At 67.6% G+C, this 89,418-nt stretch carries 86 protein-coding genes and 3 tRNA genes; 61 read left to right on the top strand and 28 right to left on the bottom strand.

Annotated features, from left to right (window positions below):
- Positions 1 to 149: 149 nt before the first annotated feature.
- The 3 genes from AC1RR5_RS16230 to AC1RR5_RS16220 all read right to left on the bottom strand — a co-directional run bounded on the left by AC1RR5_RS16230 (position 150) and on the right by AC1RR5_RS16220 (position 3,688).
- Positions 150 to 2,312 carry an amylo-alpha-1,6-glucosidase gene (locus AC1RR5_RS16230; protein ID WP_492922906.1) on the bottom strand — a complete coding sequence of 721 codons (2,163 nt, stop codon included), beginning with the start codon at positions 2,310 to 2,312 and terminating at the stop codon, positions 150 to 152.
- Between the two features lie 20 nt (positions 2,313 to 2,332).
- Positions 2,333 to 3,406, bottom strand: coding sequence for a glycosyltransferase family 4 protein (locus tag AC1RR5_RS16225; RefSeq protein WP_492922904.1), 1,074 nt, complete (start codon positions 3,404 to 3,406; stop codon positions 2,333 to 2,335).
- Between the two features lie 105 nt (positions 3,407 to 3,511).
- Entirely contained in the window at positions 3,512 to 3,688 is a 177-nt protein-coding gene (locus tag AC1RR5_RS16220; RefSeq protein ID WP_492922902.1) for a hypothetical protein, read from the bottom strand.
- A gap of 295 nt (positions 3,689 to 3,983) precedes the next feature.
- Here AC1RR5_RS16220 and AC1RR5_RS16215 point away from each other — a divergent pair, with 295 nt between their 5' ends.
- The 4 genes from AC1RR5_RS16215 to AC1RR5_RS16200 all read left to right on the top strand — a co-directional run bounded on the left by AC1RR5_RS16215 (position 3,984) and on the right by AC1RR5_RS16200 (position 9,782).
- Positions 3,984 to 4,556, top strand: a complete 573-nt coding sequence (locus tag AC1RR5_RS16215; RefSeq protein WP_492922900.1) for a protein-L-isoaspartate O-methyltransferase family protein — start codon at positions 3,984 to 3,986, stop codon at positions 4,554 to 4,556.
- A gap of 126 nt (positions 4,557 to 4,682) precedes the next feature.
- Complete coding sequence (locus AC1RR5_RS16210) at positions 4,683 to 6,170, top strand: TolC family outer membrane protein (protein WP_492923387.1); 1,488 nt, start codon at positions 4,683 to 4,685, stop codon at positions 6,168 to 6,170.
- A gap of 130 nt (positions 6,171 to 6,300) precedes the next feature.
- On the top strand, positions 6,301 to 6,828 hold the full coding sequence (gene popZ, locus AC1RR5_RS16205) for a pole-organizing protein PopZ (protein ID WP_492922898.1): 528 nt from the start codon (positions 6,301 to 6,303) through the stop codon (positions 6,826 to 6,828).
- A gap of 125 nt (positions 6,829 to 6,953) precedes the next feature.
- The gene (locus AC1RR5_RS16200; protein WP_492922896.1) at positions 6,954 to 9,782 is read left to right on the top strand and encodes a valine--tRNA ligase; all 2,829 of its coding nucleotides are present in this window, start codon (positions 6,954 to 6,956) and stop codon (positions 9,780 to 9,782) included.
- Here the strand turns inward: AC1RR5_RS16200 and AC1RR5_RS16195 are convergent.
- Positions 9,779 to 10,432 (bottom strand): HAD-IA family hydrolase, encoded by a 654-nt coding sequence (locus tag AC1RR5_RS16195; RefSeq protein WP_492922894.1) that lies wholly within the window; start codon positions 10,430 to 10,432, stop codon positions 9,779 to 9,781. The two genes, AC1RR5_RS16200 and AC1RR5_RS16195, sit on opposite strands and share 4 nt — an antisense overlap.
- Positions 10,433 to 10,521: 89 nt before the next feature.
- Between AC1RR5_RS16195 and AC1RR5_RS16190 the strand changes: the two genes are divergently transcribed.
- The 3 genes from AC1RR5_RS16190 to AC1RR5_RS16180 all read left to right on the top strand — a co-directional run bounded on the left by AC1RR5_RS16190 (position 10,522) and on the right by AC1RR5_RS16180 (position 14,163).
- Entirely contained in the window at positions 10,522 to 11,922 is a 1,401-nt protein-coding gene (locus tag AC1RR5_RS16190) for a serine hydrolase (protein ID WP_492922892.1), read from the top strand.
- A gap of 127 nt (positions 11,923 to 12,049) precedes the next feature.
- On the top strand, positions 12,050 to 13,801 hold the full coding sequence (locus tag AC1RR5_RS16185; RefSeq protein WP_492922890.1) for a class I adenylate-forming enzyme family protein: 1,752 nt from the start codon (positions 12,050 to 12,052) through the stop codon (positions 13,799 to 13,801).
- Positions 13,802 to 13,806: 5 nt separating this feature from the next.
- Positions 13,807 to 14,163, top strand: coding sequence for an iron chaperone (locus tag AC1RR5_RS16180; protein ID WP_492922888.1), 357 nt, complete (start codon positions 13,807 to 13,809; stop codon positions 14,161 to 14,163).
- On the opposite strand, the gene AC1RR5_RS16175 is transcribed toward AC1RR5_RS16180, so the two are convergent.
- On the bottom strand, positions 14,160 to 15,644 hold the full coding sequence (locus AC1RR5_RS16175) for an amidase (RefSeq protein ID WP_492922886.1): 1,485 nt from the start codon (positions 15,642 to 15,644) through the stop codon (positions 14,160 to 14,162). The genes AC1RR5_RS16180 and AC1RR5_RS16175 overlap by 4 nt on opposite strands.
- 119 nt (positions 15,645 to 15,763) lie before the next feature.
- On the opposite strand from AC1RR5_RS16175, the gene AC1RR5_RS16170 reads away from it, so the two are divergent.
- The gene (locus tag AC1RR5_RS16170; RefSeq protein ID WP_492922884.1) at positions 15,764 to 16,495 is read left to right on the top strand and encodes a TlyA family RNA methyltransferase; all 732 of its coding nucleotides are present in this window, start codon (positions 15,764 to 15,766) and stop codon (positions 16,493 to 16,495) included.
- 58 nt (positions 16,496 to 16,553) lie between these two features.
- On the opposite strand, the gene AC1RR5_RS16165 is transcribed toward AC1RR5_RS16170, so the two are convergent.
- Positions 16,554 to 17,198 (bottom strand): hypothetical protein, encoded by a 645-nt coding sequence (locus AC1RR5_RS16165; RefSeq protein WP_492922882.1) that lies wholly within the window; start codon positions 17,196 to 17,198, stop codon positions 16,554 to 16,556.
- A gap of 167 nt (positions 17,199 to 17,365) precedes the next feature.
- Here AC1RR5_RS16165 and AC1RR5_RS16160 point away from each other — a divergent pair, with 167 nt between their 5' ends.
- From AC1RR5_RS16160 to AC1RR5_RS16135, 6 genes are all read left to right on the top strand, one after another.
- On the top strand, positions 17,366 to 18,613 hold the full coding sequence (locus AC1RR5_RS16160) for a class I SAM-dependent RNA methyltransferase (protein ID WP_492922880.1): 1,248 nt from the start codon (positions 17,366 to 17,368) through the stop codon (positions 18,611 to 18,613).
- Between the two features lie 8 nt (positions 18,614 to 18,621).
- Positions 18,622 to 19,692, top strand: coding sequence for a class I SAM-dependent methyltransferase (locus AC1RR5_RS16155; RefSeq protein ID WP_492922878.1), 1,071 nt, complete (start codon positions 18,622 to 18,624; stop codon positions 19,690 to 19,692).
- A gap of 29 nt (positions 19,693 to 19,721) precedes the next feature.
- The gene (locus AC1RR5_RS16150) at positions 19,722 to 20,723 is read left to right on the top strand and encodes an acyltransferase family protein (protein ID WP_492922876.1); all 1,002 of its coding nucleotides are present in this window, start codon (positions 19,722 to 19,724) and stop codon (positions 20,721 to 20,723) included.
- A gap of 69 nt (positions 20,724 to 20,792) precedes the next feature.
- Positions 20,793 to 21,176 carry a YciI family protein gene (locus AC1RR5_RS16145; protein ID WP_492922874.1) on the top strand — a complete coding sequence of 128 codons (384 nt, stop codon included), beginning with the start codon at positions 20,793 to 20,795 and terminating at the stop codon, positions 21,174 to 21,176.
- Positions 21,173 to 22,432 (top strand): RNA polymerase sigma factor, encoded by a 1,260-nt coding sequence (locus AC1RR5_RS16140; RefSeq protein ID WP_492922872.1) that lies wholly within the window; start codon positions 21,173 to 21,175, stop codon positions 22,430 to 22,432. The genes AC1RR5_RS16145 and AC1RR5_RS16140 overlap by 4 nt, the downstream gene beginning before the upstream one ends.
- A gap of 98 nt (positions 22,433 to 22,530) precedes the next feature.
- Positions 22,531 to 23,070 (top strand): SRPBCC family protein, encoded by a 540-nt coding sequence (locus AC1RR5_RS16135; protein ID WP_492922870.1) that lies wholly within the window; start codon positions 22,531 to 22,533, stop codon positions 23,068 to 23,070.
- 7 nt (positions 23,071 to 23,077) lie between these two features.
- On the opposite strand, the gene AC1RR5_RS16130 is transcribed toward AC1RR5_RS16135, so the two are convergent.
- Both AC1RR5_RS16130 and AC1RR5_RS16125 read right to left on the bottom strand, forming a co-directional pair.
- Positions 23,078 to 23,494, bottom strand: a complete 417-nt coding sequence (locus AC1RR5_RS16130) for a response regulator transcription factor (RefSeq protein WP_492922868.1) — start codon at positions 23,492 to 23,494, stop codon at positions 23,078 to 23,080.
- Positions 23,494 to 26,685: a PAS domain S-box protein gene (locus AC1RR5_RS16125; RefSeq protein WP_492922866.1), complete on the bottom strand. Its 3,192-nt coding sequence runs from the start codon at positions 26,683 to 26,685 to the stop codon at positions 23,494 to 23,496. Before AC1RR5_RS16125 ends, AC1RR5_RS16130 begins: the two co-directional genes overlap by 1 nt.
- Before the next feature lie 173 nt (positions 26,686 to 26,858).
- Here AC1RR5_RS16125 and AC1RR5_RS16120 point away from each other — a divergent pair, with 173 nt between their 5' ends.
- Both AC1RR5_RS16120 and AC1RR5_RS16115 read left to right on the top strand, forming a co-directional pair.
- Positions 26,859 to 27,944, top strand: coding sequence for a PA0069 family radical SAM protein (locus AC1RR5_RS16120; protein WP_492922865.1), 1,086 nt, complete (start codon positions 26,859 to 26,861; stop codon positions 27,942 to 27,944).
- A gap of 572 nt (positions 27,945 to 28,516) precedes the next feature.
- Positions 28,517 to 28,972 (top strand): cell wall biosynthesis glycosyltransferase, encoded by a 456-nt coding sequence (locus AC1RR5_RS16115; RefSeq protein WP_492922863.1) that lies wholly within the window; start codon positions 28,517 to 28,519, stop codon positions 28,970 to 28,972.
- A 143-nt stretch (positions 28,973 to 29,115) separates the two neighbouring features.
- Here AC1RR5_RS16115 and AC1RR5_RS16110 read toward each other — a convergent pair whose 3' ends face one another.
- On the bottom strand, positions 29,116 to 30,780 hold the full coding sequence (locus AC1RR5_RS16110) for a lytic transglycosylase domain-containing protein (RefSeq protein WP_492923385.1): 1,665 nt from the start codon (positions 30,778 to 30,780) through the stop codon (positions 29,116 to 29,118).
- Between the two features lie 10 nt (positions 30,781 to 30,790).
- Positions 30,791 to 31,603 carry a uracil-DNA glycosylase gene (locus AC1RR5_RS16105; RefSeq protein ID WP_492922861.1) on the bottom strand — a complete coding sequence of 271 codons (813 nt, stop codon included), beginning with the start codon at positions 31,601 to 31,603 and terminating at the stop codon, positions 30,791 to 30,793.
- A 151-nt stretch (positions 31,604 to 31,754) separates the two neighbouring features.
- Between AC1RR5_RS16105 and AC1RR5_RS16100 the strand changes: the two genes are divergently transcribed.
- From AC1RR5_RS16100 to AC1RR5_RS16085, 4 genes are all read left to right on the top strand, one after another.
- On the top strand, positions 31,755 to 33,428 hold the full coding sequence (locus AC1RR5_RS16100; RefSeq protein WP_492922859.1) for an electron transfer flavoprotein-ubiquinone oxidoreductase: 1,674 nt from the start codon (positions 31,755 to 31,757) through the stop codon (positions 33,426 to 33,428).
- 72 nt (positions 33,429 to 33,500) lie between these two features.
- Positions 33,501 to 35,231 (top strand): tetratricopeptide repeat protein, encoded by a 1,731-nt coding sequence (locus tag AC1RR5_RS16095; protein WP_492922857.1) that lies wholly within the window; start codon positions 33,501 to 33,503, stop codon positions 35,229 to 35,231.
- Between the two features lie 41 nt (positions 35,232 to 35,272).
- Positions 35,273 to 36,160 carry a 4-(cytidine 5'-diphospho)-2-C-methyl-D-erythritol kinase gene (locus tag AC1RR5_RS16090; protein WP_492922855.1) on the top strand — a complete coding sequence of 296 codons (888 nt, stop codon included), beginning with the start codon at positions 35,273 to 35,275 and terminating at the stop codon, positions 36,158 to 36,160.
- A 10-nt stretch (positions 36,161 to 36,170) separates the two neighbouring features.
- A complete protein-coding gene (locus AC1RR5_RS16085) occupies positions 36,171 to 36,800 on the top strand; it encodes a peptidylprolyl isomerase (protein ID WP_492922853.1) in 630 nt (209 codons plus the stop codon).
- Here AC1RR5_RS16085 and AC1RR5_RS16080 read toward each other — a convergent pair.
- The 3 genes from AC1RR5_RS16080 to AC1RR5_RS16070 form a co-directional block, all read right to left on the bottom strand.
- Complete coding sequence (locus tag AC1RR5_RS16080) at positions 36,797 to 37,600, bottom strand: lipid II flippase Amj family protein (protein ID WP_492922851.1); 804 nt, start codon at positions 37,598 to 37,600, stop codon at positions 36,797 to 36,799. The two genes, AC1RR5_RS16085 and AC1RR5_RS16080, sit on opposite strands and share 4 nt — an antisense overlap.
- A gap of 104 nt (positions 37,601 to 37,704) precedes the next feature.
- A complete protein-coding gene (locus AC1RR5_RS16075) occupies positions 37,705 to 39,240 on the bottom strand; it encodes an ammonium transporter (RefSeq protein ID WP_492922849.1) in 1,536 nt (511 codons plus the stop codon).
- A gap of 26 nt (positions 39,241 to 39,266) precedes the next feature.
- Entirely contained in the window at positions 39,267 to 39,605 is a 339-nt protein-coding gene (locus tag AC1RR5_RS16070; RefSeq protein ID WP_291879143.1) for a P-II family nitrogen regulator, read from the bottom strand.
- Between the two features lie 325 nt (positions 39,606 to 39,930).
- On the opposite strand from AC1RR5_RS16070, the gene AC1RR5_RS16065 reads away from it, so the two are divergent.
- The 4 genes from AC1RR5_RS16065 (at position 39,931) to glyS (ending at position 44,357) form a co-directional block, all read left to right on the top strand.
- Positions 39,931 to 40,281 (top strand): DMT family protein, encoded by a 351-nt coding sequence (locus AC1RR5_RS16065; protein WP_492922847.1) that lies wholly within the window; start codon positions 39,931 to 39,933, stop codon positions 40,279 to 40,281.
- 85 nt (positions 40,282 to 40,366) lie between these two features.
- The gene (locus tag AC1RR5_RS16060; protein ID WP_492922845.1) at positions 40,367 to 41,308 is read left to right on the top strand and encodes a fasciclin domain-containing protein; all 942 of its coding nucleotides are present in this window, start codon (positions 40,367 to 40,369) and stop codon (positions 41,306 to 41,308) included.
- 85 nt (positions 41,309 to 41,393) lie between these two features.
- Positions 41,394 to 42,293, top strand: coding sequence for a glycine--tRNA ligase subunit alpha (locus tag AC1RR5_RS16055; protein ID WP_492922843.1), 900 nt, complete (start codon positions 41,394 to 41,396; stop codon positions 42,291 to 42,293).
- A gap of 6 nt (positions 42,294 to 42,299) precedes the next feature.
- Positions 42,300 to 44,357: a glycine--tRNA ligase subunit beta gene (gene glyS, locus AC1RR5_RS16050; protein WP_492922841.1), complete on the top strand. Its 2,058-nt coding sequence runs from the start codon at positions 42,300 to 42,302 to the stop codon at positions 44,355 to 44,357.
- A 54-nt stretch (positions 44,358 to 44,411) separates the two neighbouring features.
- Here the strand turns inward: glyS and AC1RR5_RS16045 are convergent, their stop codons facing one another.
- Positions 44,412 to 45,254, bottom strand: coding sequence for a metal-dependent hydrolase (locus tag AC1RR5_RS16045; protein WP_492922839.1), 843 nt, complete (start codon positions 45,252 to 45,254; stop codon positions 44,412 to 44,414).
- 73 nt (positions 45,255 to 45,327) lie between these two features.
- On the opposite strand from AC1RR5_RS16045, the gene AC1RR5_RS16040 reads away from it, so the two are divergent.
- Complete coding sequence (locus tag AC1RR5_RS16040) at positions 45,328 to 45,942, top strand: TetR/AcrR family transcriptional regulator (RefSeq protein ID WP_492922837.1); 615 nt, start codon at positions 45,328 to 45,330, stop codon at positions 45,940 to 45,942.
- Here the strand turns inward: AC1RR5_RS16040 and AC1RR5_RS16035 are convergent.
- From AC1RR5_RS16035 to AC1RR5_RS16015, 5 genes are all read right to left on the bottom strand, one after another.
- Positions 45,939 to 46,334 (bottom strand): NUDIX hydrolase, encoded by a 396-nt coding sequence (locus AC1RR5_RS16035; protein WP_492922835.1) that lies wholly within the window; start codon positions 46,332 to 46,334, stop codon positions 45,939 to 45,941. The two genes, AC1RR5_RS16040 and AC1RR5_RS16035, sit on opposite strands and share 4 nt — an antisense overlap.
- A 21-nt stretch (positions 46,335 to 46,355) precedes the next feature.
- Positions 46,356 to 47,429, bottom strand: coding sequence for a serine hydrolase domain-containing protein (locus tag AC1RR5_RS16030; protein ID WP_492922833.1), 1,074 nt, complete (start codon positions 47,427 to 47,429; stop codon positions 46,356 to 46,358).
- Positions 47,430 to 47,460: 31 nt separating this feature from the next.
- Positions 47,461 to 48,324 carry a helix-turn-helix transcriptional regulator gene (locus tag AC1RR5_RS16025; protein WP_492922831.1) on the bottom strand — a complete coding sequence of 288 codons (864 nt, stop codon included), beginning with the start codon at positions 48,322 to 48,324 and terminating at the stop codon, positions 47,461 to 47,463.
- Position 48,325: 1 nt separating this feature from the next.
- Entirely contained in the window at positions 48,326 to 49,327 is a 1,002-nt protein-coding gene (gene hemB / locus AC1RR5_RS16020) for a porphobilinogen synthase (RefSeq protein WP_492922829.1), read from the bottom strand.
- A 61-nt stretch (positions 49,328 to 49,388) separates the two neighbouring features.
- Positions 49,389 to 49,847 carry a DUF2147 domain-containing protein gene (locus AC1RR5_RS16015; RefSeq protein WP_492922827.1) on the bottom strand — a complete coding sequence of 153 codons (459 nt, stop codon included), beginning with the start codon at positions 49,845 to 49,847 and terminating at the stop codon, positions 49,389 to 49,391.
- Between the two features lie 229 nt (positions 49,848 to 50,076).
- Between AC1RR5_RS16015 and AC1RR5_RS16010 the strand changes: the two genes are divergently transcribed.
- The 6 genes from AC1RR5_RS16010 to hemA all read left to right on the top strand — a co-directional run bounded on the left by AC1RR5_RS16010 (position 50,077) and on the right by hemA (position 56,130).
- Entirely contained in the window at positions 50,077 to 51,222 is a 1,146-nt protein-coding gene (locus AC1RR5_RS16010; protein WP_492922825.1) for an isobutyryl-CoA dehydrogenase, read from the top strand.
- Between the two features lie 7 nt (positions 51,223 to 51,229).
- Complete coding sequence (locus AC1RR5_RS16005; RefSeq protein WP_492922823.1) at positions 51,230 to 51,829, top strand: histidine phosphatase family protein; 600 nt, start codon at positions 51,230 to 51,232, stop codon at positions 51,827 to 51,829.
- Between the two features lie 8 nt (positions 51,830 to 51,837).
- Positions 51,838 to 52,890 carry an enoyl-CoA hydratase/isomerase family protein gene (locus tag AC1RR5_RS16000; RefSeq protein ID WP_492922821.1) on the top strand — a complete coding sequence of 351 codons (1,053 nt, stop codon included), beginning with the start codon at positions 51,838 to 51,840 and terminating at the stop codon, positions 52,888 to 52,890.
- A gap of 58 nt (positions 52,891 to 52,948) precedes the next feature.
- The gene (locus AC1RR5_RS15995; RefSeq protein WP_492922819.1) at positions 52,949 to 53,752 is read left to right on the top strand and encodes a class I SAM-dependent methyltransferase; all 804 of its coding nucleotides are present in this window, start codon (positions 52,949 to 52,951) and stop codon (positions 53,750 to 53,752) included.
- 56 nt (positions 53,753 to 53,808) lie between these two features.
- Complete coding sequence (gene mmsB / locus AC1RR5_RS15990; RefSeq protein ID WP_492923383.1) at positions 53,809 to 54,723, top strand: 3-hydroxyisobutyrate dehydrogenase; 915 nt, start codon at positions 53,809 to 53,811, stop codon at positions 54,721 to 54,723.
- A gap of 180 nt (positions 54,724 to 54,903) precedes the next feature.
- Positions 54,904 to 56,130 carry a 5-aminolevulinate synthase gene (hemA, locus tag AC1RR5_RS15985; RefSeq protein ID WP_492922817.1) on the top strand — a complete coding sequence of 409 codons (1,227 nt, stop codon included), beginning with the start codon at positions 54,904 to 54,906 and terminating at the stop codon, positions 56,128 to 56,130.
- Positions 56,131 to 56,231: 101 nt separating this feature from the next.
- Here the strand turns inward: hemA and AC1RR5_RS15980 are convergent, their stop codons facing one another.
- A complete protein-coding gene (locus AC1RR5_RS15980; RefSeq protein ID WP_492922815.1) occupies positions 56,232 to 56,675 on the bottom strand; it encodes a Ros/MucR family transcriptional regulator in 444 nt (147 codons plus the stop codon).
- 164 nt (positions 56,676 to 56,839) lie between these two features.
- Here AC1RR5_RS15980 and glyA point away from each other — a divergent pair, with 164 nt between their 5' ends.
- From glyA to AC1RR5_RS15945, 7 genes are all read left to right on the top strand, one after another.
- The gene (gene glyA / locus AC1RR5_RS15975; RefSeq protein WP_492922813.1) at positions 56,840 to 58,126 is read left to right on the top strand and encodes a serine hydroxymethyltransferase; all 1,287 of its coding nucleotides are present in this window, start codon (positions 56,840 to 56,842) and stop codon (positions 58,124 to 58,126) included.
- 32 nt (positions 58,127 to 58,158) lie between these two features.
- A complete protein-coding gene (gene nrdR, locus AC1RR5_RS15970; RefSeq protein ID WP_223395103.1) occupies positions 58,159 to 58,632 on the top strand; it encodes a transcriptional regulator NrdR in 474 nt (157 codons plus the stop codon).
- Positions 58,633 to 58,696: 64 nt separating this feature from the next.
- On the top strand, positions 58,697 to 59,161 hold the full coding sequence (gene ribH, locus AC1RR5_RS15965) for a 6,7-dimethyl-8-ribityllumazine synthase (protein ID WP_492922810.1): 465 nt from the start codon (positions 58,697 to 58,699) through the stop codon (positions 59,159 to 59,161).
- Positions 59,158 to 59,607 carry a transcription antitermination factor NusB gene (gene nusB / locus AC1RR5_RS15960; RefSeq protein WP_492922808.1) on the top strand — a complete coding sequence of 150 codons (450 nt, stop codon included), beginning with the start codon at positions 59,158 to 59,160 and terminating at the stop codon, positions 59,605 to 59,607. Before ribH ends, nusB begins: the two co-directional genes overlap by 4 nt.
- Complete coding sequence (gene thiL / locus AC1RR5_RS15955) at positions 59,594 to 60,625, top strand: thiamine-phosphate kinase (RefSeq protein ID WP_492922806.1); 1,032 nt, start codon at positions 59,594 to 59,596, stop codon at positions 60,623 to 60,625. Before nusB ends, thiL begins: the two co-directional genes overlap by 14 nt.
- Positions 60,626 to 60,665: 40 nt before the next feature.
- Positions 60,666 to 61,163 carry a hypothetical protein gene (locus tag AC1RR5_RS15950; RefSeq protein WP_492922804.1) on the top strand — a complete coding sequence of 166 codons (498 nt, stop codon included), beginning with the start codon at positions 60,666 to 60,668 and terminating at the stop codon, positions 61,161 to 61,163.
- Positions 61,164 to 61,423: 260 nt separating this feature from the next.
- Complete coding sequence (locus tag AC1RR5_RS15945; protein WP_492922802.1) at positions 61,424 to 63,562, top strand: sodium-translocating pyrophosphatase; 2,139 nt, start codon at positions 61,424 to 61,426, stop codon at positions 63,560 to 63,562.
- A gap of 92 nt (positions 63,563 to 63,654) precedes the next feature.
- Here AC1RR5_RS15945 and AC1RR5_RS15940 read toward each other — a convergent pair whose 3' ends face one another.
- Together AC1RR5_RS15940 and AC1RR5_RS15935 are read right to left on the bottom strand one after the other, a co-directional pair.
- Positions 63,655 to 64,197, bottom strand: coding sequence for a response regulator (locus tag AC1RR5_RS15940; protein ID WP_492922800.1), 543 nt, complete (start codon positions 64,195 to 64,197; stop codon positions 63,655 to 63,657).
- A gap of 273 nt (positions 64,198 to 64,470) precedes the next feature.
- Positions 64,471 to 64,956: an outer membrane protein assembly factor BamE gene (locus AC1RR5_RS15935; protein WP_492922798.1), complete on the bottom strand. Its 486-nt coding sequence runs from the start codon at positions 64,954 to 64,956 to the stop codon at positions 64,471 to 64,473.
- 120 nt (positions 64,957 to 65,076) lie between these two features.
- On the opposite strand from AC1RR5_RS15935, the gene AC1RR5_RS15930 reads away from it, so the two are divergent.
- The 8 genes from AC1RR5_RS15930 (at position 65,077) to AC1RR5_RS15895 (ending at position 70,289) form a co-directional block, all read left to right on the top strand.
- On the top strand, positions 65,077 to 65,607 hold the full coding sequence (locus tag AC1RR5_RS15930; RefSeq protein ID WP_492922796.1) for a ubiquinol-cytochrome C chaperone family protein: 531 nt from the start codon (positions 65,077 to 65,079) through the stop codon (positions 65,605 to 65,607).
- On the top strand, positions 65,592 to 66,134 hold the full coding sequence (locus AC1RR5_RS15925; RefSeq protein WP_492922794.1) for a YceD family protein: 543 nt from the start codon (positions 65,592 to 65,594) through the stop codon (positions 66,132 to 66,134). Before AC1RR5_RS15930 ends, AC1RR5_RS15925 begins: the two co-directional genes overlap by 16 nt.
- Before the next feature lie 95 nt (positions 66,135 to 66,229).
- On the top strand, positions 66,230 to 67,294 hold the full coding sequence (gene plsX / locus AC1RR5_RS15920; RefSeq protein WP_492922792.1) for a phosphate acyltransferase PlsX: 1,065 nt from the start codon (positions 66,230 to 66,232) through the stop codon (positions 67,292 to 67,294).
- The gene (locus tag AC1RR5_RS15915) at positions 67,291 to 68,268 is read left to right on the top strand and encodes a beta-ketoacyl-ACP synthase III (protein ID WP_492922790.1); all 978 of its coding nucleotides are present in this window, start codon (positions 67,291 to 67,293) and stop codon (positions 68,266 to 68,268) included. The genes plsX and AC1RR5_RS15915 overlap by 4 nt, the downstream gene beginning before the upstream one ends.
- 200 nt (positions 68,269 to 68,468) lie before the next feature.
- Positions 68,469 to 68,771: an integration host factor subunit alpha gene (locus AC1RR5_RS15910; RefSeq protein ID WP_291879223.1), complete on the top strand. Its 303-nt coding sequence runs from the start codon at positions 68,469 to 68,471 to the stop codon at positions 68,769 to 68,771.
- A gap of 12 nt (positions 68,772 to 68,783) precedes the next feature.
- Positions 68,784 to 69,206 carry a MerR family transcriptional regulator gene (locus AC1RR5_RS15905; RefSeq protein WP_492922788.1) on the top strand — a complete coding sequence of 141 codons (423 nt, stop codon included), beginning with the start codon at positions 68,784 to 68,786 and terminating at the stop codon, positions 69,204 to 69,206.
- A 63-nt stretch (positions 69,207 to 69,269) separates the two neighbouring features.
- Positions 69,270 to 69,346: transfer RNA gene (locus AC1RR5_RS15900), tRNA-Pro, on the top strand.
- 166 nt (positions 69,347 to 69,512) lie between these two features.
- Entirely contained in the window at positions 69,513 to 70,289 is a 777-nt protein-coding gene (locus AC1RR5_RS15895; protein WP_492922786.1) for a hypothetical protein, read from the top strand.
- Positions 70,290 to 70,292: 3 nt separating this feature from the next.
- Here AC1RR5_RS15895 and AC1RR5_RS15890 read toward each other — a convergent pair whose 3' ends face one another.
- Both AC1RR5_RS15890 and AC1RR5_RS15885 read right to left on the bottom strand, forming a co-directional pair.
- The gene (locus tag AC1RR5_RS15890) at positions 70,293 to 70,508 is read right to left on the bottom strand and encodes a DUF2842 domain-containing protein (protein ID WP_492923381.1); all 216 of its coding nucleotides are present in this window, start codon (positions 70,506 to 70,508) and stop codon (positions 70,293 to 70,295) included.
- A gap of 8 nt (positions 70,509 to 70,516) precedes the next feature.
- Positions 70,517 to 70,768, bottom strand: a complete 252-nt coding sequence (locus tag AC1RR5_RS15885; protein WP_492922784.1) for a GlsB/YeaQ/YmgE family stress response membrane protein — start codon at positions 70,766 to 70,768, stop codon at positions 70,517 to 70,519.
- A 145-nt stretch (positions 70,769 to 70,913) separates the two neighbouring features.
- On the opposite strand from AC1RR5_RS15885, the gene AC1RR5_RS15880 reads away from it, so the two are divergent.
- Together AC1RR5_RS15880 and AC1RR5_RS15875 are read left to right on the top strand one after the other, a co-directional pair.
- The gene (locus AC1RR5_RS15880) at positions 70,914 to 71,945 is read left to right on the top strand and encodes a COX15/CtaA family protein (protein ID WP_492922782.1); all 1,032 of its coding nucleotides are present in this window, start codon (positions 70,914 to 70,916) and stop codon (positions 71,943 to 71,945) included.
- 85 nt (positions 71,946 to 72,030) lie between these two features.
- Entirely contained in the window at positions 72,031 to 73,569 is a 1,539-nt protein-coding gene (locus AC1RR5_RS15875) for an alkaline phosphatase (RefSeq protein WP_492922780.1), read from the top strand.
- An 884-nt stretch (positions 73,570 to 74,453) separates the two neighbouring features.
- Here AC1RR5_RS15875 and AC1RR5_RS15870 read toward each other — a convergent pair.
- Entirely contained in the window at positions 74,454 to 75,854 is a 1,401-nt protein-coding gene (locus AC1RR5_RS15870; RefSeq protein WP_492922778.1) for an alkaline phosphatase PhoX, read from the bottom strand.
- Between the two features lie 239 nt (positions 75,855 to 76,093).
- Here AC1RR5_RS15870 and rplM point away from each other — a divergent pair, with 239 nt between their 5' ends.
- From rplM to argC, 3 genes are all read left to right on the top strand, one after another.
- A complete protein-coding gene (gene rplM, locus AC1RR5_RS15865; protein WP_492922776.1) occupies positions 76,094 to 76,567 on the top strand; it encodes a 50S ribosomal protein L13 in 474 nt (157 codons plus the stop codon).
- A 3-nt stretch (positions 76,568 to 76,570) separates the two neighbouring features.
- Complete coding sequence (rpsI, locus tag AC1RR5_RS15860; protein ID WP_492922774.1) at positions 76,571 to 77,041, top strand: 30S ribosomal protein S9; 471 nt, start codon at positions 76,571 to 76,573, stop codon at positions 77,039 to 77,041.
- Positions 77,042 to 77,156: 115 nt separating this feature from the next.
- Positions 77,157 to 78,110: an N-acetyl-gamma-glutamyl-phosphate reductase gene (gene argC, locus AC1RR5_RS15855; protein WP_492922772.1), complete on the top strand. Its 954-nt coding sequence runs from the start codon at positions 77,157 to 77,159 to the stop codon at positions 78,108 to 78,110.
- Between the two features lie 6 nt (positions 78,111 to 78,116).
- Here argC and AC1RR5_RS15850 read toward each other — a convergent pair whose 3' ends face one another.
- Both AC1RR5_RS15850 and soxR read right to left on the bottom strand, forming a co-directional pair.
- Positions 78,117 to 78,752: a DUF1287 domain-containing protein gene (locus tag AC1RR5_RS15850; protein ID WP_492922770.1), complete on the bottom strand. Its 636-nt coding sequence runs from the start codon at positions 78,750 to 78,752 to the stop codon at positions 78,117 to 78,119.
- A 60-nt stretch (positions 78,753 to 78,812) separates the two neighbouring features.
- A complete protein-coding gene (soxR, locus tag AC1RR5_RS15845; protein WP_492922768.1) occupies positions 78,813 to 79,265 on the bottom strand; it encodes a redox-sensitive transcriptional activator SoxR in 453 nt (150 codons plus the stop codon).
- A 75-nt stretch (positions 79,266 to 79,340) separates the two neighbouring features.
- On the opposite strand from soxR, the gene AC1RR5_RS15840 reads away from it, so the two are divergent.
- Positions 79,341 to 79,646: a putative quinol monooxygenase gene (locus AC1RR5_RS15840; protein WP_492922766.1), complete on the top strand. Its 306-nt coding sequence runs from the start codon at positions 79,341 to 79,343 to the stop codon at positions 79,644 to 79,646.
- On the top strand, positions 79,646 to 79,993 hold the full coding sequence (locus tag AC1RR5_RS15835) for a hypothetical protein (RefSeq protein ID WP_492922764.1): 348 nt from the start codon (positions 79,646 to 79,648) through the stop codon (positions 79,991 to 79,993). Before AC1RR5_RS15840 ends, AC1RR5_RS15835 begins: the two co-directional genes overlap by 1 nt.
- Here AC1RR5_RS15835 and AC1RR5_RS15830 read toward each other — a convergent pair.
- Positions 79,990 to 81,984, bottom strand: coding sequence for a class I poly(R)-hydroxyalkanoic acid synthase (locus AC1RR5_RS15830; RefSeq protein WP_492922762.1), 1,995 nt, complete (start codon positions 81,982 to 81,984; stop codon positions 79,990 to 79,992). The genes AC1RR5_RS15835 and AC1RR5_RS15830 overlap by 4 nt on opposite strands.
- A gap of 82 nt (positions 81,985 to 82,066) precedes the next feature.
- On the opposite strand from AC1RR5_RS15830, the gene AC1RR5_RS15825 reads away from it, so the two are divergent.
- The 8 genes from AC1RR5_RS15825 to AC1RR5_RS15790 all read left to right on the top strand — a co-directional run bounded on the left by AC1RR5_RS15825 (position 82,067) and on the right by AC1RR5_RS15790 (position 89,418).
- Positions 82,067 to 82,507 carry a hypothetical protein gene (locus AC1RR5_RS15825; protein WP_492922760.1) on the top strand — a complete coding sequence of 147 codons (441 nt, stop codon included), beginning with the start codon at positions 82,067 to 82,069 and terminating at the stop codon, positions 82,505 to 82,507.
- A 112-nt stretch (positions 82,508 to 82,619) separates the two neighbouring features.
- A complete protein-coding gene (locus AC1RR5_RS15820) occupies positions 82,620 to 83,840 on the top strand; it encodes an LL-diaminopimelate aminotransferase (RefSeq protein WP_184720050.1) in 1,221 nt (406 codons plus the stop codon).
- Positions 83,841 to 83,868: 28 nt separating this feature from the next.
- Complete coding sequence (locus AC1RR5_RS15815; protein WP_492922758.1) at positions 83,869 to 85,158, top strand: homoserine dehydrogenase; 1,290 nt, start codon at positions 83,869 to 83,871, stop codon at positions 85,156 to 85,158.
- Positions 85,159 to 85,235: 77 nt separating this feature from the next.
- Positions 85,236 to 86,189 carry a class II fructose-bisphosphatase gene (gene glpX / locus AC1RR5_RS15810; RefSeq protein WP_492922756.1) on the top strand — a complete coding sequence of 318 codons (954 nt, stop codon included), beginning with the start codon at positions 85,236 to 85,238 and terminating at the stop codon, positions 86,187 to 86,189.
- 62 nt (positions 86,190 to 86,251) lie between these two features.
- On the top strand, positions 86,252 to 87,229 hold the full coding sequence (locus AC1RR5_RS15805) for a class 1 fructose-bisphosphatase (protein WP_492922754.1): 978 nt from the start codon (positions 86,252 to 86,254) through the stop codon (positions 87,227 to 87,229).
- Positions 87,230 to 87,301: 72 nt separating this feature from the next.
- Positions 87,302 to 89,122 carry a single-stranded-DNA-specific exonuclease RecJ gene (recJ, locus tag AC1RR5_RS15800; RefSeq protein WP_492922752.1) on the top strand — a complete coding sequence of 607 codons (1,821 nt, stop codon included), beginning with the start codon at positions 87,302 to 87,304 and terminating at the stop codon, positions 89,120 to 89,122.
- A gap of 101 nt (positions 89,123 to 89,223) precedes the next feature.
- A tRNA-Glu gene (locus tag AC1RR5_RS15795) sits at positions 89,224 to 89,298 on the top strand.
- 45 nt (positions 89,299 to 89,343) lie between these two features.
- A tRNA-Glu gene (locus AC1RR5_RS15790) sits at positions 89,344 to 89,418 on the top strand.

The raw sequence follows: 89,418 nt of genomic DNA, 5'->3' as shown, positions 1-89,418 counted from the left end.
CGCGGAGCCACTCTCTCATAAGACTTGCGACCAGCAATTTTGGTCACCACAAGTCTCTGAAGACTCCAGAACCTTTCCAAAGCTTCCGCAGATTTAGGCCCATGACGACGCGCGACCGCATTCGGCCGCGCGTGTCTTTGCTGGTCTTGTCAGTCCCAGGATGGCTTGGCGCGGATGATCAGCGGCACGTCGCCCTCGGAGCGCACGGAGACGCGGGCGCCCTGGCGCTCGAAGATCAGGTCCACGGACGCCGCGCCCACGCGCAGGCGCTCGATGCGCAGATGGTCGATGCCGATCGGCAGGCGCGGATCGACCAGGGAGATCTCCTCGCGATTGGCGTCGATCGTGATCCCCAAGCACGCCTGCAGCATCATGAACACCGAACCGGCCGCCCAGGCCTGCGGCAGGCAGGCGACCGGATAGGCCACCGGCGGTTCGCCGGGCGAGCGCGGGAAGCCGCAGAACAGCTCGGGCAGGCGCATGCCCATGCGGCTGGCGGTCTCGAACAGATCCGCCGTCAGGTCGACCACGCCGTCGCGCTCGCCGTATCGCGACAGACCCATCACGCACAGGGCGGTGTCGTGGGGCCACACCGAGCCATTGTGGTAGCTGATCGGGTTGAACCGCGCCTCGCCCGTGGCCAGGGTGCGTACGCCCCAGCCGGAGTTGAAGTTCGCCGACAGCAGCTGATCGGTGACCTTGCGGGCGCGTTCGGGCGAGGGCAGGCCACAGAACAACAGGTGCCCCGGATTGGACGCCAGCGTTCGGCACAGGTCGCCCTTGCCGTCCACCGCGATGCCGTAGAAGCCGCGATCCTCCATCCAGAACAGGTCTTCCACCTTCTGGCGAAGAGTCTCGGCCTTCTGCTGCCAGGTCGCGGCCAGCTCGGCCTCACCCCGGCGCTCGGCCAAGCGGGCCATGCCGCGATAGGCGGCGAAGGCGTAGCCCTGCACCTCGACCAGGGCGATCGGGCCGGAGGGGTAGCGGCCGTCAGTGTGGAAGACGCTGTCCTCGCTGTCCTTCCAGCCCTGGTTGGAGAGGCCGCTGTCCTGGCCACGGGCGTAGTCGATCAGGCCGTCGCCATCGCTGTCGCCGTCGTTCTCGATCCAGTGCATGGCCCGGATCAGGGCGGGCCATAGCTCGTCGATCAGCTTGTCGTCGCCGGTGCGCTGCTGGTAGGCGCCGGCCAGGGCTACGAACAGCGGCGTGGTGTCGACGCCGCCGTAGTAGCGGCCGAACGGCACCTCGCCCATGGCCGGCATCTCGCCCTTGCGGGTCTCGTGCATGATCTTGCCGGGGGCGCTGTCGCGGAAGGTCGAGCGCTCCTGGGCCTGGTGGGCGGCCAGGTAACGCAGCACGCCCTTGGCCAGCGACGGCTCGAACCACAGGATCTGCCAGGCGGTGATGATCGCGTCGCGCCCGAAGGCGGTCGAGAACCACGGGATGCCGGCATAGGGGTAGGGGCCGGTCTCCATCTTGGTGGTCAGCAGGGCCAGGTCCGAGCGCGACTTGCCCAGCCACTCGTTGAACAGGCGGCCGGAACTGCTCAGGCGCGCGCCATGCCGGCGGCGCGAGCGCATGTCCCAGCGGGCCCGGGCGGCGGCGTCACGGAATCGCTCGCGGCTGGGCGTGTGGCCGTCGACGATGCCGATCTCGATATAGAGCTCGGTCTCGCCCTCGGCATGCAGCGAGAACATGAACTCGGCCTTGTGCGCACTCAGGCGATAAGGCGCGTCCGAGAAGGTGATGAACGAGGCGCGCTCGACGCCGTCCAGGCCGAGATAGCTGTAGGCCACGCGGCGTCCGTCGACATGGGGCGGGCCCTTGACGCCGCGCTTGGCGCGATGGCTGCCGCGCACCTCGAACATGTCGCGGAAGTCGGCGTCGAATTCGATCGCCATCGGCAGCAGCACGGTGTCACGGCTGTAGTTGACGCAGCGGATGCGCTCGAACAGGCGCTCGCCCCACAGGAAGCGCTTGCGCTCGATGTGCAGGACGCCCGGCGGTCCCATCCGCTCGCCCGGATAGGGCAGGGCCTGGTTGGTGCTGTTGCAGGTGAAGAAGACATTGTCGTGCGCCACCGCCGCCGACAGCAGCGACGGTGAGCGCCCGCCCAGGGTCAGGCGATAGAACGACAGGATGCGGGTGTCGTTGTGGAAGAGACCGTCGCCCTGACCCGCGATGTCGCCGAACTCGTCGGCGACGATGAAGGTGTCCTTGTCCTTCAGGGCGAAGAGATTCTGCGGCGCGCGGACCTCCGCCGTCACGCCGTAGTCGACCGGTGCGTCCAACGCCGGTGCGAGATTCTCCAAAGGCCCCTCCTAGGTCGGCTTTACGCAGTGGCGGCCAAGTCGACGAGGGATGGATAGACGGCGGCGCCGCCGCACAGCTTTTCGTAAAGCGTGACGTAGCGCCGAGCCATCGCCTCGGACGAGAACCTTGTGTCGAAACGCCGACGTACGAGGTTCCGATCCAGGGTCGACGCACGAATGATCGCGTCGGCCGCCTGGTCGTCGTTGTCGACGATGAAGCCGGTCACGCCGTCGTCGATCACTTCCGGCACCGAGCCGCAGCGATAGGCGACGACGGGCGTGCCGCAGGCCATGGCCTCGATCATCACCAGGCCGAAGGGCTCGGGCCAGTCGATCGGGAACAGCAGGGCGTCCGCGCCGCCCAGGAAGGCCGACTTCTGGTGGTCGCCGATCTCGCCGATGAATTCGATCAGCGGATCGCCGTTGATCATCGGCTCGATCTTGTCCTCGAAATAGGCGCGGTCGGCGCTGTCGACCTTGGCGGCGATCTTCAGCTTCTTGCCCAGGCGCTTGGCCAGCATGATCGCGCGGTCGGGACGCTTCTCGGGCGATATGCGGCCCAGGAACGCCAGGTAGCCCTCGCTCTTTTCCGAGAACTTGTAGAGGTCGGCGTTCATGCCGTGGTGGACCGTGCCCGCCCAGTTGGCGAAGGGCAGGGGGCGGCGCTGGTCGTCGCTGATCGAGACCAGCGGGAACTGCGGGTAGCGCTTGTAGACGCCGGGCAGGTCCTTCAGGTCCAGGCGACCGTGCAGGGTGGTCAGGGTGCGCTCGGCCCGATCGGCGAAGAACGGGAACTGCACCATGTCGGTGTGGAAGTGGACGACGTCGAACTGGTCGGCCAGGGCGCGGACCTCGGCGATCTGAGCCAGGTGCGCGGCGAGGTCGGACTTGAGGGGCGCGGGGTCAAGCCGGATGGCCTGGTCGCGGACGGCGATGAGCTTGGCCTTGGTCTGGGCTTCGGCGCTGGCGAACAGCGTGACCTCATGGCCAAGGTCGACCAGAGCGTCCGTCAGGTGGGCGACGACGCGTTCTGTGCCGCCATACAGGCGCGGTGGGACGGCCTCGTAGAGAGGAGTGACCTGAGCGATCTTCATGGACGGACCTTGGGGACGGGAGGAACTGGAACGCGGCACTGGTCCGCTTCTGTTCAGTTCCGACGCCCCCGAATGGTTCCGTCTCTGGCCTTTATGCGGCCCCAATTATTGCTGGGTGCGGCGTTCCAGCTGTTCCTGGCGCTCGCGCTCCTGCCGCTCGTTGCGCTGGCGACGGCGGTAACGGCCATAGGCCTTACGGGCCACGCCATCGAGGCGGGGCAGGAAATAGATCAGCACTAAGGCGCAGATCGCGGCCGCGATCACGACTGGCGCACTCAACATGGCAATTCCCCATGAAGCCTACTGTTTCGGCTTCCTCCCCCACCGACGGACGCGCCGACGATAGCTGCTTATTTACCATAGACCGGCCGTGATCAATCGATGTTCTGTGACATCGACTGTCACTACTTCTAATGACCGTCATTTGATCTTTTCGAGCATGTCTCGGTAAGTCGATGACGCTTTTAAGGCCGTCACAGGGCGATGGACGGGCAAACGCGGCCTCCGATCGCATTGCGTTTCGGCCGGGCGCGGACCTATAAGCCTGCTCGAAAGTCCAAGTCCTTCGAGGGATTCCATGAGCACCGACTTCACCGCCGCGCGGCTGAACATGGTCGAGAGCCAAATTCGCACCGCCGACGTCACCGACCTGCCGCTGCAGGACGCGTTGCGCGTGGTGGCGCGCGAGTCGGTCGTGCCGGCTTCGAAGGCCTATCTGGCCTATGCCGACGCCGACATCGAATATGCGCCGGGCCGCTGGCTGCTGCGCCCGCGCGAAGTGGGCAAGCTGCTGCAGGTGCTCAAGCCCCGCGAAGGCGAGAAGGCCCTGGCCATCGCCGCGCCCTATGCGGCCGCCGTGCTGGAAAAGATGGGCCTGGCGGTCACCCGCCTGGAAGGCGACGACCTGAAGGCCGTTCCCGCCGGTTCCTATGACGTGATCATCTGCGAAGGCGCCGTCGCCGTTGCGCCCAAGGCCTGGCAGGACGCCCTGGCCGCCGGCGGTCGTCTGGGCGTGATCGAGCGCACCGGCCCGGTGGGCCGCGCGGCCATCTATCTGCGCGCCGAGGACGGCGTGGGTCATCGCCAGGCGTTCGACGCCTCGCCGCCGATCCTGGCGGGCTTCGAGGCCGAGGCCGGGTTCAGCTTCTAAAACGCCGACGGCTCATAGGCTTGCCGCAACGTCCGCGTGAAAAAAGCTTAACTGGCGGCGTCTGGCGGTCCGACTTACACGCGATCATATTGTGGCAGGCGCGAGCTTCGCGTGATTGGGGATAGAATCTTGATGTCGAACCGTCGACGGGCCGGATTGCTGGCCGCCGCTTGCAGCGCCGGCCTGGTGGCTGGGGCGTTTTCCGCGGCTCATGCCGAATCCCTGGCCGACGCCGCAGCCCTGGCCTATCAGACCAATCCGACCCTGCAGCAGCAGCGCGCCGTCCAGCGCGCCACCGACGAAGGCGTGGTCCGGGCCCGGACCGGCTTCCGCCCGACGGTGAACGCCACGGCCGGCCTGACCAACTCGCGCACCGACCTGGCGCATCCGGCCACCACGGTGGTCGGCGGCGTGCTGGTCACGGCCTCGGACGTCAACAAGGTCGGCACCAGCAACGCCCAGATCCAGCTGTCCCAGCCGCTCTATACGGGCGGCCAGGCCAGCGCCAACCTCTCGGCCGCCGAGGCCGACGTCATGGCCGGCCGCGAAGACCTGCGCCGCGTCGAGCAGAGCGTGCTGGCCAACGTCGTCACCGCCTATGTCGACGTGCGCCGTAACCAGGAAACCCTTCGGATCGCCAACGAGAACGTCGCGGTGCTGTCGCGCCAGCTCGACGAATCGAACGCCCGCTTCGAGGTCGGCGAGATCACCCGCACCGACGTCGCCCAATCCCAAGCGCGACTGGCCGCCGCCAAGGCCAGCCAGTCGTCGGCCCAGGGCAACCTGGCCATCGCCCGCGCCACCTACGCCCAGATCGTCGGCCAGAACCCGACCGACCTGTCGCCCGAGCCGTCGCTGGTCAGCGTGCTGCCGGCCTCGGTCGAGCAGGCTTTCGACGCCGCCGAGGGCAGCAACCCGGCCGTGCTGGCCGCGCGCTATGCCGAGCAGGCCGCGACGGCCCGCGTGGCCCTGGCCAAGTCCGCCTATCTGCCGACCGTCTCGGCCGGCGCCAGCCTGGGCTATGACGCCTCGGAAGTGAACGGCAACGGCAAGCAGTTCGGCGAGTACGACCGCGCCATCGCCGGTTCGGTGACCGCCCGCGTGCCGCTGTTCACCGGCGGCCTGAACGCCTCGAACGTCCGCGCCGCCCGTGAGCGCGAGAACGCCGCCCGGGTCGCCGTCGAAGGCGCCAAGCGCACCGTGATCCAGCAGGTTTCGGCCGCCTGGAGCACCTTGCTGGCCACGCGCGCCAACCTGGGCTCGAACGAAGAGCAGGTGCGGGCGAGCCGCATCGCCTTCGAAGGCGTGCGCCAGGAGCAGCAGGTCGGTCTGCGCACCACCCTGGACGTGCTGAACGCCCAGCTGGAACTGTCGAACGCCGAACTGGCCCTGGTGGCCGCCCGTCGCGACGAATATGTGGCCAGCGCCGTGCTGCTGCAGGCCATGGGCCAACTGGACGTGACCAAGCTGGCCGCCGGCTCCACCGTCTACGATCCCAAGGCTTCCTATGACCGCGTGACCCACAGCGCGGGCTGGGTGCCGTGGGAGCCGGTGGTCCAGGCGATCGATAAGGTCGGTGCGCCCTCGACCAAGTCGCAGGCTGCCTCTAAGTAGGTTTAGCGCCCGCGTCGATTCCGCCCAGGCGCGGACTTACGCTTGCTTAACACGCGTAAGTCTGCACCATCGCGGCGAAGCGCGTCCTAGAGCGCGCAAGGATTCGTACCTCTTTACGACGGCGTCGCACATGTCCGATCAGAGCTCTCAAGAACCGACGATGGAGGAGATCCTCGCCTCCATTCGACGCATCATCTCGGAGGATGACGCGCCGGCGGAGCCTGCGGCCGAGGCGGCCCCGCCTCCGCCGCCGGAACCCGAGCCCGAACCCGAGGACGATATCCTCGAGCTGACCGATCCCATCGCGCCGGAGCCTGAGCCCGAGCCGCTGGAGACCGTCGGCGACATCGACGTCTATTCGCCGGAACCCGAGCCGGAGCCGGTCTACACGCCGCCCCCGGCCCCGACGCCGGTCTTCGATCGCGACGAAGTGGCCGAGACCCTGGTCGGCGCCACCGCCTCGTCGGCCGCCGCCTCGGCGTTCGGCAGCCTGAGCTCGGCCCTGCTGATGCCCAAGGACGCCCGGACGCTGGAAGACGTCGTACGCGAGCTGCTGCGCCCGCTGCTCAAGGAGTGGCTGGACCAGAACCTGCCGCGCATCGTCGAGACCAAGGTCGAGGAAGAAGTGCAACGGATCGCCCGCGGTCGCGGCGTTTAAGCTCTTCCAGCACCTGGAAAATCGAGGCGGTCGCTGCGGCGGCCGCCTTTTTTCGTTTCCAACCGTCAGAAAACCCAGGGCCGCCGGTTTCCCGGCCGGGCCGCAGATGGCATATCCGCTCCGCCATGCTCGAAAAAACCTTCGATCCCAAATCCGTCGAACCCCGCCTGTACGCCGCCTGGGAGGCCTCCGGGGCCTTCAAGCCCAGCGAGGATCCGAACGCCGAGCCGTTCGTCATCGTGATCCCGCCGCCGAACGTCACGGGTTCGCTACATATCGGCCACGCGCTGAACAACACCCTGCAGGACGTGCTGACGCGCTTCCACCGCATGCGTGGCAAGGCCGCCCTGTGGCTGCCGGGCACCGACCACGCGGGCATCGCCACCCAGATGGTGGTCGAGCGCCAGCTGGCCGCCGCCGGCAATATCGGCCGTCGCGACATGGGCCGCGAAGCCTTCGTCGACAAGGTCTGGGAATGGAAGGCCGAGAGCGGCGGGACCATCACCAACCAGCTGCGCCGCCTGGGCGCGTCGTGCGACTGGTCGCGCGAGCGCTTCACCCTGGACGAAGGCCTGTCGGCTGCCGTCCGCAAGGTGTTCGTCCAGCTCTACAAGCAGAACCTGCTCTATCGCGACAAGCGCCTGGTCAACTGGGACCCGCAGTTCCAGACCGCCATCTCCGACCTCGAGGTTGAGCAGAAGGAAGTCGACGGCGCCTATTGGCACTTCGCCTATCCGCTGGCCGACGGCGTCACCTACCAGCACCCGATCGCCTTCGACGACGACGGCAAGGCTGTCGAGTTCGAGACCCGCGACTACATTGTTGTCGCGACGACGCGACCCGAGACCATGCTGGGCGACACCGGCGTCGCGGTTCACCCCGACGACGAACGCTACAAGGGCCTGGTCGGCAAGTTCGTGACCCTGCCGATCGTCGGCCGTCGCATCCCGATCGTCGCCGACGACTACGCCGACCCGACCAAGGGCTCGGGCGCGGTGAAGATCACGCCGGCGCACGACTTCAACGACTTCGGTGTCGGCAAGCGCGCCGGCCTGGAAGCGATCAACATCCTGACGCCGGAAGCCAAGCTGAACGACAGCGTGCCGGCCGAATATGTCGGCAAGGACCGCTTCGTCGCGCGCAAGGAGATTGTCGCCCGCGCCGAGGAGGAAGGCTGGCTGAAGGAGATCGAGAAGACCAAGCACATGGTCCCGCACGGCGACCGTTCGGGCGTGGTCATCGAGCCCTTCCTGACCGACCAGTGGTACGTCGACGCCAAGACCCTGGCCCAGCCGGCCCTGAAGGCCGTCGAGACCGGCGAGACGGTGTTCGAACCCAAGCACTGGGAAAAGACCTACTTCGAATGGCTGCGCAACATCGAGCCGTGGTGTGTCTCGCGCCAGCTCTGGTGGGGTCACCGCATCCCGGCGTGGTTCGGTCCGCAACATCCGTACGGTTCGCAGGACGACTCGACGATCCCACAAATCTTCGTCGCCGAAACTGAAGAGGAAGCGCTTGTCGAAGCACGTGCGCTATACGTTGGTATCGATGTTCGCGTCGCTCAGAGTGACGAGGACTATCGTGCTTGGAAGGCTTCGTATGTCTACGGATCTGACAAGCCGATCCTAATCAAGCGTGATGAAGACGTCCTGGACACCTGGTTCAGCTCGGCCCTGTGGCCGTTCTCGACGCTGGGCTGGCCCGAGAAGACACCAGACGTGGCGCGCTTCTACCCGACCAGCACCCTGGTCACCGGCTTCGACATCATCTTCTTCTGGGTCGCCCGGATGATGATGATGGGCATCCACTTCATGGGTGAGGCCCCGTTCAAGCAGGTGTTCATCAACGCCCTCGTCCGTGACGAGAAGGGCGCCAAGATGAGCAAGTCCAAGGGCAACGTGATGGATCCGCTGATCCTGATCGACGAGCTGGGCTGCGACGCGGTGCGCTTCACCATGACGGCGATGTCGGGCCAGGCGCGCGACATCAAGCTCAGCAAGCAGCGCATCGAGGGCTATCGCAACTTCGGCACCAAGCTGTGGAACGCCTCGCGCTTCGCCCAGATGAACGAGTGCGTCCGCGTCGAGGGCTTCGACCCCGCGACCGTGCAGCAGCCGATCAACAAGTGGATCCGCGGCGAGACGGTCAAGACCGTCGCCGAGGTCACCAAGGCCCTGGAAGGCCCGGCGTTCGACGAGGCCGCCGGCGCCCTGTACCGCTTCGTGTGGAACGTGTTCTGCGACTGGTACCTGGAGCTGGCCAAGCCGATCCTGAACGGCGATGACGCGGCGGCCAAGGCTGAGACCCGCGCCACCGCCGCCTGGGCGCTGGACGTGATCCTGAAGCTGCTGCACCCGGTGATGCCGTTCATCACCGAGGAGCTGTGGGAGAAGACCGCCGAGTTCGGCCCGGCCCGCGACAGCATGCTGATCTCGGCCCAGTGGCCCGATCTGCCGGAAAGCTGGATCGACGCCGAGGCCGAGGCCGAGATCGGCTGGCTGGTCGGCACGGTCGGCGAGATCCGCTCGATCCGCGCCGAGATGAACGTGCCGCCGTCGGCCAAGCCGGCGCTGACCGTCGTCGGCGCGGGCGCGGAGACCAAGGCTCGCCTGGCTCGCCACCGCGACCTGCTGCTGACCCTGGCTCGCCTGGACAGCGCGCGTGAAGCCGATGCGGCCCCGGCTGGTTCGGTTCCGATCGTGATGGGCGAAGCCACCGGCGCGCTCGGCATCGCCGACTTCATCGACCTGACCGCCGAGAAGGCCCGCCTGACCAAGGAAATCGCCGGCCACGTCGGCGAGATCGAAAAGGTCGGCAAGAAGCTCGGCAACCCGGACTTCCTGGCCCGCGCCAAGGAAGAGGTCATCGAGGAGAACCGCGAGCGCCTCGCCGACGCCGAAGCCGCCAAGGCCAAGCTCGAGGCGGCGCTGAGCCGGCTGGAGTCGGTGGGCTAGAAGCTCAACGCGCCTTCGGGCGTGATCCTGAGCGAACCATAGCTGGAGACGCCCGGATGCGGCGTCTCCAGCGGATGGCTGTGGGTGGCGGTGATCACCACCACCTTGGCGCCGGCGGCCTCGGCCGCCGCGATGCCCGCCGGGGCGTCCTCGAACACCAGGCAATCCTCGATCCTGTGGCCCAGGCGCTCCGCCGCCAGCAGGAAGCAGTCCGGCGCCGGCTTGCCGCGCTCGACGTCGTCGGCCGTGACCAGCACGGCGGGGATGGGCAGGCCGGCGGCCGCCAGCCGCACCTTGGCCAGTTCGCGCGGCGCCGAGGTGACGACGGCCCAGCGATCGGCGGGCAGGGCGGCCAGGAAGGCGGCGGCGCCTTCGATAGCGTCGATCCCGCCGGTGTCGGCGATCTCGCCCTCCATCAGCGCCAGGACCTCGGCGTCCTCGTCGACGTCGGGGATGTTGAAGCTGCGCACCGTCTCGATCGCCCGGCGACCATGGATGATCTTCAGCACCGCCTCGACGTCCAGCCTATGCCGCTGCGCCCAGGCGCCCCAGACCCGCTCGCTGGCGACGATCGAGGTCAGGACCGTGCCGTCCATGTCGAACAGGAAGGCGGCGAACTGACTATCGGGGAACAGCAGGGCTTCGGACAAGGCTACGCTCCGGTTCACATGACCAAGGATTAACTGGGCCGGGACAGGCCAGGCTGCTCTCTTGCCGCCCTCGACGAGGGAGTGCGGCAATGAGAACTCTAGGGCTGGGACTGCTTATACTGAGCTTGGCCGGAGCCGCCCAGGCCGCGCCGGATCCGGTCGAGCGCGCCGACACGATCGTTCGCCGCGCGATGGCCGAGCAGCACATCCCCGGCCTGCAGATCGCCGTCGTCAAGGACGGCAAGATCGTGATGTCCCGCGCCTATGGCGTCGCCGACCTGGCCAAGCAGACGCCGGTGACGCCAGGGACCGTCTTCCCGATCAACTCGATCACCAAGGCCTTCACCGGCGTGGCCGCCATGCGCGAGGTCGAGGTCGGGCGGCTGGACCTGACCAAGCCGATCGGGAGCTATGTCGCTGATCTGCCTGAGGCCTGGCGCGCTATCGAGGTTCGGCGACTGCTCAGCCACAATTCCGGCCTGCCGGACTTCAAGGACGAGGACGGCAACGGCAATATTGCCTGGTCGACCACGCTGGCCAAGCCGATCCGATTTCAGCCCGGGCAGCGCTTCGAGTACAACCAGACCAACTACGCCCTGGTTCAGATGGCGATCAACGGCCTGCGCGGGCGCCCGCGCGATACGACCCTGGCCGCCGAGCAGTTCACCCTGGCGGGCATGGCCCACAGCGGCTTTGGCGACACCCGCGACCAGGATCCCAATAAGGTGACCTCGTACGGCTATCGTCAGGGCACACCCGACCAGCCGACCGTGCGGACCGAGATCTTTTCACCGCTGCACCGCGCCGCGGCGGGCATGAACAGCACCGCCGGCGACATGGCCAAGTGGCTGATCGCCCTGCAGGACGGCAAGCTGCTCAAGCCCGCCACCCGCGCGGCCATGTGGACCCCGGTCGCCTTCAACGATGGCAAGAAGGGCCAGTGGGGCATGGGCTGGCTGGTGATGGACCGCCCGGACCGTCGAGTGGTCGGCATGACGGGCGGCAGTCGCTCGGCCATGTACCTCTACCCCGACGACAAGGTCGGCGTCGTCATTCTCACCAACCTGGCTAGTTCGACGCCGGAGGACCTGGTCGACGAGATCGCCCAGGGCTTCATCCCCGGCATGACCCTGACGGGCGTCGCCGCGTTGCGTGTGGCGCTGACCGGGCAGGAGAGGGCCGACCCGGCCGCCACGGTGGCGACCTTCCGCGCCGCCAACCCAGGCTTCGCCGCCGACGAGCACGAACTGAACGACTGGGGCTATCGCCTGATGGCCTTCGGCAAGCCGCGTTCGGCACTGGCGGTGCTGAAGCTGACGGCCGAGCTCTATCCGACTAGCGGCAACGCCTTCGACAGCCTGGGCGAGGCCCATGCCGCCAATGGCGACACGGCCGCGGCGATCACCGCCTATGAGCGATCGCTGGCCCTGGATCCGGCCAACAAGAACGCCATCCAGTGGCTGGAGCGGCTGAAAAAACAGCCCGGCTAGGGTTGTAACTTATCAATGTTCTCCTAGCGTCAAACGGGCGTTTGCATCCCGCTTCCGGCTGTGCTCTCTGGTCATCGAACGCGCTCGATCAAACAGGGCGCGACACCGATACCGAGGGAGTTTTCTTATGACCCAGGCCGCCTCCAAGCCCGCGCCGTGGCCCGCGATGTCCGTCCAGCAGGCCTATGCGCTGATCACCGCGCCCGGCACGCCCGGCGAGATGGAAGAGGTCGAGATCCGGGGCGTGAAGACTCGGACCTGGAAGAACGCTCCCCCCACCTTGCGCGACACCGTCGCCTTCGGCCGCTCGCACGGCGAAAAGATCTTCCTGGTGCACGAGGACGAGCGGGTCAGCTTCGAGGCCTTCTATCGCGCCGTGACCCACATGGCCGCCGAGCTGGAGGCCGCCGGCGTCCAGAAGGGCGACCGCGTCGCCATCGTCATGCGCAACCTGCCCGAATGGCCGGTGGCCTTCTATGGCGCGCTGTCGATCGGCGCGATCGTCACGCCGCTGAACGCCTGGTGGACCGGCGCGGAGCTGGAATACGGCCTGATCGATTCCGGGGCCAAGGTCGCCATCGTCGACGTCGAGCGCTTCGAGCGCCTGGCCGAGCACTTCGACCACTGTCCGGCGCTGGAACGCGTCTATGTCAGCCGCTCGAAGGAAGAGATCGCCCACCCGTATGTGCGGCGCCTGGAGAAGGCGATCGGCTGCCCCAACGACTGGGCCAAGCTGGACGAAAAGCCGCTGCCGACCGTGGCGCTCGGCCCGGACGACGACGCGACGATCTTCTACACGTCGGGCACCACGGGTAAGCCCAAGGGCGCCATCGGCACCCATCGCAACGTCAACAGCAACATCTTCGCCGCCGCCGCCGCCGGGGCCCGCAGCTTCCTGCGCCGCGGCGAGGCGCCGCCCGAGGCCGATCCCAACGGCCCCCAGCGCGGCTCGCTGATCTCGGTGCCGTTCTTCCACGCCACAGGCTGCTTCGCGGTGCTGAACCCCTCGCTGTTCGGCGGCGCCAAGATCGCCATGATCCGCAAGTGGGATCCGGACAAGGCGATGCAGCTGATCCAGGACGAGCGCCTGACCCAGATGGGCGGCGTGCCGACCATCGCCTGGCAGATCATCGAGCATCCCAACCGCGAGAAGTACGATCTCTCCTCGATCGAGGCCGTGGCCTATGGCGGCGCGCCGTCGGCGCCCGAGCTGGTGCGCAAGATCAAGGAAATCTGGCCCAAGGCCTCGCCCGGCAACGGCTGGGGCATGACCGAGACCTCGGCGACGGCGACCAGCAACTCGGCCGAGGACTATGAGAACCGTCCCGACAGCTGCGGCCCCGCCGTGCCGGTTACGGACCTGAAGATCATGACCGTTGAGGCTCCATACCGCGAACTGCCGATCGGCGACGTCGGCGAGCTGTGGTGCAAGGGTCCGCAGGTCGTGCGCGGCTATTGGAACAAGCCCGAGGCCTCGGCTGAGACCTTCGTCGACGGCTGGGTGCGCACGGGCGACTTGGCCCGCCTGGACGCCGAGGGCTTCTGTTTCATCATCGACCGCGCCAAGGACATGCTGATCCGCGGCGGCGAGAACATCTACTGCATCGAGGTCGAGAACTGCCTCTACGACCACCCGGCGGTGATGGACGCGGCCCTGGTCGGGATCCCGCACAAGACGCTGGGCGAAGAGCCGGCGGCCGTCGTCACCCTCAAGCCCGGCGCCGAAGCCACAGAGGCCGAACTGCGCGCCTTCGTCGCCGACCGCCTGGCCGCCTTCAAGGTGCCGGTGAAGGTGGTGTTCTGGCCCGAGACCTTGCCGCGCAACGCCAATGGCAAGATCATGAAGAACGAACTCAAGAAGGTGTTCGTCGAGGGGTAGGGGCTATGGTCCAGTCGAAGGCGGCGACGGTCGATGACTTCATGCAGGAGGTCGCGCCCGACCGCCGCCCTGCGCTGGACCAACTCCGAGAGCTTTGCCTTCAGTCCTTCGGACCAGAGAGCGAACTGATGGCCTTCGGCATGCCGGCCTACGGCCCGCCGAAGCTGCCGTGGATCGCCTTCAACAGCCAGAAGCAGCACATCGCCTTCTATGTCGGCCAGACGGCCATGGACGCCTTCGCCGAACGCCTGGCGGAGATCGACCATGGCAAGGGCTGCATCCGCTGGCGTAAACCCGAGAAGATAGACTTCGCGCTGATCGCGGACATGCTGGAGCATGTCCGCGTCAGGACGCAGGGCTAGGCGCTGACCGGCGGCTTGCGATGGGCCCAGGGCTGGGCTTCTTCCAGCTGATAGGCCAGGCCCAGCAGCGTCGCCTCGTCGCCAGCACGGCCGGCGATCTGGACGCCGACCGGCAGGCCGTCGGCGGTCCAGTGCAGCGGCACGCTCATGGCCGGCGCGCCGGCGACGTTCTGCACCGGGGTGTAGCCGACATAGGCCAGCAGGCGGCCCTGCAGCTCCTCGAACGGCACCCAGCCGGCGACATAGCCCAGCTCGACCGGCGGCTTGCCCAGCACCGGCGACAGGATGACGTCGTACTTGGAGAGCCAGGCGTCATAGGCCCCGATATTGCCGTTCAGGCGCTTCAGGGCGGCCTCCAGGGCGCCTGGCGGCAGCTTGCCGACCAGTTCGGCCATGCCCAGGCTGAAGGGCTCCAGCACGCTGGCGTCGGGCTTGCGGCCGATGGCCTTGCCGATGCCGGCGACCAACTCGGCCGCGCCGGTGGCCCACAGCACGGTGAAGTCCTGGCCGAACTGGCCGCCATCCATCGGCCAGTTGGTCGGCTCGACCTTGTGACCCAGGTCCTTCAGCAGCTTGGCGGCGTTGTTGACGGCGGTCTGGACCTCGGCGTCGGGCGCCAGGCCCGTGCCGGTGTTCATGATCAGGCCGACCTTCAGCTTGCGCTTCAGCGGGGTGGTGACCACGCCGACCGGCTTGAAGGCCGCGCCCGCGCCGGTCTGTTCCGTAGCGGCGAACAGGATGGCCGAGTCCCGGACGCTGTGGCTGACGCAGTGCGAGACCGACAGGTCGATGCCCCGGCTGCTGGGCCGGTTCTGGATCATCCGGCCGCGCGAGGGCTTGAGGCCAAACAGACCGCAATTGGCCGACGGGATGCGGATCGAGCCGCCGCCGTCGCTGGCGTGGGCGATGGCCACCATGCCCGAGGCCACGGCCGCCGCCGCCCCGCCGGACGAGCCGCCCGACGAGCGGTTGGTGTTCCAGGGATTGCGGGTGGGCAGGAAGCCCATCGGCTCGGTGGTCGGCAGGAACCCGTATTCCGGCGTCGCCGACTTGCCGATCGTCACGAAGCCGGCGGCGTCGAAGGCGTCGATATAGGCGGTCTGTTCCTTTTCCGGCCGGGCGCCGATGCTGGCGCGGGTGCCATAGCGCGTGCGCACGCCCTTGTAGGGGTCCAGGTCCTTGACCAGGAACGGCACGCCGGCGAACGGACCCGACAGTTGGCCGGCCTTGGCCCTGTCCAGCGCGCGCTCGAAGTCGGAATCGACGATCGCCTGGACCTTGGGCTGCAGCGTCTCGGCGCGCTGGATGGCGGCCTCGACAGCCTCGGCGGCGCTGATCTCCTTGCGGCGGATCTGGCCGGCGATCTCGGTGGCGTCGGGCGTCCAGGGCGCAGGGGCCGCCCCCTTGGGCTTGGCGAAGGCCGATGGCGCGGCCGCGATCGCGGCGGAGGCGGCCATCAGGCCACGGCGACTAAAACGCATGCATTCGCTCCCCATGGGACCAGCGTCTGACGCGCCGGTGATCACTGTTAAGTTGACCCTGAAGAGACCTGGGCCGCAAGCCCGTGCTACACGCGCGGTTCAAGTTTTAAGGAGACCGCGTGGCCCGCAAGCGTATCGATATGTTGCTCGTCGAGCGGGGCGTCGTCGACAGCCGCGCCAAGGCCCGTGCGGCCGTCGAGGCGGGGCTGGTCACCGTCAATGGCAAGGTCATCACCAAACCCGCCGATACGTTCGAGAACGATGTCGAGATCGTCGCCGAGCCCGCCCATCCCTGGGTCGGGCGCGGCGCGCTGAAGCTGGTCCACGCGCTGGACCAGTGGCCGGTCATGGTCGAGGGACGCGTGGCGCTCGACGTCGGGGCCTCCACGGGCGGCTTCACCGAGGTGCTGTTGTCGCGCGGCGCCGAGAAGGTCTTCGCGGTCGACGTCGGTCGGGACCAGCTGCATGCCACGCTGAAAGGCGATCCCCGCGTCGTGGATCTGTCGGGCGTCGACGCCCGGGCGCTGGACGCGGACGTGATCCCGGAGGCGCCGGCCCTGGTCGTCAGCGACGTCAGCTTCATCGCCATGACCAAGGCCCTGCCGATGGCGCTGGACCTGGCGGCGCGAGGCGCGGACCTGATCGCCCTGATCAAGCCCCAGTTCGAGGCCGGGCGCGACTTCGTCGGCAAGGGCGGCCTGGTGAAGGACCCCGAGATCATCGCCCGCGTCGAGCGTGAGGTGGTTGCGTTCCTGGAAAGCGCGGGCTGGTCGGTGAAGGGCCTGACCGAGAGCCCGATCACCGGTGGCGACGGCCAGGTCGAGCGCCTCGTCTGGGCCGTGAAGGCCTGAAACGAAATCGGCCGCCCCGAAGGGCGGCCGATCGTCTAACCACAAGGTGCTGTGAAACTTAGTCGACGACCTGGTACTTGCCGCTGGCGTCCGGGCAGACGCGCACGAAGCGCTTCTGGGTGCGGCCGTCGGGCAGATAGATCGGGCTCTCGGCCAGGGTGCAGCCGTTGACGTCGGCTTGGCCGGCGCGGTCGTTGACCTGGTAGCCCTCGCGGCGCTCGTACGAACGCTCGTAGTAGCTGTCGCGGCCGGCGTCGCGGCGGGCGTCGTCATACGAGCTGGAGCGGTAGCCGCGGTCGTAGTCATACGAGTCGTTATAGGCCGACGGCGGGGGAGGCGGCGGGGGCGGCGCGCGACCCGAGGTGCAGGCGGCCGAGTTCTTGCCGATGTTCGAACCGATCACGGCGCCCAGCAGGCCGCCGAGGACCGCGCCCTCGGTCTTGGCGCCGCGCGCGGCGACGCCGCCGCCGATGCCCGCGCCGATCGCGGCGCCGGCCAGGCCGCCGCCCGTGCCGCGCTGCGTCGTCGAGCGCTGGCAGGGGTCGTAGTAGCCTTGGTTGTACGCGCCGCCGCCGTAGGGCGTCGTGCCGTAGCTCTGGGCCGAGGCCAGGGTCGGCGTCAGCACGCCACAGACGAGGGCGGCGGTGACGCCCAGAACGGTCTTCATCTTGGAGGTCCTGCTCTTGGAGGCGGTCATGGTCATGAGAGAAGCTTGTCTTTTTAAGGGGCGGCCTTTTTGTGACCGCCACGCCCATCCGTTGATCTAGGTATGCCCCGGCCAAGATGAATGGTGGCTGACAGCTTTCTTCACGGAACAGAAAAACGTCCGAAGTCCGCGCTCAAGCCCCGGTTTTGGGGTATGGACGGCAGATGCAAGACCTTTTGATCAACGCCATCGGCGCCCAGGGTGACGGTCTCGCCCGCTTTGCCGACGGCAAGCCGGCCTTCGTGCCCCTGACCCTGCCGGGAGAAACGGTCCTGGCCCGCATGGAAGGCGCGCGCGGCGAGATCGCCGAGATCCTGACGGCCAGCGCCGAGCGCGTCGCCCCGCCGTGCAAGCATTTCGGCCATTGCGGCGGCTGCGCCCTGCAGCACTGGGCGGCCGCGCCCTATCTCGGCTGGAAGGCCGAACAGGTCCGCGTGCAGCTGTCGATGGAAGGCCTGGAGACCGAGATCCTGCCGACCTTCGCCGCGCCGGCGGCCTCGCGTCGTCGCGTGGCGTTGCATGCCCGGCGGGGCAGCAAGGGGCAGGGGGCGCTGCTGGGTTTCAAGGAGCGCCGCTCCTGGAGCCTGGTGTCGATCCAGGAATGCCCGGTCACCGATCCGCGTCTGGTGGCGGCTTTCCCCGCCCTGGCGAAGTTGGCCGAGCCGTTCCTGGAGCATCCCAAGTCGGCGCCGACCCTCCACGTCACCCTGACCGGCACGGGCCTGGACATCGACGTCACCGGCGTCGAGCGCAAGAGCGGCGGGCTGTCCGCTGACGCCCGCATGCGCGCGGCCATGGCGGCCAGCGACGGCGACTTCGCCCGCGTCACCCTGGCCGGCGAGACCGTCTATGGCGCGCGCCAGCCGCTGGTGAAGCTGGGACCCGCGGTGGTCGCCCTGCCGCCGGGCAGCTTCCTGCAGGCCGTGCCGGCCGCCGAGCGGGCCATGGTCGAGTTCGCCGTGGCGGAGTCGCAAGGCGCCAGCCGCGTCGCCGACCTCTATTGCGGTGTCGGCACCTTCACCTTCCGACTGGCCGAGGTCGCGGCGGTACATGCCGCCGAGATGAGCCCGCAGGCCGTCGCCGCCCTGAAATCCGCGATCGGCGCCGCGCCGGGCCTCAAGCCGATCAACGCCGAGGCCCGCGATCTGGTCAAACGCCCGGTGCTGAGCACCGAACTGGCCAAGACCGACGTGGTGGTCATCGACCCGCCGCGCGCCGGGGCCGCCGAGCAGACGGTCGAGATCGCCAAGTCCAAGGTCGCCAAGGTGGTCAGCGTCTCGTGCAATCCGGCGACCTTCGCCAAGGACGCCCGCGTGCTGGTCGACGCCGGCTTCCGCCTGGAGAAGGTGCTGCCCGTGGACCAGTTCGTCTGGTCGCCGCATATTGAGCTGGTCGGGGTGTTTACGCGCTAGGAGCGGGCATGGACGAGCCCAAGGGGGAGCAGAGGTCGAGGGGAGCTTTCACGGTCGACGCCGCCAGCCAGCGGGCCAGGGCGATGGTCAAGGCCGCCTGGTGGACCGCGACCGGCAGCCTGGCGCGCTCCCTGACCCGGCCGACCAGGGGCGAGCAGGCTCGCAGCTTCTCGCCCAAGTCCACGCCGGCCGCCAAGGGCTCCCTACGCCGCGCCTATCTGGAGGCGTTCGAGAAGGACGCCCGCGACGTCGCTGCCGGTCTCTATCCCGCTGTCGAGGACGGCCCGGTCCGTCCGTCGGCCGCCGTGCGCGAGGCCGCCGACTTCATCGCCGACGCCTTCGAGGTCGACCAGCGCCGCCGCCGGGGCGACGGCGTCGAGGTGCGCGACGAGGTCGATAGTTCAGCCTATCCAAACTATTACCGCCAAAACTTCCACTACCAGTCCGGCGGCTGGTTCACCGAAGAGAGCGCCCGGCGCTACGACGCCCAGGTCGAGGCGCTGTTCTCCGGCACGGCCGGAGCGATGCGCCGCCGGGGGCTGTCGCTTCTGGCGAAACATTGGCGTGGCCGCGATCACCGCGACGCCAGGATCCTTGATGCGGCCTGCGGTTCGGGCGCGTTCCTCAAGGACCTGAAGGCGGCTTTTCCCCGCGCGGCCATCGCGGGCCTGGACCTCTCGGAAGCCTATCTCGCCCAGGCGCGCAAACGGACCGGCGCGGGCGGGATCAAGGCCAATGCCGAGGCCCTACCGTTCGCGGATTCTTCTTTAGATGCGGTGAGTTGCGTCTATCTCTTCCACGAGCTGCCGCCACGTGTGCGCCCCGTCGTGGCGGCCAGCCTGGCGCGGGTGCTCAAGCCCGGCGGCGTGCTGGTCTTCGTGGACTCGGTGCAGCCGAGCGACACACCGGACCTGGCCCGCCTGCTGGAGGCCTTCCCGGTCTATTTCCATGAGCCGTACTACGGCAGCTATGCCGAGACCGATCTACCGGCCCTGTTCGCCGAGGCCGGCCTGCGGGTGATCGGTGAAGACCGCGCCTTCCTGACCAAGGCCTTGCTGCTGGAGAAACCCGTCGGCTAAGCAAAGGGCGGGGTTCGAGGGGCGGCGGTTTGCAAGCGTACGAAGCGGGACGACGATACGAGACGCTGGACGGCCTGCGCGGCGTCGCGGCGGTCGGCGTCATGCTCTACCACATCGGCAGCTGGACCGGCCGGCCCTGGGTGGTCGCGCATGGCTATCTGGCCGTCGACTTCTTCTTCTGCCTGTCGGGCTTCGTGCTGGCCCACGCCTATGGCCGCCGCGAGATCAGCTGGCTGGGCTTCATGCGCCAGCGGCTGGTGCGGCTGTGGCCGCTGATCGCCCTGACCATGCTGGGCGGCGCGATGGTGATCATCCAGCATCGCGAGCTGGTGCCGGGGTGGCTGGGCCTGGGCCTTCTGGTGATTCCGCGTGTCTGGATCCACTACGATAGCTTCGAGCCGATCTTCCCGCTGAACCCGCCGGCCTGGTCGCTGTTCTTCGAGCTGGTCGTCGGCGCGGCCTGGTTCCCGCTGCGGCGCCTCGGCGTCATGGGCCACGTGCTGATGATCGTGCTGCTGCTGCCGATCATGACCTATGTCGTCTATGGCATGGGCGGCGTGCTGACAGGCTGGGACCGGGGCACCTTCGTGCTCAGCTTCCTGCGGACGATCTTCGCCTTCCTGCTGGGCTGGGGGTGTTACCGGATTCAGCCCTATACGAGCCTGACAGTCCCGGCCTGGGCGCTGGGACTGGTGCTGACGGTGGTGATGTGCGTGCCGTGGACGCCTTGGAACTGGCTCTACGACTATGTCTGTGTCTGCGCGGTCTTCCCGCTGATGGTGCTGGCCGGACGGCAGGACCCGGAAGGTTTCCAGGGCGCGCTCTGCCGCGTCTCGGGTGCGATCTCGTATCCGCTGTACGCCCTGCACTGGCTGGGCTGGGAGCTGATGCTGCGGCTGTTCCGGGCCGTCGGCGGCGAGGGTTATCCGCTGGGCTTCGCGGCCGTCGCCATCCCCGTGATCCTGGCCCTCGCCTGGGCGGTGCTGAAGCTCTACGACGAGCCCGTCCGCCGCCGCCTGAGGCGTCTCTAAAAAATCCTCGGCCCGATGTCGGAAGTGGGCATAGTCCGTCGTCCTTAGGGAGAGGAACGAGGATCGCCCATGCTGTACGCCATACTCTGCTACAACCAGGAAGACGTGATCTGCGCCTGGTCCAAGGACCAGGAAGACGAGGTCATGGGCAAGCTGATCGCCGTCCAGGAGAACCTGGCCAAGCAAGGCCGCCTGGGTCCCGTCGCCCGCCTGATGCCGACCACGGCCGCCACGACCCTGCGCAAGGACCGCGAGCCGCCGCTAGTGCTCGACGGTCCGTTCGCCGAGACCAAGGAGCAGCTGCTGGGCTTCTACATCGTCGACTGCGACTCGCTGGAAGGCGCACTCGACATCGCCCGGGACCTCGGCAAGGCCAATCCGGGCGGCTCTTACGAGATCCGCCCGATCGCGCTGTTCAACCCCGCCCCAACTCCGGAGGTGGCTGAGGCGTGACCGACCTCGACTGGATCGATGGGGCGATCACCGCCGCCCGGCCCCAGGCCATGGCGGCGTTGCTGCGCTACTTCCGGGACATGGATGCGGCGGAGGAGGCGTTCCAGGACGCCTGCCTGCGCGCCCTGAAAAGTTGGCCCAAGAACGGCCCGCCCCGCGATCCGACCGCCTGGCTGATCATGGTCGGCCGCAACGCCGCCATCGACTCGATCCGCAAGACCAGCCGCAACACCGTCCTGCCGCCCGAGGAACTGCTGTCCGATCTGGACGACGCCGAGGCCGAAGCGGCCGAGCGGCTGGACGGTTCGCACTATCGCGACGACGTCCTGCGGCTGCTGTTCATCTGCTGCCATCCCGACCTGCCGGCTACCCAGCAGATCGCCCTGGCCCTGCGCATCGTCTCTGGTCTTTCCGTCCGCGAGATCGCCCGCGCCTTCGTGGTGAGCGAGGCGGCCATGGAGCAGCGGATCACCCGCGCCAAGGCTCGCATCGGGGCCGGCGATGCATCGTTCGAGGCCCCGGGGCCAGTCGAGCGCGCCGAGCGCTTCGCGGCGGTGGCGGCGATGATCTACCTGGTCTTCAACGAAGGCTATTCGGCCAGCGGCAAGGCGGTCGAGGCCAAGGGCGGCCTGTGCGACGAGGCCATCCGCCTGGCGCGCCTGCTGCTGCGCCTGTTCCCGGCCGAGCCGGAGATGATGGGGCTGACGGCGTTGCTGCTGCTCCAGCACGCGCGCTCGGAGGCGCGGTTTGCCGCCGACGGCCAGGCGATTCTGCTTGAGGGTCAGGACCGAAGCCTCTGGAATCGCAAGATGATCGGGGAGGGGCTGGCCCTGATCGACAAGGCGATGCTGAAGCGCGATCCGGGGCCCTACCAGGTCCAGTCCGCCATCGCCGCCTTGCACGCCCGCGCCGCGACGGCGGCGGAGACCGACTGGGCCGGCATCGACGCGCTGTACGCCACCCTGGAGATCATGCAACCCTCGCCGGTGATCACCCTGAACCGCGCGGTGGCCACGGCCAAGGTGCGCGGGCCTGAAGCTGCGCTCGACATGATCGAGCCGCTGGGTGCGCGACTTGAGGGCTATTTCCACTTCCACGGGGCGCGGGGCGCATTCCTGCTGCAGGCCGGCCGCAACGCGGAGGCCCGCCAGGCGTTCGACCGCGCGATTTCCCTGGCCAACACCGCCGCCGAGGCGGCCAATATCCGCCAGTACCTGGACCGTGTGACCGCCGAGGCGGAAAACCCCTCGTCCTAGTGTCGGATGGCGGACATCTCGCGCGTCCTTGCTTCGAGGCCGCGAGAGGCGGTCAGTTCACAAGCTCAAGCATGACAAAGGGCTAGGGGAGAAGACGGATGCTGAAGACCATTCTGATCGTGATCGTCGTCGCCATCGTGGCGGTGCTGGTGTTCGCGGCCACGCGGCCGGGTGCGTTCGTCGTCACGCGGACCGCTGAAATCAACGCGCCGCCGGAAGAGCTGGAGGCCATGGTCTCGGACTTCCACCAATGGGGCGCCTGGTCGCCGTGGGAGAAGATCGATCCGGGCATGAAGCGCACCTATGGCGGCCCGGCCAGCGGCGTCGGGGCGACCTATGCCTGGGTCGGCAACGACAAGGTCGGCACGGGCGGGATGGAGATCACCAAGGTCACGCCGGCGCGCGAGGTCGTCTTCGACCTGCACTTCATCAAGCCGTTCAAGGCCGACAATGTGGGCCGCTTCACGTTCGAGCCCCAAGGGGCTGGCATGGGCGCGGGCACGAAGGTCACCTGGTCGATGTCGGGCAAGAACCCCTACATCGCCAAGCTGATGGGGTTGGTCTTCAACATGGATCAGATGATCGGCAAGGACTTCGAGACCGGCCTGGCCAACATGAAGGCCGCCGCCGAGAAGTAGGCTCCGTCTAGTCCAGGATCAGTTCGTCCGGGGCCTTGGCCTCGGGCGTCTTGGCCGGAGCCGGGCCGCGCAGCACGGTCTCGATGCGCTTGATCAGATCCTGCGGCTTGAACGGCTTGGCCAGATAGCCGTCGGCGCCTTGCTCCAGGGCCGCCATGATGGTGGCCGGATCACGATGGGCGGTCATCATCAGGATCTTGGGCCGACCGGGCCTTGCGCGCATCAGGCGCAAGACGTCCAGGCCGGTCATGCCGGGCATATTTATGTCCAGCAGCACCACGGCGAAGCTCTCGCGGCCCAGCAGCTGCATGGCCGTGTCCGATGCGGCGGCGGTGACCGCCTTGTAGCCCTGCTGCGTCAGGACCAGGTCGACGAAGTGCCTGATCATCGGGTCGTCGTCGACGATGAGGATCCGGTTGGACATCAGGCGGCGACCTCGCGCGGAAGGGAGCCTTCCAGGCGGGCGATCCAGGCCGCCAGCACGCGTTCAGCGGCGTCAGCCGCGGAGCGAGCGGCGGCGAAGGCGTTGGCCGAGGGCTCGCCGGCGCGCAGACAGTCCTCCAGCACCCGGGCCGCGCCCGACAGCCGCATGAAGCCCAGCAGTCCCGCCGAGCCGGCGGTGGTGTGGGCCTCTTCAACCAGCGTTCGCGAATTTGGGTCGCGCAGGACCGCGCCCAGCTGGCCGCGCAGGAGGCGCGCCATCTTCAGGCTGGCCTCGGCGCCCATCAGGGCCTCCAGGGCGTCGCGGGCCTGGCGCTCGTCGTCGATCTCGTCGGCCGGTGAGGGGGCGGGCGCATCTTCGCCCAGCAGGTGCTCGGCCAGGGCCTCTTCCAGCTGCTGTTCCGACAGGGGCTTCAGCAGATAGTCGGTCATGCCGGCCGCCTTGCACGCGGCGATCTGGTCGGGCGTGCCGCCGGCCGTCAGGGCCAGGATCGGGGCGTCGGTCAGGCCCCGGCGGCGGATCTCGCGCGTCGCTGCGCGGCCGTCCATCACCGGCATATGCACGTCCATCAGGACGAGGTCGTAGCGGGCGCCTTCCAGGGCGGCGACAGCCTCCGAACCGTCGGCGGCCAACTCGACCACGCAGCCGCGCCGCTCCAGCAGGGCCTTGAACAGTTCGCGGTTCAGCTCGGTGTCGTCGACCAGCAACACGCGGCGGCCCTCGAAGCGACGCAGGCTCTTGGTCGCGCCGACCGAGACGATCGGCGCGGCGACGGCCAGGTCGATCTCGAACCAGAAGGTCGAGCCTTCGCCCAGGGTGCTCTGGACGCCGATCACGCCGCCCATCAGTTCGACCAGCTCGCGCGAGATGGCCAGGCCCAGGCCCGTGCCGCCGAACTTGCGAGAGATCGAGTCGTCGGCCTGGGAATAGCGGGTGAACAGGCGGCCCAGGGCGTCGGGCGCGATGCCGACCCCTTCGTCGATCACCGCGACGCGCAGGCGCTTGCGGCCGGCGGGGGCGTCCAGCGGGGTGACGTCGACGCTGACCGAGGCGTCCTTGGTGAACTTCACCGCGTTGGACAGCAGGTTCAGCAGCACCTGGCGCAGGCGGAAGGCGTCGCCCTCGACCCAGCCGGCGGTGCGGCCCGAGCGGCGCAGGGCCACGCCATGCTCGGCGGCCTGGGGCTCGATCATGGCCAGGGTGTCGGCGACCAGGTCGTCCAGGCTGAAGGGCTTGGTCTCCAGGGCCACGGCCCCGGCGTCCAACTTGGAATAGTCGAGGATGTCGTTGATCAGGACGTTCAGGCTCTCGCCGGCCGAGCGCACCCGCTCAGCGTTGCGGCGGTCGGTCGGGATCAGCTCGCGGCTGTCGGTCAGCAGGCGGGCGAAGCCGATCACGCTGTTGAGTGGCGTGCGCAGCTCGTGGCTCATGGTGGCCAGGAACTCGGCCTTGGCGCGGGCGGCGTCCTCGGCGACGTCCTTGGCCACGGCCAGCTGCTCGGCCATCGCCGCCAGGCTCAGGGTCTGGCGCTCCAGGGCGTCCTGGGCCTCGATGCGGGCGGTCTGGTCCTGGACCTGGGCGATGAAGTGCTTGGGCGCGCCGTCCGGCTCGCGCACCAGCGACACCGACAGGTGCACCCAGACCAGACGCCCGTCCTTGTGCAGGTAGCGCTTGTCCATGCCGTAGGTGGAGATCTCGCCTGCCAGCAACTGCTGGAGCAGGGACAGGTCCTTCTCCAGGTCGTCGGGGTGGGTGATGGTCTGGAAGTCGGTGACCAGAAGCTCTTCGGCCGAATAGCCGACGATGCCACAGAAGGCGTCGTTGATCTTGTGGAAGCCGCCTTCCAGCGTCACCAGGGCCATGCCGACGGCGGCGTAGTCGAACGAGGTCTCGAAGATCTCCATCTGCGCCTTGCGCTCGGAGATGTCGTGCATCAGGGCCGTGAAAGACCAGCCGTCCGCGCCCTCGGCGCCGCTGATCGCCAGCTCGATCGGGAAGATCTCGCCCGACTTGCGCTGGGCCGGCACCTCAATCCGCTGGTCGATGACGGCGCTTTGGCCGGTGCGCAGGAAGCGGGCCATGCCCTTGTTGTGGGCGTTGCGGTGCTCCTGCGGAATGATGAAGTCGCTGAGGCGCTTGCCGATCGCTTCCTCGGCCGTCCAGCCGAAGGTCTGCTCGGCGAAGCGGTTCCAGCCGGTGACCTGGCCGGCCTCGTCGATGGTGACGATGGCCTGGTAGGCGTTGGCCACGACCTTGCGGGCGTGAGCCTCGCTGGCGCGCAGCTGGTTTTCGCTGCGGCGCAGAGCCTCGAAGGCGGCGTTGCGGGCGGTGACGTCCTCCAGCACGCCGAAGACGGCCACGACCTTGCCGGTCTCGTCATATTCGCAGGTGGCGCGGCCCAGGCCCTGGCGGATCTCGCCGTCGGCGCGCATCAGGCGCAGCTGGTGCTCGACCAGCGGCTCGCCCTTCACGACCCGGCCGAAGGCGGCGCGGGCGGCGACGCGGTCGTCGGGGTGATAGAGGTCCAGCCAGTTGTCGTTGGTCGGGGTGAAGGTCTCGGGCGTCAGGCCGTAGATCTTGTAGACCTCGTCGGACCAGTGGATCACGCCGGTCAGCAGGTTGGCGCGCCAGTGCCCCACGCCCGAGATGGTCTCGGTCATCTGCAGCAGTCGGCTTTCCTCCTGCAGGCGGCGCTCGTAGCGGGTCTTCTCCAGTTCGGCGACGACGGCCTTGGCCAGGACCCGCAGCTGGGCCTTTTCACCGTCCGCCAAGGCGGGGCGCGGTTTGGAGTCGATGACGCACAGCGTGCCGAGGTTGTAGCCCTCGGCGTCGGTCAGGACGGCGCCGGCGTAGAAGCGGATGTTGGGATCGCCGGTGACCAGCGGATTGTCGGCGAAGCGCTGATCCTGCGTGGCGTTCTCCACCACCATGATCTCGCCAGGGGGAAGTTTGATCGCGTGGGCGCAGAACGCCAGGTCCCGCGACGTCGAGCAGGCTTCCAGGCCTTGCCGCGACTTGAACCACTGGCGTTCCCGGTCGACCAAGGAGACGAGGGCGATCGGAGCGTCGAACAGCTGGCAGGCTAGGCGCGTGATATCGTCGAAGACCGGCTCGGGCGCGGTATCCAGCACCCGGTAGGAGACGAGCGCGGCGAGGCGGTCGTGTTCGGACATTCGACGCTTCCAACTTGGCCACGCAAACCTTTGCGCAGTCAGGTGTTCAGGATCGTCGAAAGGAGCTTTCCAAAGGTTGAGCCGGGTGGTGAACAAGCTGCGACGGATTGGCGCAGCGCCGTGTGCTGAAATGAAGTTCTTGTTTTGTTCTCGATGGCGCGCATAATCGCCTCATGGCCGAGGCAGTGAAATCGGCGCCGGCTCCACGGGGGCGGGGCGCCAAGTCCAATCGAACCGGGCGTTTCGAGGCGAACCAGCGCGAGTCGTTCGACGACGGCTGGGGCGAAGAGGAAGAACCCAAGCAGCTGAAGACCGAGCTGCAGGCGATGAAGTCGCGGACGATCATCGCCCGCAACCAGAGCCCGGATGTTGGTTTCGACCGCTCGATCAACCCCTATCGCGGCTGCAGCCACGGCTGCATCTACTGCTACGCCCGGCCGGCCCACGCCTATCTGGGCCTGTCCCCGGGCCTGGATTTCGAGAGCAAGATCTTCTTCAAGCCGCATGCGGGCGAGCTGCTGGAAAAGGAGCTGGCCAAGGCCAGCTACAAGCCGGCGACCATCCACATCGGCGGCGACACCGATCCTTACCAGCCCGACGAGAAGCAGCTGAGGGTGACCCGGCAGGTGATCGAGGTGCTGGAGCGCTACAGCCACCCGTTCACGATCATCACCAAGTCGGCCTTGGTCCTGCGCGATCTGGACATCTACAGCCGGCTGGCGGAGCGCAAGCTGGCGCGAGTGGCGATCTCGATCACCACCCTGGACCGCGCTTTGGCGCGCAGCATGGAGCCGCGCGCGGCCACGCCCGGCAAGCGGATCGAGGCGGTGCGGCGGCTGACCGAGGCCGGCGTGCCGGTGACGGTGATGTTCGCCCCGGCCATTCCGGGCCTCAACGACCACGAGGTCGAAGGCGTGCTGGAGGCCGCCGCCAAGGCCGGGGCGCGTGGCGCGGGCTATGTCGCCCTGCGCCTGCCGCGCGAGATCGCCCAGCTGTTCGAGGAGTGGCTCGAGACCGACCACCCCGACCGCGCGCGGCGGGTGATGTCGCTGGTGAGGCAGATCCGCCATGGCGAAGCTTACAAGTCGACCTGGGGCGAGCGGATGATCGGCGACGGTCCCGTGGCCGAAGTGCTGCGCCAGCGGTTTCACCTGGCGGTGAAGAAGTTCGGGCTGGACCAACCCTGGGAGCCGCTCGATGCGAGCCAGTTCACGCCGCCGCGTTTGGGTGGCAGCGGGCAGATGGATTTGTTCGGGTAGGAGCTAAGCGCCCTCCTTTTCGCAGCGTATGCGCGGCGAAAGCGCTGTTTGACGTCCTATTAGGAAGTGCGCGTGCACGGTTGCACCATAAGTTGCATGGAGCAATGCTTTGCCTTTTACCAAGATGGATAATGCACTTTCGGTCGCCCAAGGACACAATGTCCAGCCGGAGCAGTTCAGTCTTTCGCAGCTCGACTGGCAGGTTTTCGTCGCTGCAGCTCATCCCAAGAAGACCAAGGCCCCTGGTAGTGCTCATGTATACAAATATGACGGCTGGGCTGTAGTCTCGGCCACCACCGTAAATGCCAGATCCGTATTGCACGTACGAAGCACGCCGAAGTTCAAAGGTCCGATACCGGTGGTCTAGGCGTCCTTTCAGCTTGCCGATAGGCTCCGCCGTTTAGAGCGTCGTAGCTTGGATAAGCCTTCGATTTGTCAGGCGTGGGTCTAATCGCTGGGGACCGACCGTCGGTTGCCCACGTTCGCGACGAGCGACATCGCGCGGCGCGAATACGCGCCGTGACGGAGGGGGCGCTCTTGACCTCAACCGTCCCGCCAGCCCAAGCAAGGCCATGATCTCCGTCGTTCTCGTCGCTTCCGAAGACCTGCCGGGCCTGGCCGCCCAGATGTCCATGCTGGTGCCCGCCGCCGTGGATGGGTTGGTCAAGGAAGTGATCCTGGTCGCTGACGGCGAGCCGGGCGTCGACGCCTTGGCCGAGGACAGCGGCGCCAGCCTGGTGACGACCTCCGGCGACCGCCTGGCCGCTGGCGCGGCCGTGGCGCGGGGCGACTGGATCCTGACCCTGCGCTCGGCCCCTGCGCTGCGCGAAGGCTGGCGTGAACCGATCGAGAAGCACCTGGCGGGCGGGGCGGGGGTTCCGGCGGTCCTGACGGTTCCGGGCGGGATGCTGAGCAAGCTGTCGCCGCGCCTGCATGGTGTCTTGGTGCGCCGGCTGGACTGGCCCGCGAGCGGTGGTGACGAGAAGGCTATCGCGCGGGCTCTGAAGGCCAAACGGTTGGACTACTAGACCTTCCCCATTCCGCTCATCCCCGCGAAAGCGGGGAGCCAAGCGGACTGCCAGGTTGTGGCGCTGCCGAGGACTGATCCCCGGACTCAGCTTGGGTCCCCGCTTTCGCGGGGATGAGCGGGTTTAGGGTTGAACCTGCGCCGTTACGGCTGAGCCGACGCCAGCTGGTTCATCAGCTGATCAATGCTCGTCGGCGCCGCCACCTGCGGGTCCAGCCGGAAGTCCACCGTCCGCGCGCCGCTCGCCACGGCGTCCAAGGTCTTGTTCTCCGCGCCCATCAGCCGGCGATAGGTCCAATAGCTGGCCATCACCTTCTCGACGTAGTTGCGGGTTTCCTTGAACGGCAGGCTCTCGATCAGCAGCAGGGTGTCGCAGTCGGCGCCCAGCTGGGCGGCCGTGCGGTTCAGCGTGGCCGGGCCGCCGTTATAGGCCGCCACGGCGCGCAGGAGGTCTGGGCTCTTCACGCCCCGGTCCATCAACCAGGTGAAGTAGTCCTGGCCGGCGCGCAGGTTGTAGGCCGGATCGAACAGCGGGCTGTTGTCGGCCAGCAGCTTGTCGTCGCCGACCACGTCGGCGGCCGAGGACGGGCGCACCTGCATCAGGCCCATGGCCCCGGCGGCCGAGACGGCCATGGGGTCAAAGCGGCTTTCCTGACGCACCAGGGCGTAGACCATGGCCTTGTCGATGGTGAAGCCGCCCACCGGATCCAGCGGGGGCAGGGGATAGTCCTCGCCGCCGACCCGGCGCACCGGGCGGCCGGCGTTCAGCGGGGCGTTGGCGTTCAGCGACAGGGCCAGGGCGGTCCAGTCGTCGCGAAGTTCCGGCGTCTCGGCCAAGGAGAGCCCGGCGCGCAGCTCCATGCCGGCTTCGCGCCAGCGACCGACCTGGGCCAGGGCGGTGGCGCGGCGGGCGCGCGGGTCGATGCTGACCAGGCGGTCCAGAGACGCGGTGTCCGGGCCGGTATAGCTGGCGCGGGTCAGCAGGCTGGCGATCGGGTCGAAGCTCTCTTCGGTCACCGCGACGCCGGCCAGGGCCAGCTGGCGAAGGGCGATCATGCCGTAGAAGGTGTTCGGCGAGCGGGCGGCCTCGCTGAGCAGGCGCTGTGCGTCGCGGCCGTGGCCGGCCTGGCTGGCCGTGCGGGCGGCCCAGAAGGCGCCAGCGGCGCGCAGCCACTCGTCCTCGTTCTGGTCGTGGGCGACCTGCTCGAAATAGTCCTGGGCGGCGCGGTAGTCGCCAAGGCGATAGGCCGACAGGCCCGCGATCCAGGTCTCGCCGCCGGCCACGGCCAGGCTCAGAGCCTTCTGGACGTCGCCGGAATAGTAGGCCTCGCGGGAGGCGCGGCCCTTATCGGCGGGCGGCGGGGCGGTCTCGTCGCCGATGAACAGTTCGGGGATCGGCGTGGCGGCCACGCGCTTGCCGGCCGGCTTGCGCTTGACGGCCAGGGCATAGACCCGGTCGGCGCCGGCCTCGTCGGCGTAGCGCTTCAGCCAGCCCGTCAGGTCGTCATAGCTGGCCGAATAGCGGCTGGGGTGCATGACCTTGGCGAAGGACAGACGGCCGACCAGGCTGCGGTCGCGAGCGTTGGCCAGGGCGGCCTCGGCCGCGTCGAAGTCGCCGCGATCGGTGGCGGCGAAGGCGGCGCGATAGGCGCGGACGTCTTCCGGAGTCAGAGGGTCGAGGGCGCCTGCGCGCGAAACCGATGCGGTCGCGCACAACAGAAGGGCCGCAAAAACGGCCAGAGGGCGAGCCCAAAGCTTCAAAAGTGATCCGCGCTCCCCCGCAGGCGCGCGTCCCCCATTCCCACCAATTGGCGTTATTTTAGTGCGGACGCTCCGGGCGATCAAGCCGCTCGGTCAGCGTCAGAAGGTCCTGCCAGGCCTTCTTCTTCTGCGCGGGGGTGCGCAGCAGGAAGGCGGGGTGCAGAGTCGGCATGGCCGGAAGCTCGATCGACTTGTCGTCCGAGACCCATTCGAACCAGCGGCCGCGCATGGAAAGAATGCCTTCCTCGCGCTTCAGGACCGACTTGGCCGAGGCCCCGCCGGCCAGCATCAGCATCTTGGGTTTCACCAGGGCGATGGCGCGTTCGACGAAGGGGGCGCAGGTCGCCTGCTCCTGCGGCGTGGGCGTGCGGTTGCCCGGCGGGCGCCAGAAGACGGTGTTGGTGATGAAGACGCGGTCTTCCAGGCCGGCGGCCTTCAGCATGCGGTCCAGCAGCTTGCCGGCGCGGCCGACGAACGGCGCGCCTTGGGCGTCTTCATCCGCGCCGGGGCCTTCGCCGATGATCATTAGCGGGGCGTCAGGGGCGCCGCGCGAGAACACGGCCTGCTTGGCGCCTTGGGTCTTCAGCGGGCAGCCGTCGAAGGCGGCGATGGCGGCGGCCAGGCTTTCCAGGTCATTGCAGGCGGCCGCGGCGGCGCGGGCCATGGCGACCGCCGAGCCGACATCGGGACCACGCACCGCGACCGGGCGCGCGATGGCGACCGGAGGCGGCGGCTGGCTCTTGGCGCGCAGCATCGCCGCGCCCTCGGCCAGACGATCGATGGGGGCGTCCGCGTACAGGGCCTCGACGCCAGCATCGGCCCAGAAGGCCAGCAGGCTTTCGACAGCGCGTTGATCGGCGGCAAGGCTCATGAGACGGTCTTAGCGCGGATTAACGCCGGTCTCCACGCTGCGTCGCAGCAAAAAATAGCGATCAGGTGCTTGACCGCCACTGCGTCACGTTTGGATAAGCTGTGATTCAAACAGTCATAAGACAGGCGGCCGAGCCTGATCGGGAGACCCTATGAGCGAAGACCTCGAACGCGAGTCGATGGAATATGACGTCGTCATCGTCGGCGGCGGTCCCGCGGGCCTCTCGGCGGCGATCCGTCTGAAGCAACTGGCCGCCAAGGCCGGGACCGAGATCTCGGTGGCGCTGCTGGAGAAGGGCTCGGAAGTCGGCGCCCACATCCTGTCGGGCGCGGTGATCGATCCCAAGGGCCTGGCCGAGCTGTTCCCCGACTGGAAAGAACTGGGCGCGCCGCTGGAGACCCCGGTCACCAAGGACCGCTTCAAGCTGATGGGTCCGCAGGGCGAGCTGGCCCTGCCGATGTTCGCCATGCCGCCGTTCATGCACAACCACGGCTGCTACATCGCCTCGCTGGGCAACCTGACCCGCTGGCTGGCCGGCAAGGCCGAGGAGCTGGGCGTCGAGATCTATCCGGGCTTCGCCGCTTCGGACCTGGTCTGGAACGAGGACGGCTCGGTGAAGGGCGTCGTCGTCGGCGTCGTCGGCATCGCCAAGGACGGCCACCACAAGCCCGACTTCCAGCCGGGCATGGAGCTGCACGGCAAGTATGTCTTCATCGCCGAGGGCGTGCGCGGCTCGTTGGCCAAGCAGCTGATCGAGAAGTTCGACCTGTCGGCCGGCAAGTCGCCGCAGAAATACGGCATCGGCATCAAGGAGCTGTGGCAGGTCCCGCCCGAGCAGCACCAGCCGGGCCTGGCCGAGCACACCACCGGCTGGCCGCTGGACAACAGCACCGGCGGCGGCAGCTTCATGTACCACTTCGGGGACAACTACGTGTCCATCGGCTACGTGGTGCACCTGAACTACAAGAACCCGTGGATCTCGCCGTTCGACGAGTTCCAGCGCTTCAAGCAGCATCCGGGCGTGCGTCCGTACCTGGAAGGCGGCAAGCGCATCGCCTACGGCGCGCGGGCCATCACCGAGGGCGGCTATCAGTCCGTGCCGAAGCTGACCTTCCCGGGCGGCGTGCTGATCGGCTGCTCGGCCGGCTTCGTCAACGTGCCGCGCATCAAGGGCAGCCACAACGCGGTGAAGACCGGCATGCTGGCCGCCGAGGCCGCCTATGACGCCGTGCAGGCCGGCCGGACCAGCGACGAGCTGACCGCCTACCAGACCGCTTATGACAAGTCGTGGGTGGCCAAGGAGCTGAAGGTCGTCCGCAACGCCAAGCCGATGCTGGGCAAGTTCGGCACCGCCCTGGGCGGCGCGGTCAGCATGTTCGACATGTGGTGCACGCACCTGTTCGGCGGCTTCTCGTTCTTCGGCACGATGAAGCATGAGAAGACCGACGCGGCCTCGACCGGCCTGGCCAAGGACTTCGAGCCGATCGTCTACCCCAAGCCCGACGGCGTGATCAGCTTCGACAAGCTGAGCTCGGTGTTCCTGTCGGCCACCAACCACGAGGAAGACCAGCCGGCGCACCTGAAGCTGAAGGACCCGTCGATCCCGATCTCGGTCAACCTGCCCAAGTATGGCGAGCCCGCGCGTCTCTACTGCCCGGCCGGCGTCTACGAGGTTCTGTACAACGAGCAGGGCCAGGATCCGCGCTTCCAGATCAACGCCCAGAACTGCGTCCACTGCAAAACCTGCGACATCAAGGACCCGTCGCAGAACATCGTCTGGACCACGCCGGAAGGCGGCGGCGGACCCAACTATCCGAACATGTGACGGCAAAAGCCTCCCAGTCCCGCTGGGAGGCTTTTTCTTGCGAGGCGCATCGAAAGCGCCGAGGGTAGGCGAATGACGCGTATCCAAGTCCTTCTCGCCTGTGTTTCCGTCTCGGTCCTGACCGCCTGTTCGACCGCGCCCAGCTCGATCACGATGCGTGGGCCCGTCAGCGCCGGCTCGCCGCTGTTCGACACCCGCTCTTCGTACGGCCAGTTCCTGGCGGGCCAGGCGGCGCTGCGCGACGGCAAGTCCAAGGAAGCCGCCACCTATTTCGGCACGGCCGCGGTGCTGGGCGATGATCCGGGCGTGCTGGGCGAGCGTTCGTTCACGGCGCTGCTGCTGGCCGGCGAGATCACCCGCGCCGCCGCCATCGCCCCGACCGAGGCGGACGCCACCGAGGCGGTCAAGCGCCTGGGCGTGCTGACCCGCGTCGTCGAATCCCTGGCCATCGGCAAGGGCAAGGACGCCCAGATCCTGCTGAAGACGGAGTCTCCGGGCTTCCCGCACCAGCAGGCCGCCGCGCTGCTGGCGCCGTGGGCCGCCGCCGCGGCCGGCGACAACGAGGGCGCGATCGTCCAGCCGACCCTGCGCAGTGACAAACTGGTCCAGTATTTCGGCCAGCAGGGCCAGGCCCGCCTGTTCGAGCGCGCCAAGCGCTATGACGAGGCCGAGACCGACTACAAGGCCTTGGTCGCCAACGCCGCCACGGCCAGCATCTTCACCCTCGACTACGGGGCGTTCCTGGAGCGCCGCAAGCGTCACGCCGACGCCGTGGCCGTGTACGACAATGCTTTGCGTTCCGCGCCGAGCGACACGGGCCTGCTGCGCGCTCGCGCTCGCGCCGCCGCCAAGGGCGCACCGCCGGCGCTGCCGACCATCCGTCAGGGCGCGGCCGAGGGTCTGGTGGCCTGCGCCGCCACCTTCGCCGGCGAGCGCCAGACCCAGTTCGCCCTGGCCTATCTGCGCCTGGCCCTGCGCCTGGACCCCGCCCGCGACGAGGCCTGGGTGCTGGTCGGTGACCTGCTGAACCAGGGCGAGGACCCCAAGGGCGCGATCGAAGCCTATGCCCACGTGCTGCCGGGCTCGCCGCACTACGCCTCGGCCCAGAGCAAGACCGCCTGGGCCTGGAACGACATCGGCGACAAGGCCAAGGCGCTGGACGTGGCCAAGGCCGCCTCGGTGGCCGCCCCGAACGATCGGGACGCCAGTGTCGCCCTGGCCGACCTGCTGCGCGCCGGCGGCCAATGGAACGAGTCGGTGGCCGTGCTGGACCCGATCATCGCCCGCGAGACCGCCACGCCCGACTGGCGCCTGCTGTACCTGCGCGCCGTGGCTCTGGAGCAGGCCAAGCGCTGGCCCGAGGCCGAGCGCGACCTGAAGGCGGCGCTGAAGGCCAATCCGGACGAGCCGGAGCTGCTGAACTTCCTCGGCTACAGCTGGATCGACCGCAACGAGAACCTGGCCGAGGCCCTGGGCATGGTCCAGAAGGCGGTCGCGGCGCGTCCGCAGTCGGGCGCCATGCTCGACAGCCTGGGCTGGGCCTATTACCGCCTGGGCGACTACAAGATGTCCGTCGAGAAGCTGGAAGCGGCCGTCGAGATGGAGCCGGGCGATCCGGACGTGAATGGGCACCTGGGCGACGCCTACTGGAGGGTCGGGCGCAAGACCGAGGCCCAGTTCCAGTGGCAGCGCGTGCTAAGCCTGGAGCCCGACGACAAGCAGAAGGCCGACTCCGAGGCCAAGCTGAAGAACGGCCTGGGTCCCACAGGGCCGGCCAGCAAGTCGACGGTCGCCCACAACTAGGCTATCGGGCGGTGGTCCTTCTCCATCGAGTCTGAGAGATCATGCGGCTGCCCACGTCCTCTTTGGCCGCCTTCGCCCCGGCCAAGGTCAATCTGTTCCTGCACGTGGGCGGGCCGGACGCCGAGGGCTATCACCCGATCTCCAGCCTGATGGTCTTCGCCGACGTCGGCGACGATGTGATGATCCAGCCCAGCGACGCGCCGGCCTTCGAGACCTCGGGGCCCTTCGGCGGCGCGATCCCGGCCGATGGCGACAACCTGGTGGTCCGCGCGGCGCGGGCCTTCCACGCCAGGCTGGGCGGGCCGATCCCGCCGTATCGCCTGATCCTGGAGAAGCGCCTGCCGATCGCGGCCGGCCTGGGCGGCGGTTCCAGCGACGCGGGCGCGGCCCTGAAGCTGCTGCGCGACGCCCTGGCCCCGCATTTCACCGACGATGATCTGGAGCCGCTGGCCGCCAGCCTGGGCGCGGACGGCGCGGCCTGCCTGCGGGCCGTGGCGCTGATGGCCGAGGGGCGAGGGGAGATCCTGTCGCCGGCGCCGAGGCTGCCCGAGCTGAACGCGGTGCTGGTCAATCCGGGCGTCCCGTCGCCGACCGGCGCCGTCTATCGCGCCTATGACGCCGCCGTGCATCCCGATGGCGCGGAGCGGCCGTTCCTGCCGGCAGACCTGGAAAGCGCCGAGGAGGCCGCCGCCTGGCTGGCCGTGGCCACCCGCAACGACCTGGAGGCGCCGGCCGTGGCGCTGGAGCCCCGCATCGGCGAGGTGCTGGACGTGCTGCGCGAGGAGCACGAAAGTCTGCTGGTCCGCATGTCCGGCTCGGGGGCGACGTGCTTTGCCCTCTGCGCCAGCGACATCGAGGCCGAGGGGCTGGCCGAGCGCCTGGAAACGATGCGACCCGACTGGTGGGTGCGGCGCTGCCGCCTGAGCTGAGGAGCTACGAATGAAGCGCCGTGACGTTCTCGCCGCGATCGGAAGCCTCGCCGCCGCGCCGGCCTCCGCCCAGGTCCTGAGCCTGCCAGCGACGCCGATCGTGCCGGGGCCGGGCGACGTGCTGGTCAGCCTGGAGACCAGCCTCGGGGCCATCATCATCGCTCTGAAGGTCAAGCAGGCCCCGCTGACCGCCGCCAATTTCCTGCAGTATGTCGACGGCAAGCTCTATGACGGCTCCAGCTTCTGGCGCGCGGCCAAGGCGCCCAGCTCGGTCGACTACGGCCTGATCGAGGGCGGCCTGGCCGGCGACCCGAAAAAGGTCCTCAAGCCCGTGGCCCACGAGCCGACCACCCAGACCGGCCTGCGCCATGTCGACGGCACGCTGTCGCTGGCCCGCCGCGACCCGGGCAGCGGCGACAGCGACTTCTTCATCTGCGTGGGTGAGGCGCCGTATCTGGACGCCAATCCGGCCGCCTCGGGCGACAACCTGGGCTTCGCGGCCTTTGGTCAGGTGATCAAGGGCATGGAGATCGTCCGCAAGATCCTGAACCTGCCCACGCCGGGCGTGGCGACCAATCCGGTCATGCAGGGCCAGATGCTGGATCCCGTGGTGCCGATCGTCACGGCCCGACGGATCTAGATAATCCGCGCCAGCATCACGACGCCGGTCGCGGCCGGGACCAGCAGCAGCTGGGCCAAGACCGTGCCGGCCACCCGGCTGCCGGCAAACCACACGACCGCGCGGCGGAAGGCCGGCTCGCTCACTCGGCCGTCCATCACGTCGTCGGTCATGATCGACAGGGCCGGATCGATCAGCACGAACAGCAGGATGGTGGCGACGCCGTTGATCACCGACGACAGGCTGACGGCCGTGACCCGGAATTGCGGGTCCAGATAGCCGGCATAGAGGGAGGCGAAGACGCCGACCGTCAGCAGGGCCTGGGCCAGGACGTTCAGCACGATCACCCGGATCGGCACGTCGATCTTCTGCTTCAGGCCCTTGAGGTGACCGGGCGAGGGCAGGGCGACCGCGTCGCGGACATAGGACAGCCCGCCCTTGGCGAAGGCGTGCATGAGCAGCTTGGGCACCGAGCGGTGGACCTGGAAGTGGGCGACGGCGCGGGTGAACAGCCGCTGGGCGGTCGGGATCATCAGCGCCCCGACCAGGGCCGCCAGGCTGGCGCTGGCCATCAGCCACTGGAAGTCGGCCAGCAGGTTCTGGCCTGTGCCCGCCAGCAGTTCGGTCTCGATCCGCTTGGACAGGAACGGCCCCTGGAAGGCGTTCGAGGCGCGCGACAACAGCACCAGCACGTTGAACAGGGCGAACGACATGGCGATCCGCCGCGTGCGGACGCCGGCGATGCGCACGGCGTAGGCCAGGGCCCCGATCAGGTGGATCACGAAGGTCAGGACGCAGAGCAGGAACAGTTGAGCGTCCACGACGGTCTCCAGGCGGAAGGCGCGGAGCTTGGCCGATCACCGCCCAAAGAGAAAGGGCGCGGAGATTGCTCTCCGCGCCCTTCGACTTGGAACCTACGCCAGCCTTAGCTGTGGTAGGCGCGTTCGCCGTGTTCCGAGATATCCAGGCCTTCTTCTTCGGCTTCCGGCGCAGCCTTCAGACCGATGACCAGCTTGATCAGGAAGAAGACGATCAGCGAGGCGACCAGCGACCAGACGATGGTGACGCCCACACCCTTCAGTTGAGCGATCACTTGGGTGCCCAGGCTGTAGACGGCGTTGTCACAGGTCGAGATGTCGCCGTCCTTGGCGCAGCTCGTATAGTCGACGATGCCGGCGCCGCCCCAGGCGGGGTTGACCACCAGGCCGGTGCCGATGGCGCCGACGATGCCGCCGATGCCGTGGATGCCGAAAGCGTCCAGGCTGTCGTCGTACTTCAGGGCGTTCTTCACCACCGAGCAGAAGAAGATGCAGATCGGCGAGACGACCAGACCCAGGATCACCGCGCCCATCGGACCGGAGAAGCCGGCGGCCGGGGTGATGGCGACGAGGCCGGCGACGATGCCCGAAGCCAGGCCCAGGGCCGACGGCTTCTTGCGGGTGACCCACTCGACGAGGATCCACGACAGGCCGGCGGCCGCGGTGGCGACGAAGGTGTTGATCATGGCCAGCGAGGCGTAGCCGTTCGATTCCAGGTTCGAGCCGGCGTTGAAGCCGAACCAGCCCACCCACAGCAGGCCAGCGCCGACCAGGGTCAGGGTCAGCGAGTGCGGGGGCATCGGCTCCTTGCCGTAGCCTTGGCGCTTGCCGAGGATCAGGGCGCCGACCAGAGCAGCGATACCCGCATTGATGTGGACGACGGTGCCGCCGGCGAAGTCCAGAGCGCCGAAGCTCCAGATCAGGCCCGACTTGACCGGAGCGGTCGGGGCCAGGGCGATCGCGTCAGGACCCGGCCACCACCAGACCATGTGCGCCATCGGATAGTACGACAGCAGCGGCCACAGGACGGCGAAGGCGACGATGGCGGCGAACTTCATGCGCTCGACCAGCGAACCGACCACGAGGGCGGCGGTGATGGCCGCGAAGGTCGCCTGGAACGAGATGAAGGTGAACTCGGGGATCACCACGCCGGTCGAGAACGTCGCGACGTTGGAGGCCGGCGTCACGTCCTTGAGGAACAGACGACCAAGGCCGCCGACGAAGCTGTCCCAGCTGCCGCCGTCGGTGAACGCGAAGCTATAGCCCCACAGCACCCAGGCGACGAAGCCGATCAGGGCGACGGTCGAGACCTGCATCATAACCGACAGCATGTTCTTGGAGCGGACCAGGCCGCCGTAGAACAGCGCCAGACCTGGCAGGATCATCAGCAGGACGAGCAGCGAGGAGGTGAGCATCCATGCGTTGTCGCCCTTGTCGTTCTTGTCGACGATGGCGGGCGCGGGGGCTTCAGCGGCGGCGGGCGCGGCGGCCGGAGCCGGCGCAGCCTCGGCGGGCGCGGCGGTGGCGGCGGCAGCGGCCGGCGCGGGCGCGGGCTCCTGGGCGAACGCAGTCGCGCCCAGCGGCGCCCCCGCGAGGGTCGCGGCGAGCATGAGCCCGGCCAGCGGTTTGAACTTGAATTTCATCGTCGGTATCCCCTTTTCCCGATGCGTTACAGAGCGGCCGAGCCGGTTTCGCCGGTGCGGATGCGGACGGCTTCTTCGACGTTCAGCACGAAGATCTTGCCGTCGCCGATCTTGCCGGTGGCCGCGGCGGCCTTGACCGCCTCGACGGCCTTGGCGGCGGACGCGTCGTCCACGACCGCTTCGAGTTTCACTTTCGGCACGAAGTTCACTTGGTACTCCGCGCCCCGATAGATCTCGGTCTGGCCCTTCTGGCGGCCGTAGCCCTTCACTTCCGAAACCGTCAGGCCTTCGACGCCGGCGGCGACGAGCGACTCGCGCACCTCGTCCAGCTTGAAGGGTTTGACGACCGCTATGATCAGTTTCATCCGCCTGCTCCGACCCGCGTCGCCGCGGGCTTGCTTTTGCTTGGTTGTCGGAAGCGAGAGAGCGCCCCCTTGTGATCACCGCCGACGCCGCCATCACGCGCTGCATCGTTTCCCCGGCTCGGCCACGCTATCGGCGACGGTTCCGTGACGTGCCTTGCGGGCAAGGTTTTGGAAACGAATTGGACGAGGCGCCTAAAATATGAGCGCCAGGCGCTTCGATTGCGTCAGAAACCGGCGATTTCGACCAACGGGAGGATGGTGGCGCGCAGGGCGCCCCTTGTCCTAGGTTGCGGGAATCCTATCGCCCCGCCTCGGAGCCCGCCCTATGCCGCCCCTCGTCATGAAGATCGCGCCCTGGGCGTTGCTGGTGATGTCCAACATCTTCATGACCTACGCCTGGTACGGTCACCTGAAGGGCAAGCCGATGGCGCTGCCGGTGGCGATCCTGTCCAGCTGGCTGATCGCGCTGCCTGAGTACATGCTGGCCGTGCCGGCCAACCGCATCGGCCACAATATGTATTCGACGGCTCAGTTGAAAGTCGGCCAGGAGGTCATCACCTTGGTGATCTTCATCCTGTTCTCGTATTTCTATCTCGGCGAGGCGATCAAGTGGTCGACGCTTGCCGGCTTTGCGTTGATCGTCTCCGGCGTGGCGGTCGTGTTCTTCTTCAGGTGAAGCTTAATCGTGATCACGAGGCCGTGATCGCGGAACCGAGTCCCCGGTCCGGGCGTACACCGCTCGAACCGAGAGGAACTCGACCATGAACACCAAGCGTCTCCTGACCGCCGCCGCGGCTATCGCCCTGCTGGCCGGCGCCGCCCAAGCTCAAGACATGGCCGCTCCGGCGCCCGCCGCGCAGGCGCCGACCGCCGCCGCTTCGCCCGTCGTGGCCAAGGGTGACCTGATCGACACCGCCACAGCGTCGGGCCAGTTCACCACCTTCCTGAAGGCCGTCGGCGCTGTGAACCTGACCAGCGTCCTGAAGACCAACCAGAACCTGACCCTGTTCGCGCCCACCGACGCGGCCTTCGCGGCCCTCCCGGCCGGTGAGCTGGACAAGCTGATGCTGCCCGAGAACGGACCGCTGCTGCAGAAGGTGCTGACCTATCACCTGATCAACGCCAAGGTGGACTCCACCAAGATCAAGGGCGCCAAGGGTGAAGTGAAGAGCGTCGAGGGCTCGTCGCTGCTGCTGGACGGCTCGGGTACGACCCCGATGGTCGACGGCGCCACCATCACCCAGACCGACGTCATGGCCAGCAACGGCGTGCTGCACGTGGTCGACAAGGTGCTGATCCCCAAGGACGTCCCGGGCCTGCAAGCCTCGGCCGCGCCCGCCGCCACCGACGCCGGCGCGACCATGAACGTGGCCGCCAACGAGCAGATGGCCCCGGCCGCTCCGGCCGATCAAGCCGCTCCGGCCATGCCGGCCGATCCGGCCCAAGCCGCGCCGGCGACGGCCACCGACATGGCCGCTGACCCGGCCGCCTCGCCGACGGCGACCTCGGCTCCGGCCTCGGGCGTGAACACCTCGGGCGTCGTGCCGACCTCGTCGCAGTCGCCGGAGGCCCAGGCCTCGCTGAAGGCCGGCGACGCCAATGTCGTCTCTAACCCGCCGGTCGCCGACACCAAGGCCAACCGCGCCAAGTACGGCCTGCCGGACTCCAACGCCGGCAAGCGCACCGTGCCGAAGGGCAACTAAGGCTTCTGAAGCCTCGGACATCGCTTGAAGCAGCAGTCGGCGGGCCCTATGGTCCGCCGACTTTTTTCTAGGCCTGCTTCGATTGATGTCGCGCGAAAAACCCAAGTCCTTCCAAAGCCTGATCCTGACGCTCCATGACTATTGGAGCCGGCAGGGCTGTATCATCCTGCAGCCGCACGACGTGGAAGTGGGGGCGGGGACCCTGCACCCGGCCACCGTGCTGCGCGCCTTGGGCCCCAAGCCCTGGAACGCGGCCTATGTGCAGCCCTCGCGCCGTCCGGGCGACGGCCGCTATGGCGAGAACCCCAACCGCCTGCAGCACTATTACCAATACCAGGTGATCCTGAAGCCGAACCCCGAGAACATGCAGGACCTGTACCTGGGTTCGCTGGAAGCGATCGGCCTGGACCTGCGCACCCACGACATCCGCTTCGTCGAGGACGACTGGGAGAACCCGACCGTCGGCGCGTGGGGCCTGGGCTGGGAAGTTTGGTGCGACGGCATGGAAGTGTCGCAGTACACCTACTTCCAGCAGGTGGGCGGCCTGGACGTCTCGCCGGTGGCTGGCGAGCTGACCTACGGCCTGGAACGCCTGGCCATGTACGTGTTCGGCGTCGACAACGTCTACGACCTGCCGTTCAACGACCCGGACTCGCCGCTGGGCGCGACGACCTATGGCGACGTGTTCCTGGAGAACGAGCGCCAGCAGTCGGAAGCCAACTTCCACGGCTACGACGTCTCGGTGCTCAAGCAGCAGTTCGAGCAGATGGAACAGCAGGTCCCGCTGATGCTGGCCCGCTCGTACCAGGACAAGGCCCTGGTGCTGCCCGCCTACGACATGGTCCTCAAGGCCAGCCACCTTTTCAACCTGATGAACGCCCGCGGCGCGATCGCCGTCGCCGAGCGCGCCAGCTACATCGGCCGCATCCGCGACCTCTGTAAGATGTGCGCCAGCGCCTGGGTCGATCAGCAGGAAGCCGCGTAAGTTAAGATGCCCCAACTTCTCCTCGAACTGTTCTCGGAAGAGATCCCCGCCCGCATGCAGGCCCAGGCCGCCAAGGACCTGGAGCGCATGGCGCGCGAGCACCTGGCCGCCGCCGGCTTCCTGCCCGAGGCCCTGAAGACCTTCGCCGGCCCGCGCCGCCTGACCCTGGTGGCCGAAGGCCTGCCGCTGGCCCAGGCCGATCGCAAGGAAGAGCTGAAGGGCCCGCGCGTCGGCGCCCCGCCGCAAGCCATGGAAGGCTTCCTGCGCAAGGCCGGCCTGAGCCAGGACCAGCTGGTCGAACGCGACGGCGTCTACATGGCCTTCATCGAGAAGAAGGGCCGCCCGACGCCGGAGATCGTCGCCGAGATGGTCGAGGCCATCGTCCGCGGCTTCCCGTGGCCCAAGTCGATGATCTGGGGGACCAAGAAGCTGCGCTGGGTGCGTCCGCTGAAGCGGATCCTGTGCGTGCTGGACCGCGAGGTCGTGCCGTTCGCCATCGAGGGCATCCCGAGCGGCGACATCACCGAAGGCCACCGCTTCATGGGCGACGCCCAGCCGTTCACGGCCAAGGACTTCGACGAGTACGCGGCGGGCCTGGAGGCCCACTTCGTCGTGCTCGACGTCGAGGAGCGCAAGGAACGCATCCTCGAAGGCTGCAAGACCCTGTGCTTCGCCCGTCACCTGGAACTGGTCGAGGACCAGGGCCTGCTGGAAGAAGTCGCCGGCCTCGCCGAATGGCCGACGCCGGTGCTGGGCGACATGGACCCGGTGTTCCTGAGCCTGCCGCCCGAGGTGATCCGCACCTCGATGCGCACGCACCAGAAGTACTTCGCCGTCCGCAAGGCCGGTGAAGAGGGCCTGGCCCCGCACTTCATCACCATCGCCAATATCCAGGCGGCCGACGGCGGCGCGGTGATCGCGGCCGGCAACGCCAAGGTGCTGTCCTCGCGCCTGTCCGACGCTCGCTTCTTCTGGGACGAGGACGTCAAGGTCGGCTTCGAGCCGTGGCTGGAGAAGCTGAACGGCGTCACCTTCCACGCCAAGCTCGGCACCATGGCACAGCGCGTCGAGCGCATCGTCGCCCTGGCCGGCGAGATCGCCCCGCTGGTCGGCGCCGATGTCGCCAAGACCAAGGAAGCCGCGCGCCTGGCCAAGGCCGACCTCGCCTCGCAGATGGTTGGGGAGTTCCCCGAGCTGCAGGGCGTCATGGGCGGCTACTACGCCCGTACCTTCGGCCTGGACGGCGAGATCGCGGACGCTGTGCGCGACCACTACAAGCCACAAGGGCCGTCAGACGCCGTACCGGCTGCGCCGGTCAGCGTGGCCGTGGCGTTGGCGGACAAGCTGGATACGCTCGCTAGGTTCTTTGCTATCGGTGAGAAGCCGACGGGTTCGAAAGACCCTTATGCCCTACGCCGTGCGGCGCTTGGCGTGATCCGGATCATTCTGGAGAACCGCCTGCAAGTTTCGCTTATCTCCGTGCTGCGGAAGGCGCTGTTTGCTCAAGCTGAGAATGAGGAAGGCCTTACCGGGTCGGGCATGGAGATCGCGCCGGAAATCGTCGCCTTCTTCGCCGACCGCCTAAAAGTCACCCTACGCGACCAAGGCAAGCGCCATGACCTCGTCGACGCCGTCTTCGCCCTGGGCGACGACGACCTGGCGCGCATCGTCGCGCGGGTCGAGGCCCTGGATGGTTTCCTGAAGACCGACGATGGCAAGACCCTGATGGCCGGCTACAAGCGCGCTTCCAACATCCTCAAGGCCGAGGAGAAGAAGGGCGCTCTGCCGGTCGGGGCTCCGGAAGCGCCGACCGCCGACAGCGACGCCGAGGTGGGCCTCTACAACGCCCTGCGCCTGCTGGCCAAGCCGCTGAAGGACGCCTTGGACGCCGAGGACTTCACCGGCGCCATGACCCAGCTGGCCGAGCTGCGCGGTCCGGTCGACGCCTATCTGGACGGCGTCTTCGTCAACGAGCCCGAGCACCGCGACAACCGCCTCAAGACCCTGGCCGCCGTGCGCGACGCCATGGGGCAGGTGGCGGACTTCGGCCTGATCGCGGGCTGATCGCGCTCACAGCACAAACGGAAACGGCGGCCTCTCGGGCCGCCGTTTTTGTTTCTACGCCACCGCCGCGTCGAACTCGGCTTTCCAATCCGCGAACTCGGCGCGGTCGTCCTGGTCCCAGGGGTGGAAGCCGGGGCGGTACCAGGCGAAATAGGTCTTCCAGCCGCGGCGGAAGAGGCCCGGCTTGCCCCACACGAATGCATTGACCGCCTTCAGCGCCGCCTTCGGCGTGTAGCCGTCGGTTTCCAGCAGGCGGGCGGCGTAGCGGCAGATGTTGCGGGTAAACATGATGGTCACGAAGAACATCGCCCGGCAGCGCATGAAATAGCGGCGGCGCGGCGTCCAATCCTGAGTGGCGACCATGAAGACGTCATAGGCGACCGCCTTGTGCTCGGTCTCCTCCATGGCATGCCAGCGCCACAGCTTCTCGACCTCGGGATGGGCCTTGTCGAACAGGTCCTGATGGCGCACGTGCATCTCGGCCATCATCGCCGTGAAGTGCTCCAGCGCGATGGTCGACAGCAGCATGGCCATCTTGCCGCGCTCGCGGGCCATCTTCACGCGGCCCTTCACGATCTCCTCGATCTCGGCAACCGGATAACGCTCGCGGTCGATCAGGCTGTTCAGCTGATGATGCTCGCGCGAGTGGATGGCTTCCTGGGCGATGAAGTTCTTGGCGTCGTCCAGCAGCTTGCCGGTCAGCAGGTGGCGGTAGTTGCGCACCGCGTCCATGAAGAGGCGCTCGCCGTCCGGGAAGGTCAGGGACAGGGCGTTGAACACCGCCGTGCCGACGGGATCGCCGCCCAGCCAGTGGCCCTTCTGGGCGTCTGCGAGGTCGAAACGGATGTCGCGCGGCGTGACGTCCAGGTCTGCGGGGGTGGTTTTGGCATCGGTCATGGCGTTGTGCGCTCCGCCGGATTAGGGCTCTGTGAGCCTGTGTTGTGATGCATCCTGAGTTATACTGACAAAAATGTCAATAGAGAGCTCCGCGCCCATTGGCGCTCCGAAAACGCGCGTGCGCCGCTCGCCCGAAGCCGCGCGCGAGAACATCCTCGCCGCCGCCGAGGCGCTGCTGGTCGAGCACGGCCCGCAGGCGATCAAGCTGGCCGACGTGGCCAAGGCCGCGGGCGTGGTCCACGCCAATGTCATCCACCACTTCGGCTCGATCGCCGGGGTGGAGACGGCGCTGATGGAGCGGATGATCCGGCAGCTGGCCGACAAGATCATCGCCGGCTTCAACGAGCAGGGCGTCTCGGCCGGCTTCGGGGCCCAGGCCCTGTTCGACGCCTTCGAGGCCAAGGGCGCGGCGCGGCTGGCGGCGTGGCTGGAGCTGACCGGCGAGGGGCGGCGGATGACGCTGGTGCGCCAGGTCGTCGACGAGGTGGTTCAGACCCGCCTGGCGCAGGATGTCGGCCTCGAGCGCGAGACGATCATCGACTTCATCCTGCTGAACATCGTCCTGGCCATCGGGGTCGGGCTGTTCGGGCCGACGCTGAGCGAGCTGCTGGGCCGGCCGGCGGACCGGGCGCGCGAGCTGGCGCAGGAGCTGGTCCACGGGCGGATCACCGCCATGGGCAAGGCCTAGGCGCGGGCCAGCAGCGCTGGCAGGACCTGATCGGTCAGCAGCGGCGCGAGCCGCAGGTCGCCCGGCGCTGCCGGATCGATCCAGGCCAGTTCCTCGATCTCGGCCCGCGCGGTGATGTCACCCTCGACCGTGGCGAGGTAGGTGGCGGACTGGACGGTGAACCCAGCTTCGTTGGCGGCCGGAGCCGCGTAGTTGCCTAGCAGCTCGGCGTGGACCAGCCGGCAGCCCAGCTCTTCGTCGAGCTCGCGCGCCAGGGTGGTCAGGTCGTCCTCGCCGCCGTCACGCTTGCCGCCGGGCTTCATGAACGCAGTCGTGCCGCGCTTGCGGACCAGCAGCATGCGGCCGTCCGCGTCGCGGATCACGGCGGTGACGATGTCGAGGACGCGGCTCATGGTTGGAGCCTAGCCGAGTCGCTACTTATCGACCGCCGCCAGGATGTGATCGGCCAGCAGCTTCTCGGAGATCACATGCGGCTGGCGCACGCCGAAGTTGGTCGTGGTGATCACCGCTACCAGGTCCAGATCCGGCACGATCGCCACCTTCTGGCCGCCCGAACCGCTCATCAGCCAGGCCTTGTGACCATTGAACGTCTGCAGCCAGACCAGGTAGCCATAGTCGGTGTTCTCCCGCGCATTGGCGTGCGGCCTGACCGAGGCCTTCACGAAGTCGGCCGGCAGGACCTGCTTGCCGTCCCACAGGCCGCCATTGGCGTAGAGCTGACCCAGCTTCAGCAGGTCGCGGCTGCGCAGGCCCAGGCCCCCGCCGCCCATGGCCAGGCCCGTGGGCGACATCTGCCACTTGGGGTTCTCGATGCCGAGCGGCTTGAACAGCACCTCGTCGGCGAAGGCGGGCAGGGGCTGCTTGACGGCGTTCTGGACGACCTGGCCCAGGGTCACGACCCCGGCGGTGCAGTAGCTGAAGCTGCGGCCATAGGGCGAGGCCTCGGGCTTGGGGCTCCAGTCCGGGAAGCCGCGCACCGGCAGGTCCCGGTAGAAGCCGACCCAGTCCTCGATCAGGTACATCCGCTCCTCGTTGCCGCGCGAGTACTGGTTGTCGTCGTCGCACTCGGCAATGGAGCTCATGGTCAGCAGGTCCTCGACCGTGACCTTGTCTTTGCGCGGATCGGGATTGGCGGCCGGCTTGCGGTCCTTGAGCCAGGTCTTGATCGGCGCGTCGACGCTGGGCACGGCGCCGCGAGCCAGCGCCGCGCCGGCCAGCATGGCGGTGACGGTCTTGGTGACCGAGCGGGTGTTGCGGCGGGCTTCCGCGCCGTCCGCGTCGTAATAGGCCTCGAACACCAGCTTGCCGTGGCGGGCGACCAGGACGCTGGTGATCTTCTGGAATTCGCCGGCCTTGATGGCGGCCGACATCGCTTCGAGCTTGGCGGCCGAAACGCCCTCGGCGGCGGGCGTGGCGGTGGTCCAGTCGGCGGCCTGGGTGGAGAGGGGCGCGAGAACGAGAGCGGCGGCGAACGCGAGAGCTTTCAAGGCGGGAACTCCAGGAACTGACCTTGGCCGTCTAGGCCGCGCCGACGACCTCGTCTTGGACGCTTGCAACAACCGGCCGGCGGCCGCACAGCCGCGCGAACTCGCCGGGTGTGACGCCATAGGCCTTTAGGAACTGGCGATTGAGGTGGCTCTGGTCGCAGAAGCCCGAGGCCAGGGCGATCTCGCCGATCGGGTCGCGGCCGCGCATCAGCAGATCGGCGGCGCGTTCCAGCCGGCGCGTGCGCAGACGATCGCCCGGCGCCGCCCCCAGCCAGCGCCGATAGCCGCGCGCCAGATGCACCGGATGGACGCCAGCGATCTCGGCGAGATCCGCGACATTGATTGGCTGATCGAACGTGTCGGCCAGATAGGTCTCGGCGCGATCCAGCCAGGACGGGCGCTTGTCGCCATCCGTCACGGGCGTGATCGCCTGGGCGGCCAGTTCCAGGCTCAGGCCTTCCAGCGACAGCGCTTCGGCGTCGCGGGCCAGCAGTGAGCGGGTCAGGCGCAGGGCCGCGCGGCGGGCGGCCGGGCCGGTCAGCCGCAGGGCGTCGATCGCCGCGCCGCGTCCGGCGTCGGCCAGGGTGCGCCAGTCGGCGGGGGCGAAGCTGACGGCCAGGAAATAGCCACCGCCGTCCACGAAGCGATCACGGTGCACCACGCCCGGTGGGTTGTAGACCAGCACCGGACCCTCGGTTTCAGGCCCGGCGGCGGTGGTGATGTAGCGGCCGTGGGTGGCCAGCACGAAGTGGGTGTCGTCGTGGCTGTGCTCATCGACGTCGTCAGCGCGCTTGGTGGCTTCCAGATGCGCCAGGCGCACGCCCGGCAGCTGGCGCTCGACGGTGGGTGCGCCGTAGAACCGGCCTTGGCTGAAGGCGGTCCTCGGCGCGGCCATGTCAGCCCAGCTTCTCGGCGGCCCAGGGGGCGAAGTAGGTGATGATGCCCGCCGCGCCGGCCCGCTTGAAGGCGGTAAGGCTTTCCAGGATGGCGCGGTCCTGGTCGATCCAGCCGTTCTGGGCGGCGGCCATGATCATCGCGTACTCGCCAGACACCTGGAAGGCGTAGGTCGGCATGCGGAACTCGTCGACCAGGCGGCGCAGGATATCCAGATAGGGCATGCCCGGCTTGACCATGACCATGTCGGCGCCCTCGGCGATGTCGAGCGCGACCTCGCGGATGGCTTCCTCGGTGTTGGCCGGGTCCATCTGGTAGGTCTTCTTGTCACCCTGGCCACCCGCGAGTTTCGCCGAGCCAATGGCGTCGCGGTACGGGCCGTAGAAGGCCGAGGCGTATTTGGCGGCGTAGGACATGATCATCACGTCCTGGTGGTTGGCGCCTTCCAGCGCCGCGCGCAGGGCTCCGATGCGGCCGTCCATCATGTCCGACGGGGCCAGGATGTCGGCGCCGGCCTCGGCCTGCATGATGCCCTGTTCGATCAGGCGCTCGATGGTCGGGTCGTTGAGGATCTTGCCGCCCTCGATCACGCCGTCGTGGCCGTGGTCGGTGAAGGGGTCCAGGGCGACGTCGCACATGATGCCGACCTCGGGAGCGGCGTCCTTCATGGCCTTGACGGCGCGGGGGATGACGCCGTCGGGATCGGCGGCGATCGAGCCGGTCGCGTCTTTGCGCGAGCCGTCGATGTGCGGGAAGATGGCGATGGCCGGGATGCCCAGGTCACGGGCGCGGACGGCGGCCTTGGCGGCCTCCTTGACGCTCAGGCGCTCGACGCCCGGCATCGAGGCCACCGGGATCACGCCTTCGCCCTCGTGCACCACCATCGACCAGATCAGGTCGGACGGCCGGACCTCGGTCTCGCGGACGAGGCGGCGGGTCCAGTCGGCCTGGCGCACGCGGCGCAGGCGGGTGTGGGGATAGGGGGCGAGGGGCGGAACGGTCATGCGCTTGATGTCGCGCGGTCGGCCGCGCGAGGCAAGAGACGCCCGCCCTTAAGGTGGAAGTTTAGGGAGCAGCCCGCGAGGCCAGCACCGACGGGCCGTCGATGCGGGTCCACAGCTGCGACTTGCACAGGAAGTTGCCCAGCACGCAGCCCTTGGCGCGCATGGTGCGGGTGTCGACGATGTCGGCCGAGCCCACCAGGGTGACCTTCAGGGTCGGGACCCAGACGCGGCCCTTCAGCGTGCCGTTGTCCTGGGCTTCGAAGTCACGCAGCAGCTGCTTGCCGATCAGGGTGTCGGCGCCAGCCTTGCGCGCATCGGCCTCGGCCTTGGGGCTGGCCCACACCACGACGCCGCAGGTGCTGGGGCCGCAGTCCTTGATCTCCAGATGCACGGAGTTCTTCGGATTGCGCCAGACGCCATACGAGCGCGAGATATCGCCGCCGGCATAGGCCGGTGCGGTGGCCGCAGCCATTCCAAGGGCCACCGTCAGGGCGGCAAGAGCAAGTTTCAGGAAACGCATAGTCGTTGATGCAGTTTTTATGGTTGAGAACGCCCAGACTCGAGACGGGCATTTGGGCTTAAAGGCGATGGTTATCAAGAGGGTGTGACGCCTCAGCCGCTACACACCGTGTAACGGAGGATTTCAGGTCACACTTGAACGGCTCTGCGAGACGCGTTGACAGCCGGCTTTCCGCGCGGCACGTCAGCGATCAAGAAGGCGAGGGCGGTTCTGCCCCGAACGGGAGGAAGTGCGCATGGATTTCGCGCTGAACGAAGATCAAGTCGCAATCCAGGACGCCGCCCGTGCGTTCGCCGAAGGACAGCTTGCCCCGTTCTCGGCGCAGTGGGACGAGCAGAAGCACTTTCCCGTCGATACGCTGCGCCAGGCCGCCGAGCTGGGCTTCGCCGGCATTTATGTAACAGAGGACGTCGGCGGCTCGGGTCTGTCGCGCCTGGACGCCTCGATCATCTTCGAGGCCCTGAGCTACGGCGACGTGCCGACGGCGGCGTACCTGACCATCCACAACATGGCCTCATGGATGATCGATCGTTTCGGTTCGGACGATCTGCGCCAGCGTTACCTGCCGCGCCTGACCACGATGGAGCTGATCGCCAGCTACTGCCTGACCGAGCCGGGTTCGGGCTCGGACGCGGCCAACATGCGCACGACCGCCAAGCTGGATGGCGACCACTATGTCCTGAACGGCGGCAAGGCCTTCATCTCGGGCGGCGGCGTGTCGGACGTCTATGTCGTCATGGCTCGCACGGGCGGCGACGGCGCCAAGGGCGTCTCGGCCTTCGTGGTCGAGAAGGGGACGGAGGGTCTCAGCTTCGGGGCCAATGAGCGCAAGATGGGCTGGAACGCCCAGCCGACCGCCCAGGTGAACTTCGACAACTGCCGGGTGCCGGTCGCCAACCGCATCGGCCAGGAAGGCGAGGGCTTCCGCTTCGCCATGATGGGCCTGGATGGCGGGCGGCTGAACATCGCCTCGTGCTCGCTGGGCGGCGCGCAGTTCGCTCTCGACACGGCCAAGGCCTACATGGAGACCCGCAACCAGTTCGGCAAAGCGCTGAAGGACTTCCAGGCCCTGCAGTTCAAGCTGGCCGACATGGCCACCGAGCTGGAGGCCGCCCGCCTGATGGTGCGCCGCGCGGCTCACGCGCTGGACAACAAGCATCCCGAGGCGACCAAGCTGTGCGCCATGGCCAAGCGCTTCGCGACCGACGCCGGCTTCCAGGTGGCCAATGACGCCTTGCAGTTGCACGGCGGCTACGGCTACCTCCAGGACTATCCGCTGGAGCGCATCGTGCGCGACCTGCGGGTGCACCAGATCCTGGAAGGGACCAACGAAATCATGCGTGTCATCATCGCCCGCGAGATGTTCCGCCAGTGAGCGTCCGATGATCTATCTCTGTCGCCACGGGCAGACCTTCCACAATCGCGAAGGCCGCATGCAGGGCCAGACCGAGTCGGACCTGACCCCGCTGGGTCGTCTGCAGGCCGCGGCCATGGCCGACCTGCTGCATGACCTGATCGCGCGCGATCCTCCCGCTGATTGGCGCATCGTCGCCAGCCCGCTGCGCCGGGCGCGCGACACGGCCGAGACGATCGGCAAGCGCCTGGGCCTGCCGGTCGCGTTCGACGATCGCCTGCTGGAGATCAGCGTCGGCGACTGGTCCAACCGCCTGCGCGATGAGGTCAAGCGCGAGACGCCGGCGCTGCAGAGCGATCCGGAATGGGCCTTCAAGTCACCGAACGGCGAGACCTATGAGGCGATCATGGGCCGGGTCTCCGGCTGGCTGGCCGACCAGGCGCCCGAGCCCGAGCGCAAGCTGATCGTGGTCAGCCACGGCATCGCCGGCTGGATGCTGCGCGGCGCCTATGGCGGACTGTCGCGCGCCGAGGTGATCGCCCAGGACACGCCACAGGACGCCATCTTCCGCCTCAGCGGCGGCCAGGTCGATCGCCTGAACTGCGCGCCCGTCGCCGAACCCGCCTAGGACTTGAGATGACCGACGAACCCGAAGTCCTGATCCGCGTCGAGAAGAATGTCGGGCGCATCACCCTAAACCGTCCCAAGGCGCTGCACGCCCTGACCCAGGGCATGTGCGAGATCATGATCGGGGCGCTGCTGGACTGGCAGGAGGATCCCGAGATCTACCTGGTCCTGATCGACCATGCGGGCGAGCGCGGCTTCTGCGCCGGCGGCGACATCCGCATGCTGGCCGAAAGCGGCGCCAAGGACGGCGTCGAGGCGCGGGCCTTCTTCCACACCGAGTACCAGCTGAACCACCTGCTGTTCAGCTACGACACGCCGGTGGTGGCGGTGATGGACGGCATCGTCATGGGCGGGGGCGTGGGCATCTCGATGCCGGCGCACGTGCGGATCGCCACCGAGCGCACGACCTTCGCCATGCCCGAGACCGGCATCGGCCTGTTCCCGGACGTCGGCGGCGGCTGGTACCTGCCGCGCCTGCCGGGCAAGGCGGGGCTGTGGCTGGCCCTGACCGGCGCGCGGATCAAAGGCGCGGACTGCATGCGGCTGGGCATCGCCACGCACCATGTCGAGTTCGGCGCCATCGAGGGCCTGAAGAAGGCGATCATCGCCGACCCGCGCCGCATCGAAGAGATCCTGAAGAAGTATCGGGCCGACGCCGGCAAGGCCTCGCTGCTGGGCTTCGAGCAGGATCTCAACCGCCTGTTCGTCGGCGAGACCGTCGAGGAGATCGTCGAGTTCCTGACCCTCGACTCCAGCGACTGGGGCAAGGCCCAGCTGGCGGTGCTGAAGACCAAGTCGCCCCAGACCCTGAAGGTCGCCTTCGAGCAGCTGAAGCGCGGCGAGGCCATGACCGACTTCGCCGACAACATGGCCATGGAATACCGGATCGGCTCGCGGGTGGTGCGCAAGCACGACTTCATCGAGGGCGTCCGGGCTGTGATCGTCGACAAGGACAACGCGCCCCAGTGGAACCCGGCGACCTTGGAAGAGGTCACCGACGCCATGATCGACGAGATTTTCGCGCCGCTTCCCGCAGCGGAAGAATGGGTACCGCTGACGTAACCGATTGCGTAGGCTAGCCTCGTCTCAATCAAGAACACGTCGGTTCGGAAGGATTGCCATGCGTAAGCCGCTTCTCAGTCTCATCGCGGTGCTGGGCCTCGCCGCCTGCGCCACGCAGCCGATGCTGGGCCCGCCGCCTCCGCCGCCTCCGGGTCCCGTCGCCGCCGGCATCCCGCCGAACATCGCCGCCGCCCTGAGCGATCCGTCGCGTCCGGCCGCCGACATGGTGCGCGACAACGATCGCCGTCCGGGCGACGTGCTGGCCTTCGCCGGCGTGCGTCAGGGCGCCAAGGTCGCCGACCTGATTCCCGGCGGCGGCTACTTCACCCGCATCCTGGCCAAGGCCGTCGGTCCGCGCGGCGTCATCTATGCCTATGTGCCCGACGAGCTGACCAAGCTGGCCAAGCGCGAGCCGGCGGTAAGCGCCATCGCCCGCGATCCCGAATATGCCAATGTGAAGGTGGTGCTGAACACGCTGCCCAACTTCTCGGCCCCCGAGAAGCTGGATCTGGTGTTCACGGCGCTGAACTATCACGACATGCACGACAAGTTCATGGGCCCGGCCGACCTGTCGGTCGTGAACCGCCAGGTCTTCCGCTCGCTGAAGCCGGGCGGCGTCTACATGGTCATCGACCACTCGGCCGAGCCGGGCGCGGGCCTGCGCAACACCGAGGACCTGCACCGCATCGACGCGGCGACCGTCCGGTCCGAGGTCACGGCCGCCGGCTTCATCTTCGAGGGCGAAAGCAAGGTCCTGCGGCGCCCCGCCGACAGCCGCAAGACCAACGTCTACGACCCGTCGATCCGCGGCAAGACCGACCAGTTCGTCTACAAGTTCCGCAAGCCGTCGACGGCGCGCTGACGCCGGAAACGCCTGGAATACAACGATAAGAACCGCGCCCATGAGGCGCGGTTCGCATTTGCAGGGAGCTTCACATGACGCGCATCGCCTTTATCGGCCTGGGCAACATGGGCGGCGGCATGGCCGCCAACCAGGCCAAGGCCCAGCACCACGTCCGCGCCTTCGACCTCTCGGCCGCTGCGGTCGAGCGGGCGGTGGAGGCCGGCTGCCACGCGGCCGCGTCCGTGGCCGAGGCGGTGGCCGACGCCGAGGTGGTGATCTCCATGCTGCCGGCCGGTCCGCATGTGCGCTCGGTCTATAGCGAGCAGGTCTTCAAGCATGCGCCGAAGTCGGCCCTGCTGATCGACTGTTCGACCATCGACGTCGAGACCGCCCGGGTGGTGGCCAAGCAGGCGGCCGAGGCCGGCTTCCGCTTCGCCGACGCGCCGGTGTCGGGCGGGATCATGGCCGCCGAGGCCGGGACCCTGGCCTTCATGGTCGGCTGCGACGCCGCCGACTTCGTCTTCGTCGAGGAAGCCCTGGCCCCGATGTCGCGCGTGACGATCCACGCCGGCGACCATGGGGCAGGGCAGGCGGCCAAGATCTGCAACAACATGCTGCTGGGCGTCTCGATGCTGGGAACCTGCGAGGCCTTCGCCCTGGCCGAGAAGCTGGGCCTGGCCGCCGACCGCTTCTTCGAGATCGCCAGCAAGTCCTCGGGCCAGTGCTGGTCGGTGACCAGCTATTGCCCGGTGCCGGACGTCGGCCCCCAGACCCCGGCCGACCGCCACTACGAGGGCGGTTTCGCCACGGCCATGATGCTGAAGGACCTGAAGCTGGCCCAGGACGCGGCCGCCAAGGCCGGGGCCTCGACCCCGATGGGCGCCCAGGCCGAGGCGCTGTACGCCCTGTTCGACGGCAACGGCTTCGGGGGTAAGGACTTCTCCGCCGTGATCCAAATGCTGCGCGGCAGGCTGGCGGACTTGAACTGAATCATTCAAGACCGCGCGCACCATCTGGGGCGTCGATTGACGCAGTCTATGCGTCCAATCGCGCAATTCTATTTGCTAGGTAAACGCCCTTAGATGGACACTACGGAAGCTTGGTGCGAAAAGCCGAGCCTGGAATAAGGGGACCGCCGGACGATTGCCCGGCCGGTTTGGAAGATCGACATGGACTACAAAGCCGCGTTCCGCAGCGCCGTCGACCAGATCCGCGAAGAGGGCCGTTACCGGGTCTTCGCTGACCTGAAGCGTCAACGCGGCCAGTTCCCGCGCGCCACCTGGACCCGCCAGGACGGCTCGGAACGCGAAGTCGTGGTTTGGTGCAGCAACGACTATCTCGGCCAAGGCCAGAATCCGATCGTGCTGGACGCCATGAAGGCGGCCGTCGACGAACACGGCTCGGGCTCGGGCGGCACCCGCAACATCTCGGGCACGAACCACGACCACGTCCTGCTGGAGCAGGAACTGGCCGATCTGCACGGCAAGGAAGCCGGCCTGCTGTTCACCTCGGGCTACGTCTCGAACGAAGCGTCGCTGTCTGTCGTGCAGAAGATCCTGCCTGGCCTGATCATCTTCTCGGACGAGCTGAACCACGCCTCGATGATCGCCGGCATCCGCAATGGCGGTGGTCCGCGCAAGGTGTTCCGCCACAACGATCTTGAGCACCTTGAAGAGCTGCTGGCGGCCGCCCCGGCCGACGCGCCCAAGCTGGTCGCCTTCGAGAGCGTCTATTCTATGGACGGCGACATCGCCGACATCCGCGCCACGGCCGCCCTGGCCAAGAAGTACGGCGCCATGACCTATCTGGACGAGGTCCACGCGGTCGGCATGTACGGCCCGCGCGGCGGCGGCGTCGCCGAGCGCGAAGGCCTGATGGGCGAGATCGACATCATCGAAGGCACGCTGGGCAAGGCGTTCGGCGTCATGGGCGGCTACATCACCGGCGACGCCGAAGTGATCGACGCCATCCGCCTGATGGCCTCGGGCTTCATCTTCACCACCTCGCTGCCGCCCGCCCTGGTGGCCGGCGCCCTGGCCAGCGTCCGCTGGCTGAAGCAGCATCCGGAAGTGCGCGAGATCCATCAGGAGCGCGCCGCGACCCTGAAGGCCATGTTCAAGGCCGCCGGCCTGCCGGTCATGGAAAACGAAAGCCACATCGTCCCGGTGCTGGTCGGCGATCCGATCCACACCAAGCTGATCAGCGACATGCTGCTGGCCGATCACGGCGTCTATGTGCAGCCGATCAACTATCCGACCGTGCCGCGCGGCACCGAACGCCTGCGCTTCACGCCCACGCCGTTCCACACCGACGACATGATGCGCAAGCTGGTCACGGCGATGGAAAAGCTGTGGGCCCACTGCAACGTCGCCCGCATGGGCGGCCACGCGGCCTAAGGAACACGCACGCCTTCAATTTCGACCGAACAACACATCGTCGAAACGAAAAACGCCGCCGGAGTCCGGCGGCGTTCGCGTGCCTCTCAGGCGAAGCGCAACTAGCTGCCGCGCCGTACGCCCTTGCCCAGGCCGATCTTCTTGGCGAAGTCCGAGCGCCGGGCCGCATAGGCCGGGGCGACCATCGGATAGTCCGGCGGCAGGCCCCACTTGCGGCGATATTCCTCGGGGCTCATGTCGTAGTGCGAGCGCAGGTAGCGCTTCAGCATCTTCAGCTTCTTGCCGTCTTCCAGGCAGACGATGAAGTCATGCTGCACCGAGCGGCCCACCGGCACGGCCGGCTTGGCCTTCTCGATCGGGCGCGGAGCCTCGCCGCCATTGTTCAGCGAGGCCAGGGCCTCGTGAACGGTGCGGATCAGATCCGGAATGGCTGTCTGGGATACCGTGTTCTGGCCTACGTAGGCCGCCACGATCTCGGCGCTGAGCCCAAGGATGTCGACGTCATTCGTGCTCGTCGTGTCCGTGCCGCCGCCCTGAGACGCCATGAGATACCCCACTACTGTTGTTGCAGATGTTCTGTCGTGGGCGGTCAGCGCCGCCTTACGCGACTGCAACGCACAGCTCGGCATGTGGTTCCGAGATTGATCGCCGCGCCTTACCCGTTAAAGAGGGCGCCTCTGCTGACTCCCCCAAACGCCTGGAGAGCGTCATGACCCAATCCAACACCAGCGCCTTTTTCGGCGCGGACCTCGCCACCGCGGACGCAGACATCTTCGACCGCATCGGTCGCGAGCTGGACCGTCAGCAAAACCAGATCGAGCTGATCGCTTCGGAAAACATCGTTTCCAAGGCGGTGCTGGAAGCTCAGGGCTCGATCCTGACCAACAAGTACGCCGAGGGTTATCCGGGCAAGCGTTATTACGGCGGCTGCGAGTTCGTCGACGAGATCGAGACGATCGCGATCGAGCGCGCCAAGAAGCTGTTCGGCGCGGGTTTCGCCAACGTCCAGCCGCACTCGGGCTCGCAGGCCAACCAGTCGGTGTTCATGTCGCTGCTGCAGCCGGGCGACACCTTCCTGGGCATGGACCTGGCCGCCGGCGGTCACCTGACCCACGGCTCGCCCGCCAACCAGTCGGGCAAGTGGTTCAAGCCGATCAGCTACAGCGTCCGCCAGCAGGACCAGCTGATCGACTATGACAGCGTCGCCGAGATCGCCCAGCGCGAGAAGCCCAAGCTGATCATCGCCGGCGGCAGCGCCTACAGCCGCGAGATCGACTTCGCCAGGTTCCGCGAGATCGCCGACTCGATCGGCGCCTATCTGATGGTCGACATGGCCCACTTCGCAGGCCTGGTGGCCGGCGGCGTGTTCCCCAACCCGGTCCCGCACGCCCACGTCGTGACCACCACCACCCACAAGACCCTGCGCGGTCCGCGTGGCGGCATGGTGCTGACCAACGACGAGGCGATCATCAAGAAGGTCAATTCGGCCGTCTTCCCGGGCCTGCAGGGCGGTCCGCTGGAGCATGTCATCGCCGCCAAGGCCGTGGCCTTCGGCGAGGCGCTGCAGCCGTCGTTCCAGGAGTACGCCAAGCAGATCATCGCCAACGCCAAGGCGCTGTCGGAAGCCCTGCTGAAGTCGGGCGTCAACATCGTCTCGGGCGGCACCGACAGCCACCTGATGCTGGTCGACCTGCGTCCCAAGGGCGTGACCGGCCGCGACGCCGAGCACAGCCTCGAGCGCGCCCACATGACCTGCAACAAGAACGGCGTGCCGTTCGACACCGCGCCGTTCACGATCACCTCGGGCATCCGCCTGGGTACGCCGGCCGGCACCACGCGCGGCTTCAAGGAAGCCGAGTTCACCCGCGTGGGCGAGCTGATCGGTGAGGTCGTCAACGGCCTGGCCGCCAACGGTCCGGAAGGCAATGCCGAGGTCGAGGGCAAGGTGCGTGAGGAAGTGCTGGCCTTGACGGCTCGCTTCCCGATCTACAACTAATATGGCTTAGGCGCCGCGGGAGGGGCCACATCATGCGTTGCCCCTTCTGCGGCCATGCCGAAAGCCAGGTCAAGGACAGCCGCCCGTCGGAAGACGGCGCGGCCATCCGCCGTCGTCGCATGTGCCCCGAGTGCGGCGGCCGCTTCACGACCTTCGAGCGGGTTCAGCTGCGCGAGCTGATCATTCTGAAGCGTTCGGGCCGCCGTTCGCCGTTCGATCGCGACAAGCTGGTGCGCTCGATCGCCCTGGCCACGCAGAAGCGTCCGGTCGAGGCCGAGCGCGTCGAACGTATGATCAACGGCATCGTCCGACAGCTGGAAAGCATGGGCGAGACCGAACTTCCGTCGTCGACGGTGGGCGAAATGGTCATGAAGGCGTTGAAATCGCTCGATGACGTGGCCTATGTCCGCTACGCCTCGGTCTATCGGGACTTCAAGGAGACGAGCGACTTCGCGAAGTTCCTCGGCGAAGAAGGCCTGAGCGATAGCGGCGAAGACGAGCTATAGTTCGTTAATCCCTGATGTGTGCTTTTGGTCGCGCGGCAAGCGCGGCCGTGGAGATTCGAGCTAGATGGTTGAAGACAACATCCGCCTGTTGATCGTGGAGGGCCGAAGCCATTCGGGGATCTCCGACGAACTGCTGCGCGGAGCGACCCAGGCCATCGAGGCCCAGGGCGCCGAGTACGACGTGATCACGGTCTCCAGCGCGCTGCAGATTCCGACCGCCATCGCCATCGCCGAAGAGTCCGGCCACAAGCCCGTCGGCGTGCGCTACGACGGTTATGTCGCCCTGGGCGTGGTCATCCGCGGCGAGACCTACCATTTCGAGCTGGTGGCCCACGAGACGGCCCGCGGCCTGCAGGACCTGGGCGTCGGCAAGCGCCTGCCGATCGGTTTTGGCGTGCTGGCGGTCGACGACGAGGCCCAGGCCTTCGCCCGCGCCCGCGTCAGCGAAGGCGACCGGGGCGGCGCGGCCGCCAAGGCCTGCCTGGAAACCATCGCCCTGAAGCGTCAACTGCTGGGACAGGCCCGATGAGCGGCAACCGCATCCAACCGCGCTCGGTGGCGCGCCTCGCCGTCGTCCAGGCCCTGTATCAGATGGAAGTCTCGGGCGCGGGCGTCGATTCCGTGATCCGCGAGTTCAGCGAGCACCGCTTCGACCGCGACGTCGAGGGCGAGCGCCTGGCAGCCGCCGACGAGACCTTCTTCGCCGAACTCACCAAGGGCGTGGTCACCAACCAGGCCAAGGTCGACCAGGGCATCGTCAAGCGCCTGGCCTCGGGCTGGCGCCTGGAGCGTCTGGACGCGACGGCCCGCGCCGTGCTGCGCGCCGGGGCCTTCGAATTGATGTACCGGCCTGACGTTCCGACCGAAGTCGTCATCAATGAGTATGTCGAGATCGCGAAATCCTTTTTCGAAGGACCCGAGTCAGGCTTCATCAATGGTGCCCTCGACGCGATAGCCCGTGATGCACGAGACTGACGAAGACGACTGGTTCGCAGAAGACGACGCTCCGCCCTCGGCGGCAGCGCCGGCGACGGAATTCGACCATATCGAACGCCTTCTGCGGCCTCTGACGCGCGGCGATCCGGTGGCGCTGGACCTGCTGGACGACGCGGCCGTGCTGCCGTCGCGTCCGGGCTACGACCTGGTGGTCACCAAGGACGCCATGGTCGCCGGCGTGCACTTCCTGGCCGACGAGGCCCTGGATGTCGTGGCCCGCAAGCTGCTGCGCACCAATCTTTCGGACCTGGCCGCCAAGGCCGCCGAGCCCTACGGCTACTTCCTGGCCGTCGGCTGGCCCTCGGGTTCCGACGTCGCCTCGCGGGAGACCTTCGCCCGCGGCCTGGCCGAGGACGGGGCCGCCTTCGACATTTCGCTGCTGGGCGGCGACACCGTCACCACCTCGGGCCCATTGGTCGTGTCTGCGACGCTCCTGGGCTGGGTTCCGCAAGGCGCGGCCATCCTGCGGCGTGGCGCCAAGCCGGGCGATCGCCTGATGGTCTCCGGCACCATCGGCGACGGCTGGCTGGGTCTCCTGGCCCAGTGGGGCGAGGTCGCGGACGCCGACGGCGCCATGCTGCGCCGCTATCGCCAGCCCGAACCGCGCGTGACCCTGCGCGACGCCATGCGCGTCCACGCCCGGGCCGCCGCCGACGTCTCCGACGGCCTGCTGGCCGACAGCGCCCACATCGCCAAGGCCAGCGGCTGCCGCGTGCGGGTCGACCTGGAGCGCCTGCCGCTGTCGCCGGGCGGCCAGGCCTGGCTGGACCAGCAGCCCGAGCAGGTCGAAGGCCGTATCTCCCTGGCTTCCGGCGGCGACGACTACGAGATCGTCTGCGCCGTCGATCCCAACGAGGCCTGGAACTTCCGCGTGGCCGCCGCCGCCGCGGGCGTGAAGGTCAGCGAGATCGGCGAGTTCGTGGAAGGCGAGGGGGTCAGCGCCTACTACAAGGGCCGCGACGTCACGCCGTCCCGCCTGGGCTGGCTGCACGGCTAGTTAGGTTAATCTCAAGGCCTGTCGGTTATCAGTGGCGGCCATGACCGGTCTTGCCACCCCCTCGCGCCGCCTCCTGCTCGCCGCCGCCTGCGCCGTCTCCTTCGCCATTGGGGCGAGCCCGGCCCTGGCCAACGAGAAGAAGAAGGAAGGCGAGGAGCAGGCGCTCGATCCCACCTACAAGCTGGGCTCGATGACCATTCCGATCATCGCCAATGGCCGGATCGTCAACTACGTCTTCGTGGCGATGACCCTGAAGCTGACCTCGGGCGCCGAGGTCCAGTCCTTCAAGGAACAGGAGCCGGCGCTGCGCGACGCGATCGTGCGGGCCGCCTACCGGACGCCCTTCACCCGCACCGACAGCTGGAAGGAAGTCGACGGCCCGCGCCTGACCGGCTTCGTCCTGGGGCAGTGCAACACCCTGTTCGGCAAGGGCAAGGTCGCCTCGGTCGAGATCGTCAAGCAGATCCCCCGCCAGCAGCTGATGCCGCCCAAGGCGAGCGCCGCCAAGGCGCCCAGCACGGGTCCTCTGAACCCCTGATTCCGCCCGAAAGGCCAAGCTTTGCCCCGTCAAACGCTTGTACCGACACGGGTTGCGCGCCCCCCAGCCATCTGACAGTCTCATTTGGATGACGCCGTTCGGCGGTCATTCAGGGAGCATCGAGGGGGCACGAGGCCAAAGGCCCGCCCGTCGATCCAGGCGGCGGTCTGGCGTTCGTCATATTTGGCGCGCGTTGGACCTTTAGCCGCTAGGATTGGCGCACCCCTCGTGAAATGGAAGCGCGAAGGGGCGAAGAACTAATGAGTCTTTGGCTTAATCTGGCCATCGCGGCCGGGCTGTTGGCGGTGCTTTACGGCGCCGTGCAATCAGCCAGTCTGATGCGGGCCTCGGCCGGCAATGCACGAATGCAGGAGATCGCCGCGGCGATCCAGGAAGGGGCCCAGGCCTATCTGAACCGCCAGTACACGACGATCGGCATCGTCGGCGTGGTGGTCATCGCCATTCTGGCGTTCTTCTTCAAATCCTGGGAGCAGCCCGTCGGCTTCGCCCTGGGCGCCATCCTGTCGGGCGCCGCCGGTTTCGCCGGCATGCTGATCTCGGTCCGCGCCAATGTCCGCACGGCCCAGGCCTCGTCCGAGAGCCTGGCCAAGGGCCTGTCGATGGCCTTCACCTCCGGCGCCGTCACCGGCATGCTGGTGGCCGGCTTCGCCCTGATCGGCGTGGCGGGCTACTACAGTCTGCTGCTGTCGACCGGCCACGCCGGCACCGACCGCGTGGTGGTCGACTCGCTGGTGTCCCTGGGTTTCGGCGCCTCGCTGATCTCGATTTTCGCCCGTCTGGGCGGCGGCATCTTCACCAAGGGCGCCGACGTGGGCGGCGATCTGGTGGGCAAGGTGGAAGCCGGCATCCCGGAAGATGATCCCCGCAACGCCGCGACCATCGCCGACAACGTCGGCGACAACGTCGGCGACTGCGCCGGCATGGCCGCCGACCTGTTCGAGACCTATGCGGTGACCACGGTCGCCACCATGGTCCTGGCGGCGATCTTCTTCCGCGGCACCGAAGCGGTGACCTCGATGATGCTGCTACCGCTGGCCATCTGCGCCGTCTGCATCGTCACCTCGATCATCGGCTCGTTCGCCGTGCGTCTGGGCAAGAAGCAGAACATCATGGGCGCCCTCTATCAGGGCCTGATCGTCACCGGCGTGCTGTCGATCCCGGCCGTCTGGTACGTGATCCACCAGCTGGTGCCGACCGCCGTGACGGTCGGAGACCGCAGCTTCGACGCCGACAGCCTGTTCTATTGCGGCCTGGTCGGCCTGGCCGTCACCGCCGCGATCGTGATGATCACCGAGTACTACACCGGCACCAACTTCCGCCCGGTGAAGTCGGTGGCCCAGGCCAGCGTCTCGGGTCACGGCACGAACGTGATCCAGGGTCTGGCCATGTCGCTGGAGTCCACGGCCCTGCCGGCCCTGACCATCATCGTCGGCATCCTGGTCACCTATAATCTGGCGGGCCTGTTCGGCATCGCCATCGCCACCACGACCATGCTGTCGCTGGCCGGCTTCATCGTCGCCCTGGACGCCTTCGGTCCGGTCACCGACAACGCCGGCGGCATCGCCGAGATGGCGGGCCTGCCGCCGGAAGTCCGCGTCACCACCGACGCCCTGGACGCCGTGGGCAACACCACCAAGGCCGTCACCAAGGGCTACGCCATCGGTTCGGCCGGCCTGGGCGCCCTGGTGCTGTTCGCCGCCTATACAGAAGACCTCAAGTACTTCTCGGCCAATGCCGCACCGGGCAGCTTCTTCGACGGCATGGGTCCGGTGACATTCGACCTGTCCAACCCGTACGTCGTGGTCGGCCTGCTGTTCGGCGGCCTGCTGCCATTCCTGTTCGGCGGCCTGTCGATGACCGCCGTCGGTCGCGCGGCCGAGTCGGTCGTCGCCGAGGTGCGTCGTCAGTTCCGCGAGAACCCGGGCATCATGACCGGCGAGGTCAAGCCCGAGTACGGCAAGGCCGTCGACATCCTGACCAAGGCCGCCATCCGCGAGATGATCGTGCCCAGCTTGCTGCCGGTCGTCTCGCCGGTGGTGCTGTTCTTCGTGATCAAGGCCATCGCCGGCAAGGTCGACGCGTTCGCCTCGCTGGGCGCCATGTTGATGGGTGTGATCGTCACCGGCCTGTTCGTCGCCATCTCGATGACGAGCGGCGGCGGCGCCTGGGACAACGCCAAGAAGGTCATCGAGGAGGGCTTCACCGACAAGAACGGCGTCCTGCACACCAAGGGCGGCGACACCCACAAGGCCGCCGTCACCGGCGACACCGTCGGCGACCCCTACAAGGATACGTCCGGTCCGGCCGTGAACCCGATGATCAAGATCACCAACATCGTGGCCCTGCTGCTGCTGGCGGTGCTGGCCCACGGGATCTGATCTCTTCGATCAAGGCCTGAAAGACGAAACGCCCCGGAGGTAGCTCCGGGGCGTTTTGCTTGAGGACGGTGTTTTCGGGGACTGAGAAGAACTCAGTAGACGTCCTCATGGTCCATCTCGGCCAACGCGTCCTGGATCTCGACCTCGGGCGCGCCCCGCCGTTCGGTCCCCTGGAAGTCGTGATCGATCTTACGACGACGGCAGGGGCCGAAATATTCGGTGGCCCGCACGAACGGGCGGGGGTTGTTCACGACCTCATTGATCCGGTGCATGACCCCGCGCGCCGTCAGCGGCTTGGCCAGGAACTCGGTGACCCCGGCCATCCGCGCATCGTTCAGCGAGCGTTGCGTGGCGTGACCGGTCATCATGATCACCGGCACATAGGGATTGGGGCTGGCCGTCGACGTGCGGATCCAGCGGATGAAGGCCAGGCCGTCGACCGGATGCATCATCAGGTCGGTGAAGATCAGGTCGACTTCCTGCGACTGAAAGATCTTCAGCGCTTCGAGCCCATCGCTGGCTTCACGAATTTTGCGCACGCCGGCAGCCTTCAGAATCTGGCTGACCACCTTGCGCATGTTGGCGTTGTCGTCGACCAGCAGAACGGCGACGTCACGAAGATCCATGCCCTCCATAGTGCGCCTCCCACCGCCGCCATGAATTCGTTCTCCAAAACCTTGGAGATCAGAGTCCGACGTTGACCCGTTTCGGGTTTATGAAGTGTTGAAGTCGCGGTTACTTGCTTGAATTAAGAAGGTGAATATCGAATTCAGAATGAATGGCGCTGGTCTACTCACCCTTTTGAGTAGGTGTCGCTCGTTCGTTGCGCCCCACGCGCGAAAAAGCCGCCCACCTTGCGGTGAGCGGCTTTTCTAATCTGTCGATTTGTCGACTTTTGGCTGGCGCGCTTAGCGGCGCTCGCCCGGACGCTGGCCCGGCGCCTCGTCGTCCTGCGGGAGCATGCCGCCACGGCCGACGTTGCCCAGCAGCTGTTCGAGGATGGTCATCTCGCGGCCACGGGTCGGGGTTTCACGGCCGTTGTAGGCGATGACCTTGCCGTCCTTCAGCGTGTAGGTGTTCACCGAGGCGACCTTTTCGTCGGCCTGGTTGAACTTGATGGCCACGACGTCGCGCTTGATCACGCGCGGCATGTAGAAGGCCACGCGGTCGGTGGTCTGCGAGATGTAGTACCAGGTGTTCTGGTCGAAGGTCGAAACCACCGACGGCGAACCCAGCTTTTCCATCAGGGTCGACTTGCTGTCCTCGCCGACCTTCATGTCGGCGGGGCGGGCTTCGATGGCCTGGAAACCGGAATAGCTGGTCAGCGGCGTACAGGCGGACGTGGCGATCGCCAGGCCGAGAATGGCGGCGGCGAAAACGGCGGGGCGAGACATCGAGGCTCCGAACCGGAAAAATGCAGACTTTGACCTATCGCCCGCGGGAGCTTAGTTCAATGCCCGCGTGAAAGCGGACCCCGCGTCTAGCGGGATGTCGCGGCGAAATCGAGGCGTTTCATGTTTCTGGATCGGTGGCTCAAGCCCAGGCCCGCCAAGGCGGCGGGGGCAAAGCTGTATGCCGGGGCGGTCGAGCAGGCGCGATCCGCCGCCTTTTATCGTGACTTTGACGTTCGCGACTCGATGGAGGGCCGGTTCGAGCTCTTCAGCCTGCACGTGATCTTTCTGATCGAGCGCCTGAAGGGGCAGGGCGACGCCGCGGCCGAGACCTCGCAGGCCGTCTTCGATTCTTACGTGAAGGGCCTGGACGACGCCTTCCGCCAGATCGGGGTGTCGGACACCTCGGTCGGCAAGAAGATGAAGAAGCTGGCCGGCGTGTTCTATGGCCGCCTGAAGGCCTATGACGAAGCCGTGGCGACCTTGCCGGACGAGGCGGCCGTGAACGGCTTCCTCGCCCGCAACGCTTTCGAAGAACGCGGGGAGGGTGATGTGACCGCCCTGACCGCCTATGTGATCAAGACGCGCAAGGCGCTGGCGGAACAGCCGCTGGACGCCCTGCTGCAAGGAGACGTGACTTGGCCGACCCTGTGACCGCTCCCTGGCCCTGCGAGATCCCGCTGGCCCAGGTCGACCGTGGCGCCGTGAAGCTGCGTCTGGAGCCGTCGGAAGACCAACGCAAGGCGATCGCCAAGCAGCTTGGCATCGTCAGCCTGGAAGCCCTGAGCGCCGAGGTCTTCCTGACCTCCTGGCTGGACGGGGCTGAAGTCTCGGGCGTCCTGCGCGCCCGCGTGGTCGAGACCTGCAGCGCGACGGCCGACGATTTCGAAACGCCGATCGACGCGCGCTTCGACCTGCGGGTGCTGCCGGCCAACAGCAAGAACGCGCCACAGGGCGAAGAGAGCGGCGACCTGGGCGTCGATCCGGACGCCGACGATCCGCCGGATGTGCTGGAAGGCGATAAGGTCGACGTCTCGGGCTATGTGATCGAGCACCTGGCCCTGGAGCTGGATCCCTTCCCCCGCAAGCCGGGCGCAGTGTTCGTCCAGCCGCCCGAGCCGGGCGAAATCTCCCCGTTCGCGGCGTTGAAGAGCCTCAAAACAACGGACGACAACGGCTAAACCGCCCGACTCGACCGCTTGCGTGATATTCACGCGGATGTATCGTCCGCCGCCTTGAGGGCGGCGAGGCCGCCTGCCGGAGCTCTAAGCGCCACGTGTCCCAATCCGTAGTCATCTCGGTCGACGCCATGGGCGGCGATCACGGCCCTTCCGTCGTCGTGCCCGGCATCGCTCAGGCGACCAAGGCCTTGCCGGGAGTGCGGTTCCTGCTGCACGGGGACGGCGCGAAGATCGAAGCTGAACTGGCCAGGCATCCAGCCGCCAAGGCCGTCAGCGAGGTCCGTCACTGCGACAAGGCCATCGGCATGGACGAAAAGCCCGCCCAGGCCATGCGCCGGGGCAAGGGCTCGTCGATGTGGAACGCCGTCGAGGCGCTCAAGTCCGGTGAGGCTCACGCCTGCGTCTCGGCCGGCAACACCGGCGCGCTGATGGCCATCTCCAAGCTGATCCTGCGCATGGGCGCGGACCTGGAGCGCCCGGCCATCGTCGCAAACTGGCCCAACATGAAGGGCGTGACCACGGTCCTGGACGTCGGGGCCAATGTCGAAAGCGACGCCGAGCAACTGGTCGAGTTCGCGATCATGGGCGCGGCCTACCACCACGCCGTGCACGGGGCCAAGCGCCCGACCGTGGGTCTGCTGAACGTCGGCTCCGAGGACCAGAAGGGCCACGAGGAGGTGCGTGAAGCCCACGCCATCCTGCGCGAGACCAAGCTGGACTTCGACTATCACGGCTTCGTCGAGGGCAATGACATCGCCTATGGCACGGTCGACGTCGTCGTCACCGACGGCTTCACCGGCAATGTGGCGCTGAAGACCGCCGAGGGCGTGGCGCGGTTCATCTCGAACGAGATCAAGACCACCCTGACCTCGGGTCCGCTCGCCATGCTGGGCGCGGTGATCGCCTCTGGCGCCCTCTCCAAGATGCGCAAGCGCCTGGACCCCAGCCGGGTGAACGGCGCGCCCCTGCTGGGCCTGAACGGCATCGTGGTCAAAAGCCACGGCGGCGCCGACGCCAACGGCTTCGACTCGGCCATCCGGGTCGCCACCAACCTCGCGCGCAGCGATTTCCGCGCCGAGATCGACAGAAATCTAAAGCGTCTGACCGCTGTCGCGGCCAAGGACGAAGCTCCGGCTTCGGAGCAGGGAGCGGCCGAGTGAGCGTAGTTCGCAGTGCAGTGACCGGCGTCGGCGCCTATCTGCCGCCCAAGGTCGTGACCAATGACGACCTGGCCAAGTTCGTCGACACCAGCGACGAGTGGATCGTCGAGCGCACCGGCATCCGCCAGCGCCACCAGGCCGCCGACGATCAGGCGGTCTCGGACCTGGCCTTCGAGGCCGCCAAGGACGCCCTGGAGGCGGCCGGCAAGACCGCCGCCGACGTCGACCTGATCATTGTCGCCACCACCACGGCGGACCTGACCTTCCCGGCGGTCGCCACCATCGTCCAGCGCAAGCTGGGGGCGCCGGTCGGCATCGCCTTCGACGTCCAGGCCGTCTGCTCCGGCTTCGTCTACGCCATGAGCGTCGCCGACGGCTTCGTGGCGCGGGGCCACGCCAAGTGCGCCCTGGTGATCGGCGCCGAGACCATGACCCGCCTGATGGACTGGAGCGACCGCGGCACCTGCGTGCTGTTCGGCGACGGGGCCGGCGCGGTCGTGCTGGAGCCGAAGGACGGCGAGGGGACCACCCAGGACCAGGGTATGCTGGGCTTCGCCCTGCGCGCCGACGGCACCAAGCAGGACCTGCTGTATGTCGACGGCGGCGTCTCGACGACCGGCACGGTCGGCAAGCTGCGGATGCTGGGCAACCAGGTCTTCAAGCACGCCGTGGTCAACATCTCCGAAGCCATCCACGCCTCGGCCGCCAAGGCCGGCGTCGAGGTGGCCGATGTCGACTGGTTCATCCCGCACCAGGCCAACCAGCGCATCCTGGCCGGCGTGGCCCATCGCTGCGGCATCGACGAGGACAAGGTGATCTCGACGGTCGCCATCCACGCCAACACCTCGGCCGCCTCGATCCCGCTGGCCTTCGCGCACGGCGTCAAGGACGGTCGAATCAAGAAGGGCGACCTGTTGCTCCTCGAGGCGATGGGCGGCGGCCTGACCTGGGGCGCCTGCGTTCTGCGCCTTTAACGGCAAAGCTGCGCGTCCCTGCGCCAGGGCTTGAACTCCCGGCGTTGAGCCTTTGACTTCATGCGATAATCACGGCATGAGGTCGTCGGTGAATTTGGGTGCGGCCAGTTGAGGGCGGTCGCGACGAGCCCAGATTTACCGCGAGTGCACCATCGTAGGTGGTCTTTTAGGGCCGCCAAGATACGCGTGAAGGGGGTTGCATGAAGGGCGCTACTTTGACCCGAGCCGACCTGTGTGAGGCGGTTCATGAAGAGGTCGGACTGACCCGTCAGGACTGCGCCGGCCTCGTCGAGCGCACCCTGGATCTCGTGGCCGAGGCGCTCGAAGAGGGCGAAACGGTCAAGCTTTCCGGATTCGGCGTCTTCCAGGTCCGCGCCAAGCGGGCCCGCATGGGGCGTAATCCCAAGACCGGCGAGCCGGCCGAGATCGAGCCCCGTCGGGTGATCGGTTTCCGCGCCTCCCAGGTCATGAAGGCGCGAATCGACCGCGCGCTCGGCGGCTAGGGAATCAATGCGGTGGCGAAGGGGCCCAACGCCTTCCGCACGATTTCCGAGGCAGCCGACGAGCTGGGCGTGCCGCAGCACGTCCTGCGTTTCTGGGAAACCAAGTTCTCCTTCATCCGCCCGATGAAACGGGCCGGCGGGCGACGCTTCTACCGCCCGCAGGACGTGGCCGTTCTGAACGGCGTCCGCACCCTGCTGCATAGCGAAGGCCTGACCATCAAGGGCGTGCAGAAGCTGCATCGCGACCATGGCTTGGCCCAGGTGATCGCCGCGGGGCTGGGCTCGAACGGCTCGGCCACACTTGATCCCGACTTCGACTACGACGCCCCGGTTACGCCGCGCCTGGACGGCGAGGCGCGCGATCGACTGGCCTTCGCGCTGGACGATCTGACGGCCATCAAGTCGCGCCTGGACGGGCTTCTCGTCCGCAATTGAATTCGTCCGAAATCGGTGTTGCCCAACGAAAGAGCCGCCCCTATAAGGGCGCTCCTTCCGCGTCGGAGCGTGGCGCAGCCTGGTAGCGCACTTGACTGGGGGTCAAGGGGTCGCAGGTTCGAATCCTGTCGCTCCGACCATTTCCTTCGGGGAATAAGCGGAAGACGAAAGGCCGCCCTTCGGGGCGGCCTTTTTCATTTCCGATCGTGCCCACAAAAACGATCGTTTCAGATTTGTCCGTTCTGTCAAAATAAAATTAACCAACGCGGGCCGAGGTTTAGCTCAAGCTTGCGGTGGGGACCTGGCATGAGCAGGACGTTCTCCAGTGGCGTATTGGCCTTGCTTCTTCTGACCGGCGGCTGCGCCGCGACGCCCTACAGCGTCGGCGCCGCGCCCGACAGAACCGGTCTGGCGCACTATCAGGGCGGCCGGCCGACTCTGATCTCCCGATCCAAGGTCGGGGTGGTGGAGATCACGCCCGTGGCCTCGGAATTCGAGGATCGCATCGTGCTGGCGGTGACGGCGATCAACATCGGCGCCGCGCCCATCAACTTCGGCTACGAGAACGTCGGGGCGGTCTACGAGGACGGCGGCGCGGCCAAGCTGATCCCCGTCCAGGCCCTGCAGCGCGAGGCTCGGGAGCGCGCTCGGCTGGGCGGCGCGGCGCTGTCGGCGACCCGCTATGGCGAGGACGCGACGGCCATCATCGACACCTACGGCCGCCAGGTCTCGCCCGACAAGATGGGGCTCCTGCGGACCACGACGATCGATTCCCGCAGCATGGCCAGCGGTCTGGTCGTGCTGGAGAAGCCCTGGCTGAACGACCAGGTCCGGACCTTGGCCGTCAATGTCGAGTTCGGCGGGGAGGGGCACATCTTCCGCCTGGCCATCGCGCGGCGCGGGGTGCTGCTGCCGTCGGCCGGTGTCGCGGCGGCGACGCGCTATGACACCGCCGAGGGGCTTCGAACCCTGGCGACCATCCCGCCCTTGCCGGCCGCGCGCGCGCCGGCGCCGCGAAAGGTCCAGGCGGCGCGGCTCGATCCCTATGCGCGGCCGGCGGTCCCGCGCGGGGTCATCCAGTAGCGGTCAGTACTGCTGGGGCTTGTCGGCCTTGCCCATCCACGAGATCAGCGGGATCACCGGCAGGATCCAGCCCATGCCCAGCGCCACGAAGTAGACGAGGTGCACGAAGCGGTTCGACGGCAGGCGGTCGTAGAGGCTGGTGAAAGCCCAGATCCAGGCGAACAGAATCGCCATCACGGCGACCGAACCGAGCAGCTTGCGCAGGCGCGCGGGAATCATCGGGGCGCTCACGCGGTTCTCCGGAAGAGGCCGAGCACGGCCAGGAACAGGATCGCGCCCACGCTGGAGACGACCAGTTCGCCCAGGAAGCCGGCGAAGTGCAGGTCGATGCGCGAGGCGATGAACGCTCCGATGAACGAGCCGATCACGCCGATCAAGAGCTTGATGAACAGCGAGTGCCGGCGGCCCAGCACGATGTCGGCGATCCAGCCGGCCAGAATGCCGATCACCGCCGCCGCGAATACGCCCATGCCGCTCATCGTCTTCTCCGCCCCCAAGACGCTCGTTTCTCGCACGAACCCACGGCGCCGTCATGCTGAGCCACAGAAACGTTGAAGCGCGCAAGCTTGGGGCGTAGGGAGATTGCGCCGCATTTCGGCCCACTAGTGACGCTTTTCAGGCCCTATGACGTCCTTCCTGCGTTCCGACCGTTCGCGCCCCGTCGCGATCTGGCTTTTCATCGTCGCCGCCATGGTGTTCGCCATGGTCGTCGTCGGCGGCGCGACCCGCCTGACCGACTCGGGCCTCTCGATCACCCAATGGAAGCCGATCATGGGCGCGCTGCCGCCGATGTCCGAGCAGGCTTGGCGCGAGAGTTTCGAGCTCTACAAGAAGATCCCCCAGTTCCAACTGGTGAACCCCGACATGACCCTGGAAGGGTACAAGGGCATCTTCTGGTGGGAGTGGGCGCACCGCCTGCTGGGGCGCACCGTCGGCGTGGTCTTCGCCATTCCGTTCGCCGTCTTCCTGATCCGCCGCGACATCCCGCGCCGCCTGATCGCCCGCTGCGCCGTCATGCTGGGCCTGGGCGGCCTTCAGGGCCTGGTCGGCTGGTGGATGGTGTCCAGCGGCCTCTCCGAACGCGTCTCGGTCGCGCCTGAGCGACTGATGATCCACCTGGGCCTGGCCCTGGCCTTGTTCGTCGTCCTGATCTGGACGGCCCTGGACGCCTGGAGCGGTTCGCCACGGGTCGAGGAACGCTCGGCCTGGCGCGGCTGGGCCCTGGCCTTCCTGGGCGCGGTGTTCTTCCAGAGCCTGCTGGGCGCCCTGGTGGCCGGCAACGACGCGGGCCTCGTGTACAACGACTGGCCGCTGATGAACGGGGCCTTCTTCCCCGCCGAGTACGTGGGCAAGGGCTTCTGGGGCACGCTGGCCCACAGCCAGGGCGCGGTGCAGCTGCATCACCGCCTGGTCGCCTACGCCCTGTTCGCCGCCGGCATCGCCATCGGCGTCCTGGTGCGCCGCGACCGTCCGCTGGCGGCGGGCAGCAAGGCCACGGGCCTGGCAGTGGCGATCGTCGTCACCCTGCAGGCCGCCCTGGGGATCTGGACCCTGATGGCCTCGGTGCCGGTCGTGCTGGGCGTGCTGCACCAGGCGGGCGCGGCGCTGCTGCTGGCCACGGCGACGGCCTTCGCCTGGCGCGTCCGCAGACCCTAGGGTTTTCGGAGGACTGCAACAAAGAGCCGGAACAACTGTCACATGCCGGGCGCAAACGGAGGCCGATTCCTCATGGAGCTTGGCCTTGATCCGCTCGTTCGTTCTCGCCCTCGTCGCGTCCGCCGCCGTTCCGGCCATCGCCCTGGCCCAGACCCCGCCGTCGGCCAGCGCCCCCCTTTCTGCAAGCGCCAACGACCCGTACTACAAGGCCGGCGAGGCCGCCCTGGCGCGCCAGATCGCCGTGGTCCCCAACACGGGCAAGGCCAAGAACGTCATCCTGTTCCTGGGCGACGGCATGGGCATTTCGACGGTCACGGCCGGCCGCATCTATGACGGCCAGCTGAAAGGCGTCGACGGCGAGTCGAACGCGCTGGCGTTCGAGAAGCTGTCCTATTCGGCGCTCTCCAAGACCTACAGCCACGACACCCAGGTCACCGACAGCGCCGCCGGCATCACGGCGATCATGACGGGCGTCAAAACCCGCAACAAGATCATCGGCCTGACCGGCGCGGCGATCGGCGAGAAGTGCGAGACCGAGAAGGGCAATAGCGTCGAGTCGGTCGCCGAGCTGGCCAAGGCCAATGGCCGCGCCGCCGGCGTCGTCACCACCACGCGCGTCACCCACGCCACCCCGGCCGGCGCCTACGCCCACACCGCCTATCGCGACTGGGAAGGCGACGGCGACATGCCCGTCGAAGCCATTCAGGCCGGCTGCAAGGACATCGCCCGCCAGCTGATCGAGGCCCCGGACGCCCTGCGCCTGGACGTGGTCATGGGCGGCGGTCGCTCGCGCTTCCTGCCCGACACTCAGGACGGCAAGCGCGCCGACGGCCGCGACCTGACCGCCGAGTGGCTGAAGGCCGAAGGCGCGGGCTCGTCCTACGTCACCACGGTCGACCAGCTGAAGGCGATCCCGGCCGACACCAGGCATGTGCTGGGCCTCTTCGCTAACGAGCACCTGCCCTATGAGGTGGAGCGTCCGGTGTTGGGGCAGGGCGTCCCGACCCTGGCCGAAATGGCCCTGTCGGCCATCGACGTGCTGGGCAAGAACCCGAACGGCTACTTCCTGCTGGTCGAGGGCGGCAAGATCGACATGGGCAGCCACCTGGGCAACGCCAAGCGCACCCTGAGCGAGACCGTCGAGTTCTCGAAGGCGATCGAGGCCGTGCTGGCCAAGGTCGACCTGAAGGACACCCTGGTCGTCGTCACCGCCGACCACAGCCACGGCCTGGTGATCTCGGGCTACGCCGCCCGCAACGCGCCGATCCTGGGCCTGGCCGGCAACGAGGGCGAACCGATCCTGGCTGGAGACGGCAAGGCTTACACCACCCTGATGTTCGCCACCGGCCCCGGCGGTCCGGAAGGCAATGACACCCGCAAGGACCCGGCCAAGGAAGACGTCGACGACATCGATTACCACCAGCAGGCCACGATCAACCTGGGCAGCGCCGCCCACGCCGGCGAGGACGTTGGCGTGTTCGCCGACGGCCCGCAGGCCTTTCTGCTGCGCGGCGTGGTCGAGGAGAGCTACATCTTCCAGGTCATGCGCCACGCGTTTGGGTTTGATGCGAAGGCTGAGGCTCCGGCGGCGGCCAAGGAAAAGAAGAAGCGCTGGCCGTTCTAGGAGCGGCGTCCAATCCCTCTCCCCTTGCGGGAGAGGGTGGCCGCCGCAGGCGGTCGGGTGGGTGGGGCACAGCGGATCGGGTTATCAACCCCTCATCCGTCGGCTTCGCCGACACCTTCTCCCGCAAGGGGAGAAGGGGGATTGAGCGCGCTCTATCCTCGGAATTCGCGAGATCGAACGCAGTGAAATCAATTGCTTGTCGATTTTAGACGCCCTTGAATGATCCGCGTTCAGAACCGCTGCACAATCATAGCCATCCCCGTCGCGGGGGAGGGCGTTTGGATCCGGCCCAAAACGGCGGCGGGGCTAGGTTGAGCGGGGCCGCTGGCGGTTCCCGGAGACTCGAAAGTCGCTCCGTCCGTACTCTTTAGGCGGATCGGTTGGCGAACGGGCAGTCTCCGGGGTCAAAGCCATCAGCGGATCGACAGGGCGGTGATCGTACAAGCCGCCTATCGTGGATCGTCGGGGTCGAGACGGATGTAGCCGATCGACTTGGTCCGCGCCCGTCCGGGGGCTAGTGGGGACCCGAGCTGAAAGACGCTCACGCCTCCCATCCTCACGGGCAAGAACAGCCTGGCGGAGCGGTCAGCGAGCCGAAACACAACAAACCTTACGGTCTCCGGGTTCGCCCGGCCGCTCCGTCGCCTCCCCACACACCTTCAGCGGTCGCGCCGCGTGAGGCGGCGAGATCGTGCGTCCTTCGAGGCGCGCTCAGGAGCGCGCACCTCAGGATGAGGAGATCAGTTATGCAAAATGGTCCTCATCCTGAGGCGCCCGCCCCATTCTTGCTTTGGGGGCGGGCCTCGAAGGACGCACGGCGCCATAGTCCCAGAGCCTGCTTGGGTCTCCGCTTTCGCGGGGATGAGCGGGTAAGGGGATGGGCTCTAGGCCTTCACCGTCCCCCAAGGCCCGGTGATCGCCAGCGTGATCCCTGGGTTCTGGACGTTGACGAACATCGTGCCGCCGTCGGGCGAGAAGCAGGCGCCGGCGAACTCCGAATTGCCCGTGAAGACGTTGCGGCCCAGTGTGTAGACCTTGCCCTGAGGCGTGACCCCGCGCAGGTGATTGCGCAGCGTGTCCGAATAGCGGTCCTCGCAGACGATCACGTGGCCCCACGGGGCGACCACCAGGTTGTCGGCATAGTCCAGCACCCGGTCGTTCTGGCTCTCGACGAACAGCTGCAGCTTGCCCGGCTGGTCCTTCTCGCCCGCCCGGCCTTCGACGGCCGAGGGGACGTAGCGGAAGATCTGGCCCGAGCCGGCCGCGCCGCCGGCCGTGCAGGCGAAATAGAGCTCGCCGCTGCCGAAGAACACGCCTTCGCCCCGGCAGAACACCGCCGCGCCCTTGGCGAAGCCGCGCCGGCGCAGGTCGTCATAGGGGTTGTCGACGCCGTCCAGGTCGATCCAGCGCACGGCCTTCGTGCTTCCGATCGAGAAGGTCTTCTCCTCCTGGTTCCGGGTGTCGCCGCCCTCGGGCGCATCGACCAGGCCCAGGGCCTGCAGGCGACCGCCGGCGGCAAGGTTGCGGCGGTCGTTGGGCAGGAAGCGGTAGAACAGGCCGTCGGCCACGTCCTCGGTCAGATAGACGACGCCGGTCCTGGGATCGATGCAGGCGGCCTCGTGCTTGAAGCGGCCCAGGCCCTTCAGGGCCACGGGCTCGACCAGGCCGACATGGGCGGCGGGCACCTCGAACACCCAGCCGTGGTCCTTGCCGACTTCCAGGCCCGCCTCCAGCGTCGTCTCCTCGCAGGTCAGCCACGAGCCCCACGGCGTGACGCCGCCGGCGCAGTTGACCAGGCTGCCGACCAGGCTGAGGTGCTGGCGCTCGGTCTGGCCGGTCTTGAGATTATAGAGTTGGGTCGTCGTGCCGCCGGGCAGGGGGCGCTGGCTGTTGTGGAAGTCCCAGACCTTGGAGCGGTCGACGCGGTCGATCAGGCGCTCGCTGAGGCCGAACGGGCCGTTGTGGATGTCGCCGACCGACAGTTCGTGGTTGCGCACCAGCAGCACCCGCTCGGCGTCGACCGGGAAGCAGCCCATGCCGTCATGCTTGCCTGGTGTCAGAAAGCCGTCGCTCATCGTCTCGCCGGCCTGGGAGATCACCCGGTAGCGGAAGCCGGCCGGCAGATCGAGAAGGCCCTTGGGGTCGGAGACCAGCGGGCCATAGCCCTCGACCTCGTTCAGATAGGTCTCGACCTCGACGGCTTCGTCCTGGGCGCGGGCCGAAAAGGCGGTGAAGGCCAGGCTGGTGGCGCCTGCGCCAAGGAAGCTTCTGCGGGAAAAGGACATGGATCGCGCCCGTGCGTGAGAGACCTGCTCTCGGGCTATGCCCATGCTTCATGACGGTTCGAACACAGGAATGCGGTATTATGATACCGCAATATCTATCTCATTGTATTGTATGGGTTTTGTAAGTTTCCCTGCATGCCGTTGTTGACAGCGTGCGAACCCTCCCGTACATGCCGCGCCTCACACGGACGAAACCGGATTTCTCGGGGTCGGACGCCTAGAAATTACGGATCAATCCCATGCAGAAGATCACGGCTTCCTTGAAGCCTGCCGAGGTCGAGAAGAAGTGGATCGTGGTCGACGCCGAGAACGCCGTTGTCGGCCGTCTGGCGACGTTCATCGCCATGCGTCTTCGCGGCAAGCATCGTCCTGACTACACCCCGCACGTCGACTGCGGCGACTTCGTCGTCGTGATCAACGCCGACAAGGTGAAGTTCACGGGCAAGAAGCTCGACGACAAGGTCTACTATCGCCACACCGGTCACCCGGGCGGCGTCAAGTCGACCACCCCGCGCAAGGTTCTGGGCGGCAAGTTCCCGGAACGCGTCCTGGAAAAGGCCGTCGAGCGCATGCTGCCCAAGGAGAGCCCGCTGGCTCGCAAGCAGCTGACCCACCTGCTCATCTACAACAACGGTGAGCATCCGCACCAAGCGCAAAGCCCGGAAGTCGTCGACTTCGCTTCGCGCAACACCAAGAACACCCGGAGCCTCTAAGTCATGACCGACGCACAAGGCTTTGAAGCGCTGGCCTCGCTGTCCAGCAACCCGGTTGCCGCTTCGGTGGAACCCAAGATCGACGCCCAAGGCCGCTCGTACGCGACCGGCAAGCGCAAGAACGCGATCGCTCGCGTCTGGATCAAGCCGGGCAAGGGTTCGATCACCATCAACGGCCGCGACCAGGAAGTTTACTTCGCGCGTCCGGTGCTGCGCATGATGATCGCCCAGCCGCTGGAAGTGACCGACCGTCTGGGCCAATTCGACGTCATCGTGACCGTCGAAGGTTCGGGTCTGTCGGGTCAAGCCGGCGCCATCCGTCACGGCCTGTCCAAGGCTCTGACCCTGTACGAGCCCGGCCTGCGCCCGGTCCTGAAGCCGCACGGCTTCCTGACCCGCGACAGCCGCGTCGTCGAGCGTAAGAAGTACGGCAAGGCCAAGGCCCGCCGCAGCTTCCAGTTCTCGAAGCGCTAATCGCGACGATTACGTCTAAGGGAAAGGGCGCTTCGGTTCAGCCGAAGCGCCCTTTTTCATTTCTGTCTCTGTTTTCTGCTTCTTCTACTGGCGTGAGCCAGAGTTCGGAGTCCGCATGTCCAGCGCCCCCAAGGTCTTCATCGACGGCGAAGCCGGCACCACCGGTCTGCAGATCCGCGAACGCCTGGTCGGCCGCAAGGACCTGCAGCTGATCTCGATCGATCCGGACAAGCGCAAGGACGCCGACGCCCGCGCCGAGATGCTCAACAGCGCCGACGCCGTGATCCTGTGCCTGCCCGACGACGCGGCCAAGGAAGCCGTGGCGCTGGTGACCAATCCCGACACGGTGATCATCGACGCCTCGACCGCCTATCGCACCGCCGAGGGCTGGGCCTATGGCTTCGCCGAGCTGGACAAGGAACAGCGCGGCAAGATCGCCGCCTCCAAGCGCATCTCGAACCCGGGCTGCTATCCGACCGGCGCCATCGCCTTGACGCGGCCGTTGGTCAGCGCCGGCATCCTGCCGCCGGAACTGCCGGTCTCGTACAACGCCGTCTCGGGCTACAGCGGTGGCGGCAAGGCCATGATCGCCGAGTTCGAGGACGAGAGCGCAAGCAACTTCACCAAGGTCCCGTACCGGATCTACGGCCTGTCGCTGACCCACAAGCACGTGGCCGAGATGCAGAAGCATGGCGGGCTGCTGAGCCGTCCGATCTTCATGCCGGCCGTGGGACGCTATCTGCAGGGCATGCTCGTGGAGATGCCGCTGCACTTCTCGACCCTGGAAGGCGCGCCGTCGCTGGGCGACATCCATGCGGCCCTGGCCAAGCACTACAAGGGCGAGAAGTTCGTCGAGGTGGCGTCGCTGGAAGAGGCCAAGAGCCTCACGACCCTGGACCCGGAAGGCCTGAATGGCACGAACCGCCTGAAGCTGTTCGTGTTCGGCTCCGACACCAGCGGCCAGGCCCGTCTGGTGGCTCTGCTCGACAACCTGGGCAAGGGCGCCTCGGGCGCGGCGGTCCAGAACATGAATATCGCGCTGGGCCTCAAGGAAGACGCTGGTCTCTAACCGGCGTCAGACCCGCCACCGATAGTGGCCGGCGGGCTTGTGCAGCTTGAACATCCATAGCGGCTCCTCGCGGACGCCGGCGCCGATGTTATGGGCCACCCGCACGGTCCCGAAGTCGTCGACGACGACGCCCAGGTGCGGACGACCGCCGCCCGACAGCCGCCAGGTCAGGATGTCGCCGGCCTGCAGGCTCTTGAAGGCGTCGCCACCCAGCAGGCGCGACGAGGGCAGGGGAACGCTGGCCTGCTGGCGCGCCAGGAAGGTCTCCAGGTTCAGCACCCGCCGGTGATCGATATTGGCGTCGGGCTTCTTCAGGCCCCAGGTGCGACGCGAGGGATAGGCCTCGAAGGCGCGGACCATGTCCTCGTGCACCCGCCGCTGCAGGTCGATGTCCCAGGCGTCGCGGGCCGCGCGGATCAGGACGTCGGAACAGACGCCGCTGGTGCGCAGCACGTCGCCATTCGGATAGCCGATCGCGCGATAGCTGGGATCATAGTCCAGCGTGACGCCGATCTGCTCGCGCGCGGCGGCGGCCAGCTTGGCGCCGGCATTCTGGATCAAGGCGAGGCTCGACCCCGCACCCGCCATGAGGGGCGAGGCGGCGAACATCCCCAGGGCTGTCCGGCGGTCGAGCGTGAGCATGGCGCGGAAGCTCTGCCGCACTGATGGCGGGATTTGGGCGAACGTTGGTCGACCGTGTGTTCAGTCGTCGATCAGCACGCGCGGACCTGCCCCGGCGCTGGCCATGACGTCACCCGGATTGCGCAATGGGCATTCCTTGAGCGACAGGCACCCGCAGCCGATGCAGCTGTCGATCTGGTCGCGGAGGCCGGTCAGGTGATGGATGCGCAGGTCCAGCTCGGCCCGCCAGGCTTCGGACAGGGCGCGCCAGTCCTCGGCGCTGGGCGCGCGGTCCTGGGGCAGGTGATCCAGGGCGCGCTGGATCTCGGCCAGGGCGATGCCGGTGCGCTGGGCGATCCGGATCAGCGCGACGCGGCGCAGCACGCCGCGCGGATAGCGCCGCTGGTTGCCTTCGGTCCGCAGGCTGCGGATCAGGCCCTTGGTCTCGTAGAAATGCAGGGTCGAGACCGCCACGCCGCTGCGCTTGGCGACCTCGCCGACGCTCAAGGTCGGCGGTGAAGACGATGTCGACATTGGCGCTTGACCTCAACTTTGGTTGAGGTTGTACGGGAAAGGCTCCCGCACAGGCAACAGCGCCAAGGAGCCCGCATGGACACCGCCCCCGTCATCAGCATCAGCGTCATCCGTCCCAAGGCTGGACGCCTGGAGGACTTCATGGCGCTGCAGCTGGAGCAGCACCGGCGCGTGCGAGGCAAGGTGGACGGCCTGCGCGGCGCGCGGCTGTTCCGGTCGGACGACGGCGTGGTGCTGATCTCGGTGTTCGACAGCGCCGAGCAGGCCGACGCCTTCCGCCGCGACCCGATGTTCACCGACCACATCGCCGGCGTTAGACCGCTGATCGAGACGTCCGAGGCAGGGGCTTTCACCGAAGTCTATGCGGTCGGAGAGATCTGATGGCCATGCACGCTTCCGCCGTTCGCCTCGTCGAGGTGCTGGACCCGGCCGCGCCTGCCGTCTCGATCAGCGTGATCCATCCCAAGCCGGGAAAGCTCGACGCGTTGTTGGCGGCGCAGGCGGCTCAGCACCGCCGCCTGGAGGGCCGTGTGACCGGCCTGCGCGGCGTCCGCTGCCTGCGGGCCGGCGAAGTGATCGTGGTGATCACCACCTTCGACGATCCGCTGGACGTGCTGGCGTTCGCTGGCGACCCGCGCCGGCTGGCCCACCTGGAGCGCATCCGGCCGCTGGTCGAGCGGGTCGAGACGGACGTCTTCGAGGAGGTCTATGCCAGCGGGACGCTCTAGGCGTTCGACTTGACCATCACGAAGCTGCCGGGGGCATTCTCCAGGGGCTTCAGCTTGCCCTTGGCCGGATCTCGGGCAGGGACCTCGTCGCCAGAGCGCGAGCGCAGCCATTCGGCCCAGTGCGGCCACCACGAGCCCGGATGCTCGGTGGCGCCGGCGATCCACTGACCGACGTCGCCGGGCAGGCTCTCGTTGGTCCAGTGCTGGTACTTCTTGGCGTCCGGGTGGTTGATCACCCCGGCGATGTGGCCCGAGCCGGCCATGGTGAAGGTCACCGGCCCGCCGAACGCCTTGGCGCCGCGATAGACGCTGCGGAACGGGGCGATGTGATCGTCCTTGGACGACTGGACATAGATCGGCGTCTTGACCTTCGACAGGTCCAGATGCTCGCCGCCCATGGTCAGCTGGCCCGTGGTCAGGGCGTTGTCCTTGTAGAAATTGCGCAGATAGAACAGGTGCAGCGACTTGGGCATCCGCGTCTGGTCGGCGTTCCAGAACAGCAGGTCGAAGGGCCGCGGCTCCTTGCCCATCAGGTAGTTGCTGACGAAGAACGACCAGATCAGGTCGTTGCCGCGCAGGGCGTTGAAGGTGTCGGCCATCGACTGGCTGGGTAGGAAGCCGCCGGCCGCGTCCATCTGCTGCTCGATCGACTGCAGCCATTCCTCGTTGGTGAACAGCAGCAAATCGCCGGCCTCGGCGAAGTCCTGCTGGGCCGCGAAGAAGGTGGCCGAATTGATCCGCTTGTCGCCCTTCGCGGCCATGTGGGCCAGGGCGACCGACAGCAGGGTGCCGCCGATGCAGTAGCCGACCGTGTTGACCCGATCGACGCCGCACTGGGTCATGACCTGCTGGGTGGCGTCGTAGATGCCTTCGAGCATGTAGTCTTCGAAGGTCTTGGCCGCGAGCTTCTGGTCCGGATTGACCCACGAGGCGACGAACACCGTGAAGCCCTGACCCGTCAGCCAGCGGATCATCGAGTTCTCGGGCCGCAGGTCCATGATGTAGAACTTGTTGATCCACGGCGGGAAGATCAGCAGCGGGATCTCGCTGACCTTGTCCGTGCTGGGATCGAACTGCAGCAGCTGCAGGATATCGTTCTGGTAGACGACCTTGCCTGGCGCGGTGGCGACATTCTCGCCGACCGTGAACTTGGCCAGGTCCGTCTGGCTGATCGCCAGCTGGCCGCCGCCGCGCTCCAGGTCGGCGGCGAAGTTCTCCATGCCGCGCACCAGGCTCTGGCCCTGGGTCTGCACCACCTCGCGCAGAGCGGCGGGATTGGAGATCAGGAAGTTCGACGGCGAGAAGGCGTCGGTCAGCATCTTGGTGAAGAACTCGACCCGGCGCTTGCTGGCCGGATCCACGCCCTCGACCTCGGCGATCAGGCCGTTCAGCCAGTTCGACGACAGCAGGTACGACTGCTTCATCAGGTCGAACATCGGGTTCGAAGCCCAGTCCGGATCATTGAAGCGCTTGTCGCCGGCGGCCGGGGCGACCACGGGCGTGACCTCCTCGCCGGCGGCGCGGCGGGCCGTCGACTGCCACAGCTCCATATACTGGCTGAAGAGGTCGGCCTGGGCGCGCATCAGCCGGTCGGGCTGGGCGGCCAGGCGGGTCATCACCTCGTTCAGGGCCGGGGCGACGTGGAAGGGATCGGGCGAAAGGGCGGCCGGACGGTCAGCCTGGCGCAGCGCCGCCTCGGCGATCGCGCCCTGGGCGGTGACGGCCGCGCGAGCCAGGTTCGCCGACAGGGTCTCGACCATCTTCATCTGGTCGGGCGATAGCATGCTGTCGAACGGCGGGAAGGGCGGGGCGGCGCCTTGCGGACCGCCGGACGCCTTGCCGGCCGAATCGGCCTTCGGCGGCGGTTCGATGGTTTCAGGCTTGGGCTCTGGCTTCGCCTTCTTAGGGGCGGCCTTGGCCTTGGGTTCGGCGGTCTCGACCTTGGGGGAAGCCTTCTTCCGGGCCTTGGGAGCCGCCTTTGCCGTGGCCATGAATTCCTCCGCCTGTTGTGTTTGCGAAAAGCGGCGTCGAACGCCTTTCGCTCGCCGCGATCATCGCATAAGACCAGAACCAATGAACGGCGAAACCCGCAAAATCGTACGTGTCGCTCTGATCGTCGGCTTGGCCGCCGGTGCGGCCGCGTGCGTGGCTAGTCCGTTCAAGACCGCTGAAGTCGATCCCAGCTCGCCGATCGCCGCGCGGGCGACCGCCGCCGCCAAGGCCAAGGCGCCGCGCCGCAAGTTCTCGGACATTCCGACGATCCCGACCGACGTGCCGAACGCCAACCAGGTTCGCGCCGCCGTCGTCGACCAGCAACGCGCCGGCGACGCCGTGACCAAGGCCGTTGCGCCGGGCACCTGGGAACTCAAGGACACCGAAGGCTACGCCGACAAGGCCCGCCGCGACGTCAAGCCGGGCGACTTCCAAGCCCCGACCGACGCCGACCGCGCCGCAACCGAAGCCTTCGCCCGCGCAGCCCGCGGCCGAGCTAGCGCGCCTCCGTCCCAGCCCTAGTCGGGCGACGGAGGCATAATCTTCCTTGAACTGGCTTGGCTTGACCCCGCGTGGGGTCTATCCATGCCCGACTTTTCGCTCCCAGAGCGCCGAAGCGGCGCACAGAGCCCTCATGAGCACCGATTTTCACCGTATCCGTCGCCTGCCGCCTTACGTCTTTGAAGAGGTCAACAAGATCAAGGCGCGCCTCCGCGCCGAGGGGACCGACATCATCGACTTTGGCATGGGCAATCCGGACATGCCCACGCCCCAGCACATCGTCGACAAGCTGATCGAGACGGCGCGCGACCCCAAGGCGGGCCGCTATTCCGCCTCCAAGGGCGTGCCCGGCCTGCGCAAGGCCATGGCCAACTATTACGGCCGCCGTTTCGGCGTGAAGCTGAACCCCGACACCGAGGTCATCGCGACCCTGGGCTCCAAGGAAGGCTTCGCCAACCTGGCCCAGGCCCTGACCGGCCCCGGCGACGTCATCATCTGCCCGAACCCGGCCTATCCGATCCACGCCTTCGGCTTCATCATGGCCGGCGGCATCATCCGCCACGTGCCGGCCCTGTCGCCGGAAGAGTACCTGTCCAACATCAGCCGCGCGGTGAAGCACTCGGTGCCGCCGCCCTCGGTGCTGATCCTGTCCTATCCGTCGAACCCGACGGCGCAGTGGGTGGATCTGGATTTCTACAAGGACGCCGTCGCGCTGGCCAAGAAGCACGACCTGCTGGTCATCAGCGACGTGGCCTATGGCGAGATCTATTTCGACAATAACCCGCCGCCGTCGATCCTGCAGGTGGACGGCGCCAAGGACATCGCCGTCGAGGTCAACTCCCTGTCGAAGACCTACGCCATGGCCGGCTGGCGCGTGGGCATGGTGGTCGGCAACGCCCGCATCTGCGCGGCCCTGGCCCGCGTGAAGTCGTATCTGGACTACGGCGCCTATACGCCGGTGCAGGTGGCGGCGGCCGCGGCGCTGAATGGCCCGCAGGACTGCGTCGACGAGATCCGCGGCATCTACAAGAGCCGCCGCGACACCCTGATCAAGTCGATGAAGGGCGCGGGCTGGGACATCCCCAATCCGCCGGCCTCGATGTTCGCCTGGGCCAAGATCCCCGAACAATATCGCGAGGCCGGCTCGATGCTGTTCTCGCGCCTGCTGATCGAGGAGGCCGGCGTCGCCGTCGCCCCCGGCATCGGTTTCGGCGAATACGGCGAGGGCTATGTGCGGATCGGTCTGGTCGAGAACGAGCACCGCATCCGCCAGGCGGCGCGCAACGTGAAGAAATTCATCGCCAACGCCGACTCCATCCTGGCCAAGGCCCACAACAAGATGGAACAGGCCTGACCGGCTGAGTTCGACTAAGGATTCGAAGATGACGAACAAGACCTGGCGCGTCGGCGTCGCGGGCCTGGGCACCGTTGGCGGCGGCCTCCTGCAATTCCTGGCCGACCGTCCGGGCTTCGCGCCGGCCGGCGACAAGGCGGTCGTCACGGCTGTCTCGGCCCGGTCGAAGTCGCGTCCGCGTACGGTCGACATCTCGAACCTGGCCTGGTTCGACGATCCGGTGGCCCTGGCCGCCTCGCCGGACATCGATCTCTTCGTCGAACTGGTCGGCGGTTCGGACGGCCCGGCCAAGGCCGCCGTCGAGACCGCCTTGAAGGCCGGCAAGCCGGTGGTCACGGCCAACAAGGCGCTGATCGCCGAGCACGGCGCCGAACTGGCCGCCCTGGCCGAGGCCAACAACGTCCCGCTGCTGTTTGAAGCCGCGGTGATGGGCGGCGTGCCCGCCGTAAAGATGATGCGCGAAGCCCTGGTCGGCGACGACATCATCTCGGTGGCCGGCATCCTGAACGGCACCTGCAACTTCATCCTCTCGGAGATGGAGAAGACCGGCCGCTCGTTCGCCGACGTGCTGCGTGAAGCCCAGGGCCTGGGCTATGCCGAGGCCGACCCGACCATGGACGTCGGCGGCTTCGACGCCGGCCACAAGGTCAGCATCCTGGCGGCCCTGGCCTTCGGCTGCGCCCCGAACTTCGAGGCCGCCGAGATCGAGGGCATCAGCGAAGTCGACCTGCTCGACATCAAGCTGGCCAAGGATCTGGGCTACCGCATCAAGCTCATCGCCAGCGCCGCCAAGTCCGAGGACGGCGTCGCGGTGAAGGTGCATCCGTCGCTGGTGCCGCTGGATCACCCGCTGGCCCAGGCCGGCGGCGCGCTGAACGCGCTTTTCATCGAGGGCGTGCGCATCGGCCGAATCTTCGTGCAAGGTCCGGGCGCCGGCGCGGGTCCGACCGCCGCCGCTGTCGCCGCCGACATCGCCGACGTGATGACCAAGGCCGTTCGGCCTGTTTTCCAGGCGCCGGCTGGCGATCTGACCTCGTTCACGCCGATCGATCCGGCCCGCGCCGTGGGCAAGGCCTATCTGCGCGTGATGGTCCAGGACCAGCCCGGCGTGATCGCCGCGATCTCGGAAACCCTGGCCGAATGCGGCGTCTCGATCGACAGTTTCCTGCAAAAGCCCGTCGATGGCGCGGGCGGCGTGCCGATCGTGCTCGTTACGCATGCGACGCCGGAATCGAAGCTTCTGGACGCGATTAGCCGCATCGAAAAGCTGCAGACCGTGCTAGAGCGTCCCCGCCTTCTGCGCGTCGCGCGCATCTAAACGACCCGGAAAACCGGGCGTCGAAGGCGACATTGGGAACTAGGCCGCTCTTTTCCGGGAGCGGTCGGGAGAGACGGATGAGTTCGAACACCCTGGACCGCTCGCTGGTCCTGGACGCCGTTCGCGTGACCGAAGCCGCCGCCATCGCCTCGTGGACGATGCTGGGCCGCGGCGACGAGATGGCCGCCGACCAGGCGGCCGTCGACGCGATGCGCAACGCCCTCAATGAGCTGAACATCGACGGCGAGATCGTCATCGGCGAAGGCGAGCGCGATGAAGCGCCGATGCTCTACATCGGCGAGAAGGTCGGCACGGGGAAGGGCCCCAAGGTCGACATCGCGCTCGACCCGCTGGAAGGCACGACCCTGGCCGCCAAGGCCCAGCCCAACGCCCTGACGGTGATGGCCTGGGCGCCGAAGGGCACGCTGCTGAACGCGCCCGACACCTATATGGACAAGATCGCCTGCGGCCCGGGCCTGCCCGCCGGGGTGATCGACCTGGACCGCTCGCCGGCCGACAACATCCAGGCCCTGGCCGAGGCCAAGGGCGTCGCCGCGACCGAGATCACGGTTTGCGTGCTGGATCGTCCGCGTCACGCCGAGATCATCGCCAAGGTCCGCGCCGCCGGCGCCCGCATCCATCTGATCACGGACGGCGACGTGGCCGGCGTGATCAACACCACCGATCCGTCGACGGGCATCGACCTCTATCTCGGCTCGGGCGGCGCGCCGGAAGGCGTGCTGGCCTGCGCGGCGCTGAAGTGCGTCGGCGGCCAGTTCCAGGGCCGCCTGCTGTTCCGCAACGGCGACGAGCGCGCCCGCGCCGCCCGTTGGGGCATCACCGAACTGGACAAGAAGTACGACCTGCACGAGATCGTCCGCGACGAGGCGATCTTCGCCGCCACGGGCGTCACGCGGGGCGGGCTGGTGGACGGCGTCGTCTTCCGCGACGGCTGCGTCCACACCCACACCCTGGTGATGAACTCGTCGACGGGCACCGTCCGCGAAGTTCGCATGAAGCGGAAGGTCTGAGACCTTCCTGTCACGGTCGCTCTGTAGGAGCGGCCGTTCTGCTTTCTGGTTTTGAGGTTCCCATGACCACCTTTGTCGACTTGGCCGCATGGCTCGCGGCGGAGCCGGCGGACGCCGCCCTCAAGGACGTCGTCCAAACGGTCGCCACGACCTGCGCGCAGATCAGCCGCGTGGTCGCCTCCGGGGCCCTGTCGGGCAGCCTGGGCGCGGCGGGCAGCACCAACGTCCAGGACGAGGAGCAGAAGAAGCTCGACGTCATCACCAACGACATGCTGAGCGACGCCCTGAAGGGCTGCGCCGCTGTCGCGGGCCTGGCCTCGGAAGAGCTGGAAGAGGTCGAGCCCACCGGCCGCGTCGGCGGCTATCTGGTGACCTTCGACCCGCTGGACGGCTCCAGCAATATCGACGTCAACGTCTCGGTCGGGACGATCTTCTCGGTGCTGCCGGCGCCGGCCGGCCATGCGCCGACCGAGGCCGACTTCGTGCAGTCGGGCCGCAACCAGGTTGCGGCCGGCTACGCCGTCTACGGTCCGCAGACCATGCTGGTCATCACGCTGTCGGGCGGTGTCAACGGCTTCACCCTGAACGCCGACGGCCAGTGGCTGCTGACCCATCCGGCCATCGCCATCAAGGCCGACACCGCCGAGTTCGCCATCAACATGTCGAACCAGCGCCATTGGGCCGCGCCCGTGCGCCGCTATATCGACGGCTGCCTGCAGGGCAAGGACGGCCCGCGCGCCAAGAACTTCAACATGCGTTGGGTGGCCTCGATGGTCGCCGACGTCCACCGCATCATGATGCGCGGCGGCGTCTTCATGTACCCGTGGGACGCTCGCGAGCCCAACAAGCCCGGCAAGCTGCGCCTTATGTACGAGGCCAATCCGATGAGCCTGCTGGTCGAGCGTGCCGGCGGCAAGTCGACCGAGGCGGTGATCGACATCCTCGACATCCAGCCGACCAAGCTGCACCAGCGTGTGCCGGTGGTGCTGGGCTCGGCCAACGAGGTGGAAGTGATCCGGGCGGAAGCCAAGGCCGGCTAGCCAGACTCACGTCCGGTACTGACGGGGCGGCGCCGCATGGTCCGAATCCGCCTTAACGGATAGTCTGCCGCGATGGCCGCTGATGGTGCTTCCAATTTCGATACCGCCGCCTTCCTGGGCGTCGAACGCTCGCTGAGCGGCCGCGCCTGGCGCGAGCGTCCGGCCGACATGGCCGTGGTGCGCGACATCCAGCAGCGCCATGGCCTGACCGAGCCCCTGGCCCGGGCCCTGGTCTCGCGCGGCGTCACCCTGGACCATGCCGAGCACTATCTGCGCCCGACGCTGAAGGCGCTGTTCCCCGATCCGTCCAGCTTCACCGACATGGACCGGGCCGCCGAGATCCTGATCGACGCCCTGGAGCAGGGCCGCCCGACCATGGTCTTCGCCGACTATGACGTCGACGGGGCCACCAGCGCCGCCCAGCTGGTCCGCTGGTTCCGCTACATGGGCGTCGAGCTGCCGATCTACATTCCCGACCGTCTGACCGAGGGCTACGGCCCCAGCCCGGCGGCGTTCAAGACGATCCGCGACGGCGGGGCCGAGCTGGTCGTCACCCTGGACTGCGGCGCGGCGGCCTATGACGCCATCGCCAGCGCCGGCGAGATCGGCCTCGAGGTCGTGGTCATCGACCACCACCTGATGCGCGAGGACCCGCCGGCCGCCGCCGCCGTGGTCAATCCCAACCGTCCGGGTTGCCAGAGCGGGCAGGGGGTCTTGGCCGCCGCCGGCGTCACCTTCGTGCTGCTGGCCGCCCTGAACCGCGAGGCCCGCAAGCGCGGCCTGTTCACCGACGAGCGCCCGCAGCCGGACCTGCGCCAGTGGCTGGATCTCGTGGCCTTGGGCGAGGTCTGCGACGTCACCCAGCTGGTCGGCTTCAACCGCGCCCTGACGGCGCTGGGCCTGCGCGCCATGGGCGCTTGGGCCAATCCGGGGCTGAAGGCCCTGTTCGAGGTCGGCAAGGGTTCAGGCGATCCGTCCGTATTCCACGCCGGCTTCATCCTGGGGCCGCGCATCAATGCCGGCGGCCGCATCGGTCGCTCCGACCTGGGCGCCAAGCTGCTGTCGACCGACGACCCGCTGGAAGCCGCCGCCCTGGCCGAGGAGCTCGACAGCCTCAACACCGAACGCAAGGCCGTCGAGGCCGCCGTGGTGGAAGAGGCCGCGGCCCTGCTGGAGCGCGGCAGCAACTTCAATCCGGACGCCCCGGTGATCGTGGTCGCTGGCGACGACTGGCATCCTGGCGTCATCGGCATCGTCGCCGGCCGCCTGCGCGAGCGTTATCGCAAGCCGGTGGTGGTGATCGGCGTCGACCGCGCCGCCAATGTCGGCAAGGGCTCAGGGCGTTCGCAGCCCGGCGTGAACCTTGGCAAGGCGATCCAGGAGGCCTTCGAGGCCGGTCTGCTGATGGCCGGCGGCGGTCACGCCATGGCGGCGGGCCTGTCGATCCGTCCCGACGCGATCCCCGAGTTCCGCGCCTTCTTGGAAGAGCGCCTGGCCGGCGAGATGGAGGCGGTGGGGACTGAGTCGGTCGAGATCGACGCCCTGCTGCAGCCGCGTGCGGCGAATCGCGCGCTGCTCGACGACTTCCAGCGCCTGGCGCCGTTCGGTCCCGGCAACCCCGAGCCGATGTTCGCCCTCAGCCAGGTGCGGCCCGACCGCGTCTCGGCCCTGAAGGGCGGCCACGTGCGCATGGACCTGGTTGGCCCCACGGGCGATCGCATCAAGGCGATCAGCTGGCGCAGCGCCGAGACGCCGCTGGGCCAGCGCCTGCTGGCTGGCGGCGGGGCCCTGGACGTCGTCGGCAAGCTGAAGCCGGACGATTACATGGGCCGCAATGGTGTCCAGCTGGAGATCGAAGACGCCAATGACCCCAGGGCGCGCTACTCGGATTAGACCGTCCGGGGCAGGGGATGTGGACGGACTGAAAAAATGACTTTCGGCGGCTTGCGCACCCCAAAGGTCGCGGCTATACACCCGCTTCCTCGCGGGGCCGTGGTCCCTTCGTCTATCGGTTAGGACGCCAGATTTTCAATCTGGAGAGAGGGGTTCGACTCCCCTAGGGACTGCCACCCGCGAGGCTATATATCGGCTATGTTCCGCTCCGGCGGTTATGTGGTCCCTTCGTCTATCGGTTAGGACGCCAGATTTTCAATCTGGAGAGAGGGGTTCGACTCCCCTAGGGACTGCCA

The sequence above is a fragment of the Caulobacter sp. GW821-FHT11E11 genome (assembly GCF_058808315.1).
Note: the sequence above shows the minus strand (reverse complement) of the source record. Positions and strands in the feature narration are given on the sequence as shown.

What these genes read in the sequence shown, in the direction of transcription:
- AC1RR5_RS16225 (WP_492922904.1), bottom strand. Translation starts at nt 3,406, where the DNA reads ATGAAGATCGCTCAGGTCACTCCTCTCTACGAGGCCGTCCCACCGCGC.
- AC1RR5_RS16220 (WP_492922902.1), bottom strand. Translation starts at nt 3,688, where the DNA reads ATGTTGAGTGCGCCAGTCGTGATCGCGGCCGCGATCTGCGCCTTAGTG.
- AC1RR5_RS16215 (WP_492922900.1), top strand. Translation starts at nt 3,984, where the DNA reads ATGAGCACCGACTTCACCGCCGCGCGGCTGAACATGGTCGAGAGCCAA.
- popZ (WP_492922898.1), top strand. Translation starts at nt 6,301, where the DNA reads ATGTCCGATCAGAGCTCTCAAGAACCGACGATGGAGGAGATCCTCGCC.
- AC1RR5_RS16200 (WP_492922896.1), top strand. Translation starts at nt 6,954, where the DNA reads ATGCTCGAAAAAACCTTCGATCCCAAATCCGTCGAACCCCGCCTGTAC.
- AC1RR5_RS16190 (WP_492922892.1), top strand. Translation starts at nt 10,522, where the DNA reads ATGAGAACTCTAGGGCTGGGACTGCTTATACTGAGCTTGGCCGGAGCC.
- AC1RR5_RS16185 (WP_492922890.1), top strand. Translation starts at nt 12,050, where the DNA reads ATGACCCAGGCCGCCTCCAAGCCCGCGCCGTGGCCCGCGATGTCCGTC.
- AC1RR5_RS16180 (WP_492922888.1), top strand. Translation starts at nt 13,807, where the DNA reads ATGGTCCAGTCGAAGGCGGCGACGGTCGATGACTTCATGCAGGAGGTC.
- AC1RR5_RS16175 (WP_492922886.1), bottom strand. Translation starts at nt 15,644, where the DNA reads ATGCGTTTTAGTCGCCGTGGCCTGATGGCCGCCTCCGCCGCGATCGCG.
- AC1RR5_RS16165 (WP_492922882.1), bottom strand. Translation starts at nt 17,198, where the DNA reads ATGACCATGACCGCCTCCAAGAGCAGGACCTCCAAGATGAAGACCGTT.
- AC1RR5_RS16160 (WP_492922880.1), top strand. Translation starts at nt 17,366, where the DNA reads ATGCAAGACCTTTTGATCAACGCCATCGGCGCCCAGGGTGACGGTCTC.
- AC1RR5_RS16155 (WP_492922878.1), top strand. Translation starts at nt 18,622, where the DNA reads ATGGACGAGCCCAAGGGGGAGCAGAGGTCGAGGGGAGCTTTCACGGTC.
- AC1RR5_RS16145 (WP_492922874.1), top strand. Translation starts at nt 20,793, where the DNA reads ATGCTGTACGCCATACTCTGCTACAACCAGGAAGACGTGATCTGCGCC.
- AC1RR5_RS16135 (WP_492922870.1), top strand. Translation starts at nt 22,531, where the DNA reads ATGCTGAAGACCATTCTGATCGTGATCGTCGTCGCCATCGTGGCGGTG.
- AC1RR5_RS16130 (WP_492922868.1), bottom strand. Translation starts at nt 23,494, where the DNA reads ATGTCCAACCGGATCCTCATCGTCGACGACGACCCGATGATCAGGCAC.
- AC1RR5_RS16125 (WP_492922866.1), bottom strand. Translation starts at nt 26,685, where the DNA reads ATGTCCGAACACGACCGCCTCGCCGCGCTCGTCTCCTACCGGGTGCTG.
- AC1RR5_RS16120 (WP_492922865.1), top strand. Translation starts at nt 26,859, where the DNA reads ATGGCCGAGGCAGTGAAATCGGCGCCGGCTCCACGGGGGCGGGGCGCC.
- AC1RR5_RS16115 (WP_492922863.1), top strand. Translation starts at nt 28,517, where the DNA reads ATGATCTCCGTCGTTCTCGTCGCTTCCGAAGACCTGCCGGGCCTGGCC.
- AC1RR5_RS16105 (WP_492922861.1), bottom strand. Translation starts at nt 31,603, where the DNA reads ATGAGCCTTGCCGCCGATCAACGCGCTGTCGAAAGCCTGCTGGCCTTC.
- AC1RR5_RS16100 (WP_492922859.1), top strand. Translation starts at nt 31,755, where the DNA reads ATGAGCGAAGACCTCGAACGCGAGTCGATGGAATATGACGTCGTCATC.
- AC1RR5_RS16095 (WP_492922857.1), top strand. Translation starts at nt 33,501, where the DNA reads ATGACGCGTATCCAAGTCCTTCTCGCCTGTGTTTCCGTCTCGGTCCTG.
- AC1RR5_RS16090 (WP_492922855.1), top strand. Translation starts at nt 35,273, where the DNA reads ATGCGGCTGCCCACGTCCTCTTTGGCCGCCTTCGCCCCGGCCAAGGTC.
- AC1RR5_RS16085 (WP_492922853.1), top strand. Translation starts at nt 36,171, where the DNA reads ATGAAGCGCCGTGACGTTCTCGCCGCGATCGGAAGCCTCGCCGCCGCG.
- AC1RR5_RS16075 (WP_492922849.1), bottom strand. Translation starts at nt 39,240, where the DNA reads ATGAAATTCAAGTTCAAACCGCTGGCCGGGCTCATGCTCGCCGCGACC.
- AC1RR5_RS16070 (WP_291879143.1), bottom strand. Translation starts at nt 39,605, where the DNA reads ATGAAACTGATCATAGCGGTCGTCAAACCCTTCAAGCTGGACGAGGTG.
- AC1RR5_RS16065 (WP_492922847.1), top strand. Translation starts at nt 39,931, where the DNA reads ATGCCGCCCCTCGTCATGAAGATCGCGCCCTGGGCGTTGCTGGTGATG.
- AC1RR5_RS16060 (WP_492922845.1), top strand. Translation starts at nt 40,367, where the DNA reads ATGAACACCAAGCGTCTCCTGACCGCCGCCGCGGCTATCGCCCTGCTG.
- AC1RR5_RS16055 (WP_492922843.1), top strand. Translation starts at nt 41,394, where the DNA reads ATGTCGCGCGAAAAACCCAAGTCCTTCCAAAGCCTGATCCTGACGCTC.
- glyS (WP_492922841.1), top strand. Translation starts at nt 42,300, where the DNA reads ATGCCCCAACTTCTCCTCGAACTGTTCTCGGAAGAGATCCCCGCCCGC.
- AC1RR5_RS16045 (WP_492922839.1), bottom strand. Translation starts at nt 45,254, where the DNA reads ATGACCGATGCCAAAACCACCCCCGCAGACCTGGACGTCACGCCGCGC.
- AC1RR5_RS16040 (WP_492922837.1), top strand. Translation starts at nt 45,328, where the DNA reads ATGTCAATAGAGAGCTCCGCGCCCATTGGCGCTCCGAAAACGCGCGTG.
- AC1RR5_RS16035 (WP_492922835.1), bottom strand. Translation starts at nt 46,334, where the DNA reads ATGAGCCGCGTCCTCGACATCGTCACCGCCGTGATCCGCGACGCGGAC.
- AC1RR5_RS16025 (WP_492922831.1), bottom strand. Translation starts at nt 48,324, where the DNA reads ATGGCCGCGCCGAGGACCGCCTTCAGCCAAGGCCGGTTCTACGGCGCA.
- hemB (WP_492922829.1), bottom strand. Translation starts at nt 49,327, where the DNA reads ATGACCGTTCCGCCCCTCGCCCCCTATCCCCACACCCGCCTGCGCCGC.
- AC1RR5_RS16015 (WP_492922827.1), bottom strand. Translation starts at nt 49,847, where the DNA reads ATGCGTTTCCTGAAACTTGCTCTTGCCGCCCTGACGGTGGCCCTTGGA.
- AC1RR5_RS16005 (WP_492922823.1), top strand. Translation starts at nt 51,230, where the DNA reads ATGATCTATCTCTGTCGCCACGGGCAGACCTTCCACAATCGCGAAGGC.
- AC1RR5_RS16000 (WP_492922821.1), top strand. Translation starts at nt 51,838, where the DNA reads ATGACCGACGAACCCGAAGTCCTGATCCGCGTCGAGAAGAATGTCGGG.
- AC1RR5_RS15995 (WP_492922819.1), top strand. Translation starts at nt 52,949, where the DNA reads ATGCGTAAGCCGCTTCTCAGTCTCATCGCGGTGCTGGGCCTCGCCGCC.
- hemA (WP_492922817.1), top strand. Translation starts at nt 54,904, where the DNA reads ATGGACTACAAAGCCGCGTTCCGCAGCGCCGTCGACCAGATCCGCGAA.
- AC1RR5_RS15980 (WP_492922815.1), bottom strand. Translation starts at nt 56,675, where the DNA reads ATGGCGTCTCAGGGCGGCGGCACGGACACGACGAGCACGAATGACGTC.
- glyA (WP_492922813.1), top strand. Translation starts at nt 56,840, where the DNA reads ATGACCCAATCCAACACCAGCGCCTTTTTCGGCGCGGACCTCGCCACC.
- nrdR (WP_223395103.1), top strand. Translation starts at nt 58,159, where the DNA reads ATGCGTTGCCCCTTCTGCGGCCATGCCGAAAGCCAGGTCAAGGACAGC.
- ribH (WP_492922810.1), top strand. Translation starts at nt 58,697, where the DNA reads ATGGTTGAAGACAACATCCGCCTGTTGATCGTGGAGGGCCGAAGCCAT.
- nusB (WP_492922808.1), top strand. Translation starts at nt 59,158, where the DNA reads ATGAGCGGCAACCGCATCCAACCGCGCTCGGTGGCGCGCCTCGCCGTC.
- thiL (WP_492922806.1), top strand. Translation starts at nt 59,594, where the DNA reads ATGCACGAGACTGACGAAGACGACTGGTTCGCAGAAGACGACGCTCCG.
- AC1RR5_RS15950 (WP_492922804.1), top strand. Translation starts at nt 60,666, where the DNA reads ATGACCGGTCTTGCCACCCCCTCGCGCCGCCTCCTGCTCGCCGCCGCC.
- AC1RR5_RS15945 (WP_492922802.1), top strand. Translation starts at nt 61,424, where the DNA reads ATGAGTCTTTGGCTTAATCTGGCCATCGCGGCCGGGCTGTTGGCGGTG.
- AC1RR5_RS15940 (WP_492922800.1), bottom strand. Translation starts at nt 64,197, where the DNA reads ATGGAGGGCATGGATCTTCGTGACGTCGCCGTTCTGCTGGTCGACGAC.
- AC1RR5_RS15935 (WP_492922798.1), bottom strand. Translation starts at nt 64,956, where the DNA reads ATGTCTCGCCCCGCCGTTTTCGCCGCCGCCATTCTCGGCCTGGCGATC.
- AC1RR5_RS15930 (WP_492922796.1), top strand. Translation starts at nt 65,077, where the DNA reads ATGTTTCTGGATCGGTGGCTCAAGCCCAGGCCCGCCAAGGCGGCGGGG.
- AC1RR5_RS15910 (WP_291879223.1), top strand. Translation starts at nt 68,469, where the DNA reads ATGAAGGGCGCTACTTTGACCCGAGCCGACCTGTGTGAGGCGGTTCAT.
- AC1RR5_RS15895 (WP_492922786.1), top strand. Translation starts at nt 69,513, where the DNA reads ATGAGCAGGACGTTCTCCAGTGGCGTATTGGCCTTGCTTCTTCTGACC.
- AC1RR5_RS15890 (WP_492923381.1), bottom strand. Translation starts at nt 70,508, where the DNA reads ATGATTCCCGCGCGCCTGCGCAAGCTGCTCGGTTCGGTCGCCGTGATG.
- AC1RR5_RS15885 (WP_492922784.1), bottom strand. Translation starts at nt 70,768, where the DNA reads ATGAGCGGCATGGGCGTATTCGCGGCGGCGGTGATCGGCATTCTGGCC.
- AC1RR5_RS15880 (WP_492922782.1), top strand. Translation starts at nt 70,914, where the DNA reads ATGACGTCCTTCCTGCGTTCCGACCGTTCGCGCCCCGTCGCGATCTGG.
- AC1RR5_RS15870 (WP_492922778.1), bottom strand. Translation starts at nt 75,854, where the DNA reads ATGTCCTTTTCCCGCAGAAGCTTCCTTGGCGCAGGCGCCACCAGCCTG.
- rplM (WP_492922776.1), top strand. Translation starts at nt 76,094, where the DNA reads ATGCAGAAGATCACGGCTTCCTTGAAGCCTGCCGAGGTCGAGAAGAAG.
- rpsI (WP_492922774.1), top strand. Translation starts at nt 76,571, where the DNA reads ATGACCGACGCACAAGGCTTTGAAGCGCTGGCCTCGCTGTCCAGCAAC.
- argC (WP_492922772.1), top strand. Translation starts at nt 77,157, where the DNA reads ATGTCCAGCGCCCCCAAGGTCTTCATCGACGGCGAAGCCGGCACCACC.
- AC1RR5_RS15850 (WP_492922770.1), bottom strand. Translation starts at nt 78,752, where the DNA reads ATGCTCACGCTCGACCGCCGGACAGCCCTGGGGATGTTCGCCGCCTCG.
- soxR (WP_492922768.1), bottom strand. Translation starts at nt 79,265, where the DNA reads ATGTCGACATCGTCTTCACCGCCGACCTTGAGCGTCGGCGAGGTCGCC.
- AC1RR5_RS15840 (WP_492922766.1), top strand. Translation starts at nt 79,341, where the DNA reads ATGGACACCGCCCCCGTCATCAGCATCAGCGTCATCCGTCCCAAGGCT.
- AC1RR5_RS15835 (WP_492922764.1), top strand. Translation starts at nt 79,646, where the DNA reads ATGGCCATGCACGCTTCCGCCGTTCGCCTCGTCGAGGTGCTGGACCCG.
- AC1RR5_RS15830 (WP_492922762.1), bottom strand. Translation starts at nt 81,984, where the DNA reads ATGGCCACGGCAAAGGCGGCTCCCAAGGCCCGGAAGAAGGCTTCCCCC.
- AC1RR5_RS15825 (WP_492922760.1), top strand. Translation starts at nt 82,067, where the DNA reads ATGAACGGCGAAACCCGCAAAATCGTACGTGTCGCTCTGATCGTCGGC.
- AC1RR5_RS15820 (WP_184720050.1), top strand. Translation starts at nt 82,620, where the DNA reads ATGAGCACCGATTTTCACCGTATCCGTCGCCTGCCGCCTTACGTCTTT.
- AC1RR5_RS15815 (WP_492922758.1), top strand. Translation starts at nt 83,869, where the DNA reads ATGACGAACAAGACCTGGCGCGTCGGCGTCGCGGGCCTGGGCACCGTT.
- glpX (WP_492922756.1), top strand. Translation starts at nt 85,236, where the DNA reads ATGAGTTCGAACACCCTGGACCGCTCGCTGGTCCTGGACGCCGTTCGC.
- AC1RR5_RS15805 (WP_492922754.1), top strand. Translation starts at nt 86,252, where the DNA reads ATGACCACCTTTGTCGACTTGGCCGCATGGCTCGCGGCGGAGCCGGCG.
- recJ (WP_492922752.1), top strand. Translation starts at nt 87,302, where the DNA reads ATGGCCGCTGATGGTGCTTCCAATTTCGATACCGCCGCCTTCCTGGGC.